The 115,343-nt window shown below is 47.8% G+C and carries 93 protein-coding genes and 1 pseudogene (1 of these 94 running past the window's edge); 51 read left to right on the forward strand and 43 right to left on the reverse strand.

Features of this window, described 5'->3' with window-relative positions; all coding sequences use genetic code 11:
• The first annotated feature begins 31 nt into the window (after positions 1 to 31).
• Complete coding sequence (locus AC5YBZ_RS02160; protein ID WP_494520179.1) at positions 32 to 1,753, forward strand: formate--tetrahydrofolate ligase; 1,722 nt, start codon at positions 32 to 34, stop codon at positions 1,751 to 1,753.
• A gap of 137 nt (positions 1,754 to 1,890) precedes the next feature.
• On the opposite strand, the gene AC5YBZ_RS02165 is transcribed toward AC5YBZ_RS02160, so the two are convergent.
• Entirely contained in the window at positions 1,891 to 3,588 is a 1,698-nt protein-coding gene (locus tag AC5YBZ_RS02165) for a mechanosensitive ion channel family protein (RefSeq protein ID WP_494520178.1), read from the reverse strand.
• 118 nt (positions 3,589 to 3,706) lie between these two features.
• On the opposite strand from AC5YBZ_RS02165, the gene AC5YBZ_RS02170 reads away from it, so the two are divergent.
• The gene (locus AC5YBZ_RS02170; protein WP_494520177.1) at positions 3,707 to 4,042 is read left to right on the forward strand and encodes a hypothetical protein; all 336 of its coding nucleotides are present in this window, start codon (positions 3,707 to 3,709) and stop codon (positions 4,040 to 4,042) included.
• A gap of 151 nt (positions 4,043 to 4,193) precedes the next feature.
• On the opposite strand, the gene AC5YBZ_RS02175 is transcribed toward AC5YBZ_RS02170, so the two are convergent.
• Complete coding sequence (locus AC5YBZ_RS02175) at positions 4,194 to 4,319, reverse strand: hypothetical protein (protein ID WP_259650878.1); 126 nt, start codon at positions 4,317 to 4,319, stop codon at positions 4,194 to 4,196.
• Between the two features lie 281 nt (positions 4,320 to 4,600).
• Here AC5YBZ_RS02175 and AC5YBZ_RS02180 point away from each other — a divergent pair, with 281 nt between their 5' ends.
• The 6 genes from AC5YBZ_RS02180 (at position 4,601) to rraB (ending at position 9,275) form a co-directional block, all read left to right on the forward strand.
• On the forward strand, positions 4,601 to 4,879 hold the full coding sequence (locus AC5YBZ_RS02180; protein WP_494520176.1) for an ABC-type zinc uptake system zinc chaperone: 279 nt from the start codon (positions 4,601 to 4,603) through the stop codon (positions 4,877 to 4,879).
• A gap of 81 nt (positions 4,880 to 4,960) precedes the next feature.
• Positions 4,961 to 6,151 (forward strand): hypothetical protein, encoded by a 1,191-nt coding sequence (locus AC5YBZ_RS02185; RefSeq protein WP_494520175.1) that lies wholly within the window; start codon positions 4,961 to 4,963, stop codon positions 6,149 to 6,151.
• A complete protein-coding gene (locus tag AC5YBZ_RS02190) occupies positions 6,135 to 7,049 on the forward strand; it encodes a metal ABC transporter solute-binding protein, Zn/Mn family (protein WP_494520174.1) in 915 nt (304 codons plus the stop codon). Before AC5YBZ_RS02185 ends, AC5YBZ_RS02190 begins: the two co-directional genes overlap by 17 nt.
• A 61-nt stretch (positions 7,050 to 7,110) precedes the next feature.
• On the forward strand, positions 7,111 to 7,905 hold the full coding sequence (locus tag AC5YBZ_RS02195) for a metal ABC transporter permease (protein WP_494520173.1): 795 nt from the start codon (positions 7,111 to 7,113) through the stop codon (positions 7,903 to 7,905).
• A 208-nt stretch (positions 7,906 to 8,113) separates the two neighbouring features.
• On the forward strand, positions 8,114 to 8,845 hold the full coding sequence (locus tag AC5YBZ_RS02200) for a 1-acylglycerol-3-phosphate O-acyltransferase (protein WP_494520172.1): 732 nt from the start codon (positions 8,114 to 8,116) through the stop codon (positions 8,843 to 8,845).
• A gap of 34 nt (positions 8,846 to 8,879) precedes the next feature.
• The gene (gene rraB / locus AC5YBZ_RS02205) at positions 8,880 to 9,275 is read left to right on the forward strand and encodes a ribonuclease E inhibitor RraB (protein WP_494520171.1); all 396 of its coding nucleotides are present in this window, start codon (positions 8,880 to 8,882) and stop codon (positions 9,273 to 9,275) included.
• 95 nt (positions 9,276 to 9,370) lie between these two features.
• Here rraB and AC5YBZ_RS02210 read toward each other — a convergent pair whose 3' ends face one another.
• Together AC5YBZ_RS02210 and AC5YBZ_RS02215 are read right to left on the reverse strand one after the other, a co-directional pair.
• Complete coding sequence (locus AC5YBZ_RS02210) at positions 9,371 to 10,345, reverse strand: GGDEF domain-containing protein (protein ID WP_494524292.1); 975 nt, start codon at positions 10,343 to 10,345, stop codon at positions 9,371 to 9,373.
• Between the two features lie 12 nt (positions 10,346 to 10,357).
• A complete protein-coding gene (locus tag AC5YBZ_RS02215; RefSeq protein WP_494520169.1) occupies positions 10,358 to 11,353 on the reverse strand; it encodes a response regulator in 996 nt (331 codons plus the stop codon).
• Between the two features lie 401 nt (positions 11,354 to 11,754).
• Between AC5YBZ_RS02215 and AC5YBZ_RS02220 the strand changes: the two genes are divergently transcribed.
• Together AC5YBZ_RS02220 and AC5YBZ_RS02225 are read left to right on the forward strand one after the other, a co-directional pair.
• Complete coding sequence (locus AC5YBZ_RS02220; RefSeq protein ID WP_494520168.1) at positions 11,755 to 12,561, forward strand: crotonase/enoyl-CoA hydratase family protein; 807 nt, start codon at positions 11,755 to 11,757, stop codon at positions 12,559 to 12,561.
• 137 nt (positions 12,562 to 12,698) lie between these two features.
• The gene (locus AC5YBZ_RS02225; RefSeq protein ID WP_494520167.1) at positions 12,699 to 13,196 is read left to right on the forward strand and encodes a YqhA family protein; all 498 of its coding nucleotides are present in this window, start codon (positions 12,699 to 12,701) and stop codon (positions 13,194 to 13,196) included.
• Positions 13,197 to 13,214: 18 nt separating this feature from the next.
• On the opposite strand, the gene AC5YBZ_RS02230 is transcribed toward AC5YBZ_RS02225, so the two are convergent.
• Both AC5YBZ_RS02230 and rapA read right to left on the reverse strand, forming a co-directional pair.
• The gene (locus AC5YBZ_RS02230; RefSeq protein ID WP_494543373.1) at positions 13,215 to 14,030 is read right to left on the reverse strand and encodes a DUF3530 family protein; all 816 of its coding nucleotides are present in this window, start codon (positions 14,028 to 14,030) and stop codon (positions 13,215 to 13,217) included.
• A 406-nt stretch (positions 14,031 to 14,436) separates the two neighbouring features.
• Positions 14,437 to 17,343: an RNA polymerase-associated protein RapA gene (gene rapA / locus AC5YBZ_RS02235; protein ID WP_494520165.1), complete on the reverse strand. Its 2,907-nt coding sequence runs from the start codon at positions 17,341 to 17,343 to the stop codon at positions 14,437 to 14,439.
• Between the two features lie 378 nt (positions 17,344 to 17,721).
• Here rapA and AC5YBZ_RS02240 point away from each other — a divergent pair, with 378 nt between their 5' ends.
• The 3 genes from AC5YBZ_RS02240 to AC5YBZ_RS02250 all read left to right on the forward strand — a co-directional run bounded on the left by AC5YBZ_RS02240 (position 17,722) and on the right by AC5YBZ_RS02250 (position 25,494).
• Positions 17,722 to 19,116: a PhoH family protein gene (locus tag AC5YBZ_RS02240; RefSeq protein WP_494524294.1), complete on the forward strand. Its 1,395-nt coding sequence runs from the start codon at positions 17,722 to 17,724 to the stop codon at positions 19,114 to 19,116.
• A 195-nt stretch (positions 19,117 to 19,311) separates the two neighbouring features.
• Positions 19,312 to 23,007 (forward strand): response regulator, encoded by a 3,696-nt coding sequence (locus tag AC5YBZ_RS02245; RefSeq protein WP_494520163.1) that lies wholly within the window; start codon positions 19,312 to 19,314, stop codon positions 23,005 to 23,007.
• 84 nt (positions 23,008 to 23,091) lie between these two features.
• Entirely contained in the window at positions 23,092 to 25,494 is a 2,403-nt protein-coding gene (locus tag AC5YBZ_RS02250) for a zinc-dependent metalloprotease (RefSeq protein ID WP_494543374.1), read from the forward strand.
• A gap of 153 nt (positions 25,495 to 25,647) precedes the next feature.
• On the opposite strand, the gene AC5YBZ_RS02255 is transcribed toward AC5YBZ_RS02250, so the two are convergent.
• Positions 25,648 to 26,817, reverse strand: a complete 1,170-nt coding sequence (locus tag AC5YBZ_RS02255) for an MFS transporter (protein ID WP_494520161.1) — start codon at positions 26,815 to 26,817, stop codon at positions 25,648 to 25,650.
• On the opposite strand from AC5YBZ_RS02255, the gene AC5YBZ_RS02260 reads away from it, so the two are divergent.
• Complete coding sequence (locus AC5YBZ_RS02260; RefSeq protein ID WP_475517073.1) at positions 26,765 to 26,968, forward strand: hypothetical protein; 204 nt, start codon at positions 26,765 to 26,767, stop codon at positions 26,966 to 26,968. The genes AC5YBZ_RS02255 and AC5YBZ_RS02260 overlap by 53 nt on opposite strands.
• Positions 26,969 to 27,204: 236 nt before the next feature.
• Here the strand turns inward: AC5YBZ_RS02260 and AC5YBZ_RS02265 are convergent, their stop codons facing one another.
• Positions 27,205 to 28,212: a class I SAM-dependent rRNA methyltransferase gene (locus AC5YBZ_RS02265; RefSeq protein ID WP_494524295.1), complete on the reverse strand. Its 1,008-nt coding sequence runs from the start codon at positions 28,210 to 28,212 to the stop codon at positions 27,205 to 27,207.
• A gap of 99 nt (positions 28,213 to 28,311) precedes the next feature.
• On the opposite strand from AC5YBZ_RS02265, the gene AC5YBZ_RS02270 reads away from it, so the two are divergent.
• Positions 28,312 to 28,932, forward strand: coding sequence for a lipase family alpha/beta hydrolase (locus AC5YBZ_RS02270; RefSeq protein ID WP_494520159.1), 621 nt, complete (start codon positions 28,312 to 28,314; stop codon positions 28,930 to 28,932).
• On the opposite strand, the gene rarD is transcribed toward AC5YBZ_RS02270, so the two are convergent.
• Positions 28,894 to 29,811, reverse strand: a complete 918-nt coding sequence (rarD, locus tag AC5YBZ_RS02275; RefSeq protein ID WP_494524296.1) for an EamA family transporter RarD — start codon at positions 29,809 to 29,811, stop codon at positions 28,894 to 28,896. The two genes, AC5YBZ_RS02270 and rarD, sit on opposite strands and share 39 nt — an antisense overlap.
• A gap of 364 nt (positions 29,812 to 30,175) precedes the next feature.
• Here rarD and AC5YBZ_RS02280 point away from each other — a divergent pair, with 364 nt between their 5' ends.
• Positions 30,176 to 31,714 carry an FG-GAP repeat domain-containing protein gene (locus AC5YBZ_RS02280; RefSeq protein ID WP_494520157.1) on the forward strand — a complete coding sequence of 513 codons (1,539 nt, stop codon included), beginning with the start codon at positions 30,176 to 30,178 and terminating at the stop codon, positions 31,712 to 31,714.
• 73 nt (positions 31,715 to 31,787) lie between these two features.
• Here AC5YBZ_RS02280 and mgtE read toward each other — a convergent pair whose 3' ends face one another.
• The 12 genes from mgtE to AC5YBZ_RS02340 all read right to left on the reverse strand — a co-directional run bounded on the left by mgtE (position 31,788) and on the right by AC5YBZ_RS02340 (position 41,096).
• Positions 31,788 to 33,155: a magnesium transporter gene (mgtE, locus tag AC5YBZ_RS02285; RefSeq protein ID WP_494520156.1), complete on the reverse strand. Its 1,368-nt coding sequence runs from the start codon at positions 33,153 to 33,155 to the stop codon at positions 31,788 to 31,790.
• Between the two features lie 107 nt (positions 33,156 to 33,262).
• Positions 33,263 to 33,538, reverse strand: a complete 276-nt coding sequence (locus tag AC5YBZ_RS02290; RefSeq protein WP_494520155.1) for an HPr family phosphocarrier protein — start codon at positions 33,536 to 33,538, stop codon at positions 33,263 to 33,265.
• Positions 33,525 to 34,379 (reverse strand): RNase adapter RapZ, encoded by an 855-nt coding sequence (rapZ, locus tag AC5YBZ_RS02295; protein ID WP_494520154.1) that lies wholly within the window; start codon positions 34,377 to 34,379, stop codon positions 33,525 to 33,527. Before rapZ ends, AC5YBZ_RS02290 begins: the two co-directional genes overlap by 14 nt.
• Entirely contained in the window at positions 34,376 to 34,819 is a 444-nt protein-coding gene (gene ptsN, locus AC5YBZ_RS02300; RefSeq protein ID WP_494520153.1) for a PTS IIA-like nitrogen regulatory protein PtsN, read from the reverse strand. The genes rapZ and ptsN overlap by 4 nt, the downstream gene beginning before the upstream one ends.
• A gap of 2 nt (positions 34,820 to 34,821) precedes the next feature.
• Positions 34,822 to 35,109, reverse strand: a complete 288-nt coding sequence (hpf, locus tag AC5YBZ_RS02305; RefSeq protein WP_494520152.1) for a ribosome hibernation promoting factor — start codon at positions 35,107 to 35,109, stop codon at positions 34,822 to 34,824.
• A 30-nt stretch (positions 35,110 to 35,139) separates the two neighbouring features.
• Positions 35,140 to 36,624 (reverse strand): RNA polymerase factor sigma-54, encoded by a 1,485-nt coding sequence (locus AC5YBZ_RS02310; protein WP_494520151.1) that lies wholly within the window; start codon positions 36,622 to 36,624, stop codon positions 35,140 to 35,142.
• Positions 36,625 to 36,755: 131 nt separating this feature from the next.
• The gene (gene lptB / locus AC5YBZ_RS02315; RefSeq protein ID WP_494520150.1) at positions 36,756 to 37,487 is read right to left on the reverse strand and encodes an LPS export ABC transporter ATP-binding protein; all 732 of its coding nucleotides are present in this window, start codon (positions 37,485 to 37,487) and stop codon (positions 36,756 to 36,758) included.
• The gene (lptA, locus tag AC5YBZ_RS02320; protein WP_494520149.1) at positions 37,484 to 38,023 is read right to left on the reverse strand and encodes a lipopolysaccharide transport periplasmic protein LptA; all 540 of its coding nucleotides are present in this window, start codon (positions 38,021 to 38,023) and stop codon (positions 37,484 to 37,486) included. The genes lptB and lptA overlap by 4 nt, the downstream gene beginning before the upstream one ends.
• Complete coding sequence (gene lptC / locus AC5YBZ_RS02325) at positions 38,010 to 38,567, reverse strand: LPS export ABC transporter periplasmic protein LptC (RefSeq protein WP_494520148.1); 558 nt, start codon at positions 38,565 to 38,567, stop codon at positions 38,010 to 38,012. Before lptC ends, lptA begins: the two co-directional genes overlap by 14 nt.
• The gene (gene kdsC, locus AC5YBZ_RS02330; RefSeq protein WP_494520147.1) at positions 38,564 to 39,115 is read right to left on the reverse strand and encodes a 3-deoxy-manno-octulosonate-8-phosphatase KdsC; all 552 of its coding nucleotides are present in this window, start codon (positions 39,113 to 39,115) and stop codon (positions 38,564 to 38,566) included. Before kdsC ends, lptC begins: the two co-directional genes overlap by 4 nt.
• A gap of 1 nt (position 39,116) precedes the next feature.
• Positions 39,117 to 40,094 carry a KpsF/GutQ family sugar-phosphate isomerase gene (locus AC5YBZ_RS02335; protein ID WP_494520146.1) on the reverse strand — a complete coding sequence of 326 codons (978 nt, stop codon included), beginning with the start codon at positions 40,092 to 40,094 and terminating at the stop codon, positions 39,117 to 39,119.
• A gap of 42 nt (positions 40,095 to 40,136) precedes the next feature.
• The gene (locus AC5YBZ_RS02340) at positions 40,137 to 41,096 is read right to left on the reverse strand and encodes a calcium/sodium antiporter (protein ID WP_494520145.1); all 960 of its coding nucleotides are present in this window, start codon (positions 41,094 to 41,096) and stop codon (positions 40,137 to 40,139) included.
• Positions 41,097 to 41,261: 165 nt separating this feature from the next.
• Here AC5YBZ_RS02340 and AC5YBZ_RS02345 point away from each other — a divergent pair, with 165 nt between their 5' ends.
• The 11 genes from AC5YBZ_RS02345 to AC5YBZ_RS02395 all read left to right on the forward strand — a co-directional run bounded on the left by AC5YBZ_RS02345 (position 41,262) and on the right by AC5YBZ_RS02395 (position 50,477).
• Positions 41,262 to 42,089: an ATP-binding cassette domain-containing protein gene (locus AC5YBZ_RS02345; protein ID WP_494520144.1), complete on the forward strand. Its 828-nt coding sequence runs from the start codon at positions 41,262 to 41,264 to the stop codon at positions 42,087 to 42,089.
• Positions 42,076 to 42,861, forward strand: a complete 786-nt coding sequence (mlaE, locus tag AC5YBZ_RS02350; RefSeq protein WP_494520143.1) for a lipid asymmetry maintenance ABC transporter permease subunit MlaE — start codon at positions 42,076 to 42,078, stop codon at positions 42,859 to 42,861. The genes AC5YBZ_RS02345 and mlaE overlap by 14 nt, the downstream gene beginning before the upstream one ends.
• Positions 42,862 to 42,934: 73 nt before the next feature.
• Complete coding sequence (gene mlaD, locus AC5YBZ_RS02355) at positions 42,935 to 43,408, forward strand: outer membrane lipid asymmetry maintenance protein MlaD (RefSeq protein WP_494520142.1); 474 nt, start codon at positions 42,935 to 42,937, stop codon at positions 43,406 to 43,408.
• 8 nt (positions 43,409 to 43,416) lie between these two features.
• Positions 43,417 to 44,073 (forward strand): MlaC/ttg2D family ABC transporter substrate-binding protein, encoded by a 657-nt coding sequence (locus tag AC5YBZ_RS02360; RefSeq protein WP_494521673.1) that lies wholly within the window; start codon positions 43,417 to 43,419, stop codon positions 44,071 to 44,073.
• Positions 44,073 to 44,366, forward strand: coding sequence for an STAS domain-containing protein (locus tag AC5YBZ_RS02365; protein ID WP_494520141.1), 294 nt, complete (start codon positions 44,073 to 44,075; stop codon positions 44,364 to 44,366). The genes AC5YBZ_RS02360 and AC5YBZ_RS02365 overlap by 1 nt, the downstream gene beginning before the upstream one ends.
• A gap of 13 nt (positions 44,367 to 44,379) precedes the next feature.
• Positions 44,380 to 44,637, forward strand: coding sequence for a BolA family protein (locus tag AC5YBZ_RS02370; RefSeq protein ID WP_110455780.1), 258 nt, complete (start codon positions 44,380 to 44,382; stop codon positions 44,635 to 44,637).
• A 9-nt stretch (positions 44,638 to 44,646) separates the two neighbouring features.
• Complete coding sequence (murA, locus tag AC5YBZ_RS02375; protein WP_494520140.1) at positions 44,647 to 45,906, forward strand: UDP-N-acetylglucosamine 1-carboxyvinyltransferase; 1,260 nt, start codon at positions 44,647 to 44,649, stop codon at positions 45,904 to 45,906.
• 138 nt (positions 45,907 to 46,044) lie between these two features.
• Entirely contained in the window at positions 46,045 to 47,343 is a 1,299-nt protein-coding gene (locus AC5YBZ_RS02380) for a sensor histidine kinase (RefSeq protein ID WP_494543375.1), read from the forward strand.
• Positions 47,344 to 47,442: 99 nt separating this feature from the next.
• On the forward strand, positions 47,443 to 48,075 hold the full coding sequence (locus tag AC5YBZ_RS02385) for a winged helix-turn-helix domain-containing protein (RefSeq protein ID WP_494520138.1): 633 nt from the start codon (positions 47,443 to 47,445) through the stop codon (positions 48,073 to 48,075).
• Between the two features lie 194 nt (positions 48,076 to 48,269).
• Positions 48,270 to 49,946, forward strand: a complete 1,677-nt coding sequence (locus AC5YBZ_RS02390) for an Ig-like domain-containing protein (protein ID WP_494520137.1) — start codon at positions 48,270 to 48,272, stop codon at positions 49,944 to 49,946.
• A 375-nt stretch (positions 49,947 to 50,321) separates the two neighbouring features.
• On the forward strand, positions 50,322 to 50,477 hold the full coding sequence (locus tag AC5YBZ_RS02395; protein WP_494543376.1) for a hypothetical protein: 156 nt from the start codon (positions 50,322 to 50,324) through the stop codon (positions 50,475 to 50,477).
• Between the two features lie 200 nt (positions 50,478 to 50,677).
• Here AC5YBZ_RS02395 and degS read toward each other — a convergent pair.
• Both degS and degQ read right to left on the reverse strand, forming a co-directional pair.
• A pseudogene (degS, locus tag AC5YBZ_RS02400) lies at positions 50,678 to 51,749 on the reverse strand (outer membrane-stress sensor serine endopeptidase DegS).
• 150 nt (positions 51,750 to 51,899) lie between these two features.
• Positions 51,900 to 53,252 (reverse strand): Do family serine endopeptidase DegQ, encoded by a 1,353-nt coding sequence (gene degQ, locus AC5YBZ_RS02405; protein WP_475515756.1) that lies wholly within the window; start codon positions 53,250 to 53,252, stop codon positions 51,900 to 51,902.
• A gap of 562 nt (positions 53,253 to 53,814) precedes the next feature.
• Between degQ and zapE the strand changes: the two genes are divergently transcribed.
• The 9 genes from zapE to AC5YBZ_RS02450 all read left to right on the forward strand — a co-directional run bounded on the left by zapE (position 53,815) and on the right by AC5YBZ_RS02450 (position 62,512).
• Positions 53,815 to 54,921, forward strand: a complete 1,107-nt coding sequence (gene zapE, locus AC5YBZ_RS02410) for a cell division protein ZapE (protein WP_494520135.1) — start codon at positions 53,815 to 53,817, stop codon at positions 54,919 to 54,921.
• A 336-nt stretch (positions 54,922 to 55,257) separates the two neighbouring features.
• The gene (gene rplM / locus AC5YBZ_RS02415) at positions 55,258 to 55,689 is read left to right on the forward strand and encodes a 50S ribosomal protein L13 (RefSeq protein WP_110455785.1); all 432 of its coding nucleotides are present in this window, start codon (positions 55,258 to 55,260) and stop codon (positions 55,687 to 55,689) included.
• Positions 55,690 to 55,703: 14 nt separating this feature from the next.
• Positions 55,704 to 56,096: a 30S ribosomal protein S9 gene (gene rpsI, locus AC5YBZ_RS02420; protein ID WP_028762637.1), complete on the forward strand. Its 393-nt coding sequence runs from the start codon at positions 55,704 to 55,706 to the stop codon at positions 56,094 to 56,096.
• 113 nt (positions 56,097 to 56,209) lie between these two features.
• Positions 56,210 to 56,398 carry a DUF2065 domain-containing protein gene (locus AC5YBZ_RS02425; RefSeq protein WP_475515758.1) on the forward strand — a complete coding sequence of 63 codons (189 nt, stop codon included), beginning with the start codon at positions 56,210 to 56,212 and terminating at the stop codon, positions 56,396 to 56,398.
• A 66-nt stretch (positions 56,399 to 56,464) separates the two neighbouring features.
• Positions 56,465 to 57,760 (forward strand): adenylosuccinate synthase, encoded by a 1,296-nt coding sequence (locus AC5YBZ_RS02430; protein ID WP_475515759.1) that lies wholly within the window; start codon positions 56,465 to 56,467, stop codon positions 57,758 to 57,760.
• Between the two features lie 173 nt (positions 57,761 to 57,933).
• On the forward strand, positions 57,934 to 58,554 hold the full coding sequence (locus AC5YBZ_RS02435) for a tetratricopeptide repeat protein (protein ID WP_475515760.1): 621 nt from the start codon (positions 57,934 to 57,936) through the stop codon (positions 58,552 to 58,554).
• Between the two features lie 43 nt (positions 58,555 to 58,597).
• A complete protein-coding gene (gene rnr, locus AC5YBZ_RS02440) occupies positions 58,598 to 61,063 on the forward strand; it encodes a ribonuclease R (RefSeq protein ID WP_494543377.1) in 2,466 nt (821 codons plus the stop codon).
• 29 nt (positions 61,064 to 61,092) lie between these two features.
• Positions 61,093 to 61,833, forward strand: a complete 741-nt coding sequence (gene rlmB / locus AC5YBZ_RS02445; protein WP_119977219.1) for a 23S rRNA (guanosine(2251)-2'-O)-methyltransferase RlmB — start codon at positions 61,093 to 61,095, stop codon at positions 61,831 to 61,833.
• A gap of 268 nt (positions 61,834 to 62,101) precedes the next feature.
• Entirely contained in the window at positions 62,102 to 62,512 is a 411-nt protein-coding gene (locus AC5YBZ_RS02450; RefSeq protein WP_494543378.1) for a DUF1090 domain-containing protein, read from the forward strand.
• Positions 62,513 to 62,557: 45 nt separating this feature from the next.
• On the opposite strand, the gene AC5YBZ_RS02455 is transcribed toward AC5YBZ_RS02450, so the two are convergent.
• From AC5YBZ_RS02455 to AC5YBZ_RS02495, 9 genes are all read right to left on the reverse strand, one after another.
• Complete coding sequence (locus AC5YBZ_RS02455) at positions 62,558 to 63,715, reverse strand: putative sulfate/molybdate transporter (RefSeq protein ID WP_494543379.1); 1,158 nt, start codon at positions 63,713 to 63,715, stop codon at positions 62,558 to 62,560.
• Positions 63,716 to 63,892: 177 nt separating this feature from the next.
• Complete coding sequence (locus AC5YBZ_RS02460) at positions 63,893 to 74,890, reverse strand: VCBS domain-containing protein (RefSeq protein WP_494543380.1); 10,998 nt, start codon at positions 74,888 to 74,890, stop codon at positions 63,893 to 63,895.
• 11 nt (positions 74,891 to 74,901) lie between these two features.
• A complete protein-coding gene (locus tag AC5YBZ_RS02465; RefSeq protein ID WP_494543381.1) occupies positions 74,902 to 75,510 on the reverse strand; it encodes an HlyD family type I secretion periplasmic adaptor subunit in 609 nt (202 codons plus the stop codon).
• Positions 75,497 to 76,228, reverse strand: a complete 732-nt coding sequence (locus tag AC5YBZ_RS02470; protein WP_494543382.1) for an HlyD family secretion protein — start codon at positions 76,226 to 76,228, stop codon at positions 75,497 to 75,499. Before AC5YBZ_RS02470 ends, AC5YBZ_RS02465 begins: the two co-directional genes overlap by 14 nt.
• Positions 76,225 to 78,303, reverse strand: coding sequence for a peptidase domain-containing ABC transporter (locus AC5YBZ_RS02475; RefSeq protein WP_494543383.1), 2,079 nt, complete (start codon positions 78,301 to 78,303; stop codon positions 76,225 to 76,227). The genes AC5YBZ_RS02470 and AC5YBZ_RS02475 overlap by 4 nt, the downstream gene beginning before the upstream one ends.
• Positions 78,300 to 79,955, reverse strand: coding sequence for an ABC transporter transmembrane domain-containing protein (locus AC5YBZ_RS02480; RefSeq protein WP_494543384.1), 1,656 nt, complete (start codon positions 79,953 to 79,955; stop codon positions 78,300 to 78,302). The genes AC5YBZ_RS02475 and AC5YBZ_RS02480 overlap by 4 nt, the downstream gene beginning before the upstream one ends.
• Positions 79,956 to 80,512: 557 nt before the next feature.
• Positions 80,513 to 81,886, reverse strand: coding sequence for a tetrathionate reductase family octaheme c-type cytochrome (locus tag AC5YBZ_RS02485; protein ID WP_494521672.1), 1,374 nt, complete (start codon positions 81,884 to 81,886; stop codon positions 80,513 to 80,515).
• 74 nt (positions 81,887 to 81,960) lie between these two features.
• Positions 81,961 to 83,673 (reverse strand): DUF3373 domain-containing protein, encoded by a 1,713-nt coding sequence (locus AC5YBZ_RS02490; protein ID WP_494520126.1) that lies wholly within the window; start codon positions 83,671 to 83,673, stop codon positions 81,961 to 81,963.
• A gap of 49 nt (positions 83,674 to 83,722) precedes the next feature.
• Positions 83,723 to 84,052, reverse strand: coding sequence for a c-type cytochrome (locus tag AC5YBZ_RS02495; protein WP_494520125.1), 330 nt, complete (start codon positions 84,050 to 84,052; stop codon positions 83,723 to 83,725).
• Between the two features lie 578 nt (positions 84,053 to 84,630).
• Between AC5YBZ_RS02495 and traF the strand changes: the two genes are divergently transcribed.
• A complete protein-coding gene (gene traF, locus AC5YBZ_RS02500) occupies positions 84,631 to 85,653 on the forward strand; it encodes a conjugal transfer protein TraF (protein ID WP_494543385.1) in 1,023 nt (340 codons plus the stop codon).
• A 55-nt stretch (positions 85,654 to 85,708) separates the two neighbouring features.
• Here the strand turns inward: traF and AC5YBZ_RS02505 are convergent, their stop codons facing one another.
• On the reverse strand, positions 85,709 to 86,437 hold the full coding sequence (locus tag AC5YBZ_RS02505; protein ID WP_494543697.1) for a sulfite exporter TauE/SafE family protein: 729 nt from the start codon (positions 86,435 to 86,437) through the stop codon (positions 85,709 to 85,711).
• Between the two features lie 106 nt (positions 86,438 to 86,543).
• Positions 86,544 to 86,858: a met regulon transcriptional regulator MetJ gene (metJ, locus tag AC5YBZ_RS02510; protein WP_110455796.1), complete on the reverse strand. Its 315-nt coding sequence runs from the start codon at positions 86,856 to 86,858 to the stop codon at positions 86,544 to 86,546.
• 223 nt (positions 86,859 to 87,081) lie between these two features.
• On the opposite strand from metJ, the gene metB reads away from it, so the two are divergent.
• From metB to AC5YBZ_RS02540, 6 genes are all read left to right on the forward strand, one after another.
• Positions 87,082 to 88,248 carry a cystathionine gamma-synthase gene (metB, locus tag AC5YBZ_RS02515; RefSeq protein WP_494520123.1) on the forward strand — a complete coding sequence of 389 codons (1,167 nt, stop codon included), beginning with the start codon at positions 87,082 to 87,084 and terminating at the stop codon, positions 88,246 to 88,248.
• A 19-nt stretch (positions 88,249 to 88,267) separates the two neighbouring features.
• A complete protein-coding gene (locus tag AC5YBZ_RS02520; RefSeq protein ID WP_494543386.1) occupies positions 88,268 to 90,661 on the forward strand; it encodes a bifunctional aspartate kinase/homoserine dehydrogenase II in 2,394 nt (797 codons plus the stop codon).
• Positions 90,662 to 91,034: 373 nt separating this feature from the next.
• Entirely contained in the window at positions 91,035 to 91,925 is an 891-nt protein-coding gene (metF, locus tag AC5YBZ_RS02525; RefSeq protein ID WP_475515770.1) for a methylenetetrahydrofolate reductase, read from the forward strand.
• Positions 91,926 to 92,127: 202 nt separating this feature from the next.
• A complete protein-coding gene (locus tag AC5YBZ_RS02530) occupies positions 92,128 to 92,688 on the forward strand; it encodes a c-type cytochrome (protein ID WP_475516914.1) in 561 nt (186 codons plus the stop codon).
• 11 nt (positions 92,689 to 92,699) lie between these two features.
• Positions 92,700 to 93,767: a c-type cytochrome gene (locus AC5YBZ_RS02535; RefSeq protein ID WP_494520122.1), complete on the forward strand. Its 1,068-nt coding sequence runs from the start codon at positions 92,700 to 92,702 to the stop codon at positions 93,765 to 93,767.
• Positions 93,768 to 93,867: 100 nt separating this feature from the next.
• Positions 93,868 to 94,125, forward strand: coding sequence for a cysteine-rich CWC family protein (locus tag AC5YBZ_RS02540; RefSeq protein ID WP_494520121.1), 258 nt, complete (start codon positions 93,868 to 93,870; stop codon positions 94,123 to 94,125).
• Positions 94,126 to 94,347: 222 nt separating this feature from the next.
• Here the strand turns inward: AC5YBZ_RS02540 and AC5YBZ_RS02545 are convergent, their stop codons facing one another.
• The 3 genes from AC5YBZ_RS02545 to uvrA form a co-directional block, all read right to left on the reverse strand.
• A complete protein-coding gene (locus AC5YBZ_RS02545) occupies positions 94,348 to 96,156 on the reverse strand; it encodes a DEAD/DEAH box helicase (protein WP_494520120.1) in 1,809 nt (602 codons plus the stop codon).
• A 234-nt stretch (positions 96,157 to 96,390) separates the two neighbouring features.
• The gene (locus AC5YBZ_RS02550; RefSeq protein WP_494520119.1) at positions 96,391 to 97,428 is read right to left on the reverse strand and encodes a M28 family peptidase; all 1,038 of its coding nucleotides are present in this window, start codon (positions 97,426 to 97,428) and stop codon (positions 96,391 to 96,393) included.
• Between the two features lie 155 nt (positions 97,429 to 97,583).
• Positions 97,584 to 100,409: an excinuclease ABC subunit UvrA gene (gene uvrA / locus AC5YBZ_RS02555; RefSeq protein WP_494520118.1), complete on the reverse strand. Its 2,826-nt coding sequence runs from the start codon at positions 100,407 to 100,409 to the stop codon at positions 97,584 to 97,586.
• Positions 100,410 to 100,636: 227 nt separating this feature from the next.
• Here uvrA and AC5YBZ_RS02560 point away from each other — a divergent pair, with 227 nt between their 5' ends.
• From AC5YBZ_RS02560 to AC5YBZ_RS02575, 4 genes are all read left to right on the forward strand, one after another.
• Complete coding sequence (locus AC5YBZ_RS02560; protein WP_494520116.1) at positions 100,637 to 102,004, forward strand: MFS transporter; 1,368 nt, start codon at positions 100,637 to 100,639, stop codon at positions 102,002 to 102,004.
• A 77-nt stretch (positions 102,005 to 102,081) separates the two neighbouring features.
• Positions 102,082 to 102,759: a single-stranded DNA-binding protein gene (locus tag AC5YBZ_RS02565; RefSeq protein ID WP_494543387.1), complete on the forward strand. Its 678-nt coding sequence runs from the start codon at positions 102,082 to 102,084 to the stop codon at positions 102,757 to 102,759.
• Positions 102,760 to 103,025: 266 nt separating this feature from the next.
• Positions 103,026 to 104,045 (forward strand): NAD(P)H-quinone oxidoreductase, encoded by a 1,020-nt coding sequence (locus AC5YBZ_RS02570; protein WP_494543388.1) that lies wholly within the window; start codon positions 103,026 to 103,028, stop codon positions 104,043 to 104,045.
• Between the two features lie 294 nt (positions 104,046 to 104,339).
• Positions 104,340 to 104,768, forward strand: coding sequence for a hypothetical protein (locus tag AC5YBZ_RS02575; protein WP_475515782.1), 429 nt, complete (start codon positions 104,340 to 104,342; stop codon positions 104,766 to 104,768).
• Positions 104,769 to 105,115: 347 nt separating this feature from the next.
• Here AC5YBZ_RS02575 and galK read toward each other — a convergent pair whose 3' ends face one another.
• Positions 105,116 to 106,297, reverse strand: a complete 1,182-nt coding sequence (gene galK / locus AC5YBZ_RS02580; protein WP_494543389.1) for a galactokinase — start codon at positions 106,295 to 106,297, stop codon at positions 105,116 to 105,118.
• Here galK and AC5YBZ_RS02585 point away from each other — a divergent pair.
• Positions 106,296 to 106,577 (forward strand): hypothetical protein, encoded by a 282-nt coding sequence (locus tag AC5YBZ_RS02585; RefSeq protein ID WP_494520113.1) that lies wholly within the window; start codon positions 106,296 to 106,298, stop codon positions 106,575 to 106,577. The two genes, galK and AC5YBZ_RS02585, sit on opposite strands and share 2 nt — an antisense overlap.
• Before the next feature lie 81 nt (positions 106,578 to 106,658).
• Here the strand turns inward: AC5YBZ_RS02585 and AC5YBZ_RS02590 are convergent, their stop codons facing one another.
• The 3 genes from AC5YBZ_RS02590 to cutA form a co-directional block, all read right to left on the reverse strand.
• Positions 106,659 to 108,284, reverse strand: a complete 1,626-nt coding sequence (locus AC5YBZ_RS02590) for a cation:proton antiporter domain-containing protein (RefSeq protein ID WP_494520112.1) — start codon at positions 108,282 to 108,284, stop codon at positions 106,659 to 106,661.
• A 198-nt stretch (positions 108,285 to 108,482) separates the two neighbouring features.
• On the reverse strand, positions 108,483 to 110,303 hold the full coding sequence (locus tag AC5YBZ_RS02595) for a protein-disulfide reductase DsbD (protein WP_494520111.1): 1,821 nt from the start codon (positions 110,301 to 110,303) through the stop codon (positions 108,483 to 108,485).
• Positions 110,300 to 110,623 (reverse strand): divalent-cation tolerance protein CutA, encoded by a 324-nt coding sequence (cutA, locus tag AC5YBZ_RS02600; protein WP_494520110.1) that lies wholly within the window; start codon positions 110,621 to 110,623, stop codon positions 110,300 to 110,302. Before cutA ends, AC5YBZ_RS02595 begins: the two co-directional genes overlap by 4 nt.
• Positions 110,624 to 110,894: 271 nt before the next feature.
• Here cutA and AC5YBZ_RS02605 point away from each other — a divergent pair, with 271 nt between their 5' ends.
• Positions 110,895 to 111,476: an FxsA family protein gene (locus AC5YBZ_RS02605; protein ID WP_494520109.1), complete on the forward strand. Its 582-nt coding sequence runs from the start codon at positions 110,895 to 110,897 to the stop codon at positions 111,474 to 111,476.
• Here AC5YBZ_RS02605 and AC5YBZ_RS02610 read toward each other — a convergent pair.
• The gene (locus tag AC5YBZ_RS02610; RefSeq protein WP_494543390.1) at positions 111,473 to 113,302 is read right to left on the reverse strand and encodes a protein kinase domain-containing protein; all 1,830 of its coding nucleotides are present in this window, start codon (positions 113,300 to 113,302) and stop codon (positions 111,473 to 111,475) included. The genes AC5YBZ_RS02605 and AC5YBZ_RS02610 overlap by 4 nt on opposite strands.
• A 213-nt stretch (positions 113,303 to 113,515) precedes the next feature.
• On the opposite strand from AC5YBZ_RS02610, the gene AC5YBZ_RS02615 reads away from it, so the two are divergent.
• Both AC5YBZ_RS02615 and AC5YBZ_RS02620 read left to right on the forward strand, forming a co-directional pair.
• Positions 113,516 to 113,860, forward strand: coding sequence for a hypothetical protein (locus tag AC5YBZ_RS02615; protein ID WP_494520107.1), 345 nt, complete (start codon positions 113,516 to 113,518; stop codon positions 113,858 to 113,860).
• 97 nt (positions 113,861 to 113,957) lie between these two features.
• A complete protein-coding gene (locus AC5YBZ_RS02620; protein ID WP_494520106.1) occupies positions 113,958 to 114,617 on the forward strand; it encodes a thiopurine S-methyltransferase in 660 nt (219 codons plus the stop codon).
• A gap of 88 nt (positions 114,618 to 114,705) precedes the next feature.
• Here the strand turns inward: AC5YBZ_RS02620 and AC5YBZ_RS02625 are convergent, their stop codons facing one another.
• On the reverse strand, positions 114,706 to 115,343 hold the 3' portion of the coding sequence (locus AC5YBZ_RS02625) for a porin (protein WP_494520105.1). 370 nt of this gene lie beyond the right edge of the window; only the last 638 of its 1,008 coding nucleotides appear in the window; the start codon falls outside the window, past its right edge — the gene reads right to left on this strand; its stop codon occupies positions 114,706 to 114,708.

Below are 115,343 nucleotides of genomic sequence, written 5' to 3' on the forward strand. Positions count from 1 at the left end.
TCCAAGTGATTTGTATAATAGGAGTTTGCCTATGCTGTCTGATATCGACATCTCGCGCCAAGCCCAGTTGCAGCCTATCGAGGCTATTGCGCAACAATTTGGGATATTACCCTCTGAATTAATTGCTTATGGCGATTACAAAGCCAAAGTTAATATTGATATCAAACAACGATTAGCGGATAACCGCGACGGTAAGTTAGTGGTTGTCACGGCGGTGACGCCAACCCCTTTTGGTGAAGGAAAAACGGTAACCAGCATAGGCTTAACTCAAGGATTACAGGCGATAGGACAGCGTGCCTGCGCCTGTATTCGTCAGCCCAGTATGGGGCCCGTATTTGGTATTAAAGGCGGCGCTGCCGGTGGTGGCTTAGCGCAAGTGGTGCCGATGGAGTCGCTTAATTTACATCTTACCGGCGATATTCATGCCGTAAGTAGTGCCCATAACTTAGCCGCTGCTGCGATTGATGCGCGTCTGTATCATGAGCATCGTCTGGGCGCAGAGGCCTTTGCTGAGCAGTCGGGATTAACGCCGCTCAATATCGATGCTAACCACATTGTCTGGCGCCGCGTGGTGGATCAAAATGAGCGCAGTCTACGTCATATCCGAGTGGGGTTAGGCGGTAACGTGCCTAATGCGCTAGGCAATGGCCCAGAGCACGACAGTGGATTCGATATCAGCGCGGCGTCAGAATTAATGGCGATTTTAGCTCTAAGCCGCGATTTACAAGATATGCGCCAGCGGATCGGCCGTATTGTGTTGGCTCAAAATACCACAGGTGATTTGATTACCGCCGAGGATTTAGGCGTAGCGGGCGCCATGACAGTGATCATGAGTGAAGCCATCGCCCCGACCCTGATGCAAACCTTAAGCGGCGCCCCCTGTCTTATTCACGCCGGGCCTTTTGCCAATATCGCCCACGGAAACTCTTCTATCATTGCCGATGATATCGCCTTAAAGTTGGCCGACATCGTGGTGACCGAAGGTGGTTTTGGCTCCGATATGGGCTTTGAGAAATACTGCAACATTAAGGCTCGTCAGGCGGGTAAATCGCCGGATGCGGCGGTGATTGTGGTGACGGTGAAGGCGCTTAAATCGCACGCGGTTGCATGCCAGAGTGACACGAGCGAATTGACTAAATTAGCGGTGGGGTTCGATAATCTGCGCTGGCATATCAACAATGTGGCGCAATATGGGGTGCCTGTGGTGGTCGCGATAAATCGTTTTCAAAGCGATACCCTTGAGGAGCTAACTTGGTTGCGTGAGCAAGTGATGGCACAAGGGGTGTTTGGCTGCGAGATCAGTGATGCTTTTACTCAAGGCAGTCAGGGCGCGCAAGCATTAGCCGAGCTGGTGGTTAAGGCTACCGAGACCCCCAGTCAATTCCGCTTTTTGTATCCGCTTGAGCAGAGTATTGAAGCCAAGCTAATGACCATTGCCGAGGCGGGATATGGCGCATCAGGCATACAGTTATCGGCTAAGGCGCAGGCGCAGTTAGCCGATCTTAAGCATCATGGTTTTGAACATTTACCCCTTTGCGTGGCGAAGACGCCGCTGTCGATTAGCCACGATCCTAAACTCAAAGGGGTGCCTACAGGCTTTGAGTTACCCATCAGTGAGCTAAAAATAAATGCCGGAGCTGGGTTTATTACCGCCATTGTCGGACAGGTGATGACGATGCCGGGCTTAGGTATTCGGCCAGGGTATCTGAACATTGATATTAATCAGCATAATGAGATTGTTGGTTTGGCATAACGCCGATTAATGATCTTCATTAGCGTTCCAGCCGTGGGATAAATTAACAAAATAGGGGGCGAGATTATCGCCCCCTATTTGTTGTGAGTCGCTTGATTGACATGACTGCAGCCAGTTACTCTGCCGGCTGCATACAGTTACTCGCTTGGTAAAGCGTTTTGCTGGGTTTGATAAATGTGCACATCGCGCTGCGGGAATGGGATTGAGATATTTTCTTGGTCGAAGCGCATCTTCACCTCACGGGTAATGTCCCAATACACATCCCAATAGTCTTCAGGTTTGGCCCATGGACGCACAATAAAGTCTACCGATGACTCGCCTAAGGCATGCAGCTTAATGTTGGGCGCAGGATCGGTGAGTACTTTAGGGTGTTTATCAACGATCGATTTTAACACCTGCTCAGCCTTTTCAATATCATCACCATAGCCTATGCCAAAGGTCATATCGACTCGACGCTGACTCTCCACCGTAATGTTATTAATGGTATCGCCCCAAATTTTGTTGTTGGGGATAATTAACCTTTGATTATCAAGTGTTTTTACTATGGTTGAGACGAGACTCATCTGGCTCACTTTACCCGTTACGCCAGCGGCGTTAATCAGATCGCCCACATCGTAGGGGCGATAGATTAAGATCATCATGCCAGAGGCAAAGTTAGACAGGGTTTCTTGTAAGGCGAAACCGATAATCACACCGGCGACACCAAAGCCAGCGAGGATGGGGCCGAGTTCAAATCCCAGTTGTGATAAGGCCACCATTAACCCTAACGCAAATACGACTTTGCCTGAGAGTGATACAAAGAAATCTTGCAATAACTTGCTAAATTTCAGTTTAGAATTGCTTACAGCTCGCCTGCTGATACGTTTAACCGTTCTACCCGCGAGGCCGGCCAGAAAGATAATTAACATAAAGATAAACAGCTTAAACATCATTCCTGGGCCGTTATCGATTAATTTTGTTTTGGCATTTTCCCACCATTCCTCAATCAAATTACTGACTAAGTTGATGTTTAATACATCTTGGGTGATATCACCAGAGATACTAAATAGCGTCTGCTTTAAGATAGTGGTGTCTTGTTCTAGGTTATCGAGCAGATCGATTGCCACCGCTAGGCTGTCGCTGGTGAGGGTTAAACGTTCTTTGAGTTGCAGCACTCGAGCGGTTTGCTCACTGGTAACATCTTTTCCGGCCTGAGCAACTTCGTCAATGGCGAGTTGTAATTTATCTTGAATAAATAGGACTAGACTATTGAGGATGTCGGCGCGCTTCACTAGGGTCTGGGTAAACTGCGCTTTGGCGGCGGTGATATCTTCGCCCAGCTGACTCAACCAGTTGAGCGTGTCATATTTGGCACTCAACATCTCATCTTGTTCTCTATCGCGATTAGCCAAAGCAAACATGGTGTCGTTATCGTTTTGCTTGCCCAGTTGTGACTTAATGCGTTTGATGTCGTCAGCGTAATATTGGTCAGCTTGGTTGATAAAGTTCAGATAAGCTTGGATGAGCGGTAATAGCTGCGACCTGTCGAATGAGTCATCTTTCATCAGTGTGGCGAGTCGTTGATGAAATCGCCTTGCATGCTCACGAATACGGTACTCAATAAACTGTTTCATTTCCCCCTGCGCGCGAGGAAGCTGACTGACGTCGGTATCGATTAATTGCTGCAAGTGGTGTAATTGGCGGATGGGATTATCGCTATCTTCTTGGTTGCTTAGCGCTGAAGGGCTAGCGGTTTGAGTCGCAGTGGTGGTTTCGGGAGTGGTGGCCAATGCCGCGAAGGTCAACCAACTAAGGCTGAGGCTAAGCGTTAACATGAACGAGGCAGAGCGCAGCATAAATTAAGTCCTTTAATATAGGCGTTGATAGTTCCTTTATTATGACCCCAAAATCACAACTGCGAAATTTAATTATGATCTGTTAAACTGCAGGCGAATATCATCAGAGAGTCTTATCGTGCTGTGTACACATTGTAGTAAAACGTTTGGGGTTGATAGTGTTAAGGCTCAACGAGGTAAGGGGTTAAATGCACAAATTCAGTGCCCCCATTGCCTTGCGTGGTTGGGCAAAAACCCGATACTGACACGATTAAAGATGATGGGGTTTTATCTGGCCGCTGCGGCGTTGCTGTATGGCTACTTTGCCCCAGAGATGCGCCATATCACCACACCTGTTGCCATTATTGCCAGTATAGCCTTGCTGATAAGCCATATGATGGATCACTTAAAAGTGATACAAGCCCCTGAACTGACGCGAGTCGATGACAGTGAGCAGCGGCAAAAATATCGTTAATCATGGCCCAATCGTTTAGCGCTGATAAAGCTGGATATCTGGGCTGAGGCAGTGATGTCTGAGGTTCACTGATAACACTGGGTATGGGAGTAGCGTGATGGCGGTTATCTTGCTGTGGTGAGTGAACTGACTCACCACAGGTGAGATGTCGTTAGTCGATCACTTGCACTTGGGCTTCCAGCGCCGCTTCAACGTAATAGATACCGCCGAGTACCGCAATAAAGAAAACCGATGTCCAAAAAATCATCTTGAAATTTTCGCGTAGAAATTCCTTCATACTGTTTGTTTCCTTGCTGGGACTGTTGAAATCTGGGTTGGGGTGATCTCACCCAATGGCCCTGATTCTAGTCAATATTACTTAAGTCAGACTTAATTTACTGGTATCAGTAAGTGATCTCGCGCATGCTTTATAATGTACATCTGAGCATTTACTTTATGTTACAACCTTGGTTGATCACCAGGCTATTTGTAACTTGACTTCACCGAGTCAATCCATACACTTGGTCAAAAATTCTGTCATATCAGCTTGGAACAATAGTCAACAACATGGCATTAACAATGAAAGGCTTAGCAAGAGGGGTCGCAATATGGCTTAGTGCTGTACTGTTTTGCTTGTCTGTTGCTGCGCCTGCTCATAGCTTAGAACATGTTGATGATGGTGCCAAAAACCATTGCACCCTCTGCATTCAAAAAATTCAGCTCAACAGCCTTCTACCTGTTAATGACTTTAATTTTTCACTACCGCAACTTACCTTTGAGCCCTGTGTTGCCAATGTCTCTGCGACATTGCGTTCACACGTTAGCTATTTCCACAGTCGAGCGCCTCCTAAACGCTAGATAGTCCTATTGCCATATTTTTTGACTATTTCTCTCTGTCGATTGACGGCAGAGAACTATGCCTGTTTTTTTGGAGATGTTATGACAAGCTTTAATCCCTGTATTACTGCGCTGGCAGCGGCCTGTGCCTGTGTATCTACGCTGGTAAGCGCGCAAGACGCCACCCTTTCTAACCCTGCGATAAGTGCCGTACTGGATGGCTACTATCAAAGTGCCGAACGGCCAATGGCTGAGCGAGAAGAGGGCTTTGGTCTTGGCCATACCGAATTGGCATTAAGTGCCAATATCGATGCACTTTTTTATGGCAAGTTAACCGCGGTGCTGGAAACTCACGGTAGTGAGACAGAGGTCGGTCTGGAAGAGGCATTTATTCAAACTTTATCCATGCCAGCAGGTTTTTCTGTGCGCGCCGGCCGCTTCTTATCGGATATCGGTTATTTAAATAATCAGCATGTTCATAGCGATGCCTTTGCCGAGCGTCCGGCGGTTTATCGGGCATTTTTAGGCAGTCACTATTTCGATGACGGGCTACGACTCGATTACGTTGCCCCCACGGATCTGTATTGGAGCATGGGGGTCGAAGCCTTTAAGGGGGACAGCCTACGCGCCGAAGATGAACATGGCGAACGTGAATTCGATAATGTTGGCGTTTATACCGCCTACACTAAGTTGGGCGGTGATATCGGAATTAGCAGTTCTTGGCTACTGGGCTTGAGTTATTTACGTAATGAAAATGGTCGCCTGACTGCCCATGAAGCGCACGAGAGTGAAATTATTATCGACGATGGCCATGAACATAGTCATGGGGCAATGTTCACAGGTGAAAATACCTACATTGCTGACTTTGTCTATAAATGGGCACCTAAAGGAAACTACAAATACCAGCACCTCACCCTGAGTGGTGAGTACTTTCAGGTGAGCGATTTTGCGCCGTTAGCGGCACACACTATCATAGATGCGCATAGCGAAGAGCATCGCCCCGATGATCAAACGGGTTGGTATGTCAGCTCTGTGTATCAATTTAGCCCCAATTGGTCTGCGGGCCTGCGCTATGGCCGGGTGGATACGAAGGAGCTACATGACGAGTATTTCCATGAACAAGCGCTTAAGGAAACCGAAGTCAGCTTGGCGTGGCACCCAAGCCATTTCTCCACGGTGCGATTGCAATATACCCATCAAAATGGCACCAACTTTGACGGTATCGAAGATGATAATCTGTTAACGCTACAATATGTTATGACATTGGGGGCTCACAGTGCGCATCAATTCTAAAGTGATTCAAGCCAGTTGTCTGGCAATGACGTTGACGCTGACCAGTGCAGCACAAGCGGCGCTGAATGTGTTTGCTTGTGAACCCGAATACGCGGCATTAGTTAACGAGCTGGCGCCAGAGGCTAATATCTACTCTGCGACCACAGCCATGCAAGACCCACATCAAGTGCAAGCCAGACCTAGCCTGATTGCTAAGATGCGTCAGGCCGATCTGGTGGTGTGCGCCGGTGCCGATCTTGAAGTGGGTTGGTTGCCTATGTTGCAGATGAAATCGGCTAATGCCAAGGTGCGCTCAACTGAAGAAGGTTTATTTTTTGCCGCCGAGCAGGTCGAGACCCTAGATAGGCTTGAAAATGTCGATCGCAGCATGGGAGATGTGCATGTTCAGGGCAATCCACACCTGCATTTTGACCCAGAACGTCTGCTTAAGGTGGCCGAGGCGTTGCACCTCAAACTGGTGCAGCTAGAGCCAGATTCGAAGACGCAGTACGATGCGGCATTGGCAGACTTTAGCACCCGTTGGCAGGCGGCTACGGTGAAGTGGCAAGCGTTGGCTGCACCACTCATTGGTCAAAAAGTGATTGCCTACCACAGTAGTTTTCGTTACCTGTTTAATTGGTTAGGTATCGAACAGGTGGGCGATCTGGAACCTAAGCCTGGCCTCGCGCCAACGACGACGCACTTAGCCGAGCTGCAACATCGTGCGCAGCAGGGTGATGTGATGGCCATTATAGTGGCGTCTTATCAAGACCTGCGCGGCGCGCAATGGCTTGGGGAACGCACGGCATTACCAGTGCAGGTGTTACCTATGTCGGTTGGTGGCAATGAGGACAGCGACGATCTGTTTTCGCTCTATCAAAGTGTCATCACCTTGTTGTTGAGCCACAGCCAACAATAAGCCAACCCTAGTGCCTGTGCATGCACAGGCGCTATTGGGGTTACATAGTGAGGTACACACCATGTTTGATTTAGATCTGTTATCCATCTTATTACCTGCCTTTGCCGCAGGCATATTAGTGCTGTCGACCCACGTAGTGCTGGGCAGCCAAGTGCTAAAACGCGGCATTATTTTTATTGATTTGGCCATAGCTCAAGTGGCTGCGCTGGGGGCGATCATTGCTCATACTCACCATGAGATTGAACACCTGCCCTATTCTAATGTGTGGATGCCAGCGCTCTTTGCCTTAATGGGGGCGGGGTTCATTGCTTGGTTAGCTAAGCGTATGGCCGATGAACTGGAAGCCATTATTGGCTGCTTTTATGTGTTATCGGCGGTGGCTGCCATGTTATTGCTGGCTAGCGATCCTCACGGTAGTGAAATGCTCAAGCAATTAATGTCGGGACAAATATTGTGGGTCAACTGGTCGCAGTTACTCTTGCCTGCAATCGTGTCGTTATTGGTGCTGGGGACGATTGCCATTAAACCCTGCTGGCTCGAGGGGGCAGGATTTTATTTGCTGTTTGCCTTAGTGATCACTCTGTCTGTAGAGCTGGTGGGGGTTTATTTGGTGTTTAGTTCGCTTATTTTACCCGCCTTAGCAGTGAACAAATATTGCGGTAAGGCAAGGTGGGCTTGGGCTTATTTGGTTGGCTTAGTGGGTTACGGGGCAGGGTTGATATTATCGGCGAGCTTAGATCTGCCCAGCGGTGCGACCATCGTGGCGACATTAGCGTCGAGTGCGGTACTGTTTCGTCTGCTGCATCCACTGTTGTCTGCATCTAGTTCGATTAAAAAAGTATCTGCTAATTCATAAAACAGATACCTTCAAAATACTGCATTAACCTAATAGGCTGCTTTGATGAGAACAGCCTGTTTTTTTTACTATTAAATTCAGTCTGATAGATTAAGTATTGGCCAACAAAAGCCATCAAGATGAATGGGGGATTAAATCTTCAGGCTACAGGTGTAAGTCATTTTTGCTTACTGGTATAATGCCGCCACTGAAATCACAGGAGTATGTTGTGCTGTTAATCTTCAGATCATTGATCTTGGCTATTATGTTATTACTGGCGTTTGTATTTGGTGGCTTGTACTGCTTATTGCGTCCGCGTCATCGAGATAATGTACACCTGTTCGCTACCATTTTTTCTTGGGCGGCGCCCATATTGGGTGTCAAAGTGGTGTTGCGTAAATCAAAAGCGCCAATATCAGAGCCTTGTATCTATTTAGCCAATCATCAAAACAACTTTGATATGTTTACCCACACGGCAGCAGTGCCGAAGGGGACGGTGAGTTTGGGTAAAAAGAGCCTAGCGTGGATCCCCTTTTTTGGGCAGATCTATTGGTTGTCGGGCAATATTTTAATCGATCGTAAAAACCGTAATCGTGCCTTTGAAACTATGGCACAAACGGCGCAGAAAATTAAAGAGAAGTGCCTATCTGTGTGGATTTTCCCCGAAGGCACACGCTCACGCGGTAAAGGGTTGTTACCTTTTAAATCCGGTGCGTTTCATACCGCCATTGAAGCCGGTGTCGCTATGGTGCCAGTGCTGGCGTCCAATCAAGAACACATCAAACTTAACCGCTGGAATAATGGCGTGGTGATTATTGAGATGATGGATCCGATTGAGACTAAAGGGCTTGCTAAGGCGCAAGTAAAAGAGCTTTCAAGTCGTATTCATGCCATGATGGCGGAAAAGTTAACCCAGTTAAACCAAGAAGCTGCGGCTCTTATGGCTAAAAAAGCCGTTTAACTCAGCCTAATTATTGTTTATTTCGGAGTGATCCATGTCTACAGAACGTCAGTTACAGGAACAGAAACAAGAGAATCAAGAGATCGTTGAGGCGATTCTTGCCGATGGTTCTGAGCCCGATGCTGAGTACACGATTGAGCACCATTTCTCAGCGACCAATTTTGATCGCCTAGAAAAGGCCGCCGTTGAAGCCTTTAAAATGGGTTATGAAGTTAACGATGCTGAAGAGATGGAACTCGATGATGGCTCGGTTATCTTCTGCTTCGACGCCATTGCCTACCATAAGCTTGAAGTGGGATTGCTCGATAAAGCCTGTGAAGAGCTGATCTTGTTAGCGGCCAAGCAAAAAGTTGATTATGACGGCTGGGGCACCTACTTTATTGGTGACGAAATTGAAGAAGATGAAGAAGATGATGCGCGCTTTCATTAATTAGTCATTAGTCACGGCGCGTCTTGTGATAAAAAGCCCCAGTCTGTTAACGGAGATTGGGGCTTTTTAGTCACTAGTCTGTGGTCACTTATGGCTTAGTTCGCTTCGGCCTGAGGAGAGTAGATTTCGCTGCGGTTACGCCCAGCTTGTTTTGCTAGGTACAAGGCACTGTCGACACTGGCTAGCCACTGCGCGCTGTTATCAAACTCAGGTAGTATTTCGCAAATACCAATGCTGACGGTGACACTGATCTTGGCGTTTTCATAACGCATCAGTGAAGCGGCGATTTTTTCGCGAAACCGTTCGGCAAATTTCAGCGCATCTGCGGCGCTGGTGTTCGATAAGATCACCGAAAACTCCTCACCGCCATATCGGCCCGCACAATCGGTTTCACGCAATGATTGCTTTAATGTGTGCGACACATGTTGGATCACCTTGTCTCCGGCAATATGACCATAGGTATCGTTGATGCGTTTGAAATGATCGATATCGAACATCACTAAGGTGGTAGGCGAGCCATAACGTGAATGGCGCTCAAATTCATGCTGCATACACTGTTGCCAATGGCGACGGTTATGAAGTTGAGTTAAGCCGTCGGTTTGACTTAGGTGTTCAAGACGCTCATTGGCCGCTTTGAGTTGCAGACGGTTAATGGCAACATCGCTCACATCATAGATGATCATGCTGATGTGGGTTATCTGTCCCGTGAGCGAAGAAAGTGGCAGCAGGGTGACATTTTGGTACATAAAATCGGCGCGGCCAGTGATCGGTCGGTAGTTACTAAATTTAAACACATAGGGCCGCTGCTCCCAGCTGATAAAGGCCCGGTTTTTCAATAGAAACACCGACTCCATCTTCTGCTTTAACCAAGTGGCGGGTAGGTATTCAAATTGCTCGAACAGGTTGGCACCTTTTATCGAATTGGGCGAAATGCCGCTGTGGTTCTCCATGAAGCCGTTCCACAGTTGGATGTCGTAGTTTTGATCTAATACCACTAACCCCACCTCGATGGTTTGCACCATATCGATGAGCCAATGCAGTTCGTTCATTGCGCTTTTGTCATAGGTCATGGTGTTGTCCAACTAATCTAGCAAGTAGCCGAGCTTATAGTTAAGCGTCGGTAACGATTCTTCGGTGAATAACAGCAGCAGATCGCATTGAATATTGTGACCTTCGATACGGTAGTTGATCTCCATGGCTAGGGTTCTGGCCCACTTTTCGGCGTTATCATGGATAAGATCGTTCACTGTGCAATGTCTGCCAAGCACCACTGGATGGCTCTGGCTAAATTTCATGTGTAGCTGTTCGGAGATCCCGTTAAGAAACGCACCGATAAGCACGTTACCGGTATCGATCATCACTTCAATTTCGGTATTGGCATCTTCAGGGTTGGCCAGCCCCATCAATTTGGCCATGTCTTGGAATGAGGAGTCGTGAAACAGTAAAAGGGCTTCGCCGGCAATACCCGCACCAATAAATCCTTGGCATAGCGCTGAGATGGTGCCGTTTTCTTCGGTCGCCTTGAGCGTCATGGTCAGCTCACTGACCTCAAGCACGTTAACATTGGGGATCGGCAATAACACAAACACATCGAGTAATTTAGCCAATAGATCGGCTGCGCGTCCCATGGCGACGTTAGCGACTTCTTGGCAAGCGTCCCTAAGATCGACTTCGATCATTGGGCTGTTATTAGCTGCATCACTTTTGGCTATGGTTAAAATGCCATACTCTTGCAAAATATGGCTGATGGCCTCGGCGCTTACCGGTTTTTGAATAAAATCCAGCGCGCCTAAAGCTTTGACTCGCTCATGGGCCTTAATCTGAATGTCACCAGACACCACGACAACCAAAGCGGGAAGATCTTCCTTTTGAATGACCTCCAGCACCTCGTAACCGTCCATTACCGGCATGTTAAGGTCAAGAAATACCACTTCACCTTTACCGGCTCTAATGGCTTCTATGCCCTCGGCGCCGTTGGCGGCAAAGTGGATCTCCACATCCCATTCTTTTGGGAGTGTTCGTGCCATCTGCTTTCTTGCGAGTGCTGAGTCATCGCATATAAGTACTGGTATCGACATGCTAGTTATAACATCCTAATCTGCCCTTCTATTGAAGATTACACTAAATTAGTGAGCTGGGTTGCCAAATGCACTAATTGCAGGGAGTTGGGGCAGTTTTTATTGGTTCATCCTAGAAACCCTAGGAGCGCTATATTTGGCGCGATAATTAAAGAAGACTCAAGCGGTCATCAATGCGTTTCAGGGTTCACACCTTGTTTTTAGCGACAATTCGTCACGATAAAGGTCGCAAACACTACTGGGTAATCATTATCGATCATTTTGATTTAAAAAAGAAATCAAAGCGTCATTTTTTTGGCGCTCATCAAGGAAAACGCATTTTGTTATCTGTTCTAGATAAATGTATCAACTGTGTTAGCATTCTGGTGTGGACAGACCAGTAGGTTTTTAGGAGTAAAGGAATGCAGCACCCATATGTCAATTTGACCCTCGACTCAGGCATCGCGATTGTCGAATTACACCGCCCAGAAAAATACAATGCGCTTAATTATGCCATGTTTACCTCCATCAGGTACGTGCAGCAACAAATCGCCAAAGATCCCAGTGTGCGCTGCGTTATTTTAACGGGCAGTGGCGGCAACTTTAGCTCGGGTCTCGATGTGGCCAGCGTGATGAAAGCACCCAAGCAAGCGCTCAAGCTGCTGTTTAAGTGGCTGCCTGGCAACGCCAATTTAGCCCAGCAAGTGTCCATAGGTTGGCGTCGGTTACCTGTGCCGGTGATCTGCGTGTTAGAGGGGATCTGCTATGGCGGTGGACTACAAATCGCCCTGGGAGCCGATATGCGTATTGCCAGTCCTGAGTGTCGTTTATCTATCATGGAAGCCAAATGGGGCTTAGTGCCCGATATGGCCGGCTTGGTCGGTCTTCGAGAGTTAGTATCAAAAGATGTCGCCATGCTACTGACCATGACGGCCGATGTGATAGAGGCCAAGCAAGCCCATGAGTACGGCCTACTGACTCACGTGTGTGAGCAGCCCATGGCACAGGCTCAGGCCTTGGCGGCCAAGTTATGCGATACCTCGCCAGATGCCAACGCAGCCATTAAGTGCAGTATTAATACTAATTGGCGGGCCAGTGAACGCAGTTTGTTACGGCGTGAAACCTTTAGTCAGATAGCCTTGCTGCTGGGGAAGAATCGGTTGATCGCGGCGATTAGGCAGACGAAAGATCCTGAGCGTCCTTATCGCCATCGGCAGCCTTGGTGGTAGCACTTGCTAGTATCACACTTGCAGTGCGACATAACATGAGCCAGTGATGCTATGTCACGCCTCTTGTGCTTACTGCAGACGTCTGCGTGGAAGGCGGTTACTATACAGCTAATTTTATTGTGTTTTAGGAATGATAGATGAGACTGCTATTTGAACGTTTTCTCTGGAATAGCCGCCTGACGGTGATCGTCGGCGTTTTTGCCTGTGTGGTCGCCGCGTTTGCGGTGTTTATCATGGGCATTAAAGATATGCTGCATATGCTCGAATTACTGTATGCCTATGTCATCACTGGGAGTTTAGATATCCGTAATGACTTGGTGATGGTGGTGGTTGAGATTTTGGACACCTTCTTGCTTGGCTCTGTATTACTGATTTTTGCCTTTGGGCTTTATGAGTTGTTTATCAGTAACTTGCAGGCTGCTGAAGACAGTGTCGCTGGCGGAAAAATCTTAGTGATCAGCAGTATCGATTCATTGAAGAGCAAGCTGGGTAAAGTCATTTTGATGATGTTGATCATCAAGGTGTTTTCTTACTTTAGCGAAATGAAACCCACCTCCATGCTGGAGCTGCTCTATATGGGCATCATAGTGGTATTGGTGGCATTGGCGTTAATGCTCAGTAAAGATAAAAAGTAACTCAGCGCTAGCGTATCGTTACGGATAGGCTTTTGCGATGCGCCGTGCAAAGCCATCGATCAGCACTAAGGTATTTTGCCACGCGTTGGCTTGGTCTAAGTTGAGTGCCAGTGGCTGCTGTTGATAACGTAGCGGCTGGTTTTGCGGCGACAGCGCCCGTCGCTCAGCTGCGGTGGCGATGGCGTTGGGCGTAGCGTCTGGCGACAAAATATCTAATACCGGAATGGTCAGCTGTGCCAGTTGCTCTGCTAACTGGGCATTGTCTTGTGCTGGTGTAAGGTAGGGATTGATCACCACCAACAGATCTGGCTTGGGCAATGTGCCAGCATATAGCAGTTGGATCACTAAGCCTGCGCCCTGCTCGGTAGCGATTAACATGCGTTTACCTGGATAGGGCTCCCCTAAGGCATCGAGCCGATCCATTGTTTGAATTAACTGATTATTCTGCTTTTGTCTGAGACTTTGCCATTCATCAGGGCTTAGATGGGGCAGGGGCTGCGTGGCCTTGAGTGCCAGCTGCTGCTCTCCAGCCTTATGGATCTCCTCTGCATCCGTCTTGTGGTTAATCGCTGGCGCAGCTTGTGGCGCGCTCAAACTGATGGTGGCCCAGCCTTTGTCATTAAGGTGGCGTCGCAGATAGGCGGTCACGCCGCTCGGATCGGCATGCTGCCCCAAATCGGCTAATAAAATCGCCGCACCATATTGATGATGGCCACGCCAGCTGCGCACCAATGCCTGGCTGGTTTGCTCGCCCAAATCAAGCTGTGTGACTTCATTCGCGGGCAAATAGTCATAGCTAGGTTGCGCGCCTTGGCTGGATACGCTGACGAACAAAAAAGAGCCAACCCATAGTAATAGGCCACATTTAATAACCGATCTCATAGACACCTTAGCCTGAATCATTTGCCGGCGAGCATCATCGCATTTTTACGGTGTAAATTAAAACTGTGTCTTGTGCTGAAATGTGTTCAAACATCGCCATGCTTGTTGGGTAGCAAGCCTAGGGCCTGTTGATCTTTGCTGAACCCTTCGGGCAGCGTTTGTTGGTCATTTCTACTGCGTTGTCAGCTTTTTATGTAGAATAACTACACCACAAAGCTTCTGCCTTGTATAAATACCCAACAATTGGCTGCAAAAATAACCTTGAAAGATCAACAGGCCCTAGGATACAGCATAAAAAAACGCTGGATGAGCATGTCAAACCAGCGTTTTGTTATCGTGTCAGCTTACCCTATCTGGGTTAAGCGTGGCTCACCAACACCAAGCGCACGGCATCGAGTTGCAATAAACAACCATCTAAATAGCCATTAAGCTCACTCATCTGTGATTTAAGGTGCTCAAGCTCCTCATCACGGATGTTAGGGTTAACGGCCTTGAGCGATTCGAGGCGCTCAAGTTCGGCAGTTAGCTGACTGGTCATTTTGGCTCTGGCGCTATCGGCCAGCAGTTTAAGTTCGGCCTCGGCGTAGGTTTCACCCTTAGCAAACAAGGGGTGCAATATGGTTTGCGAGGCATTGACCAGTTTACTGGCAATGTGACGATTCACCGCACTCAGTTGTTTGTCGAAGCTTTCATAGCTGACATTATCAGACAGATTGTTGCCATTTTTATCCAGCAAAATACGCACTGGCGTTGGCGGCATATAGCGATACAACTGGCTCGATTTTGGCGCCGATGCATCTGCCATATAGATAAGCTCTAAGAAAATAGTCCCCGCAGGTAGCGCCTTGTTTTTCAAGATAGCCACGCTGGTGGTGCCCGTTTCTGAAGAGGTGATCAAATCCAGCCCGGTCTGCACTAACGGATGCTCTTGGGTTATCAGCGCAATATCATCGCGTGACAGCGCCATCTCGCGATCGAAAGTTACCGTGATGCCATCTTCTGGTAGGCCTGGGTAGGTGGGGAACATCATGTGCTCACTGGGGCGCAGCACAATGGCGTTGTCGCCGCTGTCTTCCTGCTCAACACCTATGATGTCCCATAGGCGAATAACTGAGCCGATCAGTTGAGTATCTTGGTCACGCGCCGCTAAACTTTCAACCAATTTCTTGGCTTTTTCACCGCCATGAGAGTTGATCTCTAGCAGTTTGTCACGGCCCTGTTCCATGGCTTTTTTCAGCTCCTTATAACGCGTTTGCGTATGGTTAAGTAGCTGAGTAAATTGGTCTTCATCTTGATAAACCAGCTGGGTAAGCAGCTCTTGTGAAAACTCATTAAACAGAATATGGCCAATAGGACAGGTTTGTTCGAATGCGTTTAACCCTTTGTGGTACCAATGCATCAGGCTCTCTTGAGCGGTGCGCTCAAGGTAAGGCAGATGGATTTCGACATCGTTAGCCTGCCCAATACGGTCGAGACGGCCAATACGCTGCTCGAGTAGATCGGGGTTAAGCGGCAGATCAAACAACACCAGATGGCTAGCAAACTGGAAGTTACGTCCTTCTGAGCCTATTTCGGAGCAGATCAAGGCCTGGGCTCCGCCAGTTTCTTGAGCAAAGTAGGCGCCGGCTTTATCGCGTTCAATAATCGACATGCCTTCATGGAATACGGTCGCCTGAATACCTTCACGGGTGCGCAGCGCCTCTTCAAGGCTAAGGGCGGTTTCGGCTTGGCTGGCGATGATCAGCACTTTTTTACTGCGATGACTTTTAAGGAAATCGATTAACCAATCGACGCGCGGATCAAATTTCCACCAACTGGCGCTATCACTCTCGAAGGCCTGATACATTTTTTCAGGGCTAAGGGCTTGTTTGACCTTGTTGTTAAGATCGCTTTGGCCACCCATCATGGCTGACACTCTTGCCGCGGTCACATATTGCTCTGGCATGCTCTGTGGGTGAGCATGGAAAATACGTGTCGGGAAGCCTTTGACCGAGGCGCGGCTGTTGCGGTATAGCACTCGGCCGGTGCCGTGACGGTCGAGCAGCTCTTGCAATAACTCTTCACGTGCCGCTTGGCGTTGGTCGGCATCGAGGCTTTCATCTTCGATAAGGCGCAGGGCTGGGGTGATATCTTTTTCGCTTAACAGCTCGGTTAAGCTCGCCACTGCATCATCGGAGAGTTTCACCCCTTTGCTCAGTTGGTCGGCTGCGGTCGCAACCTCTTTGTAGCTGGCTTCTTCGTTAAGGAAGGCTTGATAATCGTAAAAACGATCGGGATCGAGCAGGCGTAAACGGGCAAAGTGACTCTGATGACCGAGTTGATCTGGAGTCGCGGTCAGCAGTAATACACCTGGCACCACTTCACTGAGGGCTTCGACAACGCGATAAGCGCGGCTTGGCGCCTCTTCGGTCCATTCTAAATGATGGGCTTCATCGACCACCATTAAGTCCCAATCGGCGTCTAAGGCTTGTTCTAAGCGTTTCTTTTTACGCAGCAGCTCTAAAGAGCAGATCACCAGCTGTTCGGTGTAAAAAGGGTTGTCGTTATCGGCGTATGCTTCGACACATCTGTCTTCATCAAACACTGAGAAGCGCAAATTAAAGCGGCGCAGCATCTCGACCAACCATTGATGGCGCAAGGTATCGGGCACGATCACTAAGATGCGCTCGGCGCGACCGGTGAGTAGTTGCTGGTGGATGATAAGGCCAGCTTCGATGGTTTTACCTAAGCCCACTTCATCGGCCAGTAAGACACGCGGCGCAAAACGTTGCCCCACTTCATGGGCTATCCATTGCTGGTGCGGGATCAATCCTACACGTGGGCCTTGTAGGCCAAGCAGATCTGAGGTGGCCAGCTTATGGCGTAACAGTTGGCTTTGGTAGCGCACGCCAAAACGGTCAAGGCGATCGATTTGGCCAGCAAAGAGTCTATCTTGCGGCTTATTAAAGCGAATATTGTGATTGAGCAGGGTTTCTCGCAGGCTCACCTGTTCACCGGTTTCGCTATGGATACCGTGGTAGATGATCAGCTGGTTTTTCTCTTCGAGTTCGCTAACCGTTAAGCTCCACCCTTCGTGACTCTCAATCGTGTCGCCTGGATTATAAATTACACGCGTTAAGGGCGCGTCAGCCCGTGAGAACATCCGGTTTTCATCTGTGGCAGGAAACATGACGGTGACCATACGGTCTTCTAATCCAACAACAGTACCTAAACCAAGTTCTGATTCGGTATCACTAATCCAACGTTGACCTAAGGAAAAGGGCATTACAAATTCTCATCTACAGGGTGAATCACGAAAGGGCGCGTATGTTATCCAATCGGGACTATGATGTCGAACATAAATGCCCCGTCGCGCCTCAGCTAAAAGCCTAATGGCTATCTGGTGAGATTACAAATTGTGCGATCGTTTTTTATGCTGCAGGCTTTGTCATCTTAGTGTCATCAATGGCGATCACGCTTAGGCGTGATGAGATAGGCGCTGCGGGGTAAATTATCGATTGATGCCTCAAGATTTTGGTGTCAGTATGAAGTGACATCGGCGCTTTTTTGGTCGGTAAAATCTAGCCTACTTATCACAGGAGATACTCATTATCGCAGTATGTGCTTAGCCTAAATTAACCCCAACGCACAAGTGGAGGCGCCCATGGAACAAGACGACAAGAAGTTGTTTGTACTGGATACCAATGTGTTACTGCATGAACCTTTAGCCATTTATTCGTTTAAAGAGCATGATGTAGTTGTCCCCATGACCGTTCTGGAAGAGCTAGACCAGATCAAAGACAGAAAGCGTGATGTGAGCCGAGATGCTCGAGTCGCCATCAGGGCGCTAGAAGATATTCTCGGTGGGCAAACCACCCCTGAGCAGATTGTACAAGGGGTTGCGTTACCTAAACGCGAAGGTCATGGAGACGCCGTTGGTTCACTCTCTATTTTCCCCGACCATCAATTGCAATCTACCCAAGTATCGCTGCCTGGCGATCACAACGATAACCGCATTATTAATACCGCATTACACCTGCAAAATCTCCACCATCCTCGAAAAGTGGTGCTGGTCACCAAAGATATCAATATGCGCCTTAAGGCCAAAGGCGCGGGTATTATGTTGGTGGAAGATTATCGTACCGATCAGCTGATCGATGATATTCGCTTTCTCACCAAAGGCTTTCATCAATTCGATGGCGATTTTTGGGCTCGTAAAGAGCATGTCGGCACCGAGATCCAAGGGCGCCATACGGTTCATAGTGTACCGCTTTGTGAAGTAGGTGATGAAAATTACTATGTTAATCAATATCTTATCGATGAGGGGTCTAATTTTTGTGGTCGAGTACTGCGTAATGATGGCAAGGAGTTGGAGATCCTCGATCTGGGACGCGAGCGCTTATTGCACCTCGATGCTTGGGGGATCAAACCGAAAAATATCTACCAAGGCATGGCGCTGCAAGCCTTGCTCGATCCCGATATCGATCTGGTGATCTTAACTGGCCCCGCCGGTTGTGGTAAGACGCTGCTGGCGATGGCGGCAGCACTGGAGATGGTGGTAGAACGCGGTTTATATGACAAGGTGATTGTTACCCGTAATACGCCTGAAATTGCCGAATCGATAGGCTTTTTACCGGGTACCGAGGAGGAGAAAATGGCGCCGTGGCTTGCAGCTATTACCGATACCCTCGAGGTGCTGCATAAAAATGATGTCAACCCCAGCGGTAGCATGAATTACATCATGGATAAGGCCAATATCCAATTTAAATCGATTAACTTTATGCGCGGACGGTCGATTCAAAACTCGGTGGTATTACTCGATGAGTGTCAAAACCTAACCGCATCACAAATTAAAACCATGATCACTCGGATGGGCGAAGGGACTAAGTTGATTTGCAGCGGTAACTTAGCTCAAATTGATTCTAACTACTTAACGGCAGTGACCTCTGGATTAACCTATATTGTGGAGCGCTTTAAAAACTTTGATGGCAGTGCCAACGTCTACCTTAATGGTGTGGTGCGTTCGCGTCTGGCCGAGTTTGCTGAGGAAAATTTATAATCCCAGCAGGCTGAAATAGTGTATGAGGGGGCAAGTGCGCCGAGCCAGTCGATGCATTTCGCCCCTTTATGCAGACTTTGGACCCTCGAGATCAGTTTGCTATTACAACGGCTTAGGTTCCTGATATTATAGGCACAATCTTCAGTGTCATCATTGCGCCCAATGATGGCATGAGTTTGTTATCAAAGGTAACTCATGAAACCGACTGAACCCGACTTACAGCTGAAGTCGCCGATCCAGAAAAATTATAATCGCGCTGTGTTTTACACCTACATAGGTGTGATTATTATGGCGTTGCTGACGGCGTGGGTGTTCTTTGAGCGGCAAAAGACCCAGATGATGACCCAGCGCGAAGAGTTAGTCGAGCGTCATGTGTTGCAAATCGACCTGCTGTTAGAGTCGAGTATTCGGGCGGTAAAGAGTCTCAGAAATGTTGCAGTGGATCACCTGAAGCTCGGTGAGTTGGTACGTACCGAGCGGCTACCCCAATATGAAAAATTTAATGAAAGTGGCCAATTTTTTACCCTAGAACCCAGTTACGCTAAAAGCGGTAAGCCATTTACCAATATGGGCCGTATTACTGGCGCAGGTTCGCTCGAGGGGCGCAGCGATAAGTTTTATCAAGAGCTGGAAATGTTGTTCGAACTTTCTTTGTCATTTCCGGTGGCGACCGAAGCCGCCCCCAAAGCATCCTCAGTATATTACATCTCTAAGCACCGAATGATGTCCTATTACCCTTGGCCTTCTGATGAGCAGCGCTTTCGGGATGAACTATTAAATAAACAGCAGTTTCAACTTGTTACGCCAGCAATGAATCCTCAGCGCAGTGTGGCGTGGAGCCCAGGCTATGTCGAGACCAATGGTAAGGGATTATTGACTACCGTTGGAGTGCCGGTGTACCTCGAAGATGAGTTTATCGGCTCAATCAACTTAGACATGACCTTATCGTCGCTCGATAAACAGATCCGCCTCTATTTTAAGATGCCGGGTACGGTAATTTTGCTCGATCAGCAAAACAATATCCTGTCTCACAGTGATATCAATAATGACGATATCAATCGGGTGTACCACATCAGTCAAAAGATCCCTTCGGCGCTGCATTCGGTGCCAGAGTCTGAGCTGTTTGACGCCCATGATGGCATTATGCGCAATGGGTACTATATCCATTCGGTGGCACTGCAAAATGCGCCGTGGCGCTTATTGTACCTGCAAGATCACAACGAGCTGTTTAAAGATTCGTGGGAAAAGTTAGAGCTGACGTTTTTGTTGGTGGTGATCGCCTTGTCGGTGCTGGTGACCATAGTGCATTGGCAGACGCGGCGCTCGTTTGTTAATCCTGCATCTCGTTTATTAAGCCATCTCGAAGGCTGCTCGCAAGAGCCGCGCAAGCCGCCAGAGAAGATCACCCCAGGCTGGGAGCCTTGGTTCCAGTTGGTGAGCCGTATTTTTGAAGAGAACCAACAATATACTCGCCACCTCGCCGAGCAAAATCGTCGTCTCGATAACTTGGTGGCACGGCGCACGGCGCGATTGAAAGAGACCACAGAGCGGCGCGAGCGCGAGTACGCTTTACTGCGCTCCTTGTTAGATTCGATCCCCGAAGCGATTGTCTTTAAAGACAAAGAAGGTAAGTACCTTGGCTGTAACAAGTCTGCCGAGCGGATGCTGGGCTATACCGAAAGTGAGATGATAGGCCAAGACTCGCAGACAATGACCTCAAGCGAGCAGTCCATTCGTATTCGGGCCGAAGATGAGCGCGTGTTGTCGGAACGTATGCCGCTACGTTATCAAGAAAAAGTGGAGCTGGCGGGTAAGCCGGTACTGCTCGATACCCTTAAAATCCCCTTTTACAACCGCCGTGGTGAGCTGCTGGGCTTGATTGCCGTGTGGCGCGATGTGACACGCGAATATGAATCGGCAGAGCAGCTGCGCTTATCTGAAGAGCGTTACCATCTGGCGATGGATGCGGTAGAAGATGGTCTGTGGGATTGGTATTTGGACTCGGAGCAGATCATCTGTAATCCGGCTTACTATTCGATGTTAGGTTATGAAACTAATGAGTTTCCCGCTTTAGTCTCGACCATTGACGAGCTGATCCATCCAGACGATCGCATCCGCGTCGAAGAGTATCGCAATGAGTACTTAGCCAATCCGGTTGGCGCCTACGATATTGAGTTTAGAATGCGCGGTAAGAGCGGCATGTATCACTGGGTGTTAAGCCGAGGTCGGGTAGTGGAATACACTAGCGACAATCAGCCCAAGCGCATGGTGGGCACGCATAAAGACATTACTCGACATAAGAGTAATGAGGTGGCGCTGCTGGAAGCTAAGCAAGATGCTGAATCGGCCAACCTGTACAAGAGTGAGTTTTTGGCCAATATGAGCCACGAGATCCGCACGCCCATGAATGCCATTATCGGTATGTTGCAATTGGCGAGCCGCACCTCATTAACGCCACAGCAGGCCGATTATCTTGATAAAGCCAGTTTCTCGGCGCAATCCTTACTGCGGATCATCAACGATATTCTCGATTTCTCTAAGATTGAGGCTGGTAAACTTGAGCTAGAAAGAGTCGCCTTCCCGCTGGATAAGGTGCTGGATCACGCACTGGATCTCAATGCGCTCAATGCCCAAGAAAAAGGGGTCGAGCTGCTGCTGTACGCCCCCGTCACGGCGGGGCTTATTTTAGAGGGCGATCCGCTGCGCCTAGGGCAGGTGCTGGTGAACATGCTCAGCAATGCGGTTAAATTTACCCAAAGCGGTGAAATTGAACTGGGTTGCGAAGATGTGGGCGAGCGCGATCATCGTATCACCCTTAAGTTTTGGGTGCGCGACACCGGTATCGGCATCAGCAAAGAGCAGCAAGAGAGCCTGTTTGATGCCTTTGCACAGGCCGATGGGTCGACCACGCGTAAATATGGCGGCACCGGATTAGGCTTATCCATCAGTAAGCATTTAGTCTCTATGATGGGCGGCACCATGCAGGTGCAAAGTGAGCTTGGAGTCGGCAGTATCTTTAGCTTTACCATCAGCTTCGAGATCGCCGCTGAGGCAGAGGTTAAGCCTTTGGTGGTGCCCGAGGTACTGGGTAATTTAAAAACCTTGGTGGTCGATGACAACCCTACGGCGTTACAGATCTATTCCAGCGCCCTGCGTGATTTCCACTTTAGTGTCGAGACCGCCTCTAGCGGCGCCGAGGCCTTGTATAAGCTCGAGCGTGATCCGGTCGATCTGCTACTCGTGGATTGGATGATGCCCGAAATGGACGGCGTGGAAGTGGTCAGAGAACTCGACATCATGGTCGCCGATGGCCGATTGCCTAAACGGCCGGTGATCATCATGATGACCGCTTATGCCTCAGATCCATTAAAAGAGGATTTGGATGAACTTAAGATTTACGCCATGCTGCAAAAGCCGTTTAAGGCATCGGCATTGTTCGATGAGATCATCGGTGCCTTTATCGACCAGCCTAAATTGGCTCCGCCACCTGAGCCGCCTAAGCTGGGCAATAATCAAGCCTCTGGGGTGATCCTTCTGGTTGAAGATAACTTTATAAACCAGCAGGTGGCGACAGAACTGCTGAAGAGTGCGGGTTATGAAGTGGATGTGGCCGAAAATGGTCAGCTGGCGATAGAACGGGTTGAGCAGCGCCGTTATGATGCGGTGCTGATGGACATTCAGATGCCAGTGATGGATGGGTTAACTGCCACTAAGTTGCTACGCGAGCGTTATTCGGCGCAGCAGTTACCTATTATCGCCATGACCGCCCATGCGATGTCGGGCGATCGCGAAAAAAGCTTAGCGGCAGGTATGAACGCGCATATTACTAAGCCCATCGTGCTTAATGAGTTGTTCGACACCTTAGCCCATTGGATCAATCAACCGCAGTAGTGCCGTTAACGGCAGCTTGTTAACCCAGCGGAAACCCATAATGGAGAAGCGTACTTTGCCAGTACGCCAATAACAGGAGATAAAATGAAGCCCTCAACATTAGCGCTGGCCGTGGTATTGGCTCTAGCGCCAGCGGTCAATGTCATGGCTGCAACGGATAACAGCGCCAACCTGATCAAAAAGAGTCAGGCGGCTAATGGCTTTATTAATTTCTACTATGAGCAAGATTCTGGCGAACTCTATCTCGAAGCTAACCGACTCGAGCAGCCCTTTTTACTCATCACCAGTTTGCCCCATGGTGTCGGCTCCAATGAAATAGGGCTAGATCGCGGCCAACTGGGTGCTACGCGCATGGTGCAGTTTGAGCGCCATGGCCCTTATTTGATTTTAAAGCAGCTCAACACCGATTACCGCGCTGAGACCGAGGATCAAGCGGAGGTGCGCGCGGTTAACGAAGCCTTTGCCGAGTCGGTGCTGTGGCGCGGCAAAGTAGTACCTGGTAAGCGTCCTTTGGTGGCGGTAAGCGAGCTGCTGTTAAGCGATCTGCACGGCATTAGCAGCACCCTTAAAGAGACGCAGCAGGGGGATTATCGCCTGGACACTGGCAAATCACTGGTGTTACCCCAAGGGGTGAAGTCGTTTGAGCAAAATAGTGATGTCGATGTGTTACTCACCTTTACTGGCGCCAAAGCGGGCAGCCAAGTGGCAAAGGTGACACCCGATGCGCACCACCTGTCTATTCGTTTGCGTTACTCGTTTGTCGCCTTACCAGACAACGACTATCGCCCACGAGCTTATCATCCGATGAGCGGTTATTTGTCAGATGCTTATCTCGACTATGCGGCCGATGTCGATAGAGATATCGTCAAGCGTCATCTGTTACGCCACCGCCTAGAGAAAAAGATCCCCGGTGATGCCCCATCGGAAGTGGTTAAACCCATCACCTATTATCTCGACCCTGGTGTGCCAGAGCCTATTCGCTCGGCGTTACTCGATGGGGCGCGTTGGTGGCAAGATGCCTTTACCGAGGCGGGCTTTATTGATGGCTTTAAGGTTGAGCTGTTACCAGAAGATGCCGATCCGCAAGATATACGCTACAACGTGATCCAATGGGTGCACCGCGCGACGCGTGGTTGGTCGTACGGCAGCGCCATTACTGATCCGCGTACCGGTGAAATCATCAAAGGGCATGTCACACTGGGAAGCCAGCGGGTGCGACAAGATCACCTGATTGCCCGCGGACTCACCGCCGGTTGGCCTGATAGGGCCAGCGCAGAAGAAGCCAGTATGGCGCTGTCATTAGCCCGGATTCGTCAGTTAGCGGCCCATGAAGTGGGCCACACCTTGGGGCTTGACCATAACTTTGCCGCATCGACTAACGACAATGCCTCGGTTATGGATTATCCCCATCCAAAGATCACCCTCAATGGCGATAACATTGAGATTAGTCAGCCCTACGGTGAGGGAATAGGGCCCTGGGACAGGTACACCATAGCCTATGGTTATGGCCAGTATAGTGAGTCCAATCAGGCCAGTAAGTTGGCGGCGCTGATGAGCGATGTCGAGCGCCAAGGGCTGCGTTATATTGGTGAAGCAGATTCACGCGGCCAAAACGCCAGCAATGCCTATGCCAGCTTATGGGACAATGGTAACGATCCCGTGGCCGAGCTTAACCGTCTTGCTGCGGTGCGTAGCAAGGCGATTGAGCAGTTTTGTCATCAGGCCTTGTTAGCTGGGCAGCCCTTTGGTGAGCTACGCGATGCTTTTGTCCCCATCTACCTATTAACCCGTTATCAAATTACCGCCGCAGCGAAGTTTATTGGCGGCACAGATTATCACTATGGGTCTTCTGAGCTGGGTCAAAGCTGGCATTATTTAGCCCCCGCATTGCAACAAGAAGCCTTAGACAGTCTGTTACAGACCCTAAGCATGGACGCACTGCGCGTACCATCAGAGGTGATAGAGCAGCTTGTGCCTAAGTCGGGCAATTACCGCGCCACGCGCGAGAGTTTCCAAGGGGCTAACGGGGTAGTGATTGATCCGATTGGTATGGCCGAGGTGCTGAGCCGCCATGTGGCCCAAGCCTTGTTGTCGCCTTGGCGGCTTAATCGCGTCAGTCAGGCCTATTTGGCCGATAAAGAACAGCTATCAGTGATTAATTTGGTCGACCGATTACTGGGCGTGACCGCCTATAGCGATAGCCCATCGGGTGCTGATCTTGGTGTATGGATGCGCGTCAATGCGGTGGTCTTTGATGAGCTATTAGCCAGTTATCATAACGAACAGACCGCGCCCGAGGTGCAGGCCTTACTCTATGATCGTTTGCAATATGCACTTAAGCAGTTAAGCCGTAAGGTGAAACGCAGCAGCGATTTTGAAGCCGCGCATTTTGAATGGCTCAGACAAGGGGTTGAGCAAGGGTTGTTAGATGCCAAGGTGAGGTTAATTAAGCAGCCGCTGAGCTTGCCGCCAGGCTCACCCATTTAAGGGCCTCTGACGTTGAGGGGGAGTGTTGCAGTGCTAAGCTTTCGGCCCTGATGGCGCAATATATCTTCGCGCCATCAAGCCTGAGAAAAAGCGCAAACAGTCTCGCCATCTCCTGGTATCATCTAGGGTCGATGGCGAGCCGTTAATTGTGGCTTATCCCGCGATTGGGGTATCACCAGTGCGAATGTTTTCCATGCTTTTAATTAGCATATAAATACAGGTGGTAATTAAACAGCCACCCAAGTAAAACACCACACCATGGGTCGCATCAGACAAGTTTGCCGCCAATATTGGGCCTAACACAGAGCCGACACTGTAGCTCAGTAACATCACTTCGGTGGCCGACACGATTTTCGCCATAGGTAACAGATCGCACGCTAAGGTGATCGCAATTGGGTAGAGCGCGAAGCTGCATGCGCCTAACACCAGGTAACTTATCACCAAAGGCACAAAGCTGCTTGCTTGTAATATCCCGAGCACTGCCGTCGCGCCAATAAGACAAAACATCGCCATCAACAGGCTCTTACCGATCCGCGTCGACAAGTAGCTCACCAACGGCTGTACTAGCATACCGCCTAAAATGATGCTGGCCATCAATGCGCCTGTATGTTCAGCCTGCTCTGGTTGGTTGGCAATATACATAGGCATTAAGCCATAAATGGGCCCCAATAATAGACCCGATGCTAAGCAGCCCAGCATGGCCGGACGACTCAAGGATTTTATCTCTTTTAAGGGCAGCTTTTGCTGGTGCTGGCTCTCAGGCTGCCCAGAGGTAATTAACAAGGGCGCTAAAATAGCCAAAAACAGCAAGGCGATAACAAACAGGTACGGCGCTGCGCCTGTGGTTCCTAGTGGATCTATGGCTAATTGTCCCACGGCACTACCGCCATATAACGAAGTCATATAGATGCCAAGGCGTTTGGCTCGCGCCTTAGGCGTGCTGGCCATTAGCAACCATGACTCGACTACCACAAATACGCCTGCGACGGCGATACCGGCAATAAAGCGTGCCGCTAACCAAAACTCGGCGCTAGGGATCAACAGCTGGGTAATAACACTGGCGATCAATAACCCCAGAAACAGGATAAAAGCCAGGCGATGGCCAATTTTGGCCACCACGCGCTCAATACTCGTCGCGCCAATGAGCAGGCCGAGATAGAACACACTGGCTAACCAAGGGGCCAGAGCGACATCCAATTCAAATGCCGTTAGCGACAGTGGAATTAGGCTCATCAAAAAACCCGAGGCTATAGCAAAAAAAGACAGCCCAATGACAGGTGCTGCAGGATTGTTCGATTTGCAGCTAGCAGCGCATTCTACCATTAGAACCTCCGAGTTTAATGTGATAAATAGCCACTTGAATGCCAATATGGTTGTTGGTGGTTATTTGTTACTGTTTAATTTGGCGGCGAATGTAGGGCGCTTCGATGACGAAGTAAAGTTAATTTTTATCAATGATGAAAATTTAACTTAAAATTGCTGTTTGGAGCAGGTTTATTGAGCGTAAAGGTCAAGCACTTTGCTATCTAATGATGTTTTATTGTTAATTTATTAACGCTTATTTTGAGGGGTTTACTTGCTGTATATCGCCGTAGATGGTGATAAAAAGTGTTAATAAACTCGTTTTGATGTGGATGTTGGTAGCAAAAGGCTTAAAGTGAGGGTTTAAGCGGCTTGTTGTGGTAACCAGCCGCTTAGGGAAAGGTTGGTTTATGCTATTTGCAGCGCCACCATTTTGAGCGGGTGGTTGCCATCAAAAGAGGGGAAGTCACTGTGGCAAGCTAACCAAGTGGCGTGGCTGATCTTACGTCCCTGTTTTTCGACGCAGCGGCTTAGGGCATCGAACCAAGTTTGACGGTCGACTTTAGCGACATTATTACAGCACACTATGGTGCCACCACTTTTAGTGGCCAGCATGGCGGGTTTAAACAGGCTTTGATAGTCGTTAATCAGATCCACTGTGCCAAAGGGGCTCTTGGCAAATCTTGGTGGGTCGAGAAACACTAAATCAAATTGTGTTTGCGGCAATTTAGGGTAGTTAGGCAATTTTTGATTGCGTCGTCCGCCCACTGGCATCCCCGCGAGCTGACGCATGGCCGGGAAGGCATCACTTTGTACAAACTCACATACCGCTTCAACGCCGTTGAGCTGGGCATTTTTACGTCCAGCGGCCAAGGCAAACGAGGAGAAATCCACATTCATTACACGGCTGGCGCCGCCAACGGCGGCCGCAGTACCAATACCGCAAGTATAAGAAAACAGGTTTAATACGGTTTTATCTCGGCTATTGGCGTGTACATATTCACGGCCGGCGCGCATATCGAGAAACAGTAGCGGATCTTGTCCTTCGTGACGCAGCTTGTTGGTGAAATGGATACCGTTTTCCTGCATCTGCTGTTCGGTATTGGCAAAGGCTTCTAATGTGTCGTCAAGCGGGTTGAGAATACGCGAGTTTTTGTTGGAGCGATCGTTATAGATCACCACAAGCGGGTCAATTTGGCTTAAGGCGGCGCGGATCTGATTGAGCTCATTATCGCTTAAGGTTTGATGAAACGTTTGGATTAACCAAGCATTGCCGTAGCGGTCGATATTGAGGCCGTTAATGCCCTCGACTGTGCCATGAAATACCCGAAAACAATTAGTATTATTAGTTTTTGCGTCAGCAATCAACTGCGCTCGTTGGTGTAGCGCCTTGGCTAACAAATCGTTGATTGACATAGCTTGGGGATCCGTATTCGATGGTATGCTTGAGCAAAGCGGCAATGATAGCAAATATCGCGAATAAGCGGGCGATAATCTTATCGTCAAGGCAAGGCTATGACGGAGGGGGGAGCAATGAAGGTGGTGTTAATTCATGGCATTTTTAACACGGGCCATGTGATGGCTTGGATGCGTAATAAGTTAACGGCGCATGGGCATGAGTGTTTTGCGCCTACACTGGCGCCCTTTGATGGCCGCCACGGCATAGAGCACGCCGCGCAGCAACTGAAACAAGCAATTGAGCAGCGTTTTGGCACCGACGATAACATAGTGCTGGTGGGGTTTAGTATGGGCGGCATCGTGGCCCGCTATTATCTGCAGATACTTGGTGGCGCGGCGCGCACCGAGGCGTTATTTTCTATCTCATCACCACATCAAGGCAGTTACTTGGCTTTTCTACCTTACCCCTCTAAAGGGATGCGGCAGTTGCGGCCTAATAGCGAGTTGCTAAAGTTGCTCGACGAAGTGCAGCAACCCATTGCCAATATGCCGCTCTACTCCTATCGTACGCCGCTGGATCTGACCATAGTGCCGAGCCGAAGTTCTCACTGGCCGCTGGCGATAAATAAAGTCTTTAAGGTGCCATTGCACCTATCGATGATCTTTAGCCAGCGGGTGGTCGATGAGATTATAGCCATGCTAGTTCTGCTGTCTAAAGGTGGACAAACGGCGACGTAGTGTCGGCAAAGCCTCTAGCGAACAAAGGATTAATCCGCTCCAGATCAGGGCAAAGCTCACCGCCTTCACCTGATCAAAATGTTCATTAAAGACCAGCACGGCTAACAGAAAGTGCATGGTTGGCTCGATATATTGCATTAAGCCAATCATCGATAGACTGGTGGCTCGAATGGCGAGCGCAAAGAAGATAAGCGGCAGCAGAGTGACTGGCGCCGAACCAATATAAAGCAGTAGTTGGGTGGTTGAGCCTGACAAGGCACTGCTTTGATCGGTAAATATCAGCCAAATTAAGTAGATTGCCGCTATGGGAGCCAATAGCGCCGCTTCGATAGTGACTGAGGTGAGCGAGTCAAAGTGAATAAATTTTTTACACAGGCCGTAAAGGGCAAAGAAACCGCCCATCAATAATGCCAGCCAAGGTAGCTCACCGTAGTGAAATACCATGTAGCTGATGCCTGCAATCCCCAATATCACTGCCCACTTTTGTGCTTGTGACAGTTTATCGCCGAGAAACAGTACGCCCAAGGCAATAGCGAACAGTGGATTAATAAAAAAGCCTAAACTGGCGGCGAGCACCTGACCATGGGTGATGGCCCAAGTAAAACTGTACCAAGATATGCACATGATCAGCGACGCCAGGCCACATAAGGCGATCGATCGCTTATGCGCCATTAATTGCTGTATGGATGGCAAAGGCTTACGCAGTATAATAAAGGCTAACAGCATAAAGGGCACCGAGAAGAGTAGCCTGATGGCCAGCATCTCATTGATATCGGCATTAGGCAGGTATTGATAGTAAAGCGGTAATAGTCCCCAAAGTAAAAAAGAGACGAGCGCCAAGGCGTTGCCTTCAAAGGTGGTGCGAGTTGAGCTGTGCATAATATTCCGGCGTGTTGAGCTTATCTGTGGTGAAAAATGGCTAATATTGACGCGGCGGATTCTCGCATTGGTGCTATACATTAACTGTGATATGAGTCACTATTTTGATGGTGTCATGATAGCAAGTCACGGGTTAAGACTAAGGTGCTAAAACGTGAAAGAGTGAGCCCATCTTGTGTTTAATGAGGTGATGAACACCAAGTCTTGGCCCCTTATGATTCGTTGTCTGGCTATTGTGCAGATGCTTCGCGGCAGGGAGCTGCGGCTTTGATTTGTAACAAGCTGTTAACCTGGCTGTTCTTTTGCCCGAGAGTCGGTAGATTAGTTAAGTTGATAATTAGGCAATGAAAGGAGCGAGTTTTACATGAACACAGCCCAAATCGGTTTGCGATGGTCACTTGCCATGATATTGCTGCTTGCTCTGTCTACAGCGCAGGGCGCATCGATCAGTAGCCGACTATCATTGTACTCGCACCATATAGACGCTGGGTTTCGCATTACCCATCCCATCCTAACGGTCAACTTGTTGCCAGATCCAGGTAAAGAGTTAGTCGCTATCGGTGTCGATGATAGGCATCAACGCTGGCTGGGGGTGTATGCGTTCGATACTGAAGTAAAACAATATCGTCAGCGGGTAAAGCAACCTCTACCTAATGCGCTGTTTGCGTTCGATATCTCACCTGATAACCTAGAAAATCCCGATGCCATACAAGCACTGTACTTTCTCTCTAGCGACCGTTTATGGAGATTACAGTGGCGTGACAGCCAAGTTGAATTTGTGCCATTAATGACGGTCGAGCCGCTGATCTTGAGCTCGCGAGTCGATTTTATCTCCCGTGGGCGCTTTGTACGCGATCTTAATCGTGATGGGCTGGATGACTTTATTATTAGCAGCTTTGAGCAGAGCGCACTATTGATACAGCAAGCCGATAAGCGCTACATCACTCAAATATTACCTATCCAGCCGCAGATGCTGTTGTATTTTGATGGTGCCAAGTATACCGAGGCTAGCCTCTATTTCGCCGATCTTAATCTTGACGGTCGCGATGATATTGTCAAGGTAGCTGAGGGCGAGTTTGAAGTGTATTACCAGCAAGATGATGGCCTGTTTACACCCTTACCCAATTACTTACCTGTGAGTTTGGCCATCAGCGGGCAAGATTGGTGGAGTAAACGTGATGCTTATGGTGAGGCGCTGGATCAAAGTAATTTAGTCTATCGAAAGGTCGAACATTTGGGCGACATTAACCATGATGGTCTGGCAGATATGGTGGTGCGCTATACCAAGAGTTCAGGAGTGCTGGATCGGGTTAACGATTATGAAATTTACCTAGGCAGTAAAATAAAAGACAAGCTGCAGTTTGCCAAGGTGCCTAGCAGTGTGATCCGCGCCGAGGGTACCTTAACGGGTTTTGAGCTGGTGGATATCGATAATGATAAGGTTGATGAAGTGCTGGTGTCGGGCTTCGATATTGGTGTGTCGCAGATCATCGGTGCGCTCGTGTCGGGGAGCATTGATCAAGATGTACACTTATTTAAAAGTGATGCCACTAGCCGCTTTGCCAGTAAACCTAATATTACCAAAGAGGTGGAGCTAAGCTTTAGTTTAACTTCGGGGCAAACGGGGCAACCTGTGGTGACTTTTGCCGATATTGACGGCGATGGCTATCAAGATCTCTTGCTCTCTGGTGGCGAGCAGGCACTCACGGTGTATTTAGGCGAGCCGAGTGACAGCCTGTTTAATCGCAACGATGAAACTCTTAAACTACAGCTGCCCCGCGATGGTGAGATGCTCAGCGTGAGCGATCTTAATCATGACGGGAAAGATGAGCTAATCATTAAATATGGCCGCGAAGACAGTCAGGCACTGCAACAGCAATTGATGGTGATTATGGCGCAATAGCCAGGGTTGAACACTCAGCAAAGAAGCTAATGGCACCGCTTAAGCCATTACACCACGAGCGGTGCCTAACAAGCTAGTGCAGTAAGTAGAGGGTGGCCAAGCCTAAAAAAGCAAATAAGCCTATTACATCGGTGACAGTGGTCAGCACCATGCCACCCGCCAGCGCAGGGTCGACATTGAGCTTTTTAAGCAGTAGCGGGATAGTGGCGCCAGCAAATCCAGCCACCGTCATGTTGATTAACATGGCGCCGCCAATTAAAGCGCCTAGGGCGACATCGTCTTTCCATAGCCAAACGGCAGCAAACACCAAAATAGACCAGAGCAGGCCATTAAGAAAGCCGATCGCTAACTCCTTGCCAACTAACCAACGTGAGTTACTTTGACCTATCTGTCCTAGTGCGATACCGCGGATCACTAAAGCTAAGGTTTGGTTACCAGCCACTCCGCCCATGCTGGGCACTATGGTCATTAATACCGCAATGGTAGCAAATTGTTCTATGGTGCCTTCAAACATATTGCTCACCGACGCCGCTAACAGTGCGGCAAATAGATTAATCGTCAGCCAGAGTGAGCGCCGAAAGGTACTCTTAAGGACCGGGCCGAAGGTGTCGGTCTCATCATCCATTCCGGCCATCCCCATCATCGAATGCTCAGCATCTTCACGGATCACATCGACAACGTCATCTATGGTGATCCGCCCAAGCAGTTTATTGGTTTTTTCATCGACCACAGGTGCCGATACCCAGTCGTGGCGTTCAAATAGCTGCGCGACTTCACTGTCGTGCATACCCACAGGGATCCCTTCGAGCTCTTGGTTCATGATGTCGCGCACCGATGCATTCGGATCGCAGGTGAGCAGATCGGCGATCGCTACGCCACCAAGCAGGCTGTCGTGCTTGTCAACCACATATAGGGTATCGGTGGCTTCTGGTAATTCACCACGAATACGCAGGTAACGCAGGATCACGTCGACATTCACATCTGGCCTTAGGGTCACCGTATCTGTGTTCATTAAGCTGCCGGCGGTGTCTTCTGGGTATGACAGAGCCTGTTCGACTCGCGCCCTATCTTGGCTGCGCATCGATTGCAGTACTTGATTGAATACGCTGTCTGGCAGGCTACGCAGTATGTAGGCCAGGTCGTCGGTATCCATATTTTCGGCCGCTTTTGCTACGCGCTCAGGGCTCATCTGGCTAATAAATTGATCTTTGAGCTCTTCACTGAGTTCATCGAGTATCTCACCCGTATGGGCTTGATCGATAAGTTGCCATAATACTTGCCGCGCACGCGGTGGAGAGGACTCTAAAATAAAGGCGATATCCGAGGCCGCCATGTCGTGCAGCATACTACGCACATGGACAAACATACCGCTGCTCAGGGCTTGCGTCAGCTGCTGTAAACGTTGATCTGTAGTTTCATTATCTAACACTTCGATCGGCATGACTTCCCCTTGGAAAAATGGCGCGGCGACATAGGTTATTGGCTAAGTAACCTGAACTCGGGATAATTATAGAATGAGATGAGCCGTTTAGGCTCGAGGTGGGGCGATTATACGGCTTCTTCGAATTTTGCGTCAATCAGTGCGCTAATGGCATCGAGTGCCGCTTGGGCATCTTGGCCTTCACTGGTGATGGTAATAGTTTTACCAAAGCCGGTTTCTAGCATTAATAGCCCAAGCACACTGGCGGCTGAAGCTTGCTTGTCACCTTGAATTAAGGTGACTTGGGCATCAAACTGAGCGGCCAATACCGCCAGTTTGGTGGCGGCTCGCGCATGCAACCCCAGCTTGTTGCAGATGGTTAATTGGCGTTCAAGCTTGTTCATGCTGAAGTTCTCTGTGGCGCGCCTGTACCTTATGTTTCCCTTTATTGAACAGCTTGGCCAGTTGATCGGTCACATACACCGAGCGATGTTGGCCGCCGGTACAACCAATGGCGATCGTTAAGTAGCTACGGTTATTGCGCTCAAGGTGTGGCAGCCACGTTTCGAATAGATTTTCTATCTGCCAAATAAACTTATTTACTAGCGGCTGCTGACTTAAAAACTGCTGCACTGGTTGGTCGAGACCCGTCAGCGGGCGTAACTCCGTTTCCCAGTGGGGATTGGGCAGAAAACGCACGTCAAACATAAAGTCTGCTTCACTTGGCATACCGTATTTAAAGCCAAATGACTCAAAGTTAATCACTAACTCCTTGTCTACTGTGCCTAGTAAGATCTCGCGTACCTTATCGCTTAAATCATAGATGTTAAGGGTAGAGGTGTCGATGTAGTGATCGACCATCTTAGAGATAGGCTCGAGCATTTTGCCTTCAAGTTGAATGGCTTCTTTGAGAGAGGCTTTTGAGCGTGACAGTGGATGTAACCTGCGGGTTTCACTGTAGCGTTTAAGTAACACATCGTCAGATGAGTTTAAGAAGAAACTCAGTATTTCGGTATCTTTAGGGAGATTAGCTAGCTGCTTCTCCAGCTGAATGTCCTCGCTGGGCATGTTGCGCACATCGACGCTTATGGCTACGAGTTCATTTCGACCTTTGAGCTGACTGAGCAGTGAGTCCATCATCTGTAGTGGCAGATTATCGACACAGTAATAACCCAGATCTTCCAGTACCCTAAGGACTACCGATTTTCCTGAGCCTGATCGCCCAGATACCATTACCAATTTCATTGGGTGATCACCTGATACAATTCTGCCTCGTCGTGGGTTTTTCTTAGCTGTTTGATGATGGCTTTATCACTTAATTTCTCTGCCATCGCGGCGAGGGTGCTAAGGTGCTGTTCGCATTGCTCTGAAGGAACCAATAATGCAAAGAGGATATCGACGGGCTGATTATCAATTGCATCGAATGCGATTGGCTCAGCACATTTAATCAATACGGCGACTGGCTTCTCAATATTCGTCAGCCGTCCGTGAGGGATCGCGATACCATTGCCTATACCTGTGCTGCCCATTTTCTCTCTCGCCAAAAGGCTTTCAAAAATCTCTTGAGAGGAAAGGGTGGGGTACTGGACAGCGGCCAAGTCGCTGATAAGTTCCAGTACCTTTTTCTTACTGCCCGGAGTGGCGCAGGTTGTGCACTCCGGCCGCAGGATGGTACTAAGTTCCATCGTTAATGCTTTATTAGCTTCTCTTTGTGTTTAATGACCTGACGATCTAATTTATCGATCAGGGAATCTATCGCGGCATACATGTCCGCGTGCTCTGATGTTGCAAATACTTCCCCACCACGGAGATGTAACTTTGCTTCAACTTTTTGCATCAATTTTTCGACATTTAATATCACATGGACATTATTGATCTGATCGAAATGCCGTTCAAGCTTTGTAAACTTTTCTTCAACATAGTTGCGCAGAGATTGGGTGATCTCGATGTGGTGCCCAGTCAGATTTATTTGCATAAAGTGATTCCTCCGGTTTCCAGTTGTTGATTATAAGCTTTTACGTTGATTTGACGGCGGTATCAACATCGCCTCACGATATTTTGCAATCGTGCGTCGAGCGACTTGGATACCTTGCTCTGCCAGCAGTTGTGCCATCTTACTGTCACTTAAGGGTTTCTTTTGATTTTCTGCGGCGACTAGCTTCTTAATAAAAGCGCGGATCGCAGTAGAAGAGCATTCACCACCATCGTCGGTCCCGACATGGCTGGAGAAAAAGTATTTCAGCTCAAAAATCCCTCTTGGCGTGTGCATATACTTTTGGGTAGTGACCCGCGAGATGGTCGATTCATGCATCTCGACCGCTTCGGCAATATCATTAAGCACCATAGGTTTCATCGCTTCTTCACCAAACTCGAAAAAACCTTGCTGGAAATCGACAATGCAGTTGGTGACCTTAAGCAAGGTATCGTTGCGGCTCTCTAAACTTTTTAGAAACCATTTAGCTTCTTGCAAGTGACCACGAATAAACTGGCCATCGGCTTGGTTTTTGGTGCTGCGTGCCATCGAGGCATAATGTTGGTTTACATTAATCTTAGGCATACTATCGGGATTAAGCTCGACCACCCAGCGACCTTTTTTCTTGCTAACTGTGACATCGGGGATCACGTATTCGTCGCGACTGGCAGTAATGGCCAGCCCCGGGCGCGGATTGAGGGTTTGAATTAGCGCTATGGCCTCACGCAGGTCATCCTCTTTCAGCTTGGTCTTACGCATCAATAGGCGAAAGTCTCGTCCGGCGATAAGATCTAAGTAATCACGGATCAAGAGTCTGGCGTTGTCGATATGCGGGGTGTCGGGGTTGTATTGGGCCAGTTGGATCATCAGGCATTCGCTGAGGTCTCTGGCACCAATCCCGATAGGATCGAAATGTTGTACCCGTTTTAATACCGCTTCAATTTCGTCGAGTTCGATTTCAGGATCGCCCATGGCTTCGAGAATATCGTCGCACGTTTGCGTCAAGTAGCCGCGCTCGTCTATGGCGTCAATGATGGCGGTGGCGATAGCAAGATCGTTGTCAGAAAAGGGCGTGAGGTTTTTTTGCCATTCGAGGTGTTCATACAAGCCTTCGCTGGTTTCCCCTTGAAAGGGCATGTCATCGTCGCGCATGGCACCAGAGCTGGAGTTGGGTGAGGCGGTATAGACCTCATCCCATGTGGTGTCGACGGGAAGCTCATCGGGCATAGAGTCTTGATTGAGTGCATCGGAGGTTTCTAAGCTTGAATTGTCTTCACTCGAGTCGACTTGCAGTTGCTCATTGTAATCGGTGTCGAAGTTGTCATTACGCTCTTGTTCTGAGTCGATATTGGCGCCTTCTTGCTCCTCGTCTAACTCGAGTAGAGGGTTAGACTCTAATGCTTGCTGGATCTCTTGCTGCAATTCCAATGACGAGAGTTGCAACAGACGAATGGCCTGTTGCAACTGGGGCGTCATGGTTAAATGCTGACCCATTTTGAGCTGAAGTGACGCTTTCATCGTACTGCTATTCCCTTGTTTCTAATTCTAAAGTGAGAAAGCTGCCTCTGGTATTAAACCGCTAAGGCGAATGATCTACTTAACAAGGTAAGAGCGGTTTAGCCTTTTACCTTGAGCGCTAATAACGTTAACTATAGCTTGAATTGTTCTCCTAAGTACACCGCTCGAACTTGTTGGTTATCTAAGATCTCATCGGGTGTTCCTTCGGCAATCAAATTACCGTGACTGACAATGTAGGCTTTTTCACACACATCCAATGTTTCACGTACGTTGTGGTCGGTGATCAGTACGCCAAGGCCACGATTTTTCAGTTGCTCAATAATCTTTTTGATGTCGATAACCGAAATGGGATCGACCCCGGCGAAGGGTTCATCAAGCAAAATAAACTTAGGATTGGCGGCTAATGCTCGGGCGATTTCGACGCGACGACGTTCGCCACCGGACAGTGCCATCCCCTGACTATCGCGGATGTGAGTAATATGAAACTCTTCTAGCAGGTGCTCCAACTCCTCTTCGCGCGCATCGTTACTGAGCTCGCGTCGGGTTTGTAATACCGCCATAATATTATCGCGTACCGATAATTTCCGAAAAATACTGGCTTCTTGCGGTAGATAGCCAATCCCTTTGCGGGCGCGCAAATGCATAGGATCTAAAGTGAGATCGTCATCGTCAATAAAAATACGTCCCTTGTCACTCTGGACTAGACCGACCACCATGTAAAAGGTGGTGGTTTTACCTGCGCCATTAGGCCCTAGCAAGCCGACGATTTGCCCTGTGCGTACGGTTAAGCTGACATCTTGTACCACGGCGCGGCTTTTGTAGCTTTTGGCTAAGTTAACCGCTTTTAGCGTCATCTCTGTCATTGCTTTTCCTGCTTGGGCTGTTCTTGGGGCTGACTTTTGCTGTTGTCTTGGTAACTTTCGGGTTGAATGATGGTGATAACGCGATCGCTACCCGTACTTTCGGCTATCAACTGTTGCTGCTCAATGTTGTAGCGAATTTGATTACCTGTGACTTGGCTACCTTCTTGTTCGAGGGTGGCATTACCAATTAGGGTTAGAGTGCGGGTCGACAGTTCATAGCGGATCTCATTGGCGCTGGCTGACGCTGGACGACCATTTTCCATCACCTGTGTATAAGTGGCTGGCTTACCCTTTGCCACTAAGATTTTGCCGCTACTATTTTCTTTGGTAAAGGCGCGTAATTCATCGGCTAAAATTTTAATGGAGCCTTGAGTCACCTCTACTGGGCCATTGAAGATAATCTGATTATTTTTAATATCAGCTTCTTGGCTTGCGGCTGAAATCTTAACCTCTTGCAGCAGGTCGGTTTCATTCGCCGCACTCTGCAGGCTAACCATGGTTAACAGGCCTGCAAGAATAAGATTATTTAGTTTCATATGTTCCTTCTACCTGGCTCGTCAGTCGTACTTTTTGTGCATTGAGGTCGGCATATAAGCCTTTTCCGGTAATCAAAAAATCGTTACCGGTGATCCGAATGGTTTGATCGGATGTCATGATCATGGTGTTGAGGTCCAATTCCATGTAGTTGGTTTCTATGGTTTGGATGGGCTCTTCAGGGCTAATGGCATCAATAATGACATTATTTTCCAAGATGACTTTGCCACTGTCTTTGTCTAATGTACCCCGAGCCGAGCGCAACCGCCACTGAGCATCGCCGTTATCGGGATAGACCAGATAAGTAGGCTGGGTAAAATAGGTCATATTACGCTCGGCATAGTGTTCCATATGGCTAGCCGAGACGCGGCTATTAAGTTTGCCTTGTTCGTCGTATTGCACGCTATTAATGTTGTTAATCACATAATCTGGACGATCGGACGCGTCGAGCAACAGCGCTTGTGATCCTTGCTTAGTCTGCACCTGCCAATAGAGCACTAAAGCGGTACCAAAAAACGCGATAATCGCCAGGGTGACTCTATTCATATGCTCATACCGTGAGCCGATTCAAACTTATCTTGGCTTAGCAAAATAAGGTCGGTTAATTCACGTAGCGCACCATGGCCGCCATTAATATGGGTGACCATATCGGCATGCTGCTTAACATAAGGGTGACCATCGGCGACGCACACCGACAAGCCGACTTGTTGCATTACGGGTAGGTCGACCATGTCATCGCCAATATAGGCCACCTGTTGTGGGCTGACTTGATAGCGTGCCAGAAGCTCTTGGTAGGGGATGAGCTTGTTGTCGACCCCTTGATAAATATGGCTAATGCCAAGGGCCGTCATACGGTCTTCGACAATTTTCGATTTACGTCCGGTGATAATCGCCACGGCAATATCGCTAGTCAGTAGCGAGCGAACGCCATAGCCATCACGAGTATGGAACGTTTTTAGCTCGTCGCCAGAGTTACTCATATAAACCAGCCCGTCAGAAAACACGCCGTCTACGTCACAAATCAGTAGTTTAATCTGTTTAGCTTTTTGCCAGACTGAGTCAGCGATAGGGCCGTAAAAACCTTGATGTGGCATCTTATATCACTCCTGCTTTAACCATATCGAGCATATTGAGTGCGCCAATGGGTTGCTGTTGAAGGTTAGTCACAATTAAGCCATTAATCTGCTTTTCTTCCATTATGTTAAGCGCTTCAGCGGCTAAAATGCCGTCGCTGACGGTCACGCAGCCTTGGGTCATAACGTGGCTGATGGAGGTGTTTCTAAGGTCGACTTCGGCATCGATCACGCGGCGCAGATCGCCATCGGTAAAGATGCCAACCAATACGCCATTGTCATCGATCACGGCGGTCATGCCGAGGCCTTTTTTAGAGATCTCATACAATGCGTCGGTAATGCAGATGTGTTGGGGTACTATGGGGAGTTCATCGCCTTTGTGCATCACATCGCTGACCCTTAGTAGCAATTTACGGCCTAAGCTGCCACCGGGGTGCGATAGCGCAAAATCATCTTTAGTAAAGCCTCTAGCCTGCAATAGAGCCACGGCAAGGGCATCGCCCATCACTAGGGTTGCAGTGGTACTGGAGGTCGGCGCGAGCCCAAGTGGGCAGGCTTCTTCTGGTACGTCGATACACAGATGCACCATCGAATGCTTTGCCATATTGGAGTCGGGCTTTCCCGTTACTGCAATCACTGGCAGCCCCATACGTTTGATCACCGGCATCAAGGTTAAAATTTCACTGGCTTCACCCGAGTTGGAGATAGCAAGTACAATATCATTTTCACTCAGTACGCCAAGATCACCGTGGCTGGCTTCGCCAGGATGTACAAAGAAGGCGGGGGTGCCAGTGCTGGCTAAGGTGGCAGAAATCTTGTTGCCAATATGGCCCGATTTACCCATGCCCATCACGATCACCTTACCAGTACAACTCAGAATTAACTGGCATGCCTTGGCAAATTCGCTTGAATCGACATATTGATAAAGATTATCGAGGGCATTGCGCTCGATATCGATAACATTACGCCCCCATTGACGTAGTTGATCTGCATCTACCATCTTGTTCTCTCTTTAAAAAATCAGTTCGGGCTAGACCTGCAATTAGGATTGAAAAACCAGCACCTGATAAACAACAAAGCTCATCAATAACACTCCGCCGTGCCAAGGTTTGAGCTGACGCGACTTACCCGTTAGTAGGATTAGTATGGCTAAGGCACTGCTGGTCGCCAACACCATGTAAAAGTCTCGCGTGCTGGCGGCGGCATCGACAGCACCAGGTGCAATCAGTGCAGGCAGTGCTAATACCGCTAAAATATTAAATAGATTGGAGCCGACGATGTTGCCTATGGCTAAATCATCTTCTTTTTTCAGTACTCCGGCAACACAGGCGGCTAATTCTGGCAGACTGGTACCAACGGCTATAATGGTGAGACCAATCACCAGATCCGATAAGTGGTACGCTTTAGCGATACCCACGGCGCCATCGACCATCCAGTCGGCCGATAAGGGGAGTAAAATAATACCGACGACTAACCAGAGTATGGCTTTGATTGTTGGGACATCTTTGGGGATTTCGCTATCGGATTCATCGGCTAATAGATCGGCTTCTTTATTGCTGACGGCGTGCCAAATCAGGTAGCCCATTAAGGCTAAAAACAGCAGCATTAGGCCCACGCCCTCAATGCGGGTCAGTTGGCCGTCATGTAGGAAATACCCAGCAATCACAGTGGCGGCCAGCATCATCGGAATTTCACGCTTTAAAGTTTGCGAGCTAACGGAGATGGCACCCAGTAGTGCGGTGAGCCCGAGAATTAAACTGATGTTGGCAACGTTTGAGCCTAGTACATTACCAATGGCGGTATCGGTCATACCTTCCATTGATGCCGTCGCGGCGACAAACATTTCCGGCGCCGAGCTGCCCATGGCAACAATCGTTAAACCAATTAACATGGGTGGTAGGCCCAAATTGCGGGCAAATGCGCCTGCACCATAAACGAATTTGTCGGCACTCCATACTAGAGTGGCTAATCCAGCAAGCAGTAAAAAAATATTAAAAAGCATTAAAGTTCATTTTTGTTTGAGTGTCTGCCGCGCATTTTCGCTGGATTTGGACAAAATTGAAAGTATTGCGGCAAGATAGTGTCGATTCAGTTGTGCACAATAGGTCAATTACGTACAATTTGCCTCTTTTTGTGCCGATTTATCACGGAACATATAGGTCTTACAATGATCAATGAACGAACAGATGATGACGCCACGCCGCTAGTCGAGATTGAACATCTGGCTTTTAGTCGCGGTTCTCATGTGATTTATGAAGATGTTAGCCTGTCGATCCCTAAAGGGAAAGTCACGGCCATTATGGGCCCCAGTGGGATAGGTAAAACCACCCTGCTTAAGTTAATCGGTGGTCAATTACAGCCCAATCGCGGCAATATTAAAATCGATGGTATCGATGTACATCAGTGCAACCGCAGTGAGCTGTTTGAGCTGCGTAAACGTATGAGTATGTTATTTCAAAGTGGCGCACTGTTTACCGACATGAATGTGTTCGACAATGTTGCCTTTGCTTTGCGTGAACATTCAGGCTTACCTGAAGCCATCATTAAGCGTATCGTGCTGATGAAGTTAGAGGCCGTAGGCCTGCGCGGTGCTGCGAAGATGATGCCTAGTGAGTTATCTGGTGGTATGCAGCGACGTGCTGCACTAGCCAGAGCCATCGCCTTAGAACCTGAGCTGATTTTATACGATGAGCCATTTGCGGGCCAAGACCCAATTTCTATGGGGGTGTTGGTTAAGCTTATCAGAGAGTTAAGCGATGCACTTAACTTAACCTCTGTCGTAGTGTCTCACGATGTACAAGAGGTATTGGGCATTGCCGATTATGTCTATGTGTTGGCAGACAAGCGCATTATCGCTCACGGTACGCCTGAAGAGTTAAGGCTGGCCGACAACCCAAAGTTGAAGCAGTTTATTGGTGGGGAGCCTGATGGCCCAGTGCCATTTCATTTTCCTGCTGTAAATTACCAAGAGGAGATGTTAGGTGAGCTTAACTGATCACATTGCTGGTATCGGTCGTAGTGCGATAGCCAGTGTGACTGGACTTGGCAGTGCAGGGCTGATGCTTTGGGGCGCCATTGCCCGAGTACCTAAGCCGCGTAAAGGGATCCCGCTGCTCATCAAGCAACTGTATGTTATCGGTGTGCAATCTATGGTGATCATCTTGGTCTCTGGCTTGTTTATCGGTATGGTGCTGGCGCTGCAGGGCTATAATATCTTGGTAGGGTTTGGCACTGAAGATAGCTTAGGGCCTATGGTGGCGCTGAGTTTGCTCAGAGAGCTCGGCCCTGTGGTAACCGCATTGTTGTTTGCTGGGCGAGCTGGCTCAGCGTTGACGGCTGAGATTGGCTTAATGAAGAGCACAGAGCAGCTATCGAGCCTAGAGATGATGGCTATCGATCCGCTGCGGCAGATCATTGCTCCTCGTTTTTGGGCCGGGGTGATCAGCCTACCATTATTGGCGTTAATGTTTACCGCCGTGGGTATTTACGGTGGACATATTGTCGGTGTCGAGTGGAAAGGGATCGATGGCGGCAGCTTTTGGTCGATTTTGCAGGCATCGGTAGAGTGGCGCCAAGATATCGTTAATTGCTTAATTAAAAGCCTGGTGTTTGCGGTTGTAGTGACTTGGATAGCCTTATATCGAGGTTATAATGTGATCCCAAATCCAGAGGGGATCAGCCGAGCGACCACCCAGACTGTTGTGCAATCGAGTTTGGCAGTATTGGCGTTAGATTTTCTATTAACTGCCATGATGTTTGGTAATTAATGAATGTTTGTTTACGGATGAACTAATTGTACCGCGCAGTGTGGTATCTAAAGAATTGAGTGGTAATCAGAGTATGTTGACTCGAAAAATTGAATTATTAGTGGGCGTGTTTATTCTGTCTGGTTTGATGGCGTTTTTAGTGTTGGTGTTTAATGTCGCTAACGTCGAGGTTAAGCCGGGTCAAAGCCATTACACCCTGTATGCTAAATTCACCAACATTGGTGGCCTTAAAGTGCGCTCACCAGTTAAAGTCGGTGGGGTTGTAGTAGGGCGAGTGACTCAAATCAGCTTAGATCCAACAGAGCTGGTTGCCGTAGTTGAATTGGCGATGGATAAGCAGTATGAGCAGTTTCCAGAAACCAGTAGTCTGTCGATTTTAACGTCAGGTTTATTAGGTGAGCAGTTTTTAGGGCTTACACCTGGGTTTGTCATGGACGATATTGGCATGCTGCAAGAGGGTGACTATATCGACGATACCCATTCCGCGTTAGTGCTCGAAGATCTGATCGGCCAGTTTTTATATAGTGTTAAATCGAAAGACAATTAATAGGGATCATTATGAAACAGTTATGCAAAGTCATCTTTGCCTGCATGGCGTATTTAGTTAGCTCTGTCAGCTATGCTGCCGACCCAGAGGTGAATATTCAAAATCCTTATGCCATGGTTGAATCGGTAGCCAATAAGACTTTTGCCCGCTTTCATCAGGATATTGACATAATTAAGACCAATCCTGACCACCTTAAGGTGATAGTCTCTGATGAGTTGATGCCTTATGTCGATTACAAATATGCCGCATACAAGGTAATGGGCTCCTATTTACGCCAGAGTACACCCGATCAGCGCGATCGTTTTGCCGAGGCTTTTAAGACCTATTTAATTGCCACCTATGCTCAAGCATTTACCGAGTACACCAACCAGAAAGTGGAATTTGCCCCAGCAAAAAGTTTTGCTGACGAAAAAATGGTTGATGTTAACGTACAGATTATCGAACAAGGCCGTCCACCTATTAAGCTGCAGTTTAGAGTGCGCCGCCTTAAAGATGATAGCTGGAAAGCGTTTGATTTGGTGGCTGAAGGGGTGAGCTTACTCTCTTCAAAGAGTGCTGAAATTTCTAATTTGATCCGCCAAAATGGTATCGATTCGGTGATTGAAGAGTTACTGACACACACCAATAACCAAATTAGCTTAGGCAAATTGGAGACTAAGCTGTAATGCTGACGTTTAACTGCGAAGGCAGTACTTGCTCGGTTTGCGGCGAGTTGTCCAAGCAAGCAGTGATTGCACTCTGGCCTGAAGTTGAGCAGTTACTCACTTCAGATGTGTCACGGCTCGATTTATCAGGCATCACCAGCGCCGATACGGCAGGGGTGGCATTACTGCTGCAATTGATGGCACAACAGCGTCAAGACGGTGGCTCATTGATTTTGAGCCAGGCACCGCTGCAATTACAAAAATTGATTGATTTATATGATTTACAAGACTTCTTCGTCGAAGAAGCCAATTAAAGGTTACCCGTTCATGGAATGTAAAGCGATTGAGCAGCTTCTGACTGAAGCGCTATCTCTAGAAGAAGTACACGTGACTCAAGATGGCACCCATTATAAAATTGTTGCCGTGGGTGAGTGTTTCGATGGCGCTAGCCGAGTGAAACAGCAGCAGATGATTTATGCCCCTTTGATGGAGCAAGTGACTAGCGGTGCATTGCACGCCATCACGATAAATGCATTTACTCCAACGCAATGGAAGCGTGAAAAAATCTTCAACATGCCAGCGTAGAGAGTCATTGTGGATAAACTAAAAATTCAGGCCAGTGGTGCATTGGCCGGTGAAGTTGTTATTTCTGGTGCAAAAAACGCCGCGCTGCCTATTTTGATGGCGGGTGTGTTAGCCCACACAGATTTTGTCGTCAGCAATGTGCCTAACCTCAGAGACGTTAATACCAGCTGCGAACTATTACGTTGCTTAGGAGCTGATGTTAAGCGGGCCGACAGTGGCGAAATCACCATCTCTACCACCCACCTTAATGAGTTTTGCGCGCCCTATGAATTGGTGAAAACCATGCGGGCGTCTATTCTGATTTTAGGCCCATTATTGGCCCGTTATGGTACCGCCGATGTGTCATTGCCTGGCGGTTGCGCTATTGGCGCACGTCCAGTTAACTTGCATCTGCATGGTTTAGAACAGATGGGCGCTAAAATTGAGGTGAAAGAAGGCTACATCAAGGCGCGTGTCGATGGCCGCTTAAAAGGCGCACATATCTTTATGGATATGATCAGCGTTGGTGCCACCGAAAACTTAATCATGGCTGCAGCGCTTGCCGATGGCGAAACTGTGATTGAGAATGCGGCGCGTGAGCCGGAGGTTATTGATTTAGCTAATTGTTTAATTGCTATGGGCGCTAAGATCAGCGGTGCGGGTACTGATACTATTCGTATTCAAGGCGTTGAAAAATTAAATGGTTGTCACTATCGGGTTATGCCTGATCGTATCGAAACCGGCAGTTTCTTGGTTGCGGCTGCTGTCACGCGCGGTAAAATCCGCTGCACTGCTGCCGATCCTTCAACATTAGAATCTGTGCTTGCCAAACTCGAAGATGCCGGCGCGCAGATCACCACCGGTGATGATTGGATTGAGCTCGATATGCAAGGTAAACGTCCAAAGGCGGTCAATATCAAGACCATGCCTTACCCTGGCTTTCCTACCGACATGCAAGCGCAGTTTTGCGTGCTTAACGCCTTAGCCGATGGTACCGCGACCATTACCGAAACGATTTTTGAAAATCGCTTCATGCATGTTCCTGAGCTTATCCGTATGGGGGCGACGATGGAGCTAGAAGGTAATACTTGTATTATTCAAGGTATTGAAAAGCTTAATGGTGCTCAAGTGATGGCAACCGATCTACGCGCCTCTGCAAGCTTGGTGATTGCCGGTTTAGTTGCCGATGGCATCACTACAGTTGACCGTATCTATCATTTAGATAGAGGCTATGAGCATATCGAAGATAAGTTTAAAGGCCTCGGTGGCGAAGTGGTGAGAGTGAGTTAACCCACTTGTCTAGCGACTCGTTTATATAAGTTAAAAAGCCACCGATAGCTCGGTGGCTTTTTTATATATCCTATTCTATGTTCATAAATTGCTTATGAGCTCACTTTTGCCTTGGTTGATAGCTGTTATTGTGAGCAGATGTCGACTTTTATCATTTTTAACATCTATCTCTTTTACGGCTTGGTATTCTTTTCCATCGGCTGCGTGGTGTTATTTAGAAACTTTAAGTATAGCCAGTTATCTATTTCGCCCACCCTATGGGCACTGGCGTTATTTGGTTTTTCTCATGCTTTTCATGAATGGTCTGAACTGTATGTGATTCTGTTTGAAGCGGATATTCAGCCTCAATATCAAGTATTAGTCGAGTGGCTGCGATTGCTTAAATTGGCACTATCATTTGCCAGTTTAATGATTTTTGCCTGGTTGTTGTTTGGTATCGTGCCTAACGCTTTTGCCAAAGTTGGGCGGGGGCTGATCATCGCTATCTTAGCGGTCTATTTTATGGTCGTGGCATATTTTTCTAGTATCTTCAGCCTGTCTGAGTATCTGTTTCGGGAGGCTGCCCACTTCACGCGATTGTTACTAGGGTTTGGCAGTGCGTTTCTAGCTGGCTGTGGCATCGCGATTTATGGTTATAGCTTAATGAAAGCCAAGCATAAATACGGGCACTATTTTATTGCCACAGGGTTAGGTTTATGGATTTACGGCATCATGGCTGGATTGGTGGCAACCGAGCTGCACGTTGGGGTTCCGGTGTTGCGAACATTAGCGGGAGGCCTGATTTTGTTTACCCTGTTTAAGGCTTTAAAGGTATTTGATATTGAAAGAGAGATGCAGACTGAAGCAAAACTAAAGCGTGCGATAGAGGCTGACAAATTTAAAGCCATTGGCCGGCTGGCTACGGGGGTCGCCCATGAGATCAATAATCCATTGGCATCATCTTCATTAGCCCTTGAGTTGTTAGAGCGAAAATACCCCATAACCGATAGTGCGCAGCAGGAGTATGTTAATCGAGTCAGAATGGGTATTAGTCGCGCTGCCGACATAAGTAAAGAGTTACTTGCCTATGCTCGGCCTCGTTCGGAGTCATTTTCGTCCGTTAACCTCGCTAGGGTTGCGCAAGCGGCGATAAGGTTGTTGTCACATAAACGGCGGGATTTTCAAATTACCGTTGAATGTGAGCAAGATATCCAAATGAGTGGACAGAAGATTAAGCTGGAAGAGTTATTGATAAACTTGCTGTCAAATGCGATGGATGCGAGTGAGCCGAGAGGGATGATCCTACTGACGATTAAAAAGCTTCAGGATGGTATCTGTTTATCGGTACAAGATTTTGGTCACGGTATGGATACAGAAGTCGTGAATCGGGCTACCGAACTATTTTTTTCAACCAAAGCAATAGGTCAGGGTACAGGACTGGGGTTGGCCCATCTGTGATGCCATTGTTCGTGCTCACCATGGTGAGATGACAATACAGAGTGCGCTAGGGGAAGGTACACTAATCGATATTCATTTTCGCACTGATGAGGAAACATCATGAGTCATATTTTAATTGCAGAAGATGATGCCGATCTGCGTATCAATATGGTGGAGATATTAGAGCTTGAAGGCCATCAGGTGACTGCGGTTGATTGCGCTGAGGCAGCCATAGCGGCTTGTGAGCGCGATATTTTCGATATTGCCTTAATGGATCTATTGATGCCAGGCATGACAGGGGTCGAGGCGATATCTAACTTACGTCAATTGAATCCATTTTTAGCGATAGTCGTCATTACTGCTTATGCGACCGTAGATACAGCTGTTGATGCGATGAAGAAAGGGGCCGATAGTGTGATGACCAAGCCTTTTAATGCTGGCGAGCTGTTGATGACCATCAAACGCAGTATTGCAGAAAAGCAGCTGTTAAAATCCGCATCTGATATCGATCCCGATAGTGTTTATGCTGCGCTTGCTAACCCTTTACGGCGGCAAACCCTTAAACAACTCGGCACGCATAAACAGTTAAAATTTATGGATCTTTACCGTTTAGTTGATGCTTCTGACCATACTAAGTTTAATTTTCATTTACGCCAATTAAAAAAAGCGGGGTTGGTGCAACAAAATGAGAGCAAGATCTACATCCTGACAACAACTGGCCAGTTTGTACTGCAAAATCATAACCTGTCATAGATTTTAAGTAATTGATTTTGTTTGCTTTTAATTGGATATGATAATTAAAGTTAACAGACTCAGCGTTGTTGTGAAATCGCCTCATCTATCCCTTAAGTGGTAAAGCGCAAATACTGTGAGTATGTCCAAAGAGACATATCAATCGCCCTCCCTGCAAGTTGGTGATTGTCATAAGCCACGAGAGGATGAACAAAATGAGTAATCAAATTCCATGTAAAAAGCTACTGCTCGCTAGTATGGTTTCTATGCTAGTGGCGTGTGGTAGCGATAATGACGACACTATTATTCCACCAATCGAAGAGAATAATCCGCCGGTAGCCGTTGCTGATACGGCTAAAGTGACCGTGTCTGAAATGGTTATCATTGACGTGTTAGTCAATGATACCGATGTCGATGGTGACACCTTAACGCTTGTATCTGTTGATTCAACGAATGCCGTGATAAAAGAGGGGAAAGTTAATTTTACCGCAGGAGCATCGGCTGGCGAAGTGAAGTTTGCTTATACGATTACAGATGGTACCGATGAAGCGATTGGTGAAGTCACTGTGACTGTCGAGGCTGCTGTTACACCAGAGCCTGAAGTCTTGTCCTATGTGGGCTCTGCGGCTTGTGCAGGGTGTCATAGTGATCAGCATGCATCGTTTTCTAAGACTGGCCACAACTTCAAAATCCAAAAAATCAGTGCTGGTGAACAGCCAAGCTTCCCGTATACACCTGAGACAACCATTACTGGTGCCATCGACTTATTGGTTGATGCTACGCCAAATAATGATTTAGGTGCCCCAACTAGCTATGCCGATGTGAGTTATGTTGTTGGTGGCTACCATTGGAAGATGCGTTGGTTAGATAAAGATGGCTATATAGTTACGGGTAAGGATGTGCAATACAACATCCGTAACGGTAAAGGCGAACTCAATATTCCTGATAATCATCCTGCCGATGCGAACGTGATGGGAGACTATAAAGCGACCGAGTTTAACTACAAGTACAGCTGTGGTAATTGTCATACTACAGGTTGGAAGCGCACCACAGATGTGGCGGGGGGCGATGATCGTAATCCTGATCGTCAAGATAATTTGGCGGGCATGAATGGCACGTTTGCTGAGCAAGGGATCCAGTGTGAATCTTGCCATGGTGCAGGTAGCTTCCACGTTAAGGCCCCATCTACAGACAATATTACCAAGATAGCGATTGCGCGTACTACGGAAGATTTCCTTGCCGATGATATGGGTTATGGTAAAGCGGTAACCTGTGCCGAGTGTCATACCCGAGATGGCGAGAAAGATTATCCATCATTTGTGAGCAAGTACAATGAAGCATTTCCTAACGGTGCGAAAGTGGGTGGTCGTATTGTCGCTAAAGGTGGCCTTGCGCAGCATCACCAAACCGCTGATGAGCTGTTAGGAGTTGTTCCTGAAGATCACGGCACTTATAAAGCGGGTGATGAAATTGGTCCTAAGAGCAGTATGACGTGTACTACTTGTCACGATTCGCATAAGTCGACCAAAAACCAAGATAGTAGCGATGGTCTACACATGAATGCGGTGAAAGCGTGTACTGACTGTCACACTATGGCGTTCACTGATGGCGGTGGTTCAATTGGGCATGGTGTGATGGCTGAGTGTACCGATTGTCATATGCCCAAGCTGGCTAAGAGTGCGGTAACGACAGCGCCTAAGATGGGGACCTCTGATGTGGTATTTGGTGATATCAAGTCTCACCTCTTTACCCTAGATCTTTCACCAGATGCTAAGCAGTTTACCGATGATGGTAAGTTCCAAATGCCTTGGGGCACAGCTAAGTTTACTTGTGGTAACTGTCACGGAGACTACACGGATAAAGCCGCAGTATTGCCTAAGATTCATCAGTAATATAAGGGTTAGAGTGTAAAACTCACTTTAAGTGCTTAGAAAAGACCATCTCCTAAATTATTTGAGATGGTCTTTTAGTTTTAGCAATATTGATAATATCGTAAACAGTGGATTTATCAGGATTCGCTATAGGCTCGCGTAATGCGGACAAGACAAAGATATGTGTTCGAGTTTTTAGCGGTTTTAATAACTTAACTCATTGATTATAAACATCTATTTCCATAAGGTCAGGTGTGGTCACACATCAATTATGTGGTAATAGGAACAGATGAATAAAGAACTTGTTTTCATTATGCTATCGTTAGCAATGGCTCGAAAATAAGACATTTGTGGCCTAATGGTAAGAAGGCAGATTCATTATGCTAAGGAGAGTATATGGAGCACGGCAAAAGGATAGTGATATTAATTGTGTTACTGCTAACGGCATTGGGCTGCTATGTTATTGGCTTGCATCTAGGTGCATTGCTCTTTTTGGTGGCTGGCGTGCTGCTCGAATGTGCTTTTTGGTTGCACCTATTTAATCGCGAATAAAAGAAGTAGTGCTGTCACTTTTAGCGCGATGCCAGTCCCAGTAAACTGGGCCCGCTGTTTAACCAAAATCTAGCTTATGTAAGACGTTAGAGTTACTTTGTTCATAAGCATAATTAAGGCCAGCAATTGCTGACTTTAATTGTTCATTAAGGGTGATAAAACCATGGTGGGCTAGGTTTTACGTAACCGAACACAGTTTCCTAAATGCTTTCACCTATTGTCACGGGCACATCAAAGTATTGACCATTACGTATGATGGTCATGGTGACTTTAGTACCTGGTGGGGTTTCTGCAATTCTGTCCATCAGCATCTCAACGCCAGGCACCACTTCATCGTTAAACTTGGTGATCACATCACTGGGTCTGAGCTTGGCAAAGGCTGCAGGGCCTTGGCGATCAATATCGGTTATCAATACCCCTGTGAGATCGGGCAGATTAAGAATTTGTGCCATCACAGGGTTAATAGGCTCGCCTGTAATACCTAATGCGCCACGGATCACCCGACCATCTTTTATCAGTTTACCCATAATGCTGTGGGCTAATTTAATGGGGATCGCGAAGTTAATCCCATGTCCACCACCTTCACCACCCACCTGAAATGCGGCCGTATTAATGCCAATCAGTTGACCGCTGGTGTCGATAAGTGCCCCGCCAGAGTTCCCTGCATTGATGGCAGCATCTGTTTGTAAAAAATCGAGGTAACGCGAGCTGGAGGCCATTGCGCCCAGTAGCACTGATGATCCCTTGTGTAATGGTTTGGCCTAAGTTGTACGGATTACCTATGGCTAACACCACATCACCCACTTGTGCCGGGATCTCAAGGTTAATTGGGACGATTGGCAGGCTGTCACCTTCGATTTTTAAGACTGCCAAATCGGTTACAGGATCAGATCCCACCACTTCAGAGGTAAACTTGCGACCATCTTGCAAAGCGACCACGATTTCATCGGCTTTTTTAATCACATGGTAGTTGGTCAGTATGTAGCCCGCTTTACTCATGATAACCCCAGAGCCCAGCCCTTGCAGTGCTCCAGAGTTTAATGGTTGATTTTGGTCTATGCTCAGGCTGTAGATGTTCACTACCGCGGGGGCAGCCCGACGAACCGCATGTGAAAATGACAACTCAATTCCTTGCTTACCGCGGGACTGAAACAAGTTATTACTCGAGTGTTGCCCTGTCAGTAGTGGGGTAAGGGTCAAAAAGACGCCAGCCATGATCAGCCCAAAAAATACAGCTTTGCCAACATATATCGCAGTGTCTTTAAGAGTCATTATTGAATGAATTAGGAAAAAAGTTGAGTAAGATTAACATGTTTATTTATAGTGCACTATTAGCTATGTCAGGTTATTGCAGCAACATAAGCCGAGTAAAAAAAACAAGGAGGCGATAATGGGATTATCGCCTCCTTGTTGGGAGAGCATTTAACGTAGGACGAGATAGAGACTATTGCCGTCACGCAATATTTTCAGTGCCACCACACCCGTGGAATCTTTGAGCTCAGCTTTAAGGGCTTTAAGATTATCTATTCGGGTACGGTTTATACCTACAATAATATCGCCTTTGAGCAAACCACTGGCTGCAGCTGGAGAGCCTTGAGCTATTTCGGTGATCTCAACACCTCTCTTAACATTTTCAAGTGTTGCACCGGCTAGCATTGGGTGTACGGCTCCCGCTGCGGTTTCGCTGGCTTGATTTGCCTCACCCAAGGTGGCGGTTACGGTTTCTTTATCGCCATCACGGATCAGTCCTAATTTTACCGTTGCACCCGCCCCCATGGTGGCCACTTTGGCGCGTAATTCTTGGAACGACTTAATGGGCTTATCGTTAACGCTAATGATAATATCACCAGCTTTGATACCCGCTTTATCGGCGGCGCTATCAGGCATCACCTCGTTAACAAAACCACCATGTTGGGTTTCTAAGCCAAAACCTTCGGCTAGGGCTTTATCGAGATCGCGTCCACTGACACCAAGTACACCGCGACGCACTTCGCCATGTTCAATGATCTGCTCAACGAGGTTATTGACCATGTTGGCTGGGATCGCAAAGCCAATACCTACGTTACCGCCGCCTGGGGCCACAATCGCAGTATTGATACCGATAAGTTCGCCATTAAGGTTGACTAGGGCTCCTCCCGAATTCCCGCTGTTAATGGCCGCATCGGTTTGAATGAAGTTTTCTAGCATCTCAATCCCCAGCCCTGAGCGGCCCATAGCACTGACAATACCTGAAGTGACAGTTTGCCCCAGACCAAAGGGGTTACCAATGGCCACTGCAAAGTCACCCACCCTTAGTTCATCAGAGTCGGCACGCTTTAATGCCACTAGATTTTTGGCTTTAATTTGTAATAGAGCAATATCGGATTCAGCATCTGCACCGATTAATTTAGCTTCTATTTCACGGCCGTCATGCAAACCGATTAAGATCTCATCTGCGCCATCGATCACGTGGTTATTGGTGACAATATAACCTTTGTCGGCATCGATAATCACCCCTGAACCTAAGCCTTTAAAGGGGCGTTCTTGTACCTGTTCGCGTGGGGCATTTGGCCCAAAGAAATAACGGAACGCGTCGGGCAGTCGTTGCTTAGATACGTGGGTTCCTGATACTGCTACGGCGACCACCGCAGGGGTAGTTTTTTCTAACATAGGGGCTAAGCTTGGGAGTTCTTGACCACCCACCGCTAATGGAATCGCTGCCTGAGAGACGGCAGGCATCACCATGAGGCTAGCACCTAGTAACGCTGCTGATAGTAGTGATAATTTTGTTTTCATTTATGTCATGACTCCAATAGTTGGGATAATGGACTTATGATAATCATAGATATAAGGTTGATTTACCTCATATCAAGTCATTAATCTTAAATCTGTTATTCACTCCGACCGTACTCGTTTACGCAAAGTTCAGCTTGATTAACAAAGGTTAATTTTTTTGTCATTTATTCAGTGCCTTGTTAATGGTTGTATTGCGCTTATGGCGAGCATTTCGTGGCGCTGTTTTGCCGTCTTTTGTCTGAGTGGTATGACTTAGGTACGCTTACTTAAAAGTGCTGAATCCATGCCGTTGAGTCATCCCTCAATGTTTTTATGATATGTACAAGTGCCACTTGTTAAGCGTATAGCCGTTCTAGTGTAGTTGTTATTTTCGACTATCGTACAGCGTATGCGACTTAAGTCTAAATGAACGTATTTTAATGGTTTAATTCACCTAATCAGTGAGTTAGGTTGGTGTGATGGTTGATGTTAGTTAGATGGAATTAAGTAGATATTTATGAGATTTAGCATTGCTCGTGCTAACATCGCCTCGTTGATTTAAGGATAGAAGAGAATATTTCACGTGTCACATCTCACTCCCTGGGAACATTACCAGCAAGATTTACAGCGAACAGATTTCTCCCATGATCCCGCGCAAGAACAAGCGGTTAAGTCGCTGCAACGTGTCTATGATGAACTTATAGTAAGCCAGCAGCCCCCTAAAGGATTGGCAAAATTATTTGGCTTTATGGGTAAATCGACTTCCCAAGTGAAAGGCTTATACCTTTGGGGCGGCGTGGGACGTGGTAAAACCTATTTGATGGACACCTTTTATGATGCCTTGCCGGGTGATAAAAAGTTGCGTGCCCATTTTCATCGTTTCATGCACCAAATTCATTTGGATTTAGATGGGCTAAAAGGTCAGCGAGATCCCTTATTGGTGATTGCTAAGCGGATGGCCGAACGTTATCAGGTGATCTGTTTTGATGAGTTTTTTGTCTCGGATATTACCGATGCTATGCTGCTCGGCACGCTATTTGAAGCCCTCTTCGCTGAAGGGGTGGTATTAGTTGCTACCTCTAATATTATTCCCGATGAGTTGTACCGAAATGGACTGCAGCGTGCCCGTTTCTTACCGGCGATAGCCTTGATTAATAAACATTGTGAAATTTTAAATGTTGATAGTGGCATCGATTACCGTTTGCGCACTTTAGAGCAAGCCGAAATATACCACTATCCTCTTGATCCACAGGCCGATAAAAATTTGCTGAGTTATTTTGCTCAGTTAGCGCCAGAGTCAGAAATATCTTACGCGCCAATTGATATCGATGGCCGCGAAATCACCATACGTCAGCAAGCGCAAGGTGTGCTGCTCATCAACTTTCGAGACCTGTGTGATGGTCCCCGTAGCCAGCGCGATTATATGGAGTTGGCGTGCCTTTATCATACGGTATTGCTCAGCGGAGTCGAGCAGATGGGGAGCAATACGACAGGCGATGATATTGCTCGGCGCTTCCTCGCCATGGTTGATGAGTTTTATGAGCGCAACGTTAAATTGATTATCTCGGCTGAAGTTGAGCTGGAGCAGATCTATACTGAGGGGTTACTCTCATTTGAATTTAGGCGCTGCCGCTCACGCCTTATTGAAATGCAATCCCATGATTATTTAGCATTGGAACACCTCCCTTAAAGATATCGGTTTATAAACGTTGATTATCCCAATGAGTTACGCGCCATGATTGGCGCGTTAACTGCTGAAGTAATCAAAATCACGATTAATTTATTCTGTTACCCAAGTACGATTAGCGTAACGCGGGGTAAATCATTTAAATTAGCTAAAAAATTAGATGATTTTTAACTCAGCTTTGTCTATAATTCGCGACCTGCCCTCGTTACTCCATCTATACGGTGGAAGTTGTAAAGCCTTATTCTTTGCTCGAAGGGGCGGGGAATGGCACTTTTTGTGTTGTTATTTAATAATGAATGACGGCATGTGAGACAGAATTTTAACATTGGGTTTTTGTAAATGAAGACTACTTTTACTGCTACACCAGAAACCGTTACTCGCGACTGGTATGTTGTTGACGCTGAAGGTAAAACTTTAGGTCGTATCGCTACTGAAATTGCTACCCGTTTACGTGGTAAGCACAAGCCAGAGTATACACCGCACGTTGACACTGGCGATTACATCATCGTTATCAACGCTGAGAAAGTTACTGTTACTGGTAATAAAGCGAAAGGCAAAGTGTACTACTCGCACTCTGGTTTCATCGGTGGCATCAAGCAGATCACCTTTGAAAAGCTGCAAGATCATAAGCCTGAAATGATCATCGAGAAAGCAGTGAAGGGTATGTTACCTAAAGGTCCTTTAGGACGTGCCATGTTCCGTAAACTTAAAGTTTACGCTGGTACAGAACATAACCACGCTGCACAACAACCTCAAGTTCTTGATATCTAAACAGGATTAAGCAAATGGCTGCAACTCAGTACTACGGCACTGGCCGTCGCAAAACATCTACTGCTCGCGTATTCGCTAAAGCAGGTAGTGGTAACATCGTCGTGAACCAACGTCCACTTGACGAATACTTTGGTCGTGAAACTGCTCGTATGGTTGTTCGTCAACCTCTAGAGCTAGTTGAAATGACTGACAAGCTAGACATCTATGTAACTGTTAAAGGCGGTGGAACCACTGGCCAAGCAGGTGCAATCCGTCACGGTATCACTCGTGCACTGATGGAACTTGATGAAGCTCTACGTCCATCTCTACGCGCTGCTGGTTTCGTTACCCGTGATGCTCGTAAAGTTGAGCGTAAGAAAGTGGGTCTACGTAAAGCACGTCGTAAGCCACAATTCTCTAAGCGTTAATATTTCGCTTCGAAAATTCAAAAACCCAGCATTACGCTGGGTTTTTTTATAACTAAATTCTGCTATTTTTAGGATTGAGATTATTTCATTGTCCTATTTAAGGAACGCTGTTTATGTCACTGCAATTAATCATGCTTGCGCTCGGTTTAGTGCTGGTTATCGAAGGTATTGGACCTTTATTATTCCCTAATCGTTGGCGTGCTTACTTACAAGACATTTCCAATCAAAATCAAAGTCTTCTTCAGAGGCTGGGCGGTAGTTTAGTCACTGCAGGGGTGATCATATTGATTATTTTTTCATAAATTACTTGCCACTTCCCCCCTAAGATCTGCTAAAATCCCGTTTTAACCACTACCTTGCAGCAAATAATGGGCAAAAACGTCGTAGTTCTCGGCACCCAATGGGGTGACGAAGGAAAGGGTAAGATAGTCGATCTACTTACCGAACAGGCCAAATATGTCGTTCGTTACCAAGGTGGCCACAATGCGGGTCACACACTGGTTATCGATGGTGACAAAACCGTTCTTCATCTTATTCCATCAGGAATTTTACGCGATAATGTGAAATGCATTATTGGTAATGGCGTGGTGCTAGCACCAGACGCTCTGATGACTGAGATCAACATGCTTAAAGAGCGTGGCGTACCTGTAGAGGAACGTCTACTTATCTCTGAAGCGTGTCCTTTGATCCTTCCATTCCATTGTGCGTTAGATGTCGCTCGCGAAAAAGCGCGTGGCAACAATGCTATTGGTACTACGGGTCGTGGCATTGGTCCAGCATACGAAGACAAAGTTTCTCGTCGCGGTTTACGTGTAGGTGATCTGTTTGATGCAGAATTGTTTGCCGTTAAACTAAAAGAAGTTATGGCTTACCATAACTTCATGCTGACCGAATACTACAAGTGTGAAGCAGTTGATTACGAAGAGACATTGAAAGATGCTCTAGCCATTGCTGATTACTTGAAGAGCATGTGTACAGACGTATCTGAGCTGCTTGATCAGGCACGCAAAGCTGGCGAACCAATTCTATTTGAAGGTGCTCAGGGCACGTTATTAGATATTGACCATGGTACTTATCCGTTCGTAACCTCTTCTAATACTACCGCCGGTGGTGTTGCAACGGGTTCAGGATTTGGTCCACGTCATCTAGATTACGTTTTGGGTATCATGAAGGCATACACCACTCGTGTTGGTGCAGGTCCTTTCCCAACAGAATTGAAAAACGAAATCGGCGACTACTTAGGTACTAAGGGTCACGAGTTCGGTGCCACTACTGGTCGTAAGCGTCGTCCAGGTTGGTTAGACGTTGTCGCAATGAAGCGCGCCGTTCAAATCAACAGTGTTAGCGGTTTCTGCTTAACTAAACTAGACGTTTTAGACGGCCTAGAAGAAGTTAAGATCTGTGTTGGCTATCAATACCCAGACGGTACTGTAGCAACTACGACTCCGTTAGCGGCTGAAGGTTACGAGCAGGTAACACCTGTACTCGAAACCATGCCTGGTTGGAGTGAAACTACTTTCGGCGCCACTTCTGTTGATCAATTGCCACAAGCGGCATTGAACTACATTAAGCGTCTTGAAGAGTTGCTGGAAACGCCAGTCGATATTATCTCAACGGGTCCCGATAGAAACGAGACCATGATTCTGGTGAATCCGTTTAGTTAATCATAAGGGCCGCGTTAAGCGGCCTTTTTATTGAGTCAGGCAAAAGAAACGGCTATAGATAGACGAGCGTTATTAAGGTATATGCCCAGCTGCCGATAAGATAAGTTATACTGCCCAATGACTGTGTTCCTACAGGTGATACAGGGCGCGAAATCGATATAGAGAATTTTGTTATGCTACGATTGGTATTCTTTATTATTTTGAGTTCCTTATCTTTAACCAGCTACGCAGATACCGAGGCTGTTGAAGTTTACAGCCAAGAACAATTGATTGATATGATACGAGATAAATCGTATCTCACTCGAGTCACCAGTGACGACTGCCAGTTACTGCAAGATATTGAGGCCCGTGCCGAAGTGCTGAAACAACCGCTGTATCAGTACCTTTGGGCTGAAATGCTCAATTATGGGATTTGCGTGACCGCCAATCCGCCAAGGGGTATTTCATTGCTTCGCGATGCCGCCGAACAAGGTAGCGCCGAAGCCATGGTTAGGATTGCCGAATATTACCGAGATGGTAAGTTTGTCATCCAAGATAGAGAGCGTGCAGTGCAATACACACTGCCCGCTGCCGCCAGTGGCGATCTTCCTGCACGTATGATGTTAGTGAGGTTGTTTGGCGAAGGCTATGGTAGCCCACGAGATTACGAAATGGGTTATCATTGGCTATACAATGATGTATTTAGTGATGAGGCGATGAAACAACAAGCCTTACAATTATTGATGGTGCTAGAAGCAAAAATGCCCGCCAGTGCAGTTAAGAGGGCAAAGCAGGAGCATCTGAGATCCCGGTAATTGCCCCAAGCAATTAAGCATGGGCTGACATTTTGGATATTGAATGATCAACGATCCGCATTTAAAGCGTGAACAACAGAAGTACGACAACCCCATCCCCAGCCGTGAGTATATTTTAGAATACTTGCGCTCACAAAAATCACCCCTCAATCGCGAAAAAATTGCAGATGCACTCAACATTGTTGATGAAGAGCAATTAGAAGCATTGCGTCGTCGTCTACGCGCGATGGAACGTGATGGTGAGCTAGTCTTTACGCGCGGGCAAGCCTATGGCTTACCTGAGCGCATGGACCTACTCAGTGGCACTGTGATTGGCCACCGCGATGGTTTTGGCTTTTTAAAGCTCGACGAAGGGGGTGATGACCTTTATATCAATAACCGTGACATGTTGATGTATTTTCACGGTGATAAGGTTTTAGCTCAAAAAGCTGGCGTCGATAGAAAAGGGCGCGGCGAAGCACGTATTGTGCGCCTAACTCATCAGCGCACCGCCCCATTGGTGGGCCGTTTTCATATCGACTCAGGCATGGCCTTTGTCATCGCCGATGACAAACGTATCACCCAAGAGATTTTAATCCCTAACGAAGATCGCAACGGCGCCCGTCAAGGCGATGTGGTAGTAGTCGAATTAACCCGTCGTCCAGACCGCCATATCAAGGCTGCCGGTAAAGTGGTTGAAGTGTTAGGCAAAGAGATGGCACCCGGTATGGAGATAGAAATTGCATTACGTAATTACGATCTTCCCCACACTTGGTCGAGCGCTATCGAAAAGAAACTGCGCAAGATCCCCGATGAGGTAACCGAAGAGGAAAAGCAAGGTCGTGTCGACCTGCGTAAGCTGCCTTTGGTGACCATTGACGGTGAAGATGCACGCGATTTCGATGATGCCGTTTATGCCGAAACTAAAAAAAGCGGTGGCTGGCGCTTATGGGTTGCCATTGCCGATGTGAGTCATTATGTGCGCACCGAATCGGCGCTGGATCAAGAGGCGCGTGCACGAGGTAACTCGGTTTACTTCCCATCGCAAGTGATCCCTATGTTGCCAGAGAAGCTGTCAAACGGCCTGTGTTCACTCAATCCAGGGGTCGATCGCTTGTGCATGGTGGCAGAAATGACTATCTCAGCCTCAGGTAAACTGTCGGGTTATAAGTTTTACCCAGCGGTGATGCACTCTCACGCACGTTTAACCTATACCCAAGTTGCCGATATGCTCGAAGGTGGTGAGGTGAGCGATGAGCTCAGACCTATCTTCCCGCATCTACAGACGCTGCAATCTTTGTATCTGGTCTTAGAGCAAAACCGCGCTAAGCGCGGCGCCATTGCCTTTGAAACTACAGAGACCCAGTTTGTGTTTAACGCCGATCGTAAGATTGAGCGTATTGAGCCGCGTCATCGTAATCAGGCCCATAAAATCATTGAAGAATGTATGATTTTGGCTAATGTCGCCTCGGCTAAATTTGTGCAAAAGCATAAAGGTGAAGTGCTATATCGAGTGCATGAAGCGCCATCTGAGCAAAAACTCACTAATTTTAAGGACTTCCTTAAAGAGCGTGGACTCACCATGGCTGGTGGGTTAGAGCCGACTCCGGCTGATTATCAAGCCTTAATGGAACAGATTGCCGACCGACCCGATGCCGAACTGATACAGGTAATGTTGCTGCGCTCGATGCGCCAAGCTACCTATACCCCAGATAATCAAGGGCATTTTGGATTAGCGCTAGAGGAGTATTCCCACTTCACTTCGCCTATTCGCCGCTATCCCGACCTTATCTTGCACCGCGTCATTCGCTATCTATTAGCCAAGGAGCGAGGTGAAGGCAAAGATAAATGGACCCCAGATGGGGGTTACCATTACCAGATTGAAGAGTTAGACCTGCTCGGCGAAGAGTGTTCAACCACTGAGCGCCGCGCCGATGAAGCCACCCGAGATGTCAGCGATTGGCTTAAATGTGAGTTTATGCGAGATCATGTGGGGGATACCTTTGAAGCTGTGATCGCCTCGGTGACTCACTTTGGTCTGTTTGTGCGGCTAAGTAACTTGTTTATCGATGGTTTAGTACATATCTCTAGCCTAGGCGGTGACTATTATCATTACGATAATATGCGTCAACGCCTTGTGGGCGAAGCCTCTGGTCAGGTGTACCAGATTGGCGATCCGGTGACGGTTAAAGTGGCCAGCGTGAATCTTGATGATCGCCAAATCGATCTTGTGATGGTTGGTGATGAGGGACGCTCGCCAAGGCGAGGTAAGAGTAATAAGCCGCTGACGGCCCGTGAGCGGGTTAACCTTGAAGGTGCTAAGCAAGGTAAAGGGACTGGCGATAAAACGGCGCGCAAACCTCGACGCAGTAGCGCTAAGGCCGCAGCCGGTAAGCCCAAGGCAGACGCCAAAGCACCCGCCAAGCGTAAAACCAATGGGGCTAAAGGTGGTGCAGCTAAAGCCAAAGCGGATGCAGCCAAAACTGGCGCCAAAAAACGTAAGCCAGTAAAGCGTAAAGTCACTAAGTAATAAGCGCAGTAATAAGAGAAAATATATTAATGAAAAAACAAGATATCACCTTCGGCATTCATGCACTTGAAGCAGTGCTTAACCATAGTCCCGAACGTGTGATTGAGATGTGGGTATTGCAAGGTCGTGACGATCAACGCTTAACCCCACTACTTGAAATCGCCGCCCAGTATGGCGTGTCAATTCAAAAAACATCGCGTAAGGCGCTCGATGAGAAGGCGGGTAGCACCCAACATCAGGGTGTTTTGGCTCGCGTTAAAGCGGTTAAACAGCTTAACGACAACGATCTGTTAGCCTTAGTGGAAAAGACCGACACCCCATTTTTGCTCATCCTTGATGGCGTTACCGACCCACATAATCTGGGGGCCTGTTTACGTAACGCTGATGCCGCAGGTGTTCACGGCGTCATCGTGCCACGTGATAACTCGGTTGGCTTAACCCCAACGGTTAGTAAGGTAGCATGTGGCGCGGCTGAAGTGGTGCCACTGTTTCAGGTGACTAACCTCGCACGTACCATGAAGAGCCTGCAAGACAAGGGGATTTGGATCATTGGCGCAGCAGGCGAAGCTGAGCATAATCTGTATCAAGCCGACCTTAAAGGACCGCTAGCCATTGCCATGGGCGCCGAAGATAAGGGTCTGCGTCGTTTGACTCGTGAGAGCTGTGATTCACTTGCCTCCATCCCAATGTCGGGCAGCGTTTCGAGTTTAAACGTATCGGTCGCAACGGGGATTTGTTTATTTGAGGCGGTTCGCCAAAGAATTAGCTAATCGCCAATTCGATGGTCAATTGTTGATTTGGCCATTAGCTGGCGATAGCTTTTAGCCAATAGCGTTGATAGATGCCGATGAGGGTTACCTTCATCGGCACTTTTGTTTCTGGCATTAGGTCAAGTTGCTCTCAGTGATACTTGCACACGGTTCCTGCCTACAGGTGAGCTCGGCAACTCAGCCAAACAGCCTGCTATTGTTGACCTTGAAATAAACGTCAGCATCCCTATTTATTATTAGCTAGTGCTACCATAAAGAGGTTATATCGATGAAAAAATTACATATTAAAAAGATGTTAGCGGTTTCGGCCTTAATGCTGTTGCCATCGTCTGTGGTCATGGCATCGAGCGATTGCACACATTTAATGGGCTGTGAAAGAAAATTTTGTGAAATTGAAACTCAGCTAGCACAGGCTAAAAAGCAGGATAACTACCATAAAGTTAATGGGTTAACTAAGGCACTTGAAGCGGCTAAAGCTAACTGCAGCAATGCAGCGTTACGCCAGGAGTTGATTAAGGATATTGATGATGTTAACCAAGATATTGCCGAGTATACCCAAGCATTAGAAGAAGCCAAGGCCGAAGGCAAGCAAGATAAGGTGATAAAGTATCAACATAAACTGCAGAGTGAGCGGCAGCAGTTATTGCAGTTGCAAACTGAGTTATCCTACTTTAAGTAATGCGGTGCTTACTGACCACTGGCCGATGGGGGGAGCAGCAAATGGTCAGGAGCGTAAATCTGAGATGGTGTGCCAGTGACGGCGCCCCATCTCTAATATCATCCCTGTCGCTAAGCCCGCTGCGGTATTGACAAATAAACAGATCGTCGCGGTCGAGAGAATGACAAAAATACAAAAGGGTTTACCGTCGATAAAGCGTTTTGACCATGCCAACTGCACTCCAGCAATGGCAAGCAGGCTGCCGAGCACTGCTAAGGGGATAAGCGAGAGTAGACTTGCGATGTTCTCACCCCAACATAGGGCGATGAGTAAGCAACTGGTGCCAAACAGGGCTGGTGCAATCCAAGTTCTGGCACCAAAATGATATTGCACCGCTAGCCCTCCAGCACCATGGCACATGGCGGGTGCGCCAAAAGGGGCTAATAACAGGTTGGCCCAACCAGAGCTGGTAGCGAGGCGTTGAGGTGAAAATCTGTCTGGGTGATGGTTGGCATCGTGGGGAAACTTTTCTTTCGCCATAGCTGAGGTAGCGATCACCGCATTGGTGAGTGTCAGTGCTAATTGTGGCAGGACTAATAATCCGGCGGCAGAGGCCCACTCTTGCATGCTGGGCCAGCCCAGCTGCCAATCGTTGCTGGCTGCCAGTGTAAAGCTAGGGGCGAAGCCGCTGTTATATTGCCATACAATCCCGACCACTAGCACTAAAGGCATCACAAGGTAGGGCAGGGGTAAGAAACGGCTGGCAAACAGGGTGCTAAAGGCCAAGATACCGATGAGCCAAGTGTCGCTCATCATCTGGGCCCCCATCCAAATCAGTTGTAACCCTATGGCCAATTGTATTCCAATGCTGATGGCAGGCGACAGCTGTTTAGCCATCCAGGTGATGGCGCCACTATAAGCCAAGATTAAAAGAATTACCCCCATCATTATACCGCTGGCTTGCAACATGCCTGGGGTTAACCCTTGGGCTATCACAAGCGCGGCAATCACTTTCATCGGTTGTACAGGTATCGGCCTGCGGTAGTAGAAGGCGCTAAATAGGGCGAACAGGCCAAAGCCGATAAAGATCCCTTGAGCCGAGAAGTGATTCAGGGCGATAAGCCCCAGCACTAAAGGTAAAAAAGTACCTAAATCGGCAAAAGCTCCGCCGAATTCACCTGTAAATTGATTAATATGTTTCAGTCTGTTGCTATTACAACTCATATAGCTTGCCGTAGAAAATGGTCTTTTAATAACGCAATTTTAATGCCACATTTTTTTGTGGTTATTCATAGGATTAAACTGCTTATATAGTCATTGTTGGTGAGGATGTGAGACAAAATGGCCAACTCGATAAAAATGGTGTATCGAATTGGCCATTTTAGTGACAGCTAATATGGCTTAGGTGTGATTATGCATATCGTTAATCGCATTGTGCAATAAGTCATCATCATTGGATTGATGCTCCATATCATCAATGGTGTCATCAACATCAAGTATATGTCTTGGTTCGTCTCGATGTGGCTCCTCGTCCGACAAGGGGTTATCGAAATGATCATGGGCCAAGGTGTCAAGCATATCGGCATCTGCGTTGCTACTGGCTAATGTGGTGACTGTGGGTAATTCAGCCGCCACTGGACTGTCCGTGGGTGAAGTAATGTCTTCATGGGCTAACCCTACCATCTGCAGATAGTGATCGATAGGGGCTGCAGGTATAGGACCTGGTGCATGGCTTAGGTCAACGCCTCCTGTGTCAGTATCGCCACTTGGCGCAGTATCTTGGTCTCCTTGATGAGCGATGACATCGCTAGACAGGTCGACTTCATCGACTATCACTGCGCTGAATTCATCATCCTGTGGTGCATCATGCATCACGGGGGCGGGTGGCGGAGCGGCAGATGTATCGGGTGTGATTGTCATGCCAACAAGGTGAGTTGAGGTTTGGTTATGGCCACTGTGGCCATGAACATAAGTCACATCTACATTCACTTTTACATCAACATTGGACGCATGTGCATCATGATACACAACTTGAAATACGTCATGATGTTCTTCTGAGGTTGTTTGCCCAGCCCAATGGGTGCCGCCTGTCGCCTTATTACCGGCAGTCGGAGCTTGACTATAAACATAGTCCACGTGGCCAGTTACGGGATCTATGGTTAAGGTACCGTATTGGCCTTGCAAACTGGTTGAAGTATGACCGTGGCCATCAGTGATTGCCCACCCAGCGCCAGATAAACTAGGGGTGAGCTGTTGTATTATTGGAGGTGCAACCAGATCGCCTGAGATATGTGAGCCAATGCTACCACTACCTGTTGGTGTAGGGGGGGTCTTAAAGCTCAAAGTGGGTACAGGGTTAGCGCTATCGCTAATAAACAGAGGGCTGTGTATTGATGCTAAATTCCCCGCTAAATCTTGAACCGATGCGGTGATATCAACCGTTCCCCCTGGCAGCGCCTGAACCTCCGCTGCGGTTAATGAAGTGTGCCAAGCGCCTTGAGTTACCACGGCTTGATGCTGCTGACCCGCAATCGTTACTATAACCGTTTGCCCATCTTCAACGCCAGATACTGTACCGGTTATATCAATCGCTTGCTGGTGTTCGCTGGCGTCAATGATGTTGTCGCTGGTGATTGGGTTAACCCTAATGGCTGCGTTAGTATCGGTGCTGTAGTGATGATTATCCGCCGCAGTAGCGTTGTTTCCTGCTGTATCCTTTATGGTGACTGATGCACTAATGTTGGAGTGGTTGCTTAGTTGATTGGCTGGGATGTCGATTGAGAATCTATGTTGTGCATCCACGGCGCCAGTGTATGTGTGTGTGCCTAGTGTAAGGGTGATATTATCGCCAACGCTGACTTCACTCCCTACAGTACCTGTGACTGGCACGCTGCCACTGAGCTCGGCCTGATTGAGCACGTCATCAGCAGTGATAGGGTCAAGGCTAATGTGTGGCGCTGCTACATTAGTGTCTAGCGTAAAATCAATACTGGTGGCTTTTGATGCGTGCCCAGCGCTGTCAGTTTGCCTTACCTGTAGCTGATTAAGTCCCTCGACAGGAGTAAATTGGCTGCTCCAATGAGCACCACCATCTGTGGAATACTCCACCTGCATTCCAGCGGTTTGACCTGAGATGCTAAGCGCCCCATCTTGAGTGATCAAGTCTGTTGCCGAGCTGCCGGTATCATGGGCCAGCGAGACTGCTAATGGCGCAATAATGATCGGGGCTTGATAAGGGTCTATATGAATAGTTAAGTTGTTCTGACTATTGTCTGCATAATCACCATTCGTGTCTGAGACGCGGTAGATAAGATTAGGCACTTGCCCGCTAAATTGACTGTTAGGGGTAAAGGTGTAGTCGCCGTTGGCTGAAATTGCGATAACCCCAACACCAGTAATGTTATGAGTTTGCCCAGCTTGAACCGTTATATAGTGATGCGTTACTGGGTCTTGAAATTGCACATCATGAAGCACTAACTGTGCGCCATCATCAACATCCGTAGCACCCTGCAGTAAGTTGCCTGTAACGGGGCCGTTATTCTGCTGAGAATGTGGATTAAAACTGTGGATGATTGGACGATCACTGGTGCCTGTGACGACGACTTGAGCTTGCTGCTGCGATGTCTGCACATTGCTACCAGCTCCTTGTTGTAGCTCATACTTAATGTCAACTTTTAAGGCGACGCCGTTGGCCAAATGGTTGTAGCTATTGTGCGCCGGATCGACCTGTAATGTATGGCCATCGCTTGCTAGCATAAAGCCATCGGGTACCTGATTAGTGTAATGAACACCGTCGGTCGAAAATTGCATTTGGCTTACAGTGCCACTGCTCAGTCCACCGAGTAAATCGAGAGATTTAACCGCGCCACCTTCATTAACGCTCAAGCTTGGCGTGTCATCATGGCCATGAATTTGCACATTGATGGTGTGGCTAGCAGTGCCGTCCGGTGAGGTAAGGGTAAAGCTTTCGGTCACAACTTGCCCGGCAACCAAACCATTAGTGGTAGCGAGTGAATTGTCTAAGGTATAAGACCAATTGCCTTGCTGATCCATTGACAGATAACCATACTGCCCCGCTAACTGGCTGATTGTGGCAAACTGATTTTCGCCACTGTCGACATCTGTCAGTGTTAACTGCCCCGTCAGACGACTCGTTGCACCATCTTCGAAGATATCGACGTTCGATGATGCTTGTGACTGGCCATTGATCAGGGCTGCATCGTTCACCGTTGCGAGCGTGGTGCTAGCACCTGTATGGGTCACACCACCGTGGGCATCCTTAACGTCATAGCTAAAATGTACAGCACCGTTATAGTCTTTATCTGGGGTAAAGGTAAAGCTGCCATCAGGATTAATTGCGATTGAGCCGTGGTCGGCGTGCAGGTTTTCAATAGTCAGTAATCCAGCATCGTTTGCGTCTACATCAACGGTATTTTGCAACAATTCAGCCACGGTGATGGTTTGACGGGTATCTTCAGTGCCAGCGTTAAGTATGACTTCTGAGCTGCAATAGGGGCGATCATTATCGCCGTGAATAGTAATGACAATATCATGTGGGGTGCCATCTTTTGAGTGAATAGTAATGGTGTCAGTCAGTTTTTCACCTGCACCAAGCTTATCAATAGCGCGACCTGCAGAAGATGCTCCTGCGGACACTTGATATACCCAATGACCTTGCTCATTAATTGATAACAATCCGAATTGCCCCCTGATTTGATGCGCTGGACTCAGGAATTCCGTTTCATTTTTATCAGGGTCGGTGATAGTTAGGTCACCAGTGATAGACAAAATTTGATTGAATAAATTACTAGAGCCTGAATGATGATAATCTGGCGACTTATCGGTCATGTCTGAATATGCAGAGCCGTGACTTCCGAACTCATCAACGCTGGCTGTATCTTGACCTGCAATTACCGCGGCATCTCCAATGGCGCTTAAGGTCAATGAAGCCGAAGTTGCCGCAGTGCCACCATGAGCATCCTGAACATCATAGTTGAAAGAAACTTTACCGTTATAATCCTGATCGGGGTGAAAGGTGAAAGTACCATCGTGATTATCAGTAAACTGACCATGGTCGGCGGTTAGATTGGCCACAGTGAGCTGTCCCGCATCATTTTGGTCGATATCAGAAGCATTGGCCAACAAGTCAGATGCTTGGATGATCACATTGGTATCTTCTGTTCCTGAGGCGAGAGTGGTGGTTGAAGACATTATCGGTGTATCATTGGTGCCATGGATTGTTACTGCAACCTCATGACTCGTTCCATCAACACTATGCACCACAAAGGTTTCGAGCTTCGTATCGTTGCTATTCATTGATTGTATAGCACGGTTATCAACGTTATAAATCCACGTACCAGACGAATCCATGTGAAGTGTTCCCAACGCTTGAGAACCATCTTTAAGCGTGCTCAATGACTCATCTTTGAAAGCATTATCTACATTGTCTATATCGTGACTGGTAAGTGTTCCCTGTGTTTGTAACTCGTGATGTTGCACATTGAGATCTTCGCTCACGTCTCCACGGTTATTACCCGCAATAACAGCGCCATCGTTGCTCCCCGTTATCACAAAGGAGAGGTTTTGGGTGGTATGAGCACCATGTTCATCAGTAACCGTTACAGGAACTTGAATAGTCCGTTGTACGTTTTGGCTAATGTGCTGATAGGCTGAATTTGAGGGGTCAAAAGAATAGCTCCCATCTTTATGCATAGTAAGGCCATCAACTGGGTGGCCAAGAGTGAACTCTAGTTGTGCATGATCATCGGGTTCATAAGCGTGCATTTTTCCATTGAGGACTTTACCATCCTCAGTAAGATAGCGACTCTGAGCACTGATATCTGGAATATCGTTGGTCCCTTCAATCGTAAAATGTAACACATGAGCAGTACCATCTTTGCTGTAAACAGTCACGGTATCTTGAACGATTTGTCCCTCATCAAGATGATCTATGGTGTGATTATTGATGTCATAGAACCAGTTGCCATTACTATAAAGTTGCAGCGTTCCACCCTGTGGGGTTGTGGCTAGAGAAATGGTCTGAAAGAGCTCTTCTGCAGGACTGTCGGGATCTTGAATCGTCAAGTGGCCACTAAGAGAGATGTCAAATTTGTTATCAACATGAACATCTTCTTTTACATTACCGCTGTCGGCACCACCGATGACAGTGGCATCCGCCACGGCTGCTAAGGCCATTGATGCCGAGGTAGCAACCGTCGCACCTTGAGGATCTTGTACATCGTAAGTAAAGTGGACCGCCCCGTTATAATCAGCATCCGGCGTGAAGGTGTAGGTGCCGTCTTTGTTGTCTGTGACCGTGCCGTGATCTGCACTTAGGTTATGCACACTGAGTTGCGCTGTTTCACCATCATCATAGTCACCGGCTTGTGCGAGCAAGTCGGAGGCATGCAGTGTGACAGCAGTATCTTCAGTACCTGGCGAGAGAGTAACGTCTCCGTGCACAAAAGGCGCATCATTGGTACCTTCGATGACGAATTCAACCTGATGTGGCGTTCCATCGACACTGTGAATAGTAAAGGTTTCCCTAGCCTCCTGTCCCTTCGCAAGATGATTAACCGCACGATTCTCAATATGGTAAAAATAGTTTCCATTGCTATAGAGTTGCAACGTTCCACCAAGACTTCCGGTGTGGTGGTGCAAACCGTCCGGAAACTTAGACTGGCTTGGCCCATCGGGATCAGCGACATGAAACTGGCCGTTTGTTTTAATCGTGTAGCCGTAATATAGATTATCTTCCTCAAGCAGCCGCCCCCCCGTCCCAGTGATAACTGCTGCATCAGCTCTCACCGAGAGTGTAGTTGATGCCCCAGTGTAGGTCACACCACCATGAGCATCTTTGACGTCATAGCTGAAGTGCACATCGCCGTTGTAGTCTTTCTCTGGGGTAAAGGTAAAACTGCCGTCAGAGTTTAAAGCGATAGTTCCATGATCGGCATGCAGGTTATCAAGGGTTAATTTACCTGCATCGTTATCGTCTATATCGGTGGCATTGGCGAGTAATTGTGCTGGGGTGAGTACTATCTGGGTATCTTCTATGCCCGCATTAAGCCTAATTGCGCTACTTACCACAGGTGCATCATTGGTACCATGCAGCGTGACCGTAATGCTTTGCGTTGCTGAGCCATCAATAGATGAAACCGTAAATATTTTTTGTATGGTTTCATTCGCACCTAGGTGTTGAACTTTTGTATTGTCAATTAGATACGACCAATTACCTCGTTCGTTAATACAGAAGTGACCCTCTGGGGTATTGAGGCTTTGAGCAACAAAGCCCGCTTGGTGGTGATCGGGATCGATTACTTTGAGGTTCCCCCCGCTATAGATTTGGTTTGGTGTATTGGCTGGACTGAGCCGATCTTCATACACATCATTTGTTAGGCTAGAATACTTACCCACCTCAATACGGGCTTGATTGTCTTCGCCAATGACCTTAACCATAATAGTCAGTTTTTGACCGTCGCTGGTTTCTACTTGATAGGGGATTTCCATCGACTCACCGCTATGCAAACTGGCAATTAGCTTATCGGCGTCGCGATTGGTCGCGCTATCTAAATAGAATTGATACTTGCCACCAGGCCAAACTGTCAAAGTGCCTGGTGCGTAGCCTTGGCCTAAATATTGGCCACTGAAAACAAAGTCGGTTTGGTCGCCACTGTCAGGGTCGACGAGTTGAAGTTGACCATGATAAATAGTGTGTTGACTATCTAAGGCTTGAGTCTCAGTCAGTTGAATGACATTGGAGATTAGTGTGGCTTTGTCATCCGTCCCTTCAATGGTTAAATTTGCCGTTTGTGGACTGCTTCCCCCATGACCATCTTCAACAAAGTAGGAGACTGTAATTTGTGCAGTTTGTCCGCTGGCTAAGTGTTGAAAAGCAGGGCTGGTGGCATCGACTAATAAAGTGTGTCCATCCGGTGCGAGTGACAGGCCGCTTGGCAATTGTGCGGATGGAGAATGCCCATCAATGGCGAAGGTTAAATGGCTAATATTTAGTGCATCACCTTCTTTGTCGGTAGCGCCTTGCAGTAGATTTAAGGCGTGGGTGTGCAGATCATCTTCATTAATATGTTCAGAAATTGGCGCCACATCTGGATTGTCGTTGACAGCCGCTAAGGTGGTGCTAGCCCCTGTATGCGTTACCCCACCATGGGCATCTTTCACGTCATAACTAAAGTGCACATCACCGTTGTAGTCTTTTTCTGGGGTAAAGGTAAAGCTGCCGTCAGGGTTTGAGGCGATGCTTCCATGATCCGCTGTTAAGTTATGGACACTCAGCATGCCAACATCATTTTGATCAACATCGCTTGCATTTGCTAACAGGCTTGCTTGTGTAATTATCACCGAGGTATCTTCAGTGCCCGTTGCTAAAGTGACACCACCCTGCACAGTAGGTGCATCATTGGTCCCTGTTATATCAACTGAAATTGTATGTTGGGTTCCGTCTGCACTAGTTATTTGCAGAGAATCAGTGATAACAATACCTGCCCCTAAGGCTTGAACCCTTGGATCCTCATTATGAACAACATAGGACCAATGACCATTAGGTAAAACTGCAAATTGCCCTAAATGTTCACTACCAAATACCCCAAGCTGAAGTTTGAAATGCTCTTCTCCCGTATCAATATCGGCTACGCTCAACTCACCATAGGCTGTCAGTTGTTTAGGGTTACCATCAATTCCTTCTTGAACAGTTCCTCGGTCTACACCTGTTATAATGGCACCATCATTGGCGCCATGAATTGTTACTATGATTTCTTGCTCTTTGCCATCAAGAGATTTGACTGAGAGAGTTTCTGTTAGGCTGTGTTGATTACTTAAGGCTTGGATTTGTGCAGAGCTGTTATCCGCAATATAGGTCCAATGGCCCTGCTCGTTGATCGACAGCGTACCAAATTGGCCTTGTAAACTCTCAGCATTGAACTGGGCTTGACCGTTGTCAGCATCAGTCACGGTGAGTGCGCCATCGACACGCAGTTGGCCTTGGTAGAGGTCTTTATCTTCAGTTAAGCTGGCCGTTGAAGAGCCTGCAATTACCGCGTTATCGTCAGTGCCGTTAATGGTGACAGTGACTTTTTGCTCGGTGCCATCGATGCTGTGGACCAATAAAGTATCGGTGAGTGACTCACCCGATTTCAGCCCTTGAATAGCCGCTTGGGCATTGTCGGCGGTATAAGTCCAGTGGCCGTTTGAGTCAATCGACAAGGTACCAAACTGGCCTTGCAGACTTTCAGCATTGAACTGGGCTTGACCGTTGTCAGCATCAGTCACGGTGAGTGCGCCATCGACACGCAGTTGGCCTTGGTAGAGGTCTTTATCTTCAGTTAAGCTGGCCGTTGAAGAGCCTGCAATTACCGCGTTATCGTCAGTGCCGTTAATGGTGACAGTGACTTTTTGCTCGGTGCCATCGATGCTGTGGACCAATAAAGTATCGGTGAGTGACTCACCCGATTTCAGCCCTTGAATAGCCGCTTGGGCATTGTCGGCGGTATAAGTCCAGTGGCCGTTTGAGTCAATCGACAAGGTACCAAACTGGCCTTGCAGACTTTCAGCATTGAACTGGGCTTGACCGTTGTCAGCATCAGTGACGGTGAGTGCGCCATCAACACGCAGTTGGCCTTGGTAGAGGTCTTTATCTTCAGTTAAGCTGGCCGTTGAAGAGCCTGCAATTACCGCGTTATCGTCAGTGCCGTTAATGGTGACAGTGACTTTTTGCTCGGTGCCATCGATGCTGTGGACCAATAAAGTATCGGTGAGTGACTCACCCGATTTCAGCCCTTGAATAGCCGCTTGGGCATTGTCGGCGGTATAAGTCCAGTGGCCGTTTGAGTCAATCGACAAGGTACCAAACTGGCCTTGCAGACTTTCAGCATTGAACTGGGCTTGACCGTTGTCAGCATCAGTGACGGTGAGTGCGCCATCAACACGCAGTTGGCCTTGGTAGAGGTCTTTATCTTCAGTTAAGCTGGCCGTTGAAGAGCCTGTAATTACCGCGTTATCGTCAGTGCCGTTAATGGTGACAGTGACTTGCTGTGAAGTGCCATCAACCGAGTGAACCAGCACGGTATCCGTGAGTGACTCACCCGATTTCAGCCCTTGAATCACGGCTTGTGAGTTATCAGCGGTGTAAGTCCAGTGGCCGTGTTCATCTATCGACAGTCTGCCATATTGGCCTTGCAATGAGGCTGCAGTAAACAGGCTTTGATCAGCATCAGGATCAATGAGAGTAAGCTGCCCGCTCGTATGCAGTTGCCCCAAATTAACATCTCTATCTTCGTTCAAAGAAGCACTGGATACGCCATTAATTAGAGCGATCTCATCTGTCCCATGAATTTCAATTGTGACGATTTGATTTACAGGTAATCCACTACTGTCTGTGGCGGTAACACTAAATGTTTCAGTAACTACTTGACCATTATGTAGCCCAAGGGTACTTGCTGAACTGTTGTCTAACTGATACTGCCAGGCACCAGTAGTGGGATCAATAATGAGGTGACCATATTGGCCTAAAGCCTTTGTTACCGCCCAAGTTAAGGTGTCTGCATGGTCTGGATCTGTGGCAATTAATTGACCGCTAACAGTATCAACAGTTCCCATTTCGTTAAGACTTGCATGGTGCAGCCCTGAAATAGTGGGGAGATCATTGGTACCTTCCACTTCAATACTGATAAGTGTGTTGACTGAATGCCCTTGGCTATCAGTGGCTTTAATAACAAACTGTTCGGTTTGATGCTCGCCAGAAGATAGGGCATCTGTTTGAGGTGAATTGTTATCTAAAACGTAATGCCACTGACCTGTTTGCGAATCTAAAATGAGGCTACCAAACTGTCCCTGTAAGTTAGAAGTTGACCAAGTAACTGCATCACTGCCATTACCATGGGCGGTAAGTTGACCATTAACTGTATCAACAGGGCTATTTTCTTTAACATGTTGATTTTGTTCTTGACTCTGTATCTCTAATGGCTTTTCATTCGTGCCAGTGCCAGTGCCAGTGCCAGTGCCAGTGCCAGTGCCAGTGCCAGTGCCAGTGCCAGTGCCAGTGCCAGTGCCAGTGCCAGTGCCAGTGCCAGTGCCAGTGCCAGTGCCAGTGCCAGTGCCAGTGCCAGTGCCAGTGCCAGTGCCAGTGCCAGTGCCAGTGCCAGTGCCAGTGCCAGTGCCAGTGCCAGTGCCAGTGCCAGTGCCAGTGCCAGTGCCAGTGCCAGTGCCAGTGCCAGTGCCAGTGCCAGTGCCAGTGCCAGTGCCAGTGCCAGTGCCAGTGCCAGTGCCAGTGCCAGTGCCAGTGCCAGTGCCAGTGCCAGTGCCAGTGCCAGTGCCAGTGCCAGTGCCAGTGCCAGTGCCAGTGCCAGTGCCAGTGCCAGTGCCAGTGCCAGTGCCAGTGCCAGTGCCAGTGCCAGTGCCAGTGCCAGTGCCAGTGCCAGTGCCAGTGCCAGTGCCAGTGCCAGTGCCAGTGCCAGTGCCAGTGCCAGTGCCAGTGCCAGTGCCAGTGCCAGTGCCAGTGCCAGTGCCAGTGCCAGTGCCAGTGCCAGTGCCAGTGCCAGTGCCAGTGCCAGTGCCAGTGCCAGTGCCAGTGCCAGTGCCAGTGCCAGTGCCAGTGCCAGTGCCAGTGCCAGTGCCAGTGCCAGTGCCAGTGCCAGTGCCAGTGCCAGTGCCAGTGCCAGTGCCAGTGCCAGTGCCAGTGCCAGTGCCAGTGCCAGTGCCAGTGCCAGTGCCAGTGCCAGTGCCAGTGCCAGTGCCAGTGCCAGTGCCAGTGCCAGTGCCAGTGCCAGTGGATACTTGTGGCTGCACAGAGGGGGTTAGCAACATTGGTTGAGCCGTTTTAGAGGGCGCTTTGGGGCTTGGTGACATAGTGATCGAAAATGCCGGCGTCGCTCCAGTGGTCTTAAGTATTTGGGGAATAGGCGATAATGAGCTCAATTGGTTACTTGGTGGCTCAAACCCTGAAAATGGCGTTATCCCAGTAGTTTCTGCTGAGCGAGGTGGTGAACTTAGTTCTGGTGGCGGTAGCGTTGATGCTGGGCTAGGGGATAGTGCTATCTCGTCGTTCGGTGTTGCCTTAATCGGGTCGATATCTCTAAGCTGGGTGATGACCTCGCTGCTGGTTGCTGGTTTGGCGTCGGCGTCGGCAACGGTGTTCGTTGCCGTGAGTTGACCACCTTGTGCATCATCATCTTCTTGCTCAGCAAGTGGGTGGCTCCATGGTTTGGCTGCCACCATATCTTGGTTAAAACGCGTATTAAGCTGGGCATCTCGGTACTCTTTTGCCTTGAGTCGTTCAACATCTTTATCGATAGCTCTGGCTTTACGCTTTGACTTGTCGTCTCGTTTTTTCGCTTCGGTGTCATGCCCCATTTGTTTTGTTGGCGAGTGTTTATCTTGACTCATAGCGTAGCTTCCTATCGTTCACCAAAAGCTTGGGTGATATTGGTAAATACAGGTTTCCATAAATATTGAAATACGGTTTTATCACCTGTGACGATATTGGCTTCGCCTGTCATACCGGGAATTAGATCTAACTTACCGGGTTGATCGCCAAAATAGGGTTTTTCGATCGCAATTTGTACTTTATAAAATACGCCGCCCTTTTCGTCGGCATCCGTGCTAGGTGAGATGCGTTTAACCACACCATCGATGGCACCATAACGGCTATAATCAAAGGCATCAATTTTAATTCGAGCGTGCTGACCTACGGTGACGAAACCGATATCTCTTGGAGACAGTTTAGCTTCTAATAGGGCTGTTGGGGTGGTGGGCACAATAACGGCAACAGTACCACCCGGTTGAATAACACTACCCGAGGAGGTGTTGGGTAGCGATTGAATGATGCCATCGACTGGTGAATGTAATGTATTTTGCAGCACTTGAGAGTTTGATGACTTTAAGCGTGCCAGTACTCCAAGTAGTTCTGCTTGTGTATCGGCACGCTTTTCTCCTACCTCGTTGAATAGGCTAGCTTGTTTTTGTTCGAGTTGTTTTTGTAAGTTTTCGATATTACGCGCTAGCACGACTTCTTTGCCTTGAAGCGCCTTTTAATTCACGAATATAGGCGTCGAGTTTTTGTTGCGACTCTAGCATGCTCAGTTTTGATACTGCTTGCGCTTCTTTGACCGCATTCATCATTTTAAGCGTCTGCTGCGCCGAGTTAATTTGATTCTTAAGCGGAGGGATCTCCTGCTCGATACTTGCAAGTTCTGCCTCTGATTTGGCGATATCTGACTGTGATAGTTGCACTAAAGCTTGCTTCTCTTGATTCATGCGAGCCAAGCTTTTCAGATGTTCTTGTACTAGAGAAGGGTGGCTGATGGTGTAGGTGTCAAAATCGGCTTCTCTGCCTTCAATAAAAGCGTTGTAACGTTCTATTTTAAGCTCTAAATTGGCTTGTTTACTGAGAAGTTCTTCGACCACGGCTTGACTGTCGATTGCGACAAAGTGGCCAATGATATCCCCTTTTTTGACCATATCGCCTTCGGCAACTTCGATAGAAGCAAGGGTGCCGCCGAGTTGGCTTTGAATTACTTGCCTATGCCCTAATGGCACCACTTGCCCCTTAGCTTTCGCTATCTCTTCTATATTGGTCAATATTGACCAAATCACCATGATCACGACTACAGCTGTAATGAATATGGTGATGCGCTTGATGACGCGCTTTTCCGCTGGTGACTCAATGGCTTCAGTAAATTCATGTTCTGGCCAAGAGCTTTGGCTAAGCTGGTGATCATTCATATTGAAGCCTCCAATGTGGGCGTTAATTTGTTTGCTGGGGGGGGAGCTTGTTCTGGAAGTGGACCAGCATAGATCACCGTGCCCTTATCTAAAATAACGACTTTATCAGCCTGTTGGATTAACTCCTGGTCGTGGCTGGTAAACAAGATAGTGGTATGTCCTTTAAGTTGCTTTAAGGCGCTGATAAAAGCTTTTTTAGCATAAGGATTACGGTTCGCTATGGGCTCATCCATCACAAGTAGCGAAGAGCGTTTGAGTAGGGCGCGTGCAAGGCTTAAGTAACCGCTTTCAACGGCGGCTAGCATGCTGCTTTCTTGGGCATATAAATCGGTATTAATATCGTTATCTAATGCTTGCAATAATGCGCCAGCGCCAGCATCTTCTAAGGCTTGCCGTAATTGCTCATCGGTGGCATCAGGTTTGGCTAAGCGTAAATTATCGGCAAGAGTGCCTGGCATAATATCGCTGTGAGTTGGGCTGTAGGCCGCCCATTGACGAAAAATTTCGGGGTCAAACTGTTTGAGGTTTTTACCATTGATAGTGACGTAGCCCGCTTGAGTATCAATGACTCCTATAGTGCTGAGCAATAATGAGGTTTTACCGCAACCGTTAGGGCCAATGATGGCCACTGTCTCGCCAGCGTCTATATCAAAAGTGATACCAGATAAGGCCGGTTCGCTGTCGGCGCTGTAACGTAGTGTAAGGTGTTTAAATGAAATTGCTGGGGGTTTTTGCCTGTCTGGTGCGTCTAATCTGAGTTGATTAAATTCAGTGGTGACCGCCATAAAGCGATCAAATTGGTTGATTGCCCCGTTCATCATGGTGAGTTTTGGTCGCGATGCAAAAGCCAATTGTGCTGGCCCAGTAATCCGCCAAATGAGCATGACGCAGGCAATCAATTCACCCGGTGATATGCTTTGATTGAGCACTAAAAATACACCGGTAAATACTGTGGCCAGCGCGGTAAAAAGCCCCATCGCATGAGCAACTGCGCTGTTGAGTCCGGCGCGCTTATTATACAAAAATTGTTGCCGGCAATGCTCTTGGCAGCGGCGTACAAACTGACGGTACCAAGCTTGGGTTTCACCAGCTGCTTTCAACTGCAGCAGTTGCTTGGCTAATTCATTGAGACTGGCCTGATATTCGTTACTGATGGTGGGGCTGGCTGCTTGAGCAAACTGAGTGAGCACCTTCATGATCCAGTAGAATAGCAGTAACATCAATAAGGGCACCAGCACCAGCCAGCCACTGAGTAAGGTTATGGCTATCAGCGCTACTAGGGTAAAAGGGAGATCCAGCAGGCCGGTACCATTGGGGCCAGAGATAAGGCTACGTACTTTTTCAGCATTGCGTATTCTGGCTAAATGGTTTGACAGCCCAACACGTGAGAGTACAGTGAGTGGCATGCTCAGTAAGCGGTTAAAAGTGATCCCTGACAGATCGCGAGCAAAGCGATTACTGCTAGTGGCAACCACTCTGGCGCGGATCAATCTACTTCCAATAAATATGCCCAATGCCAATATCGCGCCCAAAGCGATATTGGGCAATATTTCTGGTGCTTGCCCTCCAATGACTCTGTCATAAACCACCATGGTAAATAAGGGAATAGCTAATCCCGTTAAACTTGAGAGAAGGCTGAGCCAAAATACCGGTGCGTACCACTTACGTTGTTTGCGTAAGTGGGTGGCGAATGAACTCGCTTTCTTAGCACTCGAAGGCAAGCTGTCGATAATAAAGACATAACCATGAGATGGCAGTGAGTTTAGTTTGGTCCATTGTTGGTGCTTGTCCAAGTATTGATATTGTTGCTCGCTTCGGCGGGCAACTATGGGTTCGCCATCGACGGGGAGTAAGAGAAAGGGGTAGATGCTGTGGCTCAGAAGTGCCGAATCTATGGCTTGGACACTGACGCCAACATGATGTTTTTTGAGTAAGATGTAGGCTTCTAAATAGGTCAATTCATCGGCTAAATCACTTTGTTGTACGTTGCTGGATTGCCCGTTTAACCCCAATTGGCTTAGGAGGTTAACCAATGGTGTCTTGAGGTTTTGATATTGCTTGTTATCGTTATTCATTCTGCAGCCTCGGTTGTTGGAGCCATGGACACTGAGCCTGTTTGATCAATATTAATGCAATAATCACTGATGTGAGCGACATCCTTAAAGTGGGACGCAACCAGAATGGTCATTTCTCCTTTACTCTCTTTTAATAAGGACAACAGTCGTGTCTGAGAGTCAGCATCGAGTGACACCATAGGTTCATCGAGTAACAGTATTGAAGGTGATTGCGCCAATACTCTTACCAGAGAAATCAGTTTTATAGCGCCTTGATTGAGTAGGTGGTTATCGTTACTCGCTACTCTGGTTTGGTATCCAGCTGGAAGTTGGGCAATCGTATCGGCTAATCCTAGCTGATCGGCCAATGCCATCGCCTGACTGTCACGCTCATGCCTAAATAGGGTCATGTTATCTAAAATTGATCCTGAAAAGAGTGTCGCCCAAGGCGGGGCATAACAGATGGACTGGCGATATTCGTGAGCATCATGGTCACCTTGGGCTATGCCTGCAATCGTAATTTGGCCTTGTGTTACTTGGTGAAATGCGCCGACAGTACTGAGCAACAAACTAGCATGTGTCAGAGGATTAGAGGTGATAGTGACCATGCTACCGCTTGGGATCTCAAAGTTGAGGTCAGTTAATTTGGCACTGGTTTGATTGGCACTCACCTGCTGGAAGCTAATGGGACCTGCGGGCAGTTTTTGCTGATAGCGCTGTTTGCCGTTAAAGGACTCTTGGGGGGTAGCCACGATCTCATTGACATCCAACATCGCATTTTGAGCGGCAATAAATTTTGCCCGTAAACTGCCTATGGCACTTAATGGGGCAACTGCTCTGCCAGCTAAAATGGAGCATGCAGCTAGGCCACCTGTGGTGAGGTCGCCATTGAGGACTTCAAAACAACCAATTAACACTATGGCTAAAGTCGTTGCCTGTGCAGCCCCCTGAATAAGCTCTTGGAGTTTACAAGAGAGCCAATCAACTTGGTTTTGCTGTGCTAAACGTCGATGGTTAATTTCTTTATAGGCATATGTGATCCGCGATTCTAGCGCCATTGATTTAGTGGTCGTCAGTCCGGATAACACTAACATGAGTAAACTCGTACGCTCATTGTCGCTGGTGGCCAGCTCACTGGTGGCCGCCGATAACTGTTTCCCGATTTGCCACACTCGTAGCCCCACAAGCAACCACATCACTAGCGGAATAAAGACTAATGGGCCACCAATATAGGCGACTAATGCAAGGAAGATAAAGACAAATGGCAAATCCATTAATGCGACAGCCGCTTGGCCTGAGTAAATCTCGCGCATTGTGCTAATACTATTCAGAGCGTGGAATACTTTACCTGTACCTAATGAAGCTAGCTGTTGGTAGTCGGCTTTTAGTAGGCGCTCTACCACTTGGGTGGTGGTTTTTAGTTCAAAGTTTGCAGCAGAAGCACCGAGTAACCAGCTACGAGCATAGCGCAAGAGTAATTCGAGTAAAATGGCAAGACTCACGCCAATGGCTAAAATGCTTGCGGTACCGAAGCTTTCATTGGGTAAGATGCGATCGTAGATTTGTAACATGGTTAATGGCAGTGCTAGCGATAACAAATTGATCATTGTCGACGATAGTAAAAGCTCGACAAAAGACTTATTGTTGAGCAATAGACGAAAGGATTGAATCATGAGTTACCCACCCTGTGCCGCTTTCTGGAGCCCAGAAAAATAGTTGGTATTTACTTTTTGTTAACATTAACATTAGCATTATGGCTATAGGCTGTAAATTGAACAAAGTTATCTATTTACGAATGGGGGAATTCAGAACATAAGTCGACAGCGGCTGGCGGTAAGGCATAAATTGACTGCAAATCGCAAGGGCCTGTTGATCTTTCAAGGTTATTTTTGTAGCCAATTGTTGGGGATTTATACAAGGCAGAAGCTTTGTGGTGTAGTTATTCTACATAACAAGCTGAGAACGCAGTAGAAATGATCAACAAACGCTGCCCGAAGGGTTCGGCTAAAAACGTTTTACTCTTTGTTAAGTGAATTTTGCTTAGATGACTAGGCTGCAATCCACTCGCCTCGATTAAAACGTTTCAGTCTCGAACGAAATTTAACCTGCAAAGCTCAACAGGCCCTAGCCTAATATCAAAAAAGTGTCTCGTGTTGTTAAAGCAATGACTCCCCGGCTTTCGGGGGAGTCATTGTCAGTTATTGCAGGGATACTGACTCGCTTTTTAACTTTACTTAGCGTGCTTTACTCCTTGCTTGTTTTTCATCGGGTCGCCGTCATAACCTAAGGCTTGCCAATCCATACGAGTGCCTTTGTTGTGGCAGTCGTTACATTTAAGAGCTTGAGCTGATGGTGATACCATATGGTTGATACGCCACCACATTTCGGTTTCAGCAAAGCCATGCTCGCCACTGTATGTGATACCTTGCTCGGTTAATGCTTGGTTAGCTTCCATACCCAGTTTGGCGGCTTTATCCCAGTCGAAATCTTTCCAGTAGCCGCCTTTGCCATAAACCTTGGCCGTGACAAAGATATTTTGTTTCTTATCGTAGATCTGTTTGCCTCTGTGTACTTTGAACGGATAGATCTTAGCGGTAGCGTCGGTAATATCGCCTATGGGGTAAGTCAGTTTAGTTATCTTGGTGGGATCCATTTTATCGCCGACCATGTAGGCATCGGCTTTGCCGTTGTACCAAGCATATTCAGGAGCTACCATCTTAGCCCACACGAAGCTGCCTTTTTTCTTCATAAAGGTGTGCTTGCCATATTCATCGACGGTTTCTTCTTGATCGCTACCAGCAGTAGACCAATCCCAGCTCATCTTGGTGGGCTCATTGCGCGCAAAGAAGGGGATATGGCATGTCTGACAAGCCACACTAGCGGTATGGGTGTTAAGGCGGTTATTGCTGTGAGGCGCAGCTTCATGGCAGCTTTCACAGCCAATGTCATTCGTGCCGCCTGGTGATACACCCATGGCATTACCGCTGATTTGATGTTGCTCGGTAGCATGGCAGGTTTGGCACTGGAAGTCGTTGCCATCGCTGTCCATATGGACATCGGTTGCCTTATCTGGGTAAGCCATGGAGGAGTCGAGATCGCCATGTTTAACCGCATCTCCACCGCCGCCATAGAAGTGGCAAGTACCGCAGTTATCGCGGACTGGCATACCGACATTTTGCGCTACGCGCTCAAGGTTGACCTTGGCTAGCGCTTCACCCGCACCGGCAGGATCTTTAATATAGGTCCCTGTGGTGTCGTGACAGACCAAGCAGTCGACCTTGGTCATGTCGGTGAAGTCGAAGCTGTCGTCTTTCCAGCCATAACCGGCATGGCAACTAGTACACCTGGGTTCGTTACCCGAGATTGAGGTGCAAAAGTTATTGATGGCATTTTTTTTGCCACGTTTAACTGTGCGTCCGGGAAGTTCTTGTTGCAATTCCCACGTCCAGTGGGATGATTTCATAAAGTCTTTAGCATGATCTTCATGACATTCAACACATTGTGCCGTGACTTGTGTCCCTTGGGTAAAGGGGCCTTCAATGGCGTCTTTATGGGGATTGTCTGCGGCATTGGCGCTGGCCAGTCCCAATAGACCCATGGCCATTATCGAGATTAAAAAGCGTGGATGTTTCATAGGGTGATCCCTACCCCCGGCGTGAGCCGGGGGATAGTCTAAGTTTAGAAGTTGACTGTTAACGAGGCATTGATGTCAAAGGCGGTGTCGACCACAGGCAGCATCGAATAAGCGCCGCCTTCAATGACATCATCAATTTTTTGCGGCGCGCCAACAGGGGTACCGCTACCTGTGTATTCATAGTCGTAATACAGCCCTGCCAGTTTGATAAACATACGTGGGTTGATATCAAACATGTAGTAGGCTTCGGCAACATGACCACGGGTGGCAAGCTTACTGCCAATAGGATCGTCTTGCGCTTGAGTAAACGGAGTCCAGTATTTAGAGCCATAGTTATATTCCAGACCTAACTTACCGTAAGGCGCCGGAATTTGGATGCCGACATAAACGCCGTACCCATCTTTAGTGTCGGCGCTATCGGCGGCGTCTGGCATCATGATAATTTCGCTGCCGTCGGCGTTGAGCTGTGCTTCAAATACCGCATCACTTAACATGCCGCCAAACATACCGGCATTGCCGTTGCCTTCGGCTCGTGTCCAGCCAAAAGAGGCGAATAGCTTCATATCCTCATCGCTTTCATAGGCGTAACCGACCCCCCCTAAATACATGTCACCAATCACCCCACTAGGTTGTACCCGGGTTTGAAAGTTGAAGTTTTCAAACTTCTGCATATCTTGGTACATGGTTGGGGCAAAAATGCCTGCCAGTTGAGTAGGAAAAGCCATGGTGCCTTTGAAGCCGTCGTTAATGTCTTTGGCACCAAACAGAGTAAATTGCAGGAAGTGGTTACCGTCGTTGATGGCGTCGATATTAAAACCACCTAGATGTGTGTCTTTGGTGACGATATCACCAAACATTTCGCCATTACCCCATTGTGACTCAAAGCCTTGGCCGTAACAGAAACGCACTACTTGGCCATCAATACCAGTGATCTCGCCTAAGTTGTAACCTAAGGTGGCGCCATCGAAGTTAAAGTTGACTAAGTGACCTGATGGGGTGCCGCCGCGCTTCTCGTTTTCTCTGTAATGAGAGGGTGGGCCGTAGGTTGAGGGACGACGACCGATAGAAAGATAGGTGTTGGTGCCACCGATGTTTTTCCAGTCGAAGTAGGCGCGCTCGACTCTGAGCCAGTCGCCGCTGGTATTGCCGCTACTACTGCCATCCATGGTGAACGAACGCCATGAATCAAATACTTGGGTGCCAGTTGAGTCCCCCCAGTTTTTATACATGCTTAATCGAGCTGAAAAGCCAACGTTGTCCCATACTTTGGCTTTTAGATTGAGTCTGAGGCGGGTGGTATAGAAAATATCATTATCGATATCTTGTACCGATTTGGGCGCCAGCACATAAGGCATTACTCCCTGCAACATGCCATTTTGGAACGCACTGGCTAATTCAGGGTTGGCGCTTAACATCTTGCCTAATGGCGAGTTGGCATCGTTTGGCATTCCAAAGGTGCCAGACATGGCTTTTTGGCCAAAATCATTGAAGTCAACTTTGATGGCAGGGTTCCAAGTGACATTTTGATAATGCAATGAATGAGCCTTGGTACGAAAATCTCCTGTGAGTTGGATTCTATCCAGTGCTGTGTGGCGCTCATTTTTGTCTACGCGGCTATTAATATCGTCAATTTCTTCTGATAGCTCAGCTAGTTGCTGTTTTAAGTCTGCCAGCTTTTGTTGTTCTTGAACGGCACTGTACGCGCCGCCAGAAAAGGCTAATGCATTGGCAATTAAAATCGATAGTAGTGTACGCATCTTTGTCTCTCCGTCGCGCGAGGTGCGCAGTAGATGGGCTTAGTGAGTCTTAACCGCAAGTCTGTGGTTGATCGGAATCTGCCGCATGGTCATAAAGAAACTGCTGAATATCCAAGCGGTCTTTTTCGGAGAGTTGCTCAAAAACCTCAGGCTTAACCTTGTGTTGATCACGTTTAAAATAGCGATCCCACTGGCTCATGGTTTTACTCATCGGAGTGATTTCACCGCCCGCATCGCCTTTGCTATGGCAGGCTTTACACTCTTTCTTGTAGAGGTGTTTACCTTTTTTCGGGTTACCGCCATCTACGGCATAAACTTGGGCGCCTAACGAGAATGTGAGCATGATGCACGTTGCAATTTTTACTATGTTTTTCATCATCTTTCCTTAATCACCACCCGTGGTGATTTTTTATTAAACAAAGCGGGTGTTTGTTGTTAAAAAGTTTACTAAAGGAGTCGAGATGTGAGTTTGAGGTTGATCACCTTTACAATAAAAATCTAATTGATAAAAATATCATTGATATTAATCTAATTGATGTGATTTAAGTTTTTGTATTAAAAGCCTTTTATTGTTTGCTGTTTTTGCAGGGATGAGGTGTTGGCTATCAATTACTGGTGGAGGTGAATCACACTTTTGTAGTTAAACATCTGCTAAATAATGGCTGTAATGTTAATGAACTTGTTATCGCTAACGCTGTGATTGTCGTCGAAAGGGGGCGTTATTTTTGGGAAATACGTCGCGATGGGCAGTATTTTGATCTTATCAGCCATAGTGGATTATCGAGCATATTTACGCAGCAGAGGCTGGGGGAGTAAAGGTTAAATACGGGCTAAATATCAGTATTTTTACTTGCCATATCATCTAGCACTTAAGAAATGAACTATCTTTAACAATCGAGCGTACTAATCTTTCAACACGCTTAAAATGACCATTATTCGGAGGGGGGAGAAAAGGGAATGAAGTGCCTTAGCATAATAGTGTTAATCACGCTGATGAGTCTCACTAGGTTTTCCTTTGCCGAGCAGCAATATGATGGTGTACATAACTCTGCTTTAAACAGTTCACACGTTGCCGTAAGTCATCAACATGGAGATCTCTTCAATCATCCTGCCTTGTCAGTGTTAGATGCGACTAAAGAGGCGCGGGGGATTGCATCGCCGCAAGCAGAGAGAACCTCTGCGACACAAGGTACATCGATTGTCTTGCCGACGGTGCAGATGCCAATGACACTGTTTCATAAGACTTATATCGAGGCGGTAGGTGTTGCAGATGCGATTCAAAGCAATTTAGACCATTTTGATGTTAACAATTCTGCAAATGTTTCAGAGTTAGGCTCTCTCGGGGCGTTGGTGTCGGGGGGAGTGTCTGATGTTGGCGTTGTATTGAGTTTTCCTCTATCAATTGTCAACATGCCAATAGCGGTTGGGCTCTCGCCCAAAATACAGCGTATCGACACTTACAATTATGTAGTTAATGCGAATAACGTGACTTTTGATAGTGGTAATGATTCTCCCTATCGTAATGATGATACGGTATTTAATCTTGATGTTGGTGTGGTAATTAAGCCTTTTAATGGGCTAACCGTTGGCTTGTCTGGACGCAATTTAATCGACTCAAAACAACAGAGTGTAGAGTCATTAGGGCGGCAATTTACTTATCGAGTTGAGCCTTTATATACTGCTGGGGTGGCTTATGATTGGGCTGCACTTACCCTAACAAGTGATATCGATTTGAATGCTCATCAAGGTTTCGATGAAGTGGTTAGTACACAATATTGGCGCTTCGCAGGGGAGCTAAAAACCACGGATTGGTTGGCGCTACGTGTGGGTTATCGCCACAATTTAAACAATACCGCAATCGACCTGTATTCGGTTGGTACAGGCTTTAGTATTGGTCGCACCTTTAATCTGGACTTAACCGGGCTGTTTGGCAGTGATGATGCCATTGGGGGCGTGATCCGAACCTCATATCATTTTTAGTGATTATCTTGTTTGCTGATTTTTATTCCCTTTTACGGACACCTATTTGAGGTCGTTACGTTAGTTCTATAATCGATTTTACCGCTAAGATCAGCGCACTTGCACTGCACAATATCAGGGTAAGGCGTTGGGTTTTTTGTTTGTCGATGCCGCCGACAATACGATTAGCAACTACAAAGCCTAGCAGGACCGATGGTAGCAATAGCAGTGAAAGATACAGATGACGCAGTGTGAGTAATCCACTGAAAGCCAAAATGATTAAGGCGATCATTGAGCTAAAGATGAAGAAGGCTGACAAGGCTGCGCGAAACTGTTTGGCGTCTTTTCCCGAGAGTAAAATAGCCATTGGCGGTCCACCAATGGCGGCGATATTACCAAAGATCCCCGACAATATGCCCGCCATAAAAAGATTACTGCGATTTATGGGGAGACGTAGCTTCAATAGGCTCAGAACCACGGCTAGAGCCACAATGATTGCAATGGCTAATCCCAATACTGGTTGTGGTGCTAGCAATAATAAGGTTGCGCCTAATATTCCGCCAGGGATACGCCCCAGTAAAGCATATTGTAAGCCGTTAAATTCCAGTGCGCGCCTCTCTCTTTGCAGGGTGAGTAAGGCGATAGAAAAGCCCATCATAATGACAGGTGCGGGCACTAGGCTTGGGTCGACGAGATAGAGTAACGGCGAGGCGACAACGGCTAAGCCAAAACCGATCAGGCTTTGGGTTAGGGCGCCAATAAAGATGATCAGCGACGCTAGGCCAAGGATCATGGGATCAATCATAAGTTCAGGCACTATACCACCAGGGGTTGCAGTGTGTTTAGACGTGATAAAGAGGAGGGATCGCAGTGCGATCCCTCTTTAGCAAAACAGGATAGGTAAAGTCGATTTACTCGACGTCTTCCCATTCGATGCCCATCTCAGTCATCAGCTTTTTCACTTCGGCTGGAATACTGTCGGGTTTGTCTTTTGACAAGTCATCATCATGGGGTAAAGGTTGGCCAGTATAAGCATGCAAAAAAGCTTCACAAAGCAATTCGCTGTTTGTAGCGTGGCGTAAGTTATTCACCTGACGACGAGTGCGTTCGTCGGTTAAAATCTTAAGCACCTTGAGGGGAATAGAGACAGTGATTTTTTTCACTTGCTCATTCTTCTTACCATGTTCAGCATAGGGGCTGATATAATCGCCATTCCACTCAGTCATTGACTCACCTGTTAATTCTCAAATTCGGGGCAGATTTTATACCCTTACCGGGTACAGTCAAATTATTGCCTCTAATTTTTGTTAATTGCAAATAGATTTCTACATGTTTGGACGTCTAAACGTCTAAATATGTTGACGCTACCGCTTGCCTTAGGTACATTTAGACGTCCAGACATCTATAAAGTATAGATGACTGCCGCCGATTTAACTTTAGGAGTAAAAGATGACTGAGCGTAAATTAGCCACGGCAGCTGTGCGTGGGGGGATAGAATCCGATACCCAATATGGTGCCGTTGTACCGCCCATCTATTTGTCGACCAATTACTCCTTTGATGGCCATCAACAACCGAGAGATTTTGATTATAGCCGCTCGGGTAATCCGACTCGCTGTATTTTGGCTGACGCCATAGCGGAGCTGGAACGTGGGGCGGCAGGCATAGTGACATGCACTGGCATGGCGGCCATCACCTTAGTAACCAATTTACTGGGGCCCGATGATCTACTCGTGGTGCCGCACGATTGCTATGGCGGCAGCTATCGACTATTTACCCACCTCGCCAAGAAAGGGGCATTTAAACTGGCAGTGGTTGACCAAACGAATGCCGCTGCTTTGGCAGACGTTATTGCTCGCCAACCTAAAATGGTCTGGTTAGAAACCCCTTCGAACCCATTACTGCGCGTGGTCGATATCGCAGCGATTGCGAGCCAGAGCCATGAAGTGGGGGCGCTAGTGGTAGTCGATAACACCTTTTTATCGCCTATCTTGCAACAACCTCTGTTGCTCGGCGCTGACATAGTGATCCACTCAACGACTAAATATATCAACGGGCATAGCGATGTGGTCGGCGGCGCGGTTGTCGCTAAAGATGCTGAAGTGGGTGAGCTGTTACATTGGTGGTCTAATACCTTAGGGTTAACCGGCTCAGCCTTCGATAGCTATTTGACCCTACGCGGCTTAAGAACAATTGCGGTGAGAATGCGTCAGCATCAAGCCAACGCACAGCAGGTGTTGGCTTTGCTAACCCGTCATCGCGCCGTTGATAAGGTCTATTATCCTGGTTTGGCGGACCATCCAGGCCATGAGATCGCGTTAAAACAGCAAAAAGGTTTTGGTGCCATGCTCAGTTTTGAGTTAAAAGGTGGCGAAGCAGAGCTTATTGCCTTTTTAAATGCGTTAGAATACTTCTCTTTAGCCGAAAGCTTGGGTGGAGTAGAGAGCTTAGTGGCGGTTCCTGCTACCATGACCCACAGAGCGATGGAGCCAGCGGCTCGTTTAGAGGCAGGGGTGAAAGATACCCTTATTCGTTTATCTGTTGGGATTGAAGATGGTGACGATCTGGTGGCAGATATTCAAGCGGGTTTAGATGCGGCTATCGCGGTAAGTTGTTAAAGGTATTGAGGAGCAAAAAATGACACGATGTCATTTGCATAAATTTGGCGGTTCTAGTTTAGCGGATGCAGATTGTTACCGCCGTGTCGCTCATATATTACTCACCCATGGCCATAGCGATGATCTCATCGTGGTTTCTGCTGCGGGCAAGAGTACTAATTTTTTATATAAATTACTTGAGCTAACCGAGTCCGGTCTGTTGTGGCAAGAAGAGTTGCAAGTGTTGATCAGTTACCAGCAAAATCTGATCGAGCAACTGTTATCTAACGAACAGGCGCGCAGCTTGCGCGAGCGTCTATCGACCGATAAATCCCAACTCAGCACATTACTTTCTCTTGCCGATTTAACGGATTACCAACGCAATCAAGTGGTTAGTTTTGGCGAGCGCTGGTCATCGCGTTTACTTGCCGCGCTGCTGCGTGAATCAGGCGTCGGGGCAGTCGATGTGGATGCGCGCACTTTATTAGTGGCCGATGAAGGGGCGGTACCGCAAATTCGCATAGGGCAATCAAAGCAAAAAGTGCAGGCGATGCTGAATGCTCACCCTAATGAACGCCTAGTGATCACCGGTTTTATCTGTGCTAATGATAAGGGCGATACCCTGTTGCTGGGCCGTAATGGTTCAGACTTTAGCGCCACCTTGCTGGCCAGCCTCGCCAATATTGAACGGGTGACCATTTGGACCGATGTGGAAGGGGTGTTTAATGCCGATCCCAATCGCATTAACGATGCACGCCTGCTCAAAAGCATGTCATTAACTGAGGCTAATCGCTTAGCCCATCTTGGTTCGCCGGTACTGCATAACCGTACCTTACAGCCACTGTTTGACACTAACGTGAGCCTAGCGGTGCGCTCGAGTTATGCGCCCCATACCGATTTTACGCTTATTGCGCCTAAGAGCTTATCGGCTAGCGCGCCCGTCGTTACTAGTCTACCTAGCGTGTCGTTGTTTAGCTTAAGCTTTAATGCCGAGCTGCCTCAATTATTAGAGTGTTTTGCTAAGGCAGGACTGGCTCCCTTGGCCTACTGGTCATCGGCGTCTGGCCTTGCAGAGCTGGCCTTTACCCACGAGAGTGAAAAACAAGCGCGGGCGATATTTGAAGTCAATACTCAAGCACTGGGGATCGATGCATTAGAGGTGCGACAAGACTTAGGCTTAGTGGCGTTGGTCAGTGCCGATGCTGCACTTTATCGCCGGGGTTTTTCACGTCTATTAAGCCGCGATGCTCACCCATTGTGTAACGATGGCCTAAGTTTGGTCACTTTGGTCCCTAAGGGGCAGGTGAGCCTATTGACGCAAAAGGTACATCGTCGCTGCGCTGGCCCGCGTAAACGTATCGGAGTATTACTGCTGGGTATTGGTAATATTGGTGATGCGTGGATTGAGCTGTTTAAGCGGGCGAGACCGGTATTAAACAAGGAGCTTGAGGTCAGTCTCGAGTTGGTGGGATTACTGAGTTCCAAGCTGGCGCTATTAAGCGAGACCGATATCGATCTTAATCACTGGCAGCAGCAATTTAATGAGCAAGCAACCCCTTGGGATTACAGCCACCTGTTTGAACGATTACGCCATGTTGAATGTGATGAACTTATCGCGTTAGATATCAGTGCTAGCGCCGATTTAGCGTTGCAGTATCCAGCATTTTTTGCCCGTGGTATTCATATGGTTAGCGCCAATAAGCTGGCTGGCAGTGGGCCTTTACCTTTTTATCAAGAATTAAAACAGCAGCTGGATAATCGTCGACTTTTTTGGCGCTACAATGCCAGTTGTGGTGCGGGATTACCCGTGCAACATGCCCTAAATGATTTACATAACAGTGGCGACGCCATCGAAGCGGTGGGGGGGATTTTTTCCGGCACCTTATGCTGGTTGTTTGAACATTTCGATGGTACTAAACCCTTCTCTGAATTGGTGCTGCAGGCTAAGGCGCTTGGGCTGACAGAGCCCGATCCGCGTGACGATCTGTCGGGGCGAGATATGCAGCGTAAATTGCTTATCTTAGCGCGAGAGATAGGCCATGATATTGAGCTTGATGATATTGCGCTGCACTCTTTAGTGCCGCCGCATCTTGCGCAGCTCCCGTTGGCTGAATTTATCGAGCGTATCAGTGAGCTCGATGCTGAGATGCTACGTCAATATCAAGCGGCTGCGGAGCAAAATAAAGTGTTGCGCTATGTGGCTTCCTTGCAACACAGTGACGGTCAACTTGCAGCGCTGGTCGGGATTGAGTGGGTGGATCGCAACGATCCTTATGCTAACTTAACGCCCGGTGATAATGTGTTTGTGATTCGTAGTCACTTTTATCAAGATAATCCTTTGATTATTCGTGGTCCAGGTGCCGGCCGTGAAGTCACCGCTGCTGCGGTGCAATCGGATCTGGCGCAGATCTGCCGCGATCTATTGCAAGAGTAACCTCTTCTCAGACGTCATACCTTAAGCGGCCCAAGTTAGCACTTGGGCCGCTTTTTTTGTCGATAATGCCGCTATATAGTGCATCTAATACTTCATCTCAATGCCACATTATTCGCTTTTTCTTGGAAAATTTCTGTTATCCAGCCGGTAGTTATATCGGCAACACCTTGTCGGTAAGCAGGTAATACATTTTATGTAACAATGGCTTGATGCTCATGTCGCTCATGCTGTAATCGGTTTGTTGTAGAGGCGAATAGACTATTTTAATTTTGGTTAACTTTTACGCTTGACTTAGAACTGAGTTTCTCTAGTATGTAGACATATAGACGTCCAAACGTCTAAGTACTATCGTCGAACGTCTGAGGGAATAAAGATGGCTTTTCACCACGCGCAACATGCAAACTCATTAAACCAAAGCTTGTCTGAGCTTAATGGTGACATTAACGTCTCGTTTGAATTCTTCCCGCCAGCCACCCCTGAGATGGAACAGATCTTGTGGAACTCAATCAGGCGTCTCGAACCGTTAAAGCCTAAGTTTGTCTCGGTAACCTATGGCGCTAATTCCGGCGTACGTGATCGTACCCACGGGGTGATTGAACGCATTCAGAAAGAAACCGATCTGGTGGCTGCGCCGCACCTGACCTTAGTGGATGCCAGTGATGAAGAGCTAGTTGAGCTGGCCAAGCATTATTGGCATTCCGGAGTGCGTGACATAGTGGCACTGCGTGGCGATTTACCCGAGGGCAGTGCCAAGCCCACTCGATTTGCTAATGATTTGGTGCGCCTATTACGTTCGGTGGCCGATTTTGATATCTCGGTAGCGGCTTATCCAGAAGGCCATCCTGATGCGACCAATGCGCAAGCGGATCTGATTAATTTAAAAAAGAAAATTGATGCAGGGGCCAACCGTGCTATCACGCAGTTTTTCTTCGATGTCGAGTCCTACTTACGTTTTCGTGATCGTTGCGTGGCCGCGGGTATTGATGTTGAAATTATTCCAGGCATCTTACCTGTTACCAACTTTAAGCAACTTAAACGCTTTGCTGGCATGACCAATGTGTCGATTCCCCGCTGGTTACATAACCAATTTGAAGGCTTAGATGACGACCCTGCGACACGACAAATGGTAGGTGCTAATGTGGCCATTGATATGGTGAAAGTGTTATCGCGAGAAGGAGTTAAAGATTTTCATTTTTACACCTTGAACCGTGCCGAGCTAACTTATGCGATTTGCCATACTTTAGGGGTTCGTCCAGGGCAATAAGTCTAGGTTGTGTTGCCATCGTTATGTTTGAACGCATCCTGTTATTGAACGGATGCGTTTTTGTTTTTCGGGGAGCTTTTATAATTTTTTTGATGAAATCCATTACCTTATTCGTTCGAATCCCTCTATCATTAAGGGCAGTTATAATCGGGAGGATATTATGAGATCGATAACGTTAGGTTCGGCTTTGTTGTTATTGTCGATGCCTTTATTGGCAGAGCCAATGGCGATGCCGCCATCAGCACAATTGTGTGCGTCATGTCATGGCCCAACAGGGCAAGGTGTTGAGCCATTAGGCCCAAGATTAGCAGGGCTATCTGCTGAATATATCACTCAGCAGATCAAGTTGTTCCAAACAGGCCAACGCCAAAATGCCAGCATGACGCCTATGTCTATGGTGCTCCAAGGTGATGCAATTAAGCCTGTCGCGGACTATTTCTCATCTCAAGAAGTGCCTGAAGTCAGTGTTCACCTTCGCGGTGAAGCCGCAGTGTACAGCGACCCAACCCAAGAATTAGTGTATCAAGGTGACTGGGACAGAATGATCCCAGCATGTGTCACCTGTCATGGTCCGTCTGGCATAGGTGGGGGCCAGTTCCCACGTCTTGCTGGTCAGCAGGCAAGCTATATCAAGACCCAGTTACTTGCTTGGCAAGCGGGCACTCGCAAGGGTGATGTAGATGCAATGATGGGGACCATTGCAAATAAGCTAACCGCAGAAGAGATTGATGCGTTAGCCAAGTATTTTGCCGAGATCAAATAGGGAGTCTGACCATGAATCATGTTAAATCGCTACGCAGTGCTTTGATAGCGTTGATTGGACTCTGTGTGCCAAGCCTAGTTATTGCCGCTGAGTTACCTGACAAACAGGCTGAATTACAAGTCAAGCCAAAGTCAGATGATACGGTTTATTTAACGCCAAGAGAGATGAGTGCCATACCTCAAGGGGCATTTGGCGATAAAGTTAAACAGGGTTATCAGCTGTTTGTTAATACTCAGCAGTTACGTGGTAAATATGTCGGTAACGAGCTGAACTGCTCTAACTGCCATATGGATGCAGGGCGTAAACCCAATGCATCACCGCTATGGGCTGCCTATATGGCTTACCCTGCTTATCGTAAGAAAAACGATAAGGTCAACAGCTATCAAGAACGTATTCAAGGTTGCTTTACCTACTCGATGAACGGGAAAGCACCGGCAGATGGCAGTGACGAGTTAGTGGCGTTATCTGCTTATTCCTACTGGTTGGCCATGAGCGGCTTGATGGATCAATATCAAGTGACGGGCGAAGTGCCAGAATTGAGCGATGCAGAGTTGCTCAAAGGCGGCAAGCGTGAAGACTTTGCTCTGCCCGCGGCGGTTAAAGCTGCGATGAATATCGATGAGTTGGCAAAGCTTCCTGGTCGTGGTTTTCCACCGATTGAAAAGCCTGAGTTAGCCTATTCTCCTGAGCGCGGAGCTACGGTTTACCAAGCGCATTGTCAAGCCTGTCATGGTGATGATGGCCAAGGGCTTGCTATTGCGGGTGTTTATAGCTTACCGCCATTGTGGGGGCCACAGAGCTTTAACTGGGGCGCAGGCATGCACAGGGTCAATACTGCAGCGAACTTCATTTACGAGAATATGCCATTTGGTAAGAGTATTCAGCTGACAAACCAACAAGCTTGGGATGTTGCAGCTTACATTAATTCGAAAGATCGCCCACAAGATCCACGCTTTAAGGGGGATGTTGAAGCGCTACAGAAGCAATACCATAAGCACCAAGGTTATTATGGTCAATCGGTTGATGGTGGCGCAGTTTTAGGTAGCCAATCTTACCCCGTGAATCCTGATAAACAGTAATCTTAGGCGTTAATAGGCTCTGCGATTGCCGTATAATAATCTGAATTAAGGGGTGTTAGCTTGGTTGCTGACACTCCTTTTTTATTGGGGATGATGAGGTATGACACACAACAAAGCGGTTGCGACTGCTGAGTCAAACTTGATATTAGGTGCAGCGATAAACTGCCCCCTATGCCAGCAATTAAATCAGTGTGCTATCGCCAACCAGCAGCCCAGCGCCTCTTGTTGGTGTCAGCGGCAGGCGTTTGTGCCAAAGGCATCATTAACCGTTAATGTTCGCTGCGATGCGTGTATTTGCCAAGTCTGCGCCGCCGCATTAATGGCAGAGCAGCAGGCTGGATTGAAACGCATAGATTGATATAGATAAAGGCGCGCTTGGATAGCGACATTGCGGTTTGTATGCTCAGTGCTTTCTGGTAACGCTGAGTCAATCTCAGCAACATAAATCTTATTAGGGAAACGTAAAAAAGGAGCCATTAGGCTCCTTTTTTGTCGCGTTTGCGATGAGGTAACTCTCTTATTTAGCCACGCTAGGTTATGTCAACACATGGTGGCTTTAAGTGAGCCGGACTCGGCCTAATTAGGCGTTGTCTTTACCACCCTTACGGTGTGGTTTACGGTCGCCTGCTGGCTTACGACGACGTGGTGGACGGCTGTCATCACCCGCGCTTGCTGGCAGTTCGGTGCCGGCTTCACGGATGTTAAGTGGCTTACCACATACACGCACCTTCTTCAGATGTTGTAATACATCTTTTGGCATGCCGTCTGGCAAGTCGATGGCGGTCATTGAATCAAATAGTTGGATTTGTCCAATATAACGACTGTCGATGTTGGCTTCGTTAGCCACAGCACCAACAATGTTACCGACACCAACACCATGGTCACGACCCACGTCGATAACATAGCGGCACATCTTAACGTCTGGATGATCCTTTAAGGTATCAGCCGTTCCTAGATTGCTTGGCGTTGGGCGTGAATCACGACGGGTACGTTCGCGAGGAGCACGATCACCGCGTTCACCGCGTTCACGACTGCTACGCTCATCACGACTGTCGCGTTGACGTTCGTTGATATTAGGTAGCTGCAATGGACGATCTTTCTGAACTTGCTGTAGTAACGCCGCTGCAAGTACATCAGTATCGACTTCTAACTCTTGACATAGTTGTGCAACAGCGCCTTTCATGAAGTCTAAAGAATCTTTAGCAATGACTTCAGAAATCTGCTCACCTAAACGAGAAAGACGACGCTCGGTCACAGTCTCTGGGCTAGGCACGTCCATTGGCGAGATACGGCTCTTAGTCGCGCGCTCAATGGTACGTAGCATACGCATTTCTCTGTGCGTCACAAACAGAATTGCCATACCTGTACGACCAGCACGGCCAGTACGACCAATACGGTGAACATAGGCTTCGGTATCGTATGGGATATCGTAGTTTACAACGTGACCAATACGTTCAACGTCAAGACCACGTGCCGCCACGTCGGTAGCGATAATAATATCAAGCTGACCACGTTTTAGCTGATCAACGGCGCGTTCACGAGCCTGTTGGTTCATATCACCATGTAGTGGTGATGAAGCATAACCGCGAGCTTCAAGCTTTTCTGCCAGTTCAACACAGCTGTTTCGTGTACGAACGAAGATGATAATACCTTCAGTATTTTCAACTTCTAGCACACGTACTAGGGCTTCTAGCTTGTTGTGTTGCGATACTTGAACGAAACGTTGTTCGATTGATGCAACCGTAGTATGGCTAGCAGCGATACTGATGTGCGTTGGTTCAGTCAGGTACTTATTGGCAACGCGCTTAATTTGCTCAGGCATAGTGGCTGAGAATAATGCAAGCTGGCGTTGTTTCGGCGTGTGCTCTAGGATCCATTCGATATCATCGATGAAGCCCATTTTTAGCATTTCATCGGCTTCATCGAGCACCATAGCTTTAAGCGTATCAAGCTTAAGGGTGCCACGACGCATATGATCCATTACACGGCCAGGCGTACCGACAATGATTTGTGGACCACGACGCAATGCATTAAGTTGTTGATGCATGCTTTGGCCGCCGTAAATCGGCAGTACGTGCATACCTTTCATGAATTTTGAATAGCTACCAAATGCTTCGGCGACTTGCACGGCAAGCTCACGAGTTGGGGCTAATACTAAAATTTGTGGCGTATTTGACGTTGGGTCGATCGCATTTAATAGCGGCAGCGCAAATGCACCGGTTTTACCGGTACCGGTTTGTGCTTGACCTAAAATGTCTTTACCGGCCATAAGTGGCTCGATACTAGCAGATTGAATTGGCGTTGGTTTTTCGTAACCAAGCTCGTCAAGAGCACGCAACAAAGGCTCGGCAAGACCGAGTTCGCGGAAAGTTTTTTCATTGGATGACATGGGTTGTAGCCTTGTGGTGTAGCAAAGTGCAGAGACTGCACTAAAGATTTTATAGACAGAAAATCAACCCCGTGTCGACTTCCCGCACCGAAAAGTATCAGTAAGCCGATTATTATAGCAGTGAGTTGATAGATTGGCTACCACTTAAGTCTGATTTTTAGGGGTAAACAGGGGGCTTTACAGCTAAAGTCTATAATTAACAGTGAGTTGTTTTTTTATAAATTACAAATTAATCTATTGTTTTGCTCGGTTATTTAAGAGATAACTGTCGATAATGAGTAGTTTGTAAGCCGTTTCTGTAACAGCTGCTAGAAACTCGATATCTAGCTTTGATGCGATGTCACTGGTTTGATGGTAATCGCTATGGGGTGGAATACCCAAATAGAGCCAAGGCAAGCCGGCTTGATAAAAGGAGATGTGATCTGACGATCTTAACCAATCTATCCTTTGTATCGATTTACCCGCTTCGGGTGGGTGATTGGCTCTGATACACAACCCTACCGTTTGCCTTAAACGGTTTTGTATCGCTGTAAATTGGGTAAAATTTTGGCGCCCTTCTATATAGAGGGTGTGGTGGCGGTTGGGGCGCCCCACCATATCTAAATTAATCACGAATTCAATTTGTGCCATCGCAGGTTGGCTGTTGTCATCTTGTAGCATTGCGACTAAGGCTTTGCTGCCATAGAGCCCTGGTTCTTCCGCATCGGTGGCGATAAAGAGTAAATGACTTGGCCGCTGCTGGCCCTTGGCATGCTCAGCCAGCGCTAGCATCGCGGCTATCCCCGAGGCATTGTCGTCGGCGCCTGGGTAAATCTCGGTGTCTTGTGTACCTAAATGATCATAGTGGGCGACAATCAGCCGCCATTGGTCGCTAGCTTGAGTTGCAGGTAGCATGCCGATGAGATTGACACCCTGGCGCTCAGTAAACTGATATTGATAGCTAAAGTGCTGGTCAAATTCCCTATCGCGCGGAGGGGCATTAGAGGGAAGTGGGGCGTGCAGCCTAGGCCAAGGCATTAAGCCCGCCTGTTGCATACGCAGGTTAAGGTAGTCTCGGGTCATTGCTGCGCCAAGCGTCATGGTTTTACGCCCAGCAAAAGCGGGCGAGCTTAATTTGTTTACATCCTCTAGGAGCTGAGTCTGATTGGCCCAATTGAGCTGCAATTGGCGGTGACAAGCATCGTCTGTACTGCTACAAGCGGACAAGAGCAGCGTAAAGGCGAACAAGAGCGAGATGAGGGTGATGATGCGAGCAGGATTGAGCACTCTCATGGGCACCTAGCTTGGGTGGTGGGCTAGGCTATAACTTAGCTACAATTAATTAATAAAGACAGTCAAAGCCAGAATTAATTGATAAAGACCGCCAAAGCCAGAATGATTTCATACTGGCTTTGGCGGTTATCTTTAATAGAGCAACGCGAGTTGGCTTACGCCTTGAGTAAAGGCTTAAGGAAGCGCGCGGTATGAGACGTTGGATGCTCAGCTACTTGCGTAGGAGTACCGCTGACCAAAATGGTGCCGCCACCTGAGCCGCCTTCAGGGCCAAGATCGATGATCCAATCGGCGGTTTTGATCACATCGAGATTGTGTTCAATCACCACTATGGTATTGCCGTGAGCCTTAAGGCGATGCAGTACATCTAGTAATAGCTGAATATCGGCAAAGTGTAAGCCAGTCGTTGGCTCATCTAAGATATACAAGGTCTTGCCTGTGTCACGTTTTGACAGCTCTTTGGCCAGTTTGACCCGTTGTGCTTCACCGCCAGAGAGGGTGGTTGCACTCTGGCCAAGGCCGATATAAGACAGGCCAACCTCCATTAAGGTTTGTAGCTTACGGGCAATGGCTGGTACGGCATCGAAGAACTCTCGAGCTTCCTCAACGGTCATCTCTAACACTTCGTGAATATTCTTGCCTTTGTAACGCACCTCTAAGGTTTCACGGTTATAGCGTTTACTCTTACAGCTATCGCAAGGTACATACACATCGGGTAGGAAATGCATCTCAACTTTGATCAGACCATCGCCCTGACAGGCTTCACAGCGTCCACCTTTCACATTAAAGGAGAAACGCCCCGGCTTATAGCCACGGGTTCTGGCTTCTTGGGTCGCGGCGAACAGCTCACGAATAGGGGTAAAGATGCCGGTATAGGTGGCTGGGTTTGATCGCGGTGTACGGCCAATGGGGCTTTGATCGATATCGACCACTTTATCGCAATGATCCATCCCCTCTACTCGCTTGTAAGGGGCGGGTTCATCGACCGTGGCACCATTTAGCTGACGATGAGCGATCTTATAAAAGGTGTCGTTGATAAGCGTTGACTTTCCTGAGCCTGACACTCCCGTCACGCAGGTAAACAGGCCTACGGGTATGGTTAAGTCAACGTTTTGCAAGTTGTTGCCAGTTGCGCCAAACAGTTCGATAACTTGCTCTGGATTATATTGCGCTGGCGTTTCGCTGATGTGGATCTGCTTAATGCCAGAGATATATTGCCCAGTTATCGAGTCTTTACAGCTGATAATGTCATCTAAGGTGCCATCACAAATCACCTGACCACCATGAACCCCAGCACCTGGGCCGATGTCGATGATGTGATCCGCCATGCGGATTGCATCTTCATCGTGCTCAACCACGATAACGGTATTACCCAGATCCCTTAGATGAATGAGGGTTTGCAGTAAACGTTCGTTATCGCGCTGATGCAAGCCAATGGAAGGTTCGTCGAGAACATACATAACGCCAACAAGACCTGCGCCAATCTGGCTGGCTAAACGAATACGCTGCGCCTCTCCGCCAGATAAGGTGTCGGCAGAGCGCGACAAGCTCAAATAGTTAAGCCCGACATTGACCAAGAAGCCTAAGCGATCGCGTACCTCTTTTAAGATTTTTTCGGCAATTTGCGCGCGCTGACCTGTGAGTGATAGCTGCTCAAAATAGCTCATCGCCTCGCCAATTGACCATTCGGTCAGCTTTGGCAGATTAAGATCTTCAATAAAGACATTACGCGCCTCTTCGCGCAGACGCGAACCGCCACAACTGTTACAGGCTTGCGTATTAATATACTTGGCTAACTCTTCGCGCACCGAATTAGATTCGGTCTCACGATAGCGCCTGTCCATATTGTTTAAGATCCCCTCGAAAGGGTGGTTACGCACCACGACATCGCCACGATCGTTGATGTATTTAAACGCGATACTCTCTTTACCCGAGCCATGTAGTACGATTCGGCGAATTTTATCGCTGAGCTGCTCATAGGGCACTTCGACATCAAACTTATAATGCTCGGCCAATGAACTGAGCATCTGGAAATAGTAAAAGTTGCGTCTATCCCAGCCGCGGATCGCACCGCCTGCAAGGGATAACTCAGTGTTGGTGATCACGCGTTCGGCATCAAAAAACTGCTGCACCCCTAAACCATCACAGGTGGGGCAGGCGCCAGCCGGATTGTTAAACGAGAAAATACGCGGCTCGAGCTCGGCCATAGAATAGCCACAATGTGGACAGGCAAAGTTGGCAGAAAACAATAGCTCGTCGATATCGCCATCCATAGAGGCGACGGTGGCTATCCCCCCCGAAAGCTCAAGGGCGGTTTCGAATGATTCCGCTAAGCGCTGGGTGATATCTTCACGCACCTTAAAACGGTCGACCACCACTTCAATGGTGTGCTTGACGTGCAGTTCAAGGGTTGGCGGATCGGACAGGTCGCACACTTCACCATCGATACGAGCGCGGATAAACCCTTGTGCCGATAGGCTCTCAAGCAGTTTGACGTGTTCACCTTTGCGATCGTTAATCACTGGTGCGAGCAGCATCAAGCGGCTGTCCTCTGGCATCTCCAGCACCTTGTCGACCATCTGGCTAACGGTTTGCGCCGCCAATGGTTGATTGTGGGTGGGGCATCTTGGCTCGCCGACACGGGCAAACAGTAATCTTAGGTAATCGTAGATTTCGGTAATCGTGCCCACGGTTGAACGTGGGTTATGAGAGGTGGATTTTTGCTCGATAGAGATGGCTGGGCTTAGGCCTTCGATATGATCTACATCGGGCTTTTCCATTAAGCTTAAAAACTGACGGGCATAAGCAGAGAGGGATTCGACATAACGACGCTGCCCCTCAGCATAAAGGGTATCGAAGGCTAATGACGATTTACCCGAGCCCGATAGGCCGGTGATAACGATCAGCTTGTCCCTTGGGATTGTCAGGTTGATGTTTTTTAGATTGTGGGTGCGGGCGCCACGAACTTCAATCTTGTCCATCTGTCTCTCTGATTGTCCGAATAAAAAAGAGACTGATTATCGCATAAAAATTGTCTCAGGTCATAGCAAGCTCACACAAAAGCGATAGGGGGAATGTTGACGAACGATTATGGCTTTGTGATTGAATAGCTACATATACATCGCATCTTTAATTTTTCTTTTTGAGCTAAATCCACGCTTCGTGATAACATGCGCGGCTTATTAATGTATTCATATCAGGGCGAAAAATGGCCAATAATGGACTGTCTAAGACTGAGAAAAAAGTCGCGTTTTCGTTAGCCAGTGTATTTGGTTTGCGCATGATGGGCTTGTTTATGATCATGCCAGTGTTTGCGCTTTATGGGCAACACTTAGAGGGCTTCTCGCCATTATGGGTGGGGGTTGCCATCGGGGCGTATGGGTTAACTCAGGCGGTGTTGCAGATCCCAATGGGGATCTTGTCAGACAAATATGGGCGCAAGCCAATTATTTTAATTGGCTTGTTGGTGTTTGCTATTGGCAGCGTAGTTGCAGCCATGGCGGACTCTATTTATGGGGTGGTTGCCGGACGCGCTATGCAGGGGATGGGCGCGATTGCCGCGGCCGTTTTAGCCTTAGCTGCCGATTTAACTCGCGATGAGCAGCGCACTAAAGTGATGGCGATTATCGGTATGTGTATCGGTTTCTCCTTTGCGCTTTCGCTGCTGGTCGGCCCCATTGTCGCGCAGCATCTTGGCCTCTCAGGGCTGTTTGCTATGACAGCAGGTTTAGCCTTGCTGGGCATGGTTATTGTACAGTTGCTGGTGCCAAACCCTATTAGCCAAGCGCCAAAAGGCGATACGGTTGCGGCGCCAGCTAAGCTTAAAGCCATGCTCAAAGATCCGCAGCTGTTCAGGCTTGACGCCGGTATTTTTATTTTGCATCTGGTGTTAACGGCGGTATTTGTGGCATTGCCATTGGATTTGGTCGATGCGGGTTTAGTTAAAGAAAAGCACTGGATGCTCTATTTCCCTGCTTTTATTGGCGCGTTTTTCCTTATGGTGCCGTTGATCATCATCGGCGTGAAAAAGAAAAACACCAAGGCCACCTTTCAAATTGCCCTGTTAATCATGATGGCAGCGCTCGCTTCAATGGCGTTATTTGCAAATAGCTTAGTGGTACTCAGTGCTGCGATTGTGCTGTTTTTTACAGGGTTTAACTATCTTGAAGCCTCACTGCCGAGCTTGATTGCTAAATTTTGTCCGGTAGGGGATAAAGGCTCTGCCATGGGCGTGTATTCGACCAGCCAATTTCTAGGGGCATTTTGTGGCGGCTTGCTTGGCGGCGGAGCTTACCAATTGGTCGGCGCGGCTGGGGTATTTGCTGTTGCATTAGGCTTGATGTTTATTTGGTTACTATTAACCTTAGGCATGGAAAATCCCGTGCTATTAAAGAGCTACACCTTAGAAGCCGAAGTTGAGGGCAAAGAGGAAGCCAGAGCCATGGCCACTAAGTTGTCACAGCTGCCTGGTGTAGCCGAGGCTATCGTGGTACTTGAGGAGAAAGTCGCTTATTTGAAAGTTGATGAGCTTTTCGATTTGAGACAAGCGCGAGCTGTGTTAGGCTCTGTCAATTAACTGTTTGGGACTTGAGTTGAACTCACCCGTTAAGCAGTATTTATATTAGATTTGTAAGAATATCGCAGGAGATTTCAATGGCCAGTCGTGGTGTCAATAAGGTAATTTTGGTCGGTAACTTAGGGAAAGACCCTGAAGTACGCTACATGCCAAATGGCAATGCCGTAGCCAACTTTACAGTGGCGACCAGTGAGTCTTGGAAAGACCAGCAAGGTCAAGTGCAAGAGCGTACAGAGTGGCACAACATCGTCATGTATCGCCGCTTAGCGGAGATCGCGGGTGAATACCTAAAGAAAGGCTCTAAAGTTTACCTCGAAGGCAAACTGCAAACCAGTAAGTGGCAAGATCAGCAAACTGGCCAAGATCGTTACAAAACTGAAATCAATGCCAGTGAAATGCAGATGCTAGACAGCCGTGGTCAAGGTGGTCAGCAAGGCGGTATGGGGCAAAATGATGGTTACGCGCCACAGCAAAACCAATATGCACAGCAGCCAGCCGCTCCCGCTTCACGCCCAGCACCACAGCAAGCTGCGCCGCAGCAGCAGGGTTATGGAGCGCCGCAACAAGCCGCTCCTCAGCAAGGCTATGGCGCGCCACAGCAGCAAACGGCTCCTGCAGCGCCGGCTTATGCACCTAAGCCTCAAGCGGCTCCGCAGCAACAAGCGGCACCACAGCAGCGTCCAGCGCCGCAACAGCCACAGCAAAACTTTACTCCAGATTTGGATGATGGTTGGGATGACGATATCCCATTTTAGCAGACGGTTTATTTAAAACTGTAAAGTTAAAGTTCAAACCATATATGAACCCAGTGTAAAAGCTGGGTTTTTTATTAGCCTTAATTTATATCAAAGTGGGTAATTATGCCCTTTAAGTATGATGTTTTTGACGTGATTGATTTAATACAGTGAAATTTATTGCTATATAGAGGGTTGAATTATTAGGGATTGATACAAACTTTAATGCAATGAGATAGCTAAATCGAGGCCAGCCACTGACATTTTAATGAATAAGAGGATCCCCCATGAATAAAAGTACGTTATCTTGCCTGCAGGCGCATGTTAGTCACTTTGGCGAGGCAGAGGTGATCTCTTTGATTCAGGGGGAGGTGGCGTCACCTGCGCCCGAACAGGTATTGATTAAGGTACACTACGCTGGGGTTAATGGCCCCGATATCGCCCAGCGTAAAGGGCTTTACCCTGCGCCAGAGGGGGCTAGCCCAGTGTTAGGGCTTGAAGTGTCGGGTACCATTGTCGCCCTTGGTGAGTCAGTGACGCAGTGGTGTATTGGCGATCAAGTCTGCGCCTTGGTACCTGGTGGTGGTTACAGCGATCTGGTGGTGACTTGGGCTGACCACTGCTTACCCATCCCTCACGGGATTAATTTGGCCCAAGCGGCGGCGCTGCCTGAGACATTTTTTACCGTGTGGGGGCACCTATTTATGCGTGGTGGCTTGCAAGCTGGAGAAACGGTATTAATTCACGGTGGTTCGGGTGGCATAGGCTCGGCCGCTATCGCTCTGGCTAAGCAATTTGGCGCCAAGGTTATCACCACCTCTTCGAGCCAGCAAAAATGTCATTATTGCCTCGGATTAGGCGCCGAACATGCGCTTAATTACCGAGATGACACATTACTGGAGCAGATTTTAGCCATAGCCCCTGAGGGCGTCGATGTCGTGCTCGACATGGCCTCGGGCGATATGGTTAATCTTAATTTGAAAGCCTTGGCGCTGGAGGGGCGTTTAGTGACCATAGCCCTGTTACGCGGCGTGACGGCGAATGTTGATGTGTTTCGCTTAATGGCCAAGCGCATTACTTGGACTGGCGCGACACTCAGGCCACAATCGATAGCGGCGAAGGCGAAAATAGCTGATGCATTACGTGAGCAAGTATGGCCCTTATTTGCAACCTCCTCGGTACATTCACTCATGCCTCGGCTGTTTGCTGAGTTTGCCTTTCGCGATGTGGTCGCGGCGCAGCGCTTGATGGAGTCCGGTCAGCATACCGGGAAAATTGTGCTTAATATGGCAGCTGAACAAGGATAGTGCTAGCAGCGAACAGGCCACATCGATGAGGAGGTTGATGGTGCTTGTGTTTAGAAAAAACTTGAATAACTGATTTGATCGGCTAAATTCGATATGAGTATCTGCAGAATGCACAATTTGATAGCAATTAGATGAAATAGATCGATTTGGCTATTGATTTCTGCCGATTTTTATTAAGAATGTGCGCAAGCATCGCTGCAGGTTATTTCTGAGTGATGACAATGACTAAGCTAACGAAATTGTCAGCTTAATAATTTTATATTGGTATGTGTTGATTTAAGGGTATTAGCATATATGTATGACACTTCTAAAGAATCTGTCTGGTATGGTGAGCTGCGTACTGCTCGAGGTAACACCATTCTCATTCATGATAAAGAGTTCCCTGAAGCCTCTGCGGGACGCGTTTATCTTTATAACACGGCAAGAGATGCCGTGATTGAATATGCAGTTGATATTGTTAAGGTAAACCTGCATGACCTTACGGATGAGGAGATCAAAGCCGCTAAAGCAGAATATGATGCTAAATGGCAGGTTACCCGAGAACAGTTTATGCGTCAGCATTCTGCTTGGGTTGAAGCGATACATGCTAAGCCTGCACCGGCGCCAAAGAAAGTGAAAATTGATGTCGATTTAGATTCAGATGATGACGATGATGACGTTGAATTGGAAGTCGACAGCATAGATGATGGTTTCGATGATTGGTCGGATGACGATGAAAGTTAAGTGTCAGCTTGTATCAACCCGCTTGTCAGTTAGGTATGAGGTTTGATGTTAGTGTTTGTCATTTGGGTATGAGGTTCTAGTGTAAACTAGGGCCTCTATCTAACAATATCGATTAACCCCCGATTAACCGCTTAGCTTAGATGTGCCTATTGTTGAGTAATTTCTACCTTCACCTTAAACGACGCTTTATCCTCTGTTTCCCCACACATTTTGCCTTTGCTGTAGTCTCTAAAATCTGTTGTGGCACAGACTTGCGACTAACGGCCCTCGAGCATTACCTTGGCGGTTGTCGTTAAGGAGCTAAAAGGCCGAATGCAAAAACAATATTTCAGCGACAGGATTTACGCTTAATAAAGCTCACCCTCAAGCCAGCTTTCGTCAATGCGGCTAGCGCCACCACTGGCCGAACATAGATAAACGGTCGGTTCAATCCCAGTTCTCACTTGATATTGGGCTTCAATCGTCGCCACCACAGTATCGCTCAGTTCATGGTCTACTAGCGCAACGACGCAGCCACCAAATCCTTTGCCTGTCATACGCACTCCACCTTGTTGGCCGACAACCTGAGCGATGATTTCAACTAAGGTGTCGATTTCCGGCAAGCTTATTTCAAAATCATCACGCATCGAGGCATGAGATTGCGCCATCAACTCACTTAAGCGGGCAATGTTACCGGCCTGCAGAGCATGGGCGGCGTTTTGAGTGCGACGATTTTCGCTGAGCACATGGCGTGCGCGGCGATAAATAAGCTCCGGCAGCTCGCTGCGAGCGGTCTCTAAGGTCGTTAAGTCCAAGTGACGTAGGCTGTCGATCGCAAAGTGATCCGCCACCTGTTGGCACTGCTGACGACGTATCGCTTCTTGTGCCTCGACTTCACCGCGCGGGAGATTGGAGTTAACGATGATCAGACTCAGGCTTTCGGGTATTGGTACGGGTTCACTGTCGAGATCTTCACAATCAATTAATAACGCATGATCGGGTTGCCCCAGTGCGCTGATAATTTGATCCATAATGCCACAGGCGTAACCCACGTATTGGTTTTCACCACGCTGGGCCATTTGAGCAACGGCTAACGGAGAGAGGCGTAGCTGACTGCATTCGTTGATGGCCGTGCCGAAAGCGATTTCTAATGCCGCCGAAGATGATAGCCCTGCGCCCAAAGGCACGTTACCCACCACAGCGATGTCCATCCCCTTGGCTGGTAAGCCTGAAGCGGCCATCGCGGCAGTAAAGCCTTTGAGGTAGTTTATCCAACCGTCCTCTGGATCCATCTTGCCTTCTTGGCCAAAGTGCCAGCTGTTAATTTTGCCAGGATAGACATCGGATACTGCTCTGAAGCGATCATCTTCGCGTTTTTTTACTGCGATGATGGTGTGAAAATTAATTGCAGCAGGCAATACAAAACCGTCATTGTAATCGGTATGTTCACCGATCAAATTAACACGTCCTGGGGCACGATAGAGATCGTCAGCATTGGTGCCAAAGGTTTGCACAAATAATTTATTGGCGCGTTGCGCGGGATTTGCCATGCTATCAAGCTTCTCTGAAAAGGGTGATCACTCTCTGCGCCAAGTACTGGTCACAGTATTTTCACGCCATTATTGGGTCGTGATTCGTTCCTTGTCATTTTTATATCATGAGTTTACCGATTGTGTAACGCAGTTTTTGTTTATCGGCGAATATCATGTCAATCATAGTGTCTATGTGGGTAAGATCAACGTGGATGCTAAGGGAAGGGGGGAATCGGCGCAGGGGGGAGACGAAATTAACTTGCGCCGTAGAGCCTTAAATAATGGGGCTGAGCAATAATAGCTTGTGCCAGTAAATGCTCACTGGCTATCTGTTATCAATGGGATAGCAGGTAGCCAATATCAACCGATGCTTAGATATTTAGCTGGCGTTAGTGGATTCGACAACTATATCCGCGTCGTGTTGCTGGCCCGATTGCAACTCGTGGATAACATGTTCAACAAAACCCGCGCCAGCGGCCTCGTAGAGGTTAAATACACTGTGGACTCCCGCCTCTTTGAGTGAGAGTGCATCTTCACTGTATTGTACAATAGCACTTAACTTACCTTGATAATTTAAACGCTTAAGTTGCTCAACGGCAAACTCATTACCCGTATGTTGGGGCATCGCCAGCAGCACTAATTCTAGGTTCGGCGCGCGATCGAGCTTTTCCCAAAAATCGGTATCGGATGCATCACCTTGCACCACGTTTCGCCCCTCGCTTCGATGAAAATCCACTAACTCCTGTTTATGTTCAATTCCTAAAATTTCGCCTTCAAATTTATTGGCTAGCTCGTCGTAGGCTCCTGAACCTATTCGGCCCATACCTAAGATTAGAAAGCGTGGATTACCGACGCGTATTGGTCTGTCTTCAGGATGCAGTGGATGGCGCTCTAGCTTCTGTAGGCGACTTTGGTACTTTTGATATAAACGGCTGGAAGCGGCGTTTAGCGGAGCGGCAAAGAGGAAGCTAAGGCTTAATGCCACCGCTAAAATCACCATCCAATGGGCCGGTAACCAGCCTTTACTGGTGGCAACAGCGGCCACAATGAGGCCAAACTCACTGTAGTTACCTAGGTTAAATGAGGTCATCAATGAGGTGCGCGAGCGCAGCTTGAAGTAGGTCAATAGATAGAGGAAGAGCACTATCTTAATCGGTATCACCAAGACCAGCAGCGCGGCAACGCCAATATCACTAAAGCTAGGTAATCCATTTAGACCGACAGTTAAGAAGAAGGCGACCAAAAATAGCTCTTTAAAGTAAAATAATGATTTAGCCAGTTCCGATGATTTGGCGTGTCCTGCTAGTAAGATACCAACAACCAAGGCGCCTAAATCCGGTTTTAAACCGACCAATTCAAATAGGCCCGCGCCTACCACTAAGGCCATGACTAGGCCAAAGAGAACCAGCAGCTCGCCGTGACCCACACGGTCGAATGCCTTATAAATAAGTGGTCTAGCAAAGGGTAATAACAGCAAACTCAGCGCCCAGATGGAGGGGATATCACCTTTGGATATAGTCAAAAATGCGACCGCAAAGATATCTTGCATGATCAAAATACCAATGGCGACTCGGCCATAAAGGGATTGCATGTCACCTTTATCTTCGAGTACTTTGACGGCAAAAATGGTACTTGAAAAGCTCAAGGCAAAGGCGAGTAGGGCCAATTGCTCTAGATCTAAGCCACTCAGTTGTTCTAGTCCTATTAAGCCTAGTAGTTTGAGTAGCGGCACCAAAAACAGCATAGAGCCAATTAAATGCAGGCTGGAGCCTGCCCACACTTCCACTTTAAATAAGCTGCGCAGATCCAGCTTTAACCCGATAGCAAATAGCAGTAGCGTGACCCCTAAATTGGCGAGCTGCTCCAACAGTGGCAAGCTGGTTTCATCTAGGCCAAACAAAAACAACATAAAGCCCGCCACTAAATAGCCTATTAAGGGGGGTAATCCGATACGACTAACTAAGATGCCACAGGCTAAGGTAATGATGAGTATGGCGGGTTCCATGTTGCTCCTTGGGGGATGAGGTGTGTTCCATGACACTAAACAGCACTTATAATATAAGATTTAGATTAACAATAAATAAAAAATCACTGTACAGAGCCACTTTTATCCGTGGTAAGACGCTATTGCTTGCTGGCGAATAACAAAAAACCTCCCGAAGGAGGTTTTTAAAAAATAGATATCATCAGTGGCTTATGGCGGTTATTTCTCTAGGACGAGATCGAGGTGACTGGCAAATGCCGCAGGCTTCATAAAACCTGTGACCCGCAGCTCGTCACGCAACTGCCCTTGAGCATCAAACATCAACAGACTAGGAAGGCCTAACACGTCGTAATGTTCTAACAGCTCCACATCGAGTTTATCCATTTTAGTCACATCGGCTTGCAAAAATACCATTTGGGCGAGACGTTGCTGCACAGCGGCGTCTTTAAAGGTGATATTTTCAAACTCTTTACAGGCGACGCACCAATCGGCGTAGAGATCGAGCATCACAGGTTGACCTTGTGCACTGGCGGCCTCAATTTCAATTTGCAGGTCGGCCAGTGACTTGATGGTTTTGTGGCTCACCATATGATTGCTGGTTTGATTGCCGTTATGCGCTTGGAAACCCAGGCTTGTCATGACCGCTTGGAAGCCGTAAGAGAAGCTAGCTAACAGCATCAATAATAGTAATACCGAACGAACGGTTTGCTTCCAGCTAAATTCAGTCAGTTTATTTTGGTGCATCAGGTAACCGGCCAAGCTCACGCCCCACAGTGCCCATAGGACATCCGAGGTGAGCCCGGTCCAGATACGGCCTAGCATGATGATGGACACGGCAATCAGCAGGAAGCCAAAGATGGTTTTTATCACATCCATCCATGCGCCGGCTCTTGGCAGGAGTTTGCCACCTGAGGAGCCAATGATCAGTAGTGGTAAGCCCATGCCCATGCTCAACACATATAGCGCCAAAAAGCCTTGCAGTAGATCGCCAGTCTGCGCCACATACACCAGTGCGCCCGAGAGTGGCGCAGTGGTACAAGGTGAGGCGACTAAACCAGAAATCACGCCCATCAAGAACACGCCAGCAACATTGCCGCCTTTTTGATTATTGGAGAAGCGGTTCATTTTTTCTTGCCAGCTCGAGGGTAGTTTTAAGTCGTATAGACCAAACATGGATAAGCTGAGCACGAAAAACAACATGGCTAATACAATCAATACCGCAGGGTGTTGCAACGCGGCTTGGTATTTCATTCCCGCGGAGGCAACAACAAGGCCAAGTAAGGAGTAGGTGATTGCCATACCTTGAACGTAAACCATCGATAAGCTGAACGCTTTGGCTGTTGATAGTTTTTCACCTTGACCGACAATAATGCCCGACAAAATAGGGTACATGGGGAATACGCAGGGAGTTAATGCGAGGCCAATGCCTAAACCAAAGAAGATGATTAAGGTCCACAGTAGGTTATCGCCCGATAACATCTGGCTTAGTGAATCTTGTTCTGTGATAGGCGTATTAGATGCTGGCGAGTGATTAGCCGCAGTACCAGTCGTGACATTATCGCTTGCCGGTAAGATCCCCTCGTTAGCGGCGACGTCACTCAGCTGTACACTGCGCTTGGTGGGCGGATAACAGAGTTTGCCTTCGGCACAGCCCATAAAGGTTACGCTGAGCGTGCCATTGTTAGCCGCCTGTTTAATGGCCACCGGGATTTCAACGTAAGCGTAATATACTTGCTGCTCGCCAAAATACTCATCGGTATGGGTTTTGCCTTGGGGGAGTTGTATTTCGCCAAGCGTGGCGCCGTCCGCTTCAAACTTAAGTTTGTCGCGATACATATAGTAGCCATCGGCAATCACCCAGCTGAGCTCAAGGCGTTGGTCTTGTTGTTTAAAATCGAATACGAATGCCTCATCCACAGGCATTAGCTTGGGCTCATCCTTTAGAAAATCGAATTTATTGGCGCCGAAAATGCCTTCGCTATGTGCACTGGGGGCAAGCAATAGAAATGAAGCGAGAGCGATGAACAGTAATTTTTTCATATTTGTGTGGTTTCTTTTATCCAATCTAAATAAGCAGCAGAGCCATAAGCTATCTCGGTAGCGATAAGTTCTGGCACATCATAGGGATGCAAAGTTAATATCAGTTCAGCAACTGCATCATAGGCTTGGCTGAGGCATTTGATTTGCAGCGAGATCTCTTGCTCTTCGCAAATGCTGTCCTGCCAAAGGTACACCGACGTCACCGGAGCGGACAGTTGCACACAAGCAGCGAGCTTGGTATCCACTAAAGCGCGCGCGATGGCGATCGCACTGTCTTGGGTTGGGCACGTTGTCATGACTAATAAACAAGTATCATGCATGGTATTATGGTCTTCTTCGGTTGTGATTTTATGTTGTAGTGGTCAATGCTCAGTTTATTACTGACTGGCCGGCACATAACAGCGTCACTCTCAATGGCGGATACTTTACGACTTTTACTGCCTCGTTGCATTAAACGACGCTTAAAATAGTGAGATTATCCCAGCTAATTTGCTCAGGCTTTACCGCTAGGGGTAATTGCCCGACTTGAAAGTAGACCCTTTCACCCCCATTTAGTTTTCAATGAATTAAAAATTATTTAGTGAGGTCAGTGTGTTTTTTATTCTATTAGTGATCTTTGTACTGGTGCCAGTCATTGAGTTAAACGTACTGATCCGTGTCGGTGAAGCCTTAGGCAGTTGGACCACGGTTGGATTAGTCTTATTGACGGCGGTGGTTGGGGTGTCCTTGGTCCGTAGTCAAGGGATCCACACCCTCATGCAGGTGCAACAAAAGCTGGCACGAGGGGAGGCGCCAGGGCAGGAGATTGTCGAAGGGATGATGCTGGCCATTGCTGGTTTGCTCCTGCTGATCCCTGGATTTGTGACTGACTTTATCGGTTTACTGTTGCTGACTCCTATTACGCGTATCCCACTGGCGGGGTTACTCTATAAACGTATGCAATTGAAAGTGCTACGCCAAGGTGGCTTTCACGCCAGTTTTGGTCAAGGCCCTTTTAATCCTCATGACTCAGCCAATGGGCGCTCGCCCTTTGGTGATGATCCCTTTAAAGGGGATAAAGGCAATACTTTCGATGGCGATTATGAACACAAGCAGGATGAGACTGATACTCATCGCCTGGACGATAAACAAGATAGTGCAAAGGATGACGATAAACAGTCTCCGAAACACTAATCATCTGCACCTAGCGCCTTAGGGTTTTTAGGGTAAAAGTGCTCGGGTTTACTGTCGATATGGTTAAAACGGCGAGTATTTTTATAAGGTAATTTCATAAAACCAGAGACCCCTTTGCCCTGTATTTTATCTACATGGCTTAAGATCCTGTCCAAACTGGCGCGAAATGCCGCCTGTTTCCTAGGATTGAGTAAGCGTAAATAGCTGTGAATTTTCATGTGGTTAGGCAGTACTTCGAAAATAATACAGCCAGTGTGATGAATCTGATTTATCCAGCCCAACTCAGTCATAATCGCTTTAGGGAGTTCGAGGTTTTCATCGGGATCGCGGCCATCTTCAAAATATGAGTGTAGCCGCGACTTATCTTCTAATGAGGGCACATCACCCACTTCAAAGGGAAGCTGTTGATCTGGGCTGAGCTTAAAGGGCTGGCTGGTATCGCTGCGCTCAAGATGCAAGGTATCTCGAGCATTAAAGAAGCAGGCCTTAAACACCCCAATGCGACGAATTCCCCGCGCTAAGGTCACCATATTATTCACCGCCCGCACTAATGCTGCTTTTTCCTCACTGTTATAGGTCGCGAGGTTGGAGTCGATATATACGCCAGACTCTTGCCAATGAATCGCCAGTCCGCCGACGATTGAATATTGCCCGACTGGGCCAACGGCGGCGATAAAGCCTTTTTCGGTATCACCCATACCCGCCATAAAGTTGCGATAGTATTTCTCAAGCTGTAGATCGTCCATCTTTGCGATGGGGTCGTCACTATTGTGCTCTTTAAGAAACGATTTACGCGAGCTGTAACTGACAGTTTCGACCTCCTTGCTGCGGGGCAGAGACCATACCGGAATGTCCGGTTTAAGGGCCGGTTGAGGTAACTCCGGTAGATGTAATCGATGGCTATGGGCCATGCTTTTGAGAAAATAGTCGCCAGCTTGATTACGAATTTTGGGGTCGTCACTGAGCATGCCATCTAAAGTGCGGGCAAGCTCAATGGGCAAGCCGATACTGGCGGCGGGGATCACCTTGCTGCCAAAGCGGCTAGCTTGCCCCGAAGCTAAAGCGTATAAGGTGGCTGCAACCCCTTGCTCGTCGAACCTTGGGCTCGACAATGTGCCATTGAGTTGCTCTTCCCCGATGAAATAGACATCCCCCATGCGTGCATTAGTATGTTGTTGATCATTTGAGAGCAGGTCCATCACATTGCCATTAACCGGATTGCCCTCGCCATCACGCTGAGCAAAGACTGCCGAGCCCCAGTCAATTAATGACAGATGCTGGCTGTCAACATCGTAAACTAAGTTAGAAGGTTTAATATCGCCATGGACAAGGGGGCGGCCATGATGCAGATACTGCACGATATTAGCGAGTTGCCGAGCAATGCTCATGATCATCGCCACTGGCAGTGCGCCCCTGCGCAGGCAGAGTTTATCGAGATCTTCTCCAGGAGCCCTTGCCATCACTAAAATGCCCTGTTTGCCCACACGCTCAAATTTAATCATAGGTGGCACATTGGGGTGGGTCACCTGCGATAGCATAAAGGCTTCCTCTTCGAGGCGGTCTTGAATGTGTTGCGGCAGGGTCATGCGTGAAAATTTAAATACGTGAGCATTATGCTGGGCATCAACCCCCGCAAAAACAAAGCCGTAAGCACCTTTACCGACTAACTCTATCTCTTGGTAGCCTAATTTGAATAACTGCTGTTTGCATAGGCGGATCCAGGCTCTATGTTTGCGCGCATCATCGGCCTTGAGCAGATAGATGGATTGCTCTTCAGAGATATAGAAATGCTGTAACTGCGGCGTTGCTGCACTGATATTGGCCATGATGGGTATCGTTAATAATGAATATGTTTTTATAACAAGAACAACGGCAACTGCACAATAGCGAGATTTTTCATACTTGGGACTCCTAACTGATTTTTTCGCTGCTGATGTTGACCTACATCAATTCTGAACCACAGCCATAAAGGTAACCTGAAGCTAATATAATATTAACCGCGTAAATGAAGCGCTATACCCGATAAGTAGGAGGGTGTGATGTCACAACCCGATAAAGCCCTGTTAATAGAGTTATTAGAATACCCTAGAAAACGTATTGTGCAGTCGATGGAGTTAAAGTTTTGCCCTCATGCCGGTTTTTTTAACAGTACGGATATGCAATGTATTCATTGTCATCAGGGAATGGAATGTACTTGGATGAACCATAATGATGAGCTGGTGGCCGTTGAGCAAAAATCGGTGCAAGAGCTAAAACAACAGTTGTTGATCGCAGTCGACTTTATCGATTCGAGCTTAACGCCACATCATTTGTCACGGCGTAACTGTGAGTGTGAAAACTGCGTCTGGCTCAGACGGGTACAAAAGGTATTAAATATTGCCTGATTTTCGTGCGTTTAGTTAAGCTTAGTTTTACACTCGCCAACACTTGGCAGTAGAGTATCCTGCAGATTATTTGTCATGAGTCGCAGTGGAGCAGGATATGCAACCAAGTTTTTGGCACGAAAAGTGGGCATCGCAACAGATAGGCTTTCATCTCGGTGAGGTTAACCCATTATTGATTGAACACTGGCCGCAGTTGAATGTGGCGTCGGGGGCAAGTGTATTTGTGCCCATGTGTGGTAAGAGTTTAGATCTGTGTTATTTGGCAGAACAAGGGCTAGAAGTGGTTGCTTGCGAGCTCAATCAAGATGCCGTTGAGCAGTTTTTCACCGACAATGAATTAAGTGTCGAGGTTCAACCCCTAGGGGAGCATACACGTTATAGCACCGAGCAGGTAACCCTTTATCAAGGTGACCTATTTACCTTACCGACTCATCTGACTGCGCACTGCACTGCCTTTTATGATAGAGCCGCCCTAATTGCGTGGCCCGAGGCGATGCGCCAGCAATATGTTAAGCAGCTAGCCAAGCTTATCGCCCCCCAAAGTATTGGTTTACTCATTACCTTAGATTACCCTCAGGCCGCCCTTAATGGCCCACCATTTGCCGTATCTGACGATTGGGTGATGGCTAATATGAGCGAATACTTCGAGATTGAGCGTTTACGCTGTGATGATGTGCTGGATCAAAACCCCCGCTTTGTTAGCAAACAGGTGCCCTGGTTAACTGAATCAGTGTATCGCTTGGTGAGAAAGGGTTAGGTTATTTATTTCAAGAACCTATAACAAATTGCAAAAAGGCGACCCTAAGGTCGCCTTTTTATCGAACTAGAGTCAGAGACTCAGCCGATTAGAAGTCGTAACGTACACCAACAGTGAATACATCATCATCTTCTAAATCTACTGTCACGCCGCCAGCATTTTTGTAATCACCTTCGTACATAGCATAGTGGCCATATACCAGTGTTGATTTAGCTACGCGGTAGTCGGCACCAACTGTGATAACTTGTACATCGATGTCAGTACCATCTTGAGCTTGTTTAGAGTACTTACCAAAGCCAGCTTCATCTTTACCGTATTCAGCTTTTAGGTTAACGCCATTAAGGTTGTAAGCGACGTTAACGAAGTAAGTGTTGCCATCTTCTGAACCATCAACAACGCTTTCAGAGTTTTGGAATAGACCACCCACTTTGAAATCGCCTAATTTAACTTGAGCTACACCACGGTAGGCATCGATACCAGCAATACCTTTGTTATAAGCTGCAGCGACATAGTAGTTTTGCGCTTTAAACTTCTTGTCACCTACCGTTGCACTAAATGCATACTGCTCTTTATCGCTGGCATGGTTATCTTCCATCAGATAAGTTGCGTTGACGGTGACTAAGTCAGCAATCTTTGGTGAGTAGTACCAGATGCCGTCAGCTACACGTGACTGAGCACCAACTAAACGGTCGATATCGGCGTTACTGTTACCAAATAGGTCGATGC

Source organism: Shewanella sp. 553 (assembly GCF_059338375.1).

Excerpts from the sequence above, each read along its gene's own strand:
- AC5YBZ_RS02160 (WP_494520179.1), top strand. The coding sequence starts at position 32 with ATGCTGTCTGATATCGACATCTCGCGCCAAGCCCAGTTGCAGCCTATC.
- AC5YBZ_RS02165 (WP_494520178.1), bottom strand. The coding sequence starts at position 3,588 with ATGCTGCGCTCTGCCTCGTTCATGTTAACGCTTAGCCTCAGCCTTAGT.
- AC5YBZ_RS02175 (WP_259650878.1), bottom strand. The coding sequence starts at position 4,319 with ATGAAGGAATTTCTACGCGAAAATTTCAAGATGATTTTTTGGACATCG.
- AC5YBZ_RS02180 (WP_494520176.1), top strand. The coding sequence starts at position 4,601 with ATGAAAGGCTTAGCAAGAGGGGTCGCAATATGGCTTAGTGCTGTACTG.
- AC5YBZ_RS02185 (WP_494520175.1), top strand. The coding sequence starts at position 4,961 with ATGACAAGCTTTAATCCCTGTATTACTGCGCTGGCAGCGGCCTGTGCC.
- AC5YBZ_RS02195 (WP_494520173.1), top strand. The coding sequence starts at position 7,111 with ATGTTTGATTTAGATCTGTTATCCATCTTATTACCTGCCTTTGCCGCA.
- rraB (WP_494520171.1), top strand. The coding sequence starts at position 8,880 with ATGTCTACAGAACGTCAGTTACAGGAACAGAAACAAGAGAATCAAGAG.
- AC5YBZ_RS02210 (WP_494524292.1), bottom strand. The coding sequence starts at position 10,345 with ATGACCTATGACAAAAGCGCAATGAACGAACTGCATTGGCTCATCGAT.
- AC5YBZ_RS02215 (WP_494520169.1), bottom strand. The coding sequence starts at position 11,353 with ATGTCGATACCAGTACTTATATGCGATGACTCAGCACTCGCAAGAAAG.
- AC5YBZ_RS02220 (WP_494520168.1), top strand. The coding sequence starts at position 11,755 with ATGCAGCACCCATATGTCAATTTGACCCTCGACTCAGGCATCGCGATT.
- AC5YBZ_RS02225 (WP_494520167.1), top strand. The coding sequence starts at position 12,699 with ATGAGACTGCTATTTGAACGTTTTCTCTGGAATAGCCGCCTGACGGTG.
- rapA (WP_494520165.1), bottom strand. The coding sequence starts at position 17,343 with ATGCCCTTTTCCTTAGGTCAACGTTGGATTAGTGATACCGAATCAGAA.
- AC5YBZ_RS02240 (WP_494524294.1), top strand. The coding sequence starts at position 17,722 with ATGGAACAAGACGACAAGAAGTTGTTTGTACTGGATACCAATGTGTTA.
- AC5YBZ_RS02245 (WP_494520163.1), top strand. The coding sequence starts at position 19,312 with ATGAAACCGACTGAACCCGACTTACAGCTGAAGTCGCCGATCCAGAAA.
- AC5YBZ_RS02250 (WP_494543374.1), top strand. The coding sequence starts at position 23,092 with ATGAAGCCCTCAACATTAGCGCTGGCCGTGGTATTGGCTCTAGCGCCA.
- AC5YBZ_RS02260 (WP_475517073.1), top strand. The coding sequence starts at position 26,765 with ATGACAGGTGCTGCAGGATTGTTCGATTTGCAGCTAGCAGCGCATTCT.
- AC5YBZ_RS02255 (WP_494520161.1), bottom strand. The coding sequence starts at position 26,817 with ATGGTAGAATGCGCTGCTAGCTGCAAATCGAACAATCCTGCAGCACCT.
- AC5YBZ_RS02265 (WP_494524295.1), bottom strand. The coding sequence starts at position 28,212 with ATGTCAATCAACGATTTGTTAGCCAAGGCGCTACACCAACGAGCGCAG.
- AC5YBZ_RS02270 (WP_494520159.1), top strand. The coding sequence starts at position 28,312 with ATGACGGAGGGGGGAGCAATGAAGGTGGTGTTAATTCATGGCATTTTT.
- rarD (WP_494524296.1), bottom strand. The coding sequence starts at position 29,811 with ATGCACAGCTCAACTCGCACCACCTTTGAAGGCAACGCCTTGGCGCTC.
- AC5YBZ_RS02280 (WP_494520157.1), top strand. The coding sequence starts at position 30,176 with ATGAACACAGCCCAAATCGGTTTGCGATGGTCACTTGCCATGATATTG.
- mgtE (WP_494520156.1), bottom strand. The coding sequence starts at position 33,155 with ATGCCGATCGAAGTGTTAGATAATGAAACTACAGATCAACGTTTACAG.
- AC5YBZ_RS02290 (WP_494520155.1), bottom strand. The coding sequence starts at position 33,538 with ATGAACAAGCTTGAACGCCAATTAACCATCTGCAACAAGCTGGGGTTG.
- rapZ (WP_494520154.1), bottom strand. The coding sequence starts at position 34,379 with ATGAAATTGGTAATGGTATCTGGGCGATCAGGCTCAGGAAAATCGGTA.
- ptsN (WP_494520153.1), bottom strand. The coding sequence starts at position 34,819 with ATGGAACTTAGTACCATCCTGCGGCCGGAGTGCACAACCTGCGCCACT.
- hpf (WP_494520152.1), bottom strand. The coding sequence starts at position 35,109 with ATGCAAATAAATCTGACTGGGCACCACATCGAGATCACCCAATCTCTG.
- AC5YBZ_RS02310 (WP_494520151.1), bottom strand. The coding sequence starts at position 36,624 with ATGAAAGCGTCACTTCAGCTCAAAATGGGTCAGCATTTAACCATGACG.
- lptB (WP_494520150.1), bottom strand. The coding sequence starts at position 37,487 with ATGACAGAGATGACGCTAAAAGCGGTTAACTTAGCCAAAAGCTACAAA.
- lptA (WP_494520149.1), bottom strand. The coding sequence starts at position 38,023 with ATGAAACTAAATAATCTTATTCTTGCAGGCCTGTTAACCATGGTTAGC.
- lptC (WP_494520148.1), bottom strand. The coding sequence starts at position 38,567 with ATGAATAGAGTCACCCTGGCGATTATCGCGTTTTTTGGTACCGCTTTA.
- kdsC (WP_494520147.1), bottom strand. The coding sequence starts at position 39,115 with ATGCCACATCAAGGTTTTTACGGCCCTATCGCTGACTCAGTCTGGCAA.
- AC5YBZ_RS02335 (WP_494520146.1), bottom strand. The coding sequence starts at position 40,094 with ATGGTAGATGCAGATCAACTACGTCAATGGGGGCGTAATGTTATCGAT.
- AC5YBZ_RS02340 (WP_494520145.1), bottom strand. The coding sequence starts at position 41,096 with ATGCTTTTTAATATTTTTTTACTGCTTGCTGGATTAGCCACTCTAGTA.
- AC5YBZ_RS02345 (WP_494520144.1), top strand. The coding sequence starts at position 41,262 with ATGATCAATGAACGAACAGATGATGACGCCACGCCGCTAGTCGAGATT.
- mlaD (WP_494520142.1), top strand. The coding sequence starts at position 42,935 with ATGTTGACTCGAAAAATTGAATTATTAGTGGGCGTGTTTATTCTGTCT.
- AC5YBZ_RS02365 (WP_494520141.1), top strand. The coding sequence starts at position 44,073 with ATGCTGACGTTTAACTGCGAAGGCAGTACTTGCTCGGTTTGCGGCGAG.
- AC5YBZ_RS02370 (WP_110455780.1), top strand. The coding sequence starts at position 44,380 with ATGGAATGTAAAGCGATTGAGCAGCTTCTGACTGAAGCGCTATCTCTA.
- AC5YBZ_RS02380 (WP_494543375.1), top strand. The coding sequence starts at position 46,045 with ATGTCGACTTTTATCATTTTTAACATCTATCTCTTTTACGGCTTGGTA.
- AC5YBZ_RS02385 (WP_494520138.1), top strand. The coding sequence starts at position 47,443 with ATGAGTCATATTTTAATTGCAGAAGATGATGCCGATCTGCGTATCAAT.
- AC5YBZ_RS02390 (WP_494520137.1), top strand. The coding sequence starts at position 48,270 with ATGAGTAATCAAATTCCATGTAAAAAGCTACTGCTCGCTAGTATGGTT.
- AC5YBZ_RS02395 (WP_494543376.1), top strand. The coding sequence starts at position 50,322 with ATGGAGCACGGCAAAAGGATAGTGATATTAATTGTGTTACTGCTAACG.
- degQ (WP_475515756.1), bottom strand. The coding sequence starts at position 53,252 with ATGAAAACAAAATTATCACTACTATCAGCAGCGTTACTAGGTGCTAGC.
- rplM (WP_110455785.1), top strand. The coding sequence starts at position 55,258 with ATGAAGACTACTTTTACTGCTACACCAGAAACCGTTACTCGCGACTGG.
- rpsI (WP_028762637.1), top strand. The coding sequence starts at position 55,704 with ATGGCTGCAACTCAGTACTACGGCACTGGCCGTCGCAAAACATCTACT.
- AC5YBZ_RS02425 (WP_475515758.1), top strand. The coding sequence starts at position 56,210 with ATGTCACTGCAATTAATCATGCTTGCGCTCGGTTTAGTGCTGGTTATC.
- AC5YBZ_RS02430 (WP_475515759.1), top strand. The coding sequence starts at position 56,465 with ATGGGCAAAAACGTCGTAGTTCTCGGCACCCAATGGGGTGACGAAGGA.
- AC5YBZ_RS02435 (WP_475515760.1), top strand. The coding sequence starts at position 57,934 with ATGCTACGATTGGTATTCTTTATTATTTTGAGTTCCTTATCTTTAACC.
- rnr (WP_494543377.1), top strand. The coding sequence starts at position 58,598 with ATGATCAACGATCCGCATTTAAAGCGTGAACAACAGAAGTACGACAAC.
- rlmB (WP_119977219.1), top strand. The coding sequence starts at position 61,093 with ATGAAAAAACAAGATATCACCTTCGGCATTCATGCACTTGAAGCAGTG.
- AC5YBZ_RS02450 (WP_494543378.1), top strand. The coding sequence starts at position 62,102 with ATGAAAAAATTACATATTAAAAAGATGTTAGCGGTTTCGGCCTTAATG.
- AC5YBZ_RS02455 (WP_494543379.1), bottom strand. The coding sequence starts at position 63,715 with ATGAGTTGTAATAGCAACAGACTGAAACATATTAATCAATTTACAGGT.
- AC5YBZ_RS02460 (WP_494543380.1), bottom strand. The coding sequence starts at position 74,890 with ATGAGTCAAGATAAACACTCGCCAACAAAACAAATGGGGCATGACACC.
- AC5YBZ_RS02470 (WP_494543382.1), bottom strand. The coding sequence starts at position 76,228 with ATGAATGATCACCAGCTTAGCCAAAGCTCTTGGCCAGAACATGAATTT.
- AC5YBZ_RS02475 (WP_494543383.1), bottom strand. The coding sequence starts at position 78,303 with ATGAATAACGATAACAAGCAATATCAAAACCTCAAGACACCATTGGTT.
- AC5YBZ_RS02480 (WP_494543384.1), bottom strand. The coding sequence starts at position 79,955 with ATGATTCAATCCTTTCGTCTATTGCTCAACAATAAGTCTTTTGTCGAG.
- AC5YBZ_RS02485 (WP_494521672.1), bottom strand. The coding sequence starts at position 81,886 with ATGGCCATGGGTCTATTGGGACTGGCCAGCGCCAATGCCGCAGACAAT.
- AC5YBZ_RS02490 (WP_494520126.1), bottom strand. The coding sequence starts at position 83,673 with ATGCGTACACTACTATCGATTTTAATTGCCAATGCATTAGCCTTTTCT.
- AC5YBZ_RS02495 (WP_494520125.1), bottom strand. The coding sequence starts at position 84,052 with ATGATGAAAAACATAGTAAAAATTGCAACGTGCATCATGCTCACATTC.
- traF (WP_494543385.1), top strand. The coding sequence starts at position 84,631 with ATGAAGTGCCTTAGCATAATAGTGTTAATCACGCTGATGAGTCTCACT.
- AC5YBZ_RS02505 (WP_494543697.1), bottom strand. The coding sequence starts at position 86,437 with ATGATTGATCCCATGATCCTTGGCCTAGCGTCGCTGATCATCTTTATT.
- metJ (WP_110455796.1), bottom strand. The coding sequence starts at position 86,858 with ATGACTGAGTGGAATGGCGATTATATCAGCCCCTATGCTGAACATGGT.
- metB (WP_494520123.1), top strand. The coding sequence starts at position 87,082 with ATGACTGAGCGTAAATTAGCCACGGCAGCTGTGCGTGGGGGGATAGAA.
- AC5YBZ_RS02520 (WP_494543386.1), top strand. The coding sequence starts at position 88,268 with ATGACACGATGTCATTTGCATAAATTTGGCGGTTCTAGTTTAGCGGAT.
- metF (WP_475515770.1), top strand. The coding sequence starts at position 91,035 with ATGGCTTTTCACCACGCGCAACATGCAAACTCATTAAACCAAAGCTTG.
- AC5YBZ_RS02530 (WP_475516914.1), top strand. The coding sequence starts at position 92,128 with ATGCCTTTATTGGCAGAGCCAATGGCGATGCCGCCATCAGCACAATTG.
- AC5YBZ_RS02535 (WP_494520122.1), top strand. The coding sequence starts at position 92,700 with ATGAATCATGTTAAATCGCTACGCAGTGCTTTGATAGCGTTGATTGGA.
- AC5YBZ_RS02540 (WP_494520121.1), top strand. The coding sequence starts at position 93,868 with ATGACACACAACAAAGCGGTTGCGACTGCTGAGTCAAACTTGATATTA.
- AC5YBZ_RS02545 (WP_494520120.1), bottom strand. The coding sequence starts at position 96,156 with ATGTCATCCAATGAAAAAACTTTCCGCGAACTCGGTCTTGCCGAGCCT.
- AC5YBZ_RS02550 (WP_494520119.1), bottom strand. The coding sequence starts at position 97,428 with ATGAGAGTGCTCAATCCTGCTCGCATCATCACCCTCATCTCGCTCTTG.
- uvrA (WP_494520118.1), bottom strand. The coding sequence starts at position 100,409 with ATGGACAAGATTGAAGTTCGTGGCGCCCGCACCCACAATCTAAAAAAC.
- AC5YBZ_RS02560 (WP_494520116.1), top strand. The coding sequence starts at position 100,637 with ATGGCCAATAATGGACTGTCTAAGACTGAGAAAAAAGTCGCGTTTTCG.
- AC5YBZ_RS02565 (WP_494543387.1), top strand. The coding sequence starts at position 102,082 with ATGGCCAGTCGTGGTGTCAATAAGGTAATTTTGGTCGGTAACTTAGGG.
- AC5YBZ_RS02570 (WP_494543388.1), top strand. The coding sequence starts at position 103,026 with ATGAATAAAAGTACGTTATCTTGCCTGCAGGCGCATGTTAGTCACTTT.
- AC5YBZ_RS02575 (WP_475515782.1), top strand. The coding sequence starts at position 104,340 with ATGTATGACACTTCTAAAGAATCTGTCTGGTATGGTGAGCTGCGTACT.
- AC5YBZ_RS02585 (WP_494520113.1), top strand. The coding sequence starts at position 106,296 with ATGCTATCAAGCTTCTCTGAAAAGGGTGATCACTCTCTGCGCCAAGTA.
- galK (WP_494543389.1), bottom strand. The coding sequence starts at position 106,297 with ATGGCAAATCCCGCGCAACGCGCCAATAAATTATTTGTGCAAACCTTT.
- AC5YBZ_RS02590 (WP_494520112.1), bottom strand. The coding sequence starts at position 108,284 with ATGGAACCCGCCATACTCATCATTACCTTAGCCTGTGGCATCTTAGTT.
- AC5YBZ_RS02595 (WP_494520111.1), bottom strand. The coding sequence starts at position 110,303 with ATGAAAAAATTACTGTTCATCGCTCTCGCTTCATTTCTATTGCTTGCC.
- cutA (WP_494520110.1), bottom strand. The coding sequence starts at position 110,623 with ATGCATGATACTTGTTTATTAGTCATGACAACGTGCCCAACCCAAGAC.
- AC5YBZ_RS02610 (WP_494543390.1), bottom strand. The coding sequence starts at position 113,302 with ATGGCCAATATCAGTGCAGCAACGCCGCAGTTACAGCATTTCTATATC.
- AC5YBZ_RS02615 (WP_494520107.1), top strand. The coding sequence starts at position 113,516 with ATGTCACAACCCGATAAAGCCCTGTTAATAGAGTTATTAGAATACCCT.
- AC5YBZ_RS02620 (WP_494520106.1), top strand. The coding sequence starts at position 113,958 with ATGCAACCAAGTTTTTGGCACGAAAAGTGGGCATCGCAACAGATAGGC.